General features: G+C 72.5%; 102 protein-coding genes and 2 riboswitches (2 of these 104 running past the window's edge). Of the genes, 68 read left to right on the forward strand and 34 right to left on the reverse strand.

Features of this window, described 5'->3' with window-relative positions:
• On the reverse strand, positions 1–1,442 hold the 5' portion of the coding sequence (locus IG94_RS0103435; protein ID WP_031030773.1) for a hypothetical protein. 115 nt of this gene lie to the left of the window's left edge; only the first 1,442 of its 1,557 coding nucleotides appear in the window; it begins with the start codon at positions 1,440–1,442; its stop codon lies off the left edge, out of view.
• Between the two features lie 179 nt (positions 1,443–1,621).
• Positions 1,622–1,831, reverse strand: a complete 210-nt coding sequence (locus tag IG94_RS0103440) for a hypothetical protein (RefSeq protein ID WP_031030775.1) — start codon at positions 1,829–1,831, stop codon at positions 1,622–1,624.
• A gap of 188 nt (positions 1,832–2,019) precedes the next feature.
• On the opposite strand from IG94_RS0103440, the gene IG94_RS0103445 reads away from it, so the two are divergent.
• Entirely contained in the window at positions 2,020–2,994 is a 975-nt protein-coding gene (locus IG94_RS0103445; RefSeq protein ID WP_031030778.1) for a carbohydrate kinase family protein, read from the forward strand.
• 16 nt (positions 2,995–3,010) lie between these two features.
• On the opposite strand, the gene IG94_RS0103450 is transcribed toward IG94_RS0103445, so the two are convergent.
• Positions 3,011–4,468: a cysteine desulfurase/sulfurtransferase TusA family protein gene (locus IG94_RS0103450; RefSeq protein WP_031030781.1), complete on the reverse strand. Its 1,458-nt coding sequence runs from the start codon at positions 4,466–4,468 to the stop codon at positions 3,011–3,013.
• Between the two features lie 300 nt (positions 4,469–4,768).
• Between IG94_RS0103450 and ctaC the strand changes: the two genes are divergently transcribed.
• From ctaC to IG94_RS0103470, 4 genes are all read left to right on the forward strand, one after another.
• Positions 4,769–5,761 carry an aa3-type cytochrome oxidase subunit II gene (ctaC, locus tag IG94_RS0103455; RefSeq protein ID WP_031030784.1) on the forward strand — a complete coding sequence of 331 codons (993 nt, stop codon included), beginning with the start codon at positions 4,769–4,771 and terminating at the stop codon, positions 5,759–5,761.
• Entirely contained in the window at positions 5,758–7,494 is a 1,737-nt protein-coding gene (gene ctaD / locus IG94_RS0103460; RefSeq protein WP_031030787.1) for an aa3-type cytochrome oxidase subunit I, read from the forward strand. Before ctaC ends, ctaD begins: the two co-directional genes overlap by 4 nt.
• The gene (locus IG94_RS0103465) at positions 7,491–7,889 is read left to right on the forward strand and encodes a cytochrome c oxidase subunit 4 (RefSeq protein ID WP_031030789.1); all 399 of its coding nucleotides are present in this window, start codon (positions 7,491–7,493) and stop codon (positions 7,887–7,889) included. Before ctaD ends, IG94_RS0103465 begins: the two co-directional genes overlap by 4 nt.
• A gap of 130 nt (positions 7,890–8,019) precedes the next feature.
• Positions 8,020–9,294: a L,D-transpeptidase gene (locus IG94_RS0103470; RefSeq protein WP_031030793.1), complete on the forward strand. Its 1,275-nt coding sequence runs from the start codon at positions 8,020–8,022 to the stop codon at positions 9,292–9,294.
• Between the two features lie 32 nt (positions 9,295–9,326).
• Here the strand turns inward: IG94_RS0103470 and IG94_RS0103475 are convergent, their stop codons facing one another.
• Positions 9,327–9,728 carry a response regulator gene (locus tag IG94_RS0103475; RefSeq protein ID WP_031030795.1) on the reverse strand — a complete coding sequence of 134 codons (402 nt, stop codon included), beginning with the start codon at positions 9,726–9,728 and terminating at the stop codon, positions 9,327–9,329.
• A gap of 213 nt (positions 9,729–9,941) precedes the next feature.
• On the opposite strand from IG94_RS0103475, the gene ctaE reads away from it, so the two are divergent.
• The 6 genes from ctaE (at position 9,942) to IG94_RS0103505 (ending at position 17,071) form a co-directional block, all read left to right on the forward strand.
• The gene (gene ctaE / locus IG94_RS0103480) at positions 9,942–10,562 is read left to right on the forward strand and encodes an aa3-type cytochrome oxidase subunit III (RefSeq protein ID WP_031030798.1); all 621 of its coding nucleotides are present in this window, start codon (positions 9,942–9,944) and stop codon (positions 10,560–10,562) included.
• Positions 10,563–10,627: 65 nt separating this feature from the next.
• The gene (qcrC, locus tag IG94_RS0103485; protein WP_031030801.1) at positions 10,628–11,437 is read left to right on the forward strand and encodes a cytochrome bc1 complex diheme cytochrome c subunit; all 810 of its coding nucleotides are present in this window, start codon (positions 10,628–10,630) and stop codon (positions 11,435–11,437) included.
• Positions 11,434–12,492 carry a cytochrome bc1 complex Rieske iron-sulfur subunit gene (gene qcrA, locus IG94_RS0103490; protein ID WP_031030804.1) on the forward strand — a complete coding sequence of 353 codons (1,059 nt, stop codon included), beginning with the start codon at positions 11,434–11,436 and terminating at the stop codon, positions 12,490–12,492. The genes qcrC and qcrA overlap by 4 nt, the downstream gene beginning before the upstream one ends.
• Positions 12,489–14,126 (forward strand): cytochrome bc1 complex cytochrome b subunit, encoded by a 1,638-nt coding sequence (qcrB, locus tag IG94_RS0103495; RefSeq protein WP_031030807.1) that lies wholly within the window; start codon positions 12,489–12,491, stop codon positions 14,124–14,126. The genes qcrA and qcrB overlap by 4 nt, the downstream gene beginning before the upstream one ends.
• 133 nt (positions 14,127–14,259) lie before the next feature.
• Complete coding sequence (gene trpD / locus IG94_RS0103500; RefSeq protein WP_031030809.1) at positions 14,260–15,324, forward strand: anthranilate phosphoribosyltransferase; 1,065 nt, start codon at positions 14,260–14,262, stop codon at positions 15,322–15,324.
• 91 nt (positions 15,325–15,415) lie between these two features.
• Positions 15,416–15,532: riboswitch (SAM riboswitch) on the forward strand.
• 147 nt (positions 15,533–15,679) lie between these two features.
• Positions 15,680–17,071: an aminotransferase class V-fold PLP-dependent enzyme gene (locus tag IG94_RS0103505; protein WP_031030812.1), complete on the forward strand. Its 1,392-nt coding sequence runs from the start codon at positions 15,680–15,682 to the stop codon at positions 17,069–17,071.
• Between the two features lie 162 nt (positions 17,072–17,233).
• Here the strand turns inward: IG94_RS0103505 and IG94_RS0103510 are convergent, their stop codons facing one another.
• Together IG94_RS0103510 and IG94_RS0103515 are read right to left on the reverse strand one after the other, a co-directional pair.
• The gene (locus tag IG94_RS0103510) at positions 17,234–17,515 is read right to left on the reverse strand and encodes an Lrp/AsnC family transcriptional regulator (protein ID WP_031030815.1); all 282 of its coding nucleotides are present in this window, start codon (positions 17,513–17,515) and stop codon (positions 17,234–17,236) included.
• Positions 17,512–18,282 (reverse strand): rhomboid family intramembrane serine protease, encoded by a 771-nt coding sequence (locus IG94_RS0103515; RefSeq protein WP_031030818.1) that lies wholly within the window; start codon positions 18,280–18,282, stop codon positions 17,512–17,514. The genes IG94_RS0103510 and IG94_RS0103515 overlap by 4 nt, the downstream gene beginning before the upstream one ends.
• Positions 18,283–18,439: 157 nt before the next feature.
• Here IG94_RS0103515 and IG94_RS0103520 point away from each other — a divergent pair, with 157 nt between their 5' ends.
• From IG94_RS0103520 to IG94_RS0103540, 5 genes are all read left to right on the forward strand, one after another.
• Positions 18,440–18,679, forward strand: a complete 240-nt coding sequence (locus tag IG94_RS0103520) for a hypothetical protein (RefSeq protein WP_031030820.1) — start codon at positions 18,440–18,442, stop codon at positions 18,677–18,679.
• Positions 18,680–18,741: 62 nt separating this feature from the next.
• On the forward strand, positions 18,742–20,085 hold the full coding sequence (locus IG94_RS0103525; RefSeq protein ID WP_031030822.1) for an NYN domain-containing protein: 1,344 nt from the start codon (positions 18,742–18,744) through the stop codon (positions 20,083–20,085).
• A gap of 241 nt (positions 20,086–20,326) precedes the next feature.
• Complete coding sequence (locus IG94_RS0103530) at positions 20,327–21,370, forward strand: C40 family peptidase (protein ID WP_031030823.1); 1,044 nt, start codon at positions 20,327–20,329, stop codon at positions 21,368–21,370.
• A gap of 287 nt (positions 21,371–21,657) precedes the next feature.
• On the forward strand, positions 21,658–22,674 hold the full coding sequence (locus tag IG94_RS0103535; protein WP_031030825.1) for a C40 family peptidase: 1,017 nt from the start codon (positions 21,658–21,660) through the stop codon (positions 22,672–22,674).
• 119 nt (positions 22,675–22,793) lie between these two features.
• Positions 22,794–23,987: a hypothetical protein gene (locus IG94_RS0103540; RefSeq protein ID WP_031030828.1), complete on the forward strand. Its 1,194-nt coding sequence runs from the start codon at positions 22,794–22,796 to the stop codon at positions 23,985–23,987.
• Here the strand turns inward: IG94_RS0103540 and IG94_RS43290 are convergent.
• Positions 23,944–25,377: a glycosyltransferase 87 family protein gene (locus tag IG94_RS43290; RefSeq protein WP_224326158.1), complete on the reverse strand. Its 1,434-nt coding sequence runs from the start codon at positions 25,375–25,377 to the stop codon at positions 23,944–23,946. The two genes, IG94_RS0103540 and IG94_RS43290, sit on opposite strands and share 44 nt — an antisense overlap.
• A 136-nt stretch (positions 25,378–25,513) precedes the next feature.
• On the opposite strand from IG94_RS43290, the gene IG94_RS0103550 reads away from it, so the two are divergent.
• On the forward strand, positions 25,514–26,656 hold the full coding sequence (locus IG94_RS0103550; RefSeq protein ID WP_031030834.1) for a glycosyltransferase family 4 protein: 1,143 nt from the start codon (positions 25,514–25,516) through the stop codon (positions 26,654–26,656).
• Positions 26,657–26,702: 46 nt separating this feature from the next.
• Here IG94_RS0103550 and IG94_RS0103555 read toward each other — a convergent pair whose 3' ends face one another.
• Positions 26,703–28,499, reverse strand: a complete 1,797-nt coding sequence (locus tag IG94_RS0103555) for an AMP-dependent synthetase/ligase (protein WP_031030836.1) — start codon at positions 28,497–28,499, stop codon at positions 26,703–26,705.
• A 374-nt stretch (positions 28,500–28,873) separates the two neighbouring features.
• Here IG94_RS0103555 and IG94_RS0103560 point away from each other — a divergent pair, with 374 nt between their 5' ends.
• The 6 genes from IG94_RS0103560 (at position 28,874) to IG94_RS0103585 (ending at position 34,164) form a co-directional block, all read left to right on the forward strand.
• Positions 28,874–29,629, forward strand: coding sequence for a metallophosphoesterase family protein (locus tag IG94_RS0103560; protein WP_031030839.1), 756 nt, complete (start codon positions 28,874–28,876; stop codon positions 29,627–29,629).
• Positions 29,630–29,739: 110 nt separating this feature from the next.
• The gene (locus tag IG94_RS0103565; RefSeq protein ID WP_031030840.1) at positions 29,740–30,174 is read left to right on the forward strand and encodes an SRPBCC family protein; all 435 of its coding nucleotides are present in this window, start codon (positions 29,740–29,742) and stop codon (positions 30,172–30,174) included.
• 267 nt (positions 30,175–30,441) lie between these two features.
• Entirely contained in the window at positions 30,442–31,638 is a 1,197-nt protein-coding gene (locus IG94_RS0103570; RefSeq protein WP_031030842.1) for an ArsA family ATPase, read from the forward strand.
• 57 nt (positions 31,639–31,695) lie between these two features.
• Positions 31,696–32,295, forward strand: a complete 600-nt coding sequence (locus IG94_RS0103575) for a DUF5304 domain-containing protein (protein ID WP_031030845.1) — start codon at positions 31,696–31,698, stop codon at positions 32,293–32,295.
• Positions 32,296–32,349: 54 nt separating this feature from the next.
• Positions 32,350–33,303 (forward strand): ROK family glucokinase, encoded by a 954-nt coding sequence (locus tag IG94_RS0103580; RefSeq protein ID WP_031030848.1) that lies wholly within the window; start codon positions 32,350–32,352, stop codon positions 33,301–33,303.
• Between the two features lie 96 nt (positions 33,304–33,399).
• The gene (locus IG94_RS0103585) at positions 33,400–34,164 is read left to right on the forward strand and encodes an endonuclease/exonuclease/phosphatase family protein (protein WP_031030851.1); all 765 of its coding nucleotides are present in this window, start codon (positions 33,400–33,402) and stop codon (positions 34,162–34,164) included.
• Positions 34,165–34,307: 143 nt separating this feature from the next.
• Here IG94_RS0103585 and IG94_RS0103590 read toward each other — a convergent pair whose 3' ends face one another.
• Together IG94_RS0103590 and IG94_RS0103595 are read right to left on the reverse strand one after the other, a co-directional pair.
• A complete protein-coding gene (locus IG94_RS0103590; RefSeq protein ID WP_031030853.1) occupies positions 34,308–34,994 on the reverse strand; it encodes a hypothetical protein in 687 nt (228 codons plus the stop codon).
• The gene (locus IG94_RS0103595) at positions 34,987–35,790 is read right to left on the reverse strand and encodes an alpha/beta hydrolase (RefSeq protein WP_031030856.1); all 804 of its coding nucleotides are present in this window, start codon (positions 35,788–35,790) and stop codon (positions 34,987–34,989) included. Before IG94_RS0103595 ends, IG94_RS0103590 begins: the two co-directional genes overlap by 8 nt.
• 151 nt (positions 35,791–35,941) lie before the next feature.
• On the opposite strand from IG94_RS0103595, the gene IG94_RS0103600 reads away from it, so the two are divergent.
• The 5 genes from IG94_RS0103600 (at position 35,942) to IG94_RS0103620 (ending at position 40,977) form a co-directional block, all read left to right on the forward strand.
• Positions 35,942–36,718: a lysophospholipid acyltransferase family protein gene (locus IG94_RS0103600; RefSeq protein WP_043482857.1), complete on the forward strand. Its 777-nt coding sequence runs from the start codon at positions 35,942–35,944 to the stop codon at positions 36,716–36,718.
• Between the two features lie 43 nt (positions 36,719–36,761).
• Positions 36,762–38,012 (forward strand): MacS family sensor histidine kinase, encoded by a 1,251-nt coding sequence (macS, locus tag IG94_RS0103605; RefSeq protein ID WP_031030863.1) that lies wholly within the window; start codon positions 36,762–36,764, stop codon positions 38,010–38,012.
• Between the two features lie 94 nt (positions 38,013–38,106).
• A complete protein-coding gene (locus IG94_RS0103610; protein ID WP_031030866.1) occupies positions 38,107–38,754 on the forward strand; it encodes a response regulator in 648 nt (215 codons plus the stop codon).
• Between the two features lie 51 nt (positions 38,755–38,805).
• The gene (locus IG94_RS0103615; RefSeq protein WP_031030869.1) at positions 38,806–39,834 is read left to right on the forward strand and encodes a 6-phosphofructokinase; all 1,029 of its coding nucleotides are present in this window, start codon (positions 38,806–38,808) and stop codon (positions 39,832–39,834) included.
• A gap of 147 nt (positions 39,835–39,981) precedes the next feature.
• A complete protein-coding gene (locus tag IG94_RS0103620) occupies positions 39,982–40,977 on the forward strand; it encodes a 2-hydroxyacid dehydrogenase (RefSeq protein WP_031030871.1) in 996 nt (331 codons plus the stop codon).
• Here the strand turns inward: IG94_RS0103620 and IG94_RS0103625 are convergent.
• Both IG94_RS0103625 and IG94_RS44295 read right to left on the reverse strand, forming a co-directional pair.
• Positions 40,929–42,869, reverse strand: coding sequence for an anthranilate synthase family protein (locus IG94_RS0103625; protein ID WP_224221978.1), 1,941 nt, complete (start codon positions 42,867–42,869; stop codon positions 40,929–40,931). The two genes, IG94_RS0103620 and IG94_RS0103625, sit on opposite strands and share 49 nt — an antisense overlap.
• Before the next feature lie 103 nt (positions 42,870–42,972).
• Entirely contained in the window at positions 42,973–43,179 is a 207-nt protein-coding gene (locus IG94_RS44295; RefSeq protein ID WP_107060411.1) for a trp operon leader peptide, read from the reverse strand.
• On the opposite strand from IG94_RS44295, the gene IG94_RS0103630 reads away from it, so the two are divergent.
• The gene (locus IG94_RS0103630; protein ID WP_031030874.1) at positions 43,134–44,489 is read left to right on the forward strand and encodes a class II 3-deoxy-7-phosphoheptulonate synthase; all 1,356 of its coding nucleotides are present in this window, start codon (positions 43,134–43,136) and stop codon (positions 44,487–44,489) included. The two genes, IG94_RS44295 and IG94_RS0103630, sit on opposite strands and share 46 nt — an antisense overlap.
• Positions 44,490–44,663: 174 nt before the next feature.
• Entirely contained in the window at positions 44,664–44,897 is a 234-nt protein-coding gene (locus IG94_RS0103635) for a (2Fe-2S)-binding protein (protein ID WP_031030876.1), read from the forward strand.
• Positions 44,898–44,925: 28 nt separating this feature from the next.
• Here the strand turns inward: IG94_RS0103635 and bfr are convergent, their stop codons facing one another.
• Positions 44,926–45,429 (reverse strand): bacterioferritin, encoded by a 504-nt coding sequence (gene bfr, locus IG94_RS0103640; protein ID WP_031030879.1) that lies wholly within the window; start codon positions 45,427–45,429, stop codon positions 44,926–44,928.
• 191 nt (positions 45,430–45,620) lie between these two features.
• Between bfr and IG94_RS0103645 the strand changes: the two genes are divergently transcribed.
• Complete coding sequence (locus IG94_RS0103645) at positions 45,621–46,268, forward strand: sulfite oxidase-like oxidoreductase (protein ID WP_031030882.1); 648 nt, start codon at positions 45,621–45,623, stop codon at positions 46,266–46,268.
• Between the two features lie 30 nt (positions 46,269–46,298).
• Here the strand turns inward: IG94_RS0103645 and IG94_RS0103650 are convergent, their stop codons facing one another.
• From IG94_RS0103650 to thiO, 5 genes are all read right to left on the reverse strand, one after another.
• Positions 46,299–47,162: a deoxyribonuclease IV gene (locus IG94_RS0103650; RefSeq protein WP_031030885.1), complete on the reverse strand. Its 864-nt coding sequence runs from the start codon at positions 47,160–47,162 to the stop codon at positions 46,299–46,301.
• Between the two features lie 159 nt (positions 47,163–47,321).
• A complete protein-coding gene (gene pknB, locus IG94_RS0103655) occupies positions 47,322–49,265 on the reverse strand; it encodes a Stk1 family PASTA domain-containing Ser/Thr kinase (RefSeq protein WP_031030886.1) in 1,944 nt (647 codons plus the stop codon).
• 263 nt (positions 49,266–49,528) lie between these two features.
• On the reverse strand, positions 49,529–50,323 hold the full coding sequence (locus IG94_RS0103660) for a thiazole synthase (protein WP_031030889.1): 795 nt from the start codon (positions 50,321–50,323) through the stop codon (positions 49,529–49,531).
• A gap of 3 nt (positions 50,324–50,326) precedes the next feature.
• Positions 50,327–50,527 carry a sulfur carrier protein ThiS gene (gene thiS / locus IG94_RS0103665; protein ID WP_031030892.1) on the reverse strand — a complete coding sequence of 67 codons (201 nt, stop codon included), beginning with the start codon at positions 50,525–50,527 and terminating at the stop codon, positions 50,327–50,329.
• Positions 50,524–51,828: a glycine oxidase ThiO gene (gene thiO, locus IG94_RS0103670; RefSeq protein WP_078892147.1), complete on the reverse strand. Its 1,305-nt coding sequence runs from the start codon at positions 51,826–51,828 to the stop codon at positions 50,524–50,526. Before thiO ends, thiS begins: the two co-directional genes overlap by 4 nt.
• Positions 51,826–51,937, reverse strand: a riboswitch (TPP riboswitch). Its footprint overlaps the gene before it by 3 nt.
• Before the next feature lie 216 nt (positions 51,938–52,153).
• Between thiO and IG94_RS0103675 the strand changes: the two genes are divergently transcribed.
• The 5 genes from IG94_RS0103675 (at position 52,154) to IG94_RS0103695 (ending at position 56,917) form a co-directional block, all read left to right on the forward strand.
• Positions 52,154–53,374 (forward strand): NAD(P)/FAD-dependent oxidoreductase, encoded by a 1,221-nt coding sequence (locus IG94_RS0103675; protein WP_043482891.1) that lies wholly within the window; start codon positions 52,154–52,156, stop codon positions 53,372–53,374.
• A gap of 111 nt (positions 53,375–53,485) precedes the next feature.
• Positions 53,486–53,851 carry an Rv2175c family DNA-binding protein gene (locus tag IG94_RS0103680; protein ID WP_031030902.1) on the forward strand — a complete coding sequence of 122 codons (366 nt, stop codon included), beginning with the start codon at positions 53,486–53,488 and terminating at the stop codon, positions 53,849–53,851.
• Positions 53,852–54,052: 201 nt separating this feature from the next.
• Complete coding sequence (gene thiE, locus IG94_RS0103685) at positions 54,053–54,736, forward strand: thiamine phosphate synthase (RefSeq protein ID WP_031030905.1); 684 nt, start codon at positions 54,053–54,055, stop codon at positions 54,734–54,736.
• Positions 54,737–54,920: 184 nt separating this feature from the next.
• Positions 54,921–55,844 carry a methylenetetrahydrofolate reductase [NAD(P)H] gene (gene metF / locus IG94_RS0103690; RefSeq protein WP_051159578.1) on the forward strand — a complete coding sequence of 308 codons (924 nt, stop codon included), beginning with the start codon at positions 54,921–54,923 and terminating at the stop codon, positions 55,842–55,844.
• A 56-nt stretch (positions 55,845–55,900) separates the two neighbouring features.
• The gene (locus IG94_RS0103695) at positions 55,901–56,917 is read left to right on the forward strand and encodes an SCO2102 family sporulation regulator (RefSeq protein WP_031030911.1); all 1,017 of its coding nucleotides are present in this window, start codon (positions 55,901–55,903) and stop codon (positions 56,915–56,917) included.
• A gap of 73 nt (positions 56,918–56,990) precedes the next feature.
• Here IG94_RS0103695 and IG94_RS0103700 read toward each other — a convergent pair whose 3' ends face one another.
• Both IG94_RS0103700 and IG94_RS0103705 read right to left on the reverse strand, forming a co-directional pair.
• A complete protein-coding gene (locus IG94_RS0103700; RefSeq protein WP_031030915.1) occupies positions 56,991–58,523 on the reverse strand; it encodes a phytoene desaturase family protein in 1,533 nt (510 codons plus the stop codon).
• Between the two features lie 487 nt (positions 58,524–59,010).
• The gene (locus IG94_RS0103705) at positions 59,011–59,640 is read right to left on the reverse strand and encodes a TetR/AcrR family transcriptional regulator (protein WP_031030918.1); all 630 of its coding nucleotides are present in this window, start codon (positions 59,638–59,640) and stop codon (positions 59,011–59,013) included.
• A 183-nt stretch (positions 59,641–59,823) separates the two neighbouring features.
• Here IG94_RS0103705 and IG94_RS0103710 point away from each other — a divergent pair, with 183 nt between their 5' ends.
• The 3 genes from IG94_RS0103710 to IG94_RS0103720 all read left to right on the forward strand — a co-directional run bounded on the left by IG94_RS0103710 (position 59,824) and on the right by IG94_RS0103720 (position 62,177).
• Positions 59,824–60,474 (forward strand): SAV_6107 family HEPN domain-containing protein, encoded by a 651-nt coding sequence (locus IG94_RS0103710; RefSeq protein WP_031030920.1) that lies wholly within the window; start codon positions 59,824–59,826, stop codon positions 60,472–60,474.
• 182 nt (positions 60,475–60,656) lie between these two features.
• Positions 60,657–61,523 (forward strand): methyltransferase, encoded by an 867-nt coding sequence (locus tag IG94_RS0103715; protein ID WP_031030923.1) that lies wholly within the window; start codon positions 60,657–60,659, stop codon positions 61,521–61,523.
• A 252-nt stretch (positions 61,524–61,775) separates the two neighbouring features.
• The gene (locus IG94_RS0103720; RefSeq protein WP_031030926.1) at positions 61,776–62,177 is read left to right on the forward strand and encodes a spore wall synthesis complex protein; all 402 of its coding nucleotides are present in this window, start codon (positions 61,776–61,778) and stop codon (positions 62,175–62,177) included.
• A 320-nt stretch (positions 62,178–62,497) separates the two neighbouring features.
• On the opposite strand, the gene IG94_RS0103725 is transcribed toward IG94_RS0103720, so the two are convergent.
• The 4 genes from IG94_RS0103725 to IG94_RS0103740 all read right to left on the reverse strand — a co-directional run bounded on the left by IG94_RS0103725 (position 62,498) and on the right by IG94_RS0103740 (position 68,431).
• A complete protein-coding gene (locus IG94_RS0103725; RefSeq protein ID WP_031030929.1) occupies positions 62,498–64,873 on the reverse strand; it encodes a transglutaminase TgpA family protein in 2,376 nt (791 codons plus the stop codon).
• A gap of 325 nt (positions 64,874–65,198) precedes the next feature.
• Positions 65,199–66,551 carry a DUF58 domain-containing protein gene (locus tag IG94_RS0103730; RefSeq protein WP_031030932.1) on the reverse strand — a complete coding sequence of 451 codons (1,353 nt, stop codon included), beginning with the start codon at positions 66,549–66,551 and terminating at the stop codon, positions 65,199–65,201.
• Positions 66,551–67,621: an AAA family ATPase gene (locus IG94_RS0103735; protein ID WP_043482894.1), complete on the reverse strand. Its 1,071-nt coding sequence runs from the start codon at positions 67,619–67,621 to the stop codon at positions 66,551–66,553. Before IG94_RS0103735 ends, IG94_RS0103730 begins: the two co-directional genes overlap by 1 nt.
• Positions 67,622–67,882: 261 nt before the next feature.
• Entirely contained in the window at positions 67,883–68,431 is a 549-nt protein-coding gene (locus tag IG94_RS0103740) for a beta-class carbonic anhydrase (protein ID WP_031030938.1), read from the reverse strand.
• A 427-nt stretch (positions 68,432–68,858) separates the two neighbouring features.
• Here IG94_RS0103740 and rsmH point away from each other — a divergent pair, with 427 nt between their 5' ends.
• The 16 genes from rsmH to divIVA all read left to right on the forward strand — a co-directional run bounded on the left by rsmH (position 68,859) and on the right by divIVA (position 86,998).
• Positions 68,859–69,815 (forward strand): 16S rRNA (cytosine(1402)-N(4))-methyltransferase RsmH, encoded by a 957-nt coding sequence (gene rsmH, locus IG94_RS0103745; protein ID WP_078892149.1) that lies wholly within the window; start codon positions 68,859–68,861, stop codon positions 69,813–69,815.
• A 57-nt stretch (positions 69,816–69,872) separates the two neighbouring features.
• Complete coding sequence (gene ftsL, locus IG94_RS0103750) at positions 69,873–70,445, forward strand: cell division protein FtsL (RefSeq protein ID WP_031030942.1); 573 nt, start codon at positions 69,873–69,875, stop codon at positions 70,443–70,445.
• Complete coding sequence (locus IG94_RS0103755) at positions 70,442–72,409, forward strand: peptidoglycan D,D-transpeptidase FtsI family protein (RefSeq protein ID WP_107060414.1); 1,968 nt, start codon at positions 70,442–70,444, stop codon at positions 72,407–72,409. The genes ftsL and IG94_RS0103755 overlap by 4 nt, the downstream gene beginning before the upstream one ends.
• Positions 72,410–72,669: 260 nt before the next feature.
• A complete protein-coding gene (locus tag IG94_RS0103760) occupies positions 72,670–74,187 on the forward strand; it encodes a UDP-N-acetylmuramoyl-L-alanyl-D-glutamate--2,6-diaminopimelate ligase (RefSeq protein ID WP_031030946.1) in 1,518 nt (505 codons plus the stop codon).
• Between the two features lie 82 nt (positions 74,188–74,269).
• Positions 74,270–75,700: a UDP-N-acetylmuramoyl-tripeptide--D-alanyl-D-alanine ligase gene (locus tag IG94_RS0103765; RefSeq protein ID WP_031030948.1), complete on the forward strand. Its 1,431-nt coding sequence runs from the start codon at positions 74,270–74,272 to the stop codon at positions 75,698–75,700.
• Entirely contained in the window at positions 75,700–76,797 is a 1,098-nt protein-coding gene (gene mraY / locus IG94_RS0103770; protein WP_031030951.1) for a phospho-N-acetylmuramoyl-pentapeptide-transferase, read from the forward strand. The genes IG94_RS0103765 and mraY overlap by 1 nt, the downstream gene beginning before the upstream one ends.
• Positions 76,798–76,805: 8 nt before the next feature.
• Positions 76,806–78,245, forward strand: coding sequence for a UDP-N-acetylmuramoyl-L-alanine--D-glutamate ligase (gene murD, locus IG94_RS0103775; protein WP_107060428.1), 1,440 nt, complete (start codon positions 76,806–76,808; stop codon positions 78,243–78,245).
• A 77-nt stretch (positions 78,246–78,322) separates the two neighbouring features.
• Entirely contained in the window at positions 78,323–79,693 is a 1,371-nt protein-coding gene (gene ftsW, locus IG94_RS0103780; RefSeq protein WP_031030955.1) for a putative lipid II flippase FtsW, read from the forward strand.
• Positions 79,694–79,699: 6 nt separating this feature from the next.
• Positions 79,700–80,794, forward strand: a complete 1,095-nt coding sequence (murG, locus tag IG94_RS0103785; protein WP_031030957.1) for an undecaprenyldiphospho-muramoylpentapeptide beta-N-acetylglucosaminyltransferase — start codon at positions 79,700–79,702, stop codon at positions 80,792–80,794.
• 25 nt (positions 80,795–80,819) lie between these two features.
• Positions 80,820–81,614, forward strand: coding sequence for a cell division protein FtsQ (gene ftsQ / locus IG94_RS0103790; protein WP_031030958.1), 795 nt, complete (start codon positions 80,820–80,822; stop codon positions 81,612–81,614).
• Between the two features lie 288 nt (positions 81,615–81,902).
• The gene (gene ftsZ / locus IG94_RS0103795) at positions 81,903–83,108 is read left to right on the forward strand and encodes a cell division protein FtsZ (RefSeq protein WP_031030961.1); all 1,206 of its coding nucleotides are present in this window, start codon (positions 81,903–81,905) and stop codon (positions 83,106–83,108) included.
• A complete protein-coding gene (pgeF, locus tag IG94_RS0103800) occupies positions 83,105–83,833 on the forward strand; it encodes a peptidoglycan editing factor PgeF (protein WP_031030963.1) in 729 nt (242 codons plus the stop codon). The genes ftsZ and pgeF overlap by 4 nt, the downstream gene beginning before the upstream one ends.
• Before the next feature lie 6 nt (positions 83,834–83,839).
• Positions 83,840–84,559 carry a YggS family pyridoxal phosphate-dependent enzyme gene (locus IG94_RS0103805; RefSeq protein WP_031030966.1) on the forward strand — a complete coding sequence of 240 codons (720 nt, stop codon included), beginning with the start codon at positions 83,840–83,842 and terminating at the stop codon, positions 84,557–84,559.
• A 129-nt stretch (positions 84,560–84,688) separates the two neighbouring features.
• Entirely contained in the window at positions 84,689–85,330 is a 642-nt protein-coding gene (locus IG94_RS0103810; protein ID WP_031030969.1) for a cell division protein SepF, read from the forward strand.
• A gap of 80 nt (positions 85,331–85,410) precedes the next feature.
• The gene (locus IG94_RS0103815) at positions 85,411–85,704 is read left to right on the forward strand and encodes a YggT family protein (protein ID WP_031030972.1); all 294 of its coding nucleotides are present in this window, start codon (positions 85,411–85,413) and stop codon (positions 85,702–85,704) included.
• 55 nt (positions 85,705–85,759) lie between these two features.
• Positions 85,760–86,998 (forward strand): apical growth/hyphal branching protein DivIVA, encoded by a 1,239-nt coding sequence (divIVA, locus tag IG94_RS0103820; protein ID WP_031030974.1) that lies wholly within the window; start codon positions 85,760–85,762, stop codon positions 86,996–86,998.
• A gap of 221 nt (positions 86,999–87,219) precedes the next feature.
• On the opposite strand, the gene ileS is transcribed toward divIVA, so the two are convergent.
• On the reverse strand, positions 87,220–90,366 hold the full coding sequence (ileS, locus tag IG94_RS0103825) for an isoleucine--tRNA ligase (RefSeq protein WP_031030976.1): 3,147 nt from the start codon (positions 90,364–90,366) through the stop codon (positions 87,220–87,222).
• A gap of 591 nt (positions 90,367–90,957) precedes the next feature.
• Between ileS and IG94_RS0103830 the strand changes: the two genes are divergently transcribed.
• From IG94_RS0103830 to IG94_RS0103850, 5 genes are all read left to right on the forward strand, one after another.
• Positions 90,958–91,704: a TraR/DksA family transcriptional regulator gene (locus IG94_RS0103830; protein ID WP_031030978.1), complete on the forward strand. Its 747-nt coding sequence runs from the start codon at positions 90,958–90,960 to the stop codon at positions 91,702–91,704.
• A gap of 90 nt (positions 91,705–91,794) precedes the next feature.
• Positions 91,795–92,388 carry a signal peptidase II gene (lspA, locus tag IG94_RS0103835; protein ID WP_031030980.1) on the forward strand — a complete coding sequence of 198 codons (594 nt, stop codon included), beginning with the start codon at positions 91,795–91,797 and terminating at the stop codon, positions 92,386–92,388.
• Positions 92,389–92,481: 93 nt separating this feature from the next.
• Complete coding sequence (locus IG94_RS0103840) at positions 92,482–93,426, forward strand: RluA family pseudouridine synthase (RefSeq protein WP_031030982.1); 945 nt, start codon at positions 92,482–92,484, stop codon at positions 93,424–93,426.
• Entirely contained in the window at positions 93,423–93,911 is a 489-nt protein-coding gene (locus IG94_RS0103845) for a GNAT family N-acetyltransferase (protein ID WP_031030985.1), read from the forward strand. Before IG94_RS0103840 ends, IG94_RS0103845 begins: the two co-directional genes overlap by 4 nt.
• A gap of 91 nt (positions 93,912–94,002) precedes the next feature.
• The gene (locus IG94_RS0103850; RefSeq protein WP_031030988.1) at positions 94,003–95,589 is read left to right on the forward strand and encodes a Na+/H+ antiporter; all 1,587 of its coding nucleotides are present in this window, start codon (positions 94,003–94,005) and stop codon (positions 95,587–95,589) included.
• Between the two features lie 28 nt (positions 95,590–95,617).
• On the opposite strand, the gene IG94_RS0103855 is transcribed toward IG94_RS0103850, so the two are convergent.
• Positions 95,618–96,742 carry a mechanosensitive ion channel family protein gene (locus IG94_RS0103855; protein WP_031030991.1) on the reverse strand — a complete coding sequence of 375 codons (1,125 nt, stop codon included), beginning with the start codon at positions 96,740–96,742 and terminating at the stop codon, positions 95,618–95,620.
• On the opposite strand from IG94_RS0103855, the gene IG94_RS0103860 reads away from it, so the two are divergent.
• The gene (locus tag IG94_RS0103860; RefSeq protein ID WP_326839509.1) at positions 96,741–97,442 is read left to right on the forward strand and encodes a dienelactone hydrolase family protein; all 702 of its coding nucleotides are present in this window, start codon (positions 96,741–96,743) and stop codon (positions 97,440–97,442) included. The genes IG94_RS0103855 and IG94_RS0103860 overlap by 2 nt on opposite strands.
• Before the next feature lie 104 nt (positions 97,443–97,546).
• Here IG94_RS0103860 and IG94_RS0103865 read toward each other — a convergent pair whose 3' ends face one another.
• The 3 genes from IG94_RS0103865 to IG94_RS0103875 all read right to left on the reverse strand — a co-directional run bounded on the left by IG94_RS0103865 (position 97,547) and on the right by IG94_RS0103875 (position 100,568).
• The gene (locus tag IG94_RS0103865) at positions 97,547–98,347 is read right to left on the reverse strand and encodes a DsbA family protein (protein WP_031030994.1); all 801 of its coding nucleotides are present in this window, start codon (positions 98,345–98,347) and stop codon (positions 97,547–97,549) included.
• An 86-nt stretch (positions 98,348–98,433) separates the two neighbouring features.
• Positions 98,434–99,144 carry a hypothetical protein gene (locus IG94_RS0103870; protein WP_031030997.1) on the reverse strand — a complete coding sequence of 237 codons (711 nt, stop codon included), beginning with the start codon at positions 99,142–99,144 and terminating at the stop codon, positions 98,434–98,436.
• A 77-nt stretch (positions 99,145–99,221) separates the two neighbouring features.
• Positions 99,222–100,568 (reverse strand): DUF2252 domain-containing protein, encoded by a 1,347-nt coding sequence (locus IG94_RS0103875; protein WP_031031000.1) that lies wholly within the window; start codon positions 100,566–100,568, stop codon positions 99,222–99,224.
• 212 nt (positions 100,569–100,780) lie between these two features.
• Here IG94_RS0103875 and dnaE point away from each other — a divergent pair, with 212 nt between their 5' ends.
• A complete protein-coding gene (dnaE, locus tag IG94_RS0103880) occupies positions 100,781–104,320 on the forward strand; it encodes a DNA polymerase III subunit alpha (RefSeq protein ID WP_031031003.1) in 3,540 nt (1,179 codons plus the stop codon).
• 133 nt (positions 104,321–104,453) lie between these two features.
• Here dnaE and IG94_RS41495 read toward each other — a convergent pair whose 3' ends face one another.
• Complete coding sequence (locus tag IG94_RS41495) at positions 104,454–104,621, reverse strand: hypothetical protein (protein ID WP_107060415.1); 168 nt, start codon at positions 104,619–104,621, stop codon at positions 104,454–104,456.
• Between the two features lie 237 nt (positions 104,622–104,858).
• Between IG94_RS41495 and IG94_RS0103890 the strand changes: the two genes are divergently transcribed.
• The 4 genes from IG94_RS0103890 to IG94_RS0103905 all read left to right on the forward strand — a co-directional run bounded on the left by IG94_RS0103890 (position 104,859) and on the right by IG94_RS0103905 (position 108,924).
• On the forward strand, positions 104,859–106,076 hold the full coding sequence (locus IG94_RS0103890; RefSeq protein WP_031031007.1) for an NYN domain-containing protein: 1,218 nt from the start codon (positions 104,859–104,861) through the stop codon (positions 106,074–106,076).
• 178 nt (positions 106,077–106,254) lie between these two features.
• Positions 106,255–107,229: an ABC transporter ATP-binding protein gene (locus tag IG94_RS0103895; RefSeq protein ID WP_031031009.1), complete on the forward strand. Its 975-nt coding sequence runs from the start codon at positions 106,255–106,257 to the stop codon at positions 107,227–107,229.
• Positions 107,230–107,372: 143 nt separating this feature from the next.
• Positions 107,373–108,188: an ABC transporter permease gene (locus IG94_RS0103900; protein ID WP_031031011.1), complete on the forward strand. Its 816-nt coding sequence runs from the start codon at positions 107,373–107,375 to the stop codon at positions 108,186–108,188.
• A gap of 34 nt (positions 108,189–108,222) precedes the next feature.
• Positions 108,223–108,924, forward strand: a complete 702-nt coding sequence (locus IG94_RS0103905; RefSeq protein ID WP_031031013.1) for a hypothetical protein — start codon at positions 108,223–108,225, stop codon at positions 108,922–108,924.
• A gap of 221 nt (positions 108,925–109,145) precedes the next feature.
• Here the strand turns inward: IG94_RS0103905 and ybaK are convergent, their stop codons facing one another.
• The 4 genes from ybaK to IG94_RS0103925 all read right to left on the reverse strand — a co-directional run bounded on the left by ybaK (position 109,146) and on the right by IG94_RS0103925 (position 113,266).
• Entirely contained in the window at positions 109,146–109,658 is a 513-nt protein-coding gene (gene ybaK, locus IG94_RS0103910) for a Cys-tRNA(Pro) deacylase (RefSeq protein ID WP_031031016.1), read from the reverse strand.
• 13 nt (positions 109,659–109,671) lie between these two features.
• A complete protein-coding gene (locus tag IG94_RS0103915) occupies positions 109,672–110,412 on the reverse strand; it encodes an LON peptidase substrate-binding domain-containing protein (RefSeq protein ID WP_031031019.1) in 741 nt (246 codons plus the stop codon).
• 11 nt (positions 110,413–110,423) lie between these two features.
• A complete protein-coding gene (locus IG94_RS0103920) occupies positions 110,424–111,431 on the reverse strand; it encodes a hypothetical protein (RefSeq protein ID WP_052410546.1) in 1,008 nt (335 codons plus the stop codon).
• Positions 111,432–111,688: 257 nt separating this feature from the next.
• Positions 111,689–113,266 (reverse strand): hypothetical protein, encoded by a 1,578-nt coding sequence (locus tag IG94_RS0103925; RefSeq protein ID WP_031031024.1) that lies wholly within the window; start codon positions 113,264–113,266, stop codon positions 111,689–111,691.
• A 199-nt stretch (positions 113,267–113,465) separates the two neighbouring features.
• On the opposite strand from IG94_RS0103925, the gene hisD reads away from it, so the two are divergent.
• Both hisD and IG94_RS0103935 read left to right on the forward strand, forming a co-directional pair.
• Positions 113,466–114,791, forward strand: coding sequence for a histidinol dehydrogenase (gene hisD / locus IG94_RS0103930; RefSeq protein WP_031031029.1), 1,326 nt, complete (start codon positions 113,466–113,468; stop codon positions 114,789–114,791).
• Positions 114,788–115,343: the 5' portion of a histidinol-phosphate transaminase gene (locus IG94_RS0103935; protein ID WP_031031031.1), read on the forward strand. 554 nt of this gene lie beyond the right edge of the window; 556 of the gene's 1,110 nt are visible here — the first part of the coding sequence; its start codon is at positions 114,788–114,790; its stop codon lies beyond the right edge, outside the window. Before hisD ends, IG94_RS0103935 begins: the two co-directional genes overlap by 4 nt.

Here is a 115,343-nt window from a genome sequence, read left to right on the forward strand (position 1 = left end):
CGCTCGTACTCCTTGGCGATCAGGATGCAGACCTTGTCCCGGTGCGGCGTCTCGGTCACCGTGACGGCCACCTCCCCGTCGCGCTCCTGCGCCTTCGCGTCGTAGTCGGCGCACACGCCGCCGGTGAAGTGCACGGTCAGCTCGCCGTCCCCGGCCGTGTAGCCGCTCACCTCCACGTTCCGGGGCTTCGACGGGTCCGAGGACGGTTCCCCGGAGGACGAGGAGGACGAGGAGGGCGTCGGGGCGGGTGAGGCGGGCGCCGCCGTCGTCAGGTACCGCGGCTCGACCGCCGGGTACGTGACCGTGACCGCGTCCCGCGCGCCCGGCATCCGCACCTCGAACAGCCACGACGGCACCAGCGTCTGCCGCCCCCGCACGGGGTGCGCGGCCAGTCCGAACACCGCGTCCTCGACCGTGGCGGCCTGCTTCCCGCCGCCGGACTTCCCCGGGCTCGCGGACTTCCCCGGGGCGCCGGCCGGCGGCGCGCACGGCAGGTCCGCGCCGTCGCCCTCCCGGTGCGGCACGGGACTCGCGCAGCCGCCGATGCCGGCGCCCGGGCCGCTGCCCGGCGAGTTCAGCAGCGCCAGCGTCTCCTTCGCGTCCAGGACCGGGTACGTGTCGCCCTTCACCGGCGCCTTGACCTGCCCGCTGCCGCCGACCACCTCGCCCTGGGCACTGACGACCACGCCCGTCGTCCAGCCGTACGTGGGCAGCCCGCCGACCTCCGGTTCCGCGTTCACCGCCCGCTTGGCGCCCATGACCTGGCTCGCGTCCAGCCTGGCGTCCTCCTGGCCCAGCGCCTCCAGCACCGGCGCCGCGGCCTGCCTGGCGGCCGCCTCGTCCACCGGACTGCCGTCCGCCGGCGGGGCCTTGCACTCGGCGCCCTTCTTGCAGTTGTCGGTGCCCGGCGTGTAGCGGTGGAAGGTCCAGGTGCCCGGCGCCTGCCGGTCCACCGTGAGCAGCGGTCCGGAACCGTCCTTGGCGTTGCCCGCCTTCCACGCGTCGCCCTGGACGCGGGGCGCGCTCCCGACGCCCAGCGCCTCGGCCAGCCGGGCCACCTCCGCCTCGGTGACGTCGCCCTTCGCCCGGTACACCGGCGCCGAGCCGGGGCCCTCGGGGAGCGAGCCGTCGGCCCGGTAGGTGACGCCGTACGGGTCGGGCTCGCCGGGCGCGATGCCGTTCGTGCCGCCCTCGGGAGACGTGCCGTGGTCGTCGAGGGGGAGCGGCGGGGGAGTGCCGTCGCCCGACGCGCCGGACGACGTACCGCCGTCCGCGCCGCCGGTGGCGGACGTGGCCAGATAGCCACCGCCGGCGCCCAGGAGCAGCACCGCGGCGGCGACCGACGCCACCGCGACCGCCGGGGGGCGCCGCCGCGCGGGACGCCCGGAGCCGGCCTCGTCGGCGGCGGTGGCGTCGTCGTTGTCGGGTCGCTCGGTGTTCACCGCATCGCTCCTTCGGCTGCCCTTCGGCTGTTGCTGGGGACAGCCATGGGACGCGGTGGACGCGCATCCGGTTCCCGGCGACGCGCACGCCGCCCGAAGCGACGGCGCACGCCACCCGAACGGCCCCGGAGCCGCCCGGGGCGCTCAGCCTCCGGGAGTGCTCAGGCGCCAGGGGTTGCTCAGCCGCCGTACTCCGGCATCGACTCCAGCAACCGGGCCGACGTCTGCGGCACCCGTACGCCGTGCGGGAGCGGGACGGGCACCGGCCGGGCGGAGACGTGCGCCGAAGCCGGCCAGCGCGGTGTCATCCGGGCGCAGTCCCCGCGCAGGGAGGCCAGATCGCCGTCCAGGTCGGCCGGGGCGGGGTCGGCGGTCCTCAGGTTCGTCATCACAGCACCGTAGGCACACCGGCCCCGCGAAGAAAGTCGTACTACCGGGTAGTTTCGCCCGCTTCTGAGGGGGACCAGGGCCTGGCCCGGTACCTGACCTGCGCCTGCTCGCCACCTGCTTCAGCCTGGCGTCCCCGCCGGGTAGCGTGAACCGTCAACCCGCCTCCCCTCAGGAGAGAGTCCACGTCGTGCGCATCGCAGTCACCGGCTCCATCGCCACCGACCACCTCATGACCTTCCCCGGCCGCTTCTCCGACCAGCTCGTTGCGGACCAGCTGCACACGGTCTCGCTCTCCTTCCTGGTCGACCAGCTCGACGTACGCCGGGGCGGCGTCGCCGCGAACATCGCCTTCGGCATGGGCCAGCTCGGCACCCGCCCGATCCTGGTCGGCGCGGCCGGCGCGGACTTCGACGAGTACCGGGCCTGGCTGGACCGGCACGGCGTCGACACCGGCTCGGTCCGCATCTCCGAGACCCTGCACACCGCCCGCTTCGTCTGCACCACCGACGCCGACCACAACCAGATCGGCTCCTTCTACACCGGCGCCATGAGCGAGGCCCGCCTCATCGAGCTGAAGACCGTCGCCGACCGCGTGGGCGGCCTCGACCTGGTCTCCATCGGCGCCGACGACCCGGAGGGGATGCTCCGGCACACCGAGGAGTGCCGTACGCGGTCCATCCCGTTCGCCGCCGACTTCTCGCAGCAGATCGCCCGGATGAACGGCGACGAGATCCGGATACTGCTGGACGGGGCGACCTACCTCTTCTCCAACGAGTACGAGAAGGGGCTCATCGAGACCAAGACCGGCTGGAGCGACGCCGAGATCCTCGGCCGCGTCGGCCACCGCGTCACCACCCTCGGCGCGCGGGGCGTGCGCATCGAGCGGACCGGCGAGGAGACCATTGAGGTCGGCGTCCCCGACGAGGAGCGCAAGGCCGACCCCACGGGCGTCGGCGACGCCTTCCGCGCGGGCTTCCTGTCGGGACTCGCCTGGGGCGTGCCGCTGGAGCGCGCGGCGCAGGTCGGCTGCATGCTCGCCACGCTGGTCATCGAGACCGTCGGCACCCAGGAGTACCAGCTGCGCCGGGGCCACTTCATGGAGCGCTTCACCAAGGCGTACGGCGACGAGGCCGCGGCCGAGGTCAAGACGCACCTGGGCTGAGCCCGGCCCCGGCGGCCTACCTGATCCGGCGGACCAGGTAGGCCGTCCCCGTCTCCGCCGGCTCCTCGCCCGCGTACTCCTGGCCGCGCATCTCGCACCACGCCGGGATGTCCAGGCGGGCCGCCTCGTCGTCGGCCAGGACGCGGACCGTGCCGCCGACGGGGACGTCGCCGATGACCTTGGCCAGTTCGATCACCGGGATCGGGCAGCGGCGGCCGATCGCGTCCACGACGAGACCGGCCCGCGCCTCCGGCGCCCTCTCCTCCGAGACCCCCTCTTCCCGGGGCCTCTCCTCCCGGGCCCCTTCTTCCCGGCCCCCCTCCTCCCGGCCGGGCCCTGTCCCCGTCGGCGCCCCCAGCCGCTCCCGCACCGCGGCCACCGTGCCCGGCAGCACCTCCAGGAACCGCTCCACGTCCTCGGCCGGGGTCCCCGGCGGCAGGGACACCCGGACGTTGCCCTCGCTCAGCACCCCCATCGCCTTCAGGACATGGCTCGGCGTCAGCGTGCTGCTCGTGCAGGACGACCCGGAGGAGACGGAGAAACCGGCACGGTCCAGCTCGTGCAGCAGAGTCTCCCCATCGACATAGAGACACGAGAAGGTGACGACCCCGGGCAGCCGGTGCTCCGGATCGCCCACCACCTCCGCGTCCGGCACCACAAGCGGCACCCGGGCCCGGATCCGCTCCGTCAGCTCCCGCAGCCGGCCCGCCTCCGCCGCCGCCTCGGCCCGCACCGCCCGCAGGGACGCCGCCGCGGCCACGACGGCCGGGAGGTTCTCGAACCCGGGCGCCCGTCCCGACTCCCGCTCGTCCCCGGGCCCTTGCGGCGCGAACCGGACCCCCTTGCGCACGACCAGCAGCCCCACCCCCGAGGGGCCGCCCCACTTGTGGGCGCTGCCCGCGAGCAGCGACCAGTCGCCCTCGACCGGCCCCCAGCCCAGCGACTGGGCCGCGTCGACCAGCAGCGGCACGCCCGCCGCCCGGCAGACCTCCGCCACCCGGGCCACCGGCTGCTCGGTGCCCACCTCGTGGTTGGCCGACTGCAGGCAGGCCAGCGCGGTGTCCTCGCCGAGGGCCGCCGCGTACGCCGCCGGATCCACCGCGCCCGCCCGGTCCACCGGGACGCGGGTGAGGCTCCCGCCGGCGGCCTCGTGCGCCTCGGCCGCGTGCAGTACGGAGGAGTGTTCGACCGCTGACACGATCAGGTGACCCCCGACGCGTCGCCGCCCGGCCAGCGCCCCCGCCATCCCCGCATGCACGGCCCGCGTGCCCGAAGGGGTGAACACCAACTCGTCCGGACGGCACCCCACGGCCTCGGCCGCGGCCTCCCGGGCGGCGTCGAGCAGCATCCGCGCCCGCCGCCCCTCCCGGTACAGCCGGGCCGGATCCGCCCACCCCTCGTCGAGCGAGGCCAACAGGGCCTGCCGGGCAACGGGATGAAGAGGAGCGGCGGAAGCGGCGTCGAAGTAGACCACGGGCCCACGCTATGACGTCCGGCAGGGAAACGTTCCGAAGGGGCGCGGGGAACGGCGCGACAAGCCGCAACGAACCGTCAGCCGCCAACGAAACCGCACCTCCCGGCCCGTGGGCGCCCCTGTCCCACCCCTTTCAGAGTGACCCCCGGCGCGTATGCCACCCTCCCCGCGACCCCCCGGAGGGCGTCGGCTAGGGTTTGGTCCGCATAAACATCAAACCCTGCCCGACGCAGGGCGGCGACCGACCAGCGAGAAGGCCGCAGCCGAACAGCGCGGGCGAGACTCTCGGGAAGGCGCTACGTGAGTCCCAACGGCTCCGACCTCCCCCACGCCGCGGGCGGCGCGGGCGGTACCCCCACGCCACGGCGCCCGATGCGGCGGAAGCTGCTGCAGGCACTGACCGCGGGCCTGGTCCTGGCGACCGCCACTGGTTGCACATACGAGGACTTCCCCCGCCTCGGCATGCCCACCCCGACCACGGAAGAGGCTCCCCGGATCCTCTCCCTGTGGCAGGGCTCCTGGGCCGCGGCGCTGGCCACCGGCGTGCTGGTGTGGGGTCTGATCCTGTGGAGTGTCTTCTTCCACCGGCGCAGCCGCACCAAGGTCGAGGTCCCTCCGCAGACCAGGTACAACCTGCCCATCGAGGCCCTGTACACCATGGTCCCGCTCGTCATCGTCTCGGTGCTGTTCTACTTCACCGCGCGTGACGAGTCCGAGATCATGAGCCTCAAGAAGGAGCCCGACGTCACGGTCAACGTGGTCGGCTTCCAGTGGAGCTGGTGCTTCAACTACGTCGAGGACGTGCCCGGTTCCTCCGGTGACGCCAAGACCTCCAAGGAACTGTCCAACATCCCGGACCGGTTCACCAAGGACTTCCCGGCGAACGCCGGCGGTACCTACGACTGCGGTACCCCCGGCACGGAGAACCCGCAGACCGGCAACCCCGGCCCGACCCTCTGGCTCCCCAAGGGCAAGACGGTCCGCTTCGTCCTGACCTCGCGCGACGTCATCCACTCCTTCTGGGTGGTGCCGTTCCTCATGAAGCAGGACGTCATCCCGGGCCACACCAACGCCTTCGAGGTGACCCCCAACAAGGAGGGCACCTTCCTCGGCAAGTGCGCCGAGCTGTGCGGCGTGGACCACTCCCGGATGCTGTTCAACGTGAAGGTCGTCTCCCCGGAGCGCTACGAGCAGCACCTCCAGGACCTCGTGAAGAAGGGGCAGACCGGTTACGTTCCCGCAGGCATCGCGCAGACGAGCCACGAGAAGAACCGGGAGACGAACAACCTGTGAGCATCCTCAACGAACCCCAGGGTGCCTCGGCAGCGGAGGACTCGTACGAGAACGAGCTGCCGGTACGGCGCAAGAAGCCCGGCAGTGTGGTGATCTCGTGGCTGACGACCACGGACCACAAGACGATCGGCACGCTGTATCTGGTGACGTCGTTCGCGTTCTTCGTGATCGGCGGCGTGATGGCGCTGCTCATGCGCGCCGAGCTGGCCCGGCCGGGTCTGCAGATCATGTCGAACGAGCAGTTCAACCAGGCGTTCACGATGCACGGCACGATCATGCTGCTGATGTTCGCGACGCCGCTGTTCTCCGGCTTCGCGAACTGGATCATGCCGCTGCAGATCGGCGCGCCCGACGTGGCGTTCCCGCGGCTGAACATGTTCGCCTACTGGCTGTACCTGTTCGGCTCGACGATCGCGGTGGGCGGGTTCCTGACCCCGCAGGGCGCGGCCGACTTCGGCTGGTTCGCCTACTCGCCGCTGTCCGACGCGGTGCACTCGCCGGGCATCGGCGGTGACCTGTGGATCATGGGTCTGGCCTTCTCCGGCTTCGGCACCATCCTCGGCTCGGTCAACTTCATCACCACGATCATCTGCATGCGCGCGCCGGGCATGACCATGTTCCGCATGCCGATCTTCACGTGGAACGTGCTGCTGACCGGTGTGCTGGTCCTGCTGGCCTTCCCGGTGCTGGCCGCGGCCCTGTTCGCTCTGGAGGCGGACCGGAAGTTCGGTGCCCACATCTTCGACTCGGCCAACGGCGGGGCGTTGTTGTGGCAGCACCTGTTCTGGTTCTTCGGGCATCCAGAGGTGTACATCATCGCGCTGCCGTTCTTCGGCATCGTCTCCGAGATCATCCCGGTCTTCTCCCGCAAGCCGATCTTCGGTTACATGGGTCTGATCGCGGCGACGATCGCGATCGCGGGTCTGTCGGTGACGGTGTGGGCGCACCACATGTACGTCACGGGCGGCGTGCTGTTGCCGTTCTTCTCGTTCATGACCTTCCTGATCGCGGTCCCGACCGGTGTGAAGTTCTTCAACTGGATCGGCACCATGTGGAAGGGATCACTCAGCTTCGAGACACCGATGCTGTGGTCCACCGGCTTCCTGATCACCTTCCTCTTCGGTGGTCTGACCGGTGTCATCCTGGCCTCGCCGCCGCTGGACTTCCACGTCTCGGACTCGTACTTCGTGGTGGCGCACTTCCACTACGTGGTCTTCGGCACCGTGGTGTTCGCGATGTTCGCCGGCTTCCACTTCTGGTGGCCGAAGTTCACCGGCAAGCTGCTTGACGAGCGGCTGGGCAAGATCACCTTCTGGACGCTGTTCGTCGGCTTCCACGGCACGTTCCTGGTCCAGCACTGGCTGGGCGCCGAGGGCATGCCGCGCCGGTACGCCGACTACCTGGCGGCCGACGGCTTCACCGCCCTGAACACGATCTCGACGATCAGCTCGTTCCTGCTCGGCATGTCGATGCTGCCGTTCTTCTACAACGTCTGGAAGACGGCCAAGTACGGCAAGCCGGTCGAGGTCGACGACCCGTGGGGCTACGGCCGTTCGCTGGAGTGGGCGACCTCCTGCCCGCCGCCGCGGCACAACTTCCTCACGCTGCCGCGCATCCGCAGTGAATCCCCGGCCTTCGACCTGCACCACCCCGAGATCTCCGCGATGGACCAGCTGGAGAACGTCGGCCACGGTGAGAAGGCCCTCGCCGGCGGCAAGGAGGCCGGGAAGTGAAGATCCAGGGCAAGCTCTTCATCTGGTTGAGCGTCTTCATCCTGGCCGTCGCGATCGTCTACGGCTACTGGTCCAAGGAGCCGGCCGGCACCACGGCGCTCTTCCTGGCCTTCGGCCTGGCCATCATGATCGGCTTCTACCTGGCCTTCACGGCCGCGCGGGTGGACGCCGGGGCCCAGGACAACAAGGAGGCGGACGTCGCGGACGACGCCGGCGAGGTCGGGTTCTTCAGCCCGCACAGCTGGCAGCCGCTGGCGCTCGGCTTCGGCGGCGCGCTCGCCTTCCTGGGCATCGCGGTCGGCTGGTGGCTCATGTACTTCTCGGCACCGATCCTCCTGATCGGCCTGTTCGGCTGGGTCTTCGAGTACTACCGCGGTGAGAACCGCACCCAGTAGCACGCGCCGTACGCCAAGGGGCCCGGACACTCCGTCAGGAGCGTCCGGGCCCCTTCGTCTGCCGTACGCCCTCTCACTCGTCCGGGTTACCCACCGTGCCGTCATGGACGCGGCTCCCTAGCGTGAGGTCATGAGCGACACGGTTCACTTCCAGGCGCGGGGGCGTACGGTCGTCGGCTGCACCCTGCTGGTGATGGCCCTCGGCGCGGGCGTCACCGCCTGCAGCGGCGACAACGACCCGCTGTCCGCCACGCCCTACGACGCGGCCGGCCAGATCTCCTTCAACGGCCCGGGAGACGCCGGGAAGAAGGCCGACCCGGACAAACCCCTGGAGGTGGTCGCCGAGGGCGCCGACGGGCGCATCACGGACGTCACAGCCATGGACGCGAACGGCCGCTACGTCGCCGGCGAGCTGTCCGCCGACGGCACCCGCTGGCACAGCACCTCGCCCCTGGCCGCCGACGCCGGCTACACGGTGCGGGTCAGCACCGAGGACGGCGACGGGGCGCCCGGCCGCAAGGTGCTCACCTTCGACACGGGCAGGCCCAGCGCCAAGAAGACGCTGGACGTCGCCTTCGGGCCCAAGGCGGGTGCGTACGGCGTCGGACAGCCCATCACCGCGGAACTGAGCCAGCCGGTCCGGGACGCGGCCCAGCGGGCCATAGTGGAGCGCGCCCTGAAGGTCGAGTCCACGCCCGCGGTGGAGGGCGCCTGGCACTGGGTGGACGACAAGAAGCTCCACTACCGCCCCAAGGAGTACTGGCCCGCCCACACCACCGTCCAGGTCCGCAGCAACCTCGAAGGCATCAAGGTCGGCGACCGGATGTGGGGCGGCAAGGCCAAGCCCTTGAAGATCACGACCGACGACCGTGTCGTGGCCGTCACCGACGCCGCCGCACACACGCTCACGGTGTACCAGGACGGCGAGGAGATCAGGCAGATCCCGGTCACCACCGGCAAGCCCGGCTTCGAGACCCGGGACGGCGTCAAGGTCGTCCTCGGCAAGGAATCCTTCGTACGCATGCGCAGCACCACCGTCGGCATCGCCGAGGGCTCCTCGGAGTCCTACGACCTGCCCGTCCACTGGGCCACCCGGGTGACCTGGAGCGGCGAGTACGTGCACGCCGCCCCCTGGTCCGTCGGCTCCCAGGGCGTCGCCAACGTCAGCCACGGCTGCGTCGGCATGAGCACCTCCAACGCGGAGTGGTTCTTCAACGCCGTCCAGGAGGGCGACCTCGTCGAGGTCGTCAACTCCGGCGGCGACACCATGGAGCCCTTCGGCAACGGCTTCGGCGACTGGAACCTGGACTGGGCCAAATGGCGCACGGGCAGCGCCCTGACGAACGGCTCGGGCGCTGCCACCGGCGACCAGAACGCGGCCCGCCTGCGCCCGACGGTCGTGTGAGGCACCGGAGGGCGCGGGGCCGTACCGGACCCTCAGGCGCTCTGCAACCTCCGCTGCCGCAGCAACCCGGCGAGCGCGTTCGCGAACTCCACCGGCTCCACCGGCAGCGTCACCGCCGCCTCCGCCCGGCTCCAGGTCGCCAGCCACGCGTCCTGCGGACGTGCGATGAGCAGCAGTACCGGCGGGCACCGGAAGACCTCGTCCTTGATCTGGCGGCACATGCCCATGCCCCCCATGGGCACGGCCTCGCCGTCCAGCACACAGGCGTCGATGCCGCCCTTGTCCAGCTCCTTGAGCACGGCGGCCGGGGTGGCGCACTCCACGAACTCGACCACGGGCACGTCCGGAGCCGGCCTGCGGCCGGTCGCGAGCCGCACCTGTTCGCGGGTGTTGGAGTCGTCGCTGTAGACCAGCACCGTGACGGTCGCCTGCATGCTTCCTCCGATACGCGGTGAAGATACGCGGTGAAGACCGGGATGAAGACTGTCCAGCCCGTTGGGCCGGATGCTACTCCCTCGTCCCCCTGGTCAACACCGGTCGGGACGCTGCTTCGACGGGCCGTTCGATGGGCCATACGGGCAGTACAGACAGGGGGAACACTCCGAACGGCACCCCCCGGGGTGAGGGCGGGATAAGCGACCGACATAATGTCGGTCGTGGCGACAGCAACGACAGTAGAAACCGGGCACGCGCACCCGTCGGTCAACCGGCCGAACCTCACCAGCGTCGGAACCATCATCTGGTTGAGTTCCGAGCTGATGTTCTTCGCGGCCCTCTTCGCGATGTACTTCACCCTGCGATCGGTGACCGGCCCGGACTTCTGGTCCGAGAAGGCCGAAGCGCTGAACATCCCGTTCTCCGCGACGAACACCACGATCCTGGTGCTCTCCTCCCTCACCTGCCAGCTCGGCGTGTTCGCGGCCGAGCGCGGTGACGTGAAGAAGCTCCGGATGTGGTTCATCGTCACCTTCGTGATGGGTGCGATCTTCATCGGCGGTCAGGTCTTCGAGTACACCGAGCTGGTCAAGCACGAGGGCATCTCGCTCTCGTCCGACGCGTACGGCTCGGCGTTCTACCTGACCACCGGCTTCCACGGACTGCATGTGACGGGCGGACTGATCGCCTTCCTCTTCGTCCTGGGCCGCACCTACGCGGCCCGGAGGTTCACTCACGAGCAGGCGACCGCCGCCATCGTCGTGTCCTACTACTGGCACTTCGTCGATGTCGTCTGGATCGGCCTGTTCGCCACGATCTACCTGATCAAGTAGTCGCGGAACGCACCCGCGCAATACCAGAAGCATCGACGCAGAAGATCCTGACACCGGGGTAATCCGTGAAAAAGCTCTCCGCACGACGACGCCATCCGCTGGCGGCGCTCGTCGTCCTACTCCTCGCGCTGGCATGCACAGGGGGGCTGTACGCCGCGTTCGCACCCGCGGGCAAGGCGCAGGCCGATGAAACCGCCCAGTCCCTCGCCATCGACGAGGGCAAGAAGCTCTACGCCGTCGGCTGTGCCAGTTGCCACGGCACCGGAGGTCAGGGCACCAGCGACGGTCCGAGCCTGGTCGGCGTGGGCGCCGCGGCCGTCGACTTCCAGGTGGGCACCGGCCGCATGCCGGCCCAGCAGCCCGGCGCGCAGGTCCCGAAGAAGAAGGTCATCTACTCCCAGGCGGAGATCGACCAGCTCGCGTCCTACATCGCCTCGCTGGGCGCCGGCCCGTCCGTCCCCTCGGAGGAGAAGTACGGCCCGGAGGGCGCGGACATCGCCAAGGGCGGTGAGCTCTTCCGTACCAACTGCGCGCAGTGCCACAACTTCACCGGCAAGGGCGGCGCCCTGACGCACGGCAAGTACGCGCCGACCCTTGAGGACGTCGACCCCAAGCACATCTACGAGGCCATGCAGACCGGCCCGCAGAACATGCCCTCCTTCCCCGACACCACGCTGTCGGAGCAGAACAAGAAGGACATCATCGCCTACCTGGACGCGGTCAACGGCGACGAGACCGTGGACCCGGGCGGTCTCTCGCTCGGCGGCCTCGGGCCGGTCAGCGAAGGCCTGTTCGGCTGGATCTTCGGTCTCGGTGCCTGCATCGCCGTCGCCGTATGGGTCGCCGCTCGGACCGCAAAGGCCAAGAAGTCATGAGTAGCCAAGACATTCCAGAAGAGAACCTGCCCGCTGAGCAGGACGCCCCGCACGGCGCGGTGAAGGTCGCGGACGAGGAGAACCCGTTCGCCGATCCCGGTCTGCCGCCCCACGAGCACCGGATCCAGGACATCGACGAGCAGGCCGCCAAGCGGTCCGAGCGCGCGGTCGCCCTGCTGTTCACGGTGTCGATGCTGGCCACCATCGGCTTCATCGCCTCGTTCGTCGCGATCCCGCACGACAAGTCGATCTTCATCTGGCCGCTCGGTCACATCAACGCGATGAACTTCGCGCTGGGTCTGACCCTGGGCGTGGCGCTGTTCACCATCGGCGCGGGCGCCGTCCACTGGGCGCGCACCCTGATGTCCGACGAGGAGGTCGCCGACGAGCGCCACGCGATCGAGGCCGACACCGAGACCCGTGCGAAGGTCCACGCGGACTTCAAGCAGGGCGCCAAGGAGTCGGTGATCGGCCGGCGCAAGCTGATCCGCAACACGATGCTGGGCGCCCTCACGCTGGTGCCGCTCTCCGGCGTCGTCCTGCTGCGCGATCTCGGCCCGCTGCCCGGGACCAAGCTCCGCCACACGCTGTGGTCCAAGGGCAAGCTGCTCGTCAACATGAACACGAACGAGCCCATGCGTCCGTCGGACATCGGGGTCGGTTCCCTCACCTTCGCCAAGCCCGAGGGCCTGGAGGAGCACGACCACGACTTCCAGAACGAGATCGCCAAGGCGGCCCTGATGATCATCCGGCTGGAGCCGGACTCGATCAAGGACAAGCGCGAGCTCGAGTGGTCGCACGAGGGCATCGTGGCGTACTCGAAGATCTGCACCCACGTCGGTTGCCCGATCTCCCTGTACGAGCAGCAGACGCATCACGCGCTCTGCCCCTGCCACCAGTCCACCTTCGACCTTGCCGACGGCGCCCGGGTCATCTTCGGTCCCGCCGGTCACCCGCTGCCGCAGCTGCGCATCGGTGTGAACGACGAGGGCTATCTCGAGGCGCTCAGCGACTTCGAGGAGCCCGTCGGTCCTGCATTCTGGGAGCGCGGATGAGTACTGCAGCCAACGACGCACCCCGCTCGCGCGGGAAGGCACCGGCCGGCGAACGCGTCGCCGACTGGGCCGACGGCCGGCTGGGGATCTACTCCCTGGCCAAGGCCAACATGCGCAAGATCTTCCCCGACCACTGGTCGTTCATGCTGGGTGAGATCTGCCTGTACAGCTTCATCATCATCATCCTCACGGGTGTGTACCTGACGCTGTTCTTCCACCCGTCGATGAACGAGGTCACGTACCACGGCTCGTACGTCCCCATGCAGGGACAGCTGATGAGTGAGGCGTACAAGTCGACGCTCGACATCAGCTTCGACGTGCGCGGCGGTCTGCTGATCCGGCAGATCCACCACTGGGCGGCGATCATCTTCCTCGCCGGCATGTTCGTGCACATGATGCGCGTCTTCTTCACCGGCGCGTTCCGCAAGCCGCGTGAGATCAACTGGCTGTTCGGCTTCCTGCTGTTCGTCCTCGGCATGTTCACCGGCTTCACCGGTTACTCGCTCCCGGACGACCTGCTCTCCGGCACCGGTGTCCGCTTCACCCAGGGCGCGATCCTGTCCATGCCGGTCGTCGGCACGTACATCTCGATGTTCCTGTTCGGCGGGGAGTTCCCCGGGACCGACTTCGTCGCCCGGTTCTACTCGATCCACATCCTGCTGCTGCCGGGCATCATGCTCGGGCTCGTGGTCGGCCACCTGATCCTGGTCTTCTACCACAAGCACACGCAGTTCGCGGGCCCCGGCAAGACCAACAAGAACGTCGTCGGCATGCCGCTGCTGCCGGTGTACATGGCGAAGGCGGGCGGCTTCTTCTTCCTGGTCTTCGGCGTCATCGCGGCGGTCGCCGGCCTCGTGTCGGTGAACCCGATCTGGGCCATCGGCCCCTACCGTCCGGACCAGGTGTCGACCGGCGCCCAGCCGGACTGGTACATGGGCTTCGCCGAGGGGCTGGTCCGCGCGATGCCGGGCTGGGAGATCAACGCCTGGGGCCACACACTGGTCCTGGGTGTGTTCATCCCACTGGTGATCTTCGGTATCTTCCTCGCGCTCATCGCCCTCTATCCGTTCATCGAGTCGTGGGTGACCGGCGACAAACGCGAGCACCACATCCTGGACCGGCCGCGCAACGCGCCGACCCGTACGGCCTTCGGCGTCGCGTGGGTCACCGCGTACATGGTCATGCTGATCGGCGGTGGCAACGACATCGTCGCCACGCACTTCCACCTCTCGATCAACGCGGTCACCTGGTTCGTGCGGATCGGGTTCTTCGCGGGACCGGTCATCGCGTTCATCGTCACCAAGCGGATCTGCCTCGGCCTCCAGCGCCGGGACAAGGAGAAGGTGCTGCACGGCCGGGAGTCGGGCATCATCAAGCGCCTGCCGCACGGTGAGTTCATCGAGGTCCACGAGCCGCTCAGCCAGGAGCAGCTGCACACGCTCACGGCCCACGAGCAGTACAAGCCGGCCGAGATCGGCCCGACGGTCGACGAGAACGGCGTCGAGCGCAAGGCGAAGGGCACCGACAAGCTCCGCGCCAAGCTCAGCGAGGCGTACTACGGCGAGGAGTCGCAGATTCCGAAGCCGACCGTCGAGGAGTACAAGGAGATCACGAGCGGCCACGGCCACCACTGACCCTCCAGCGTCGCCACACCACGGTCGAAGGGCCCCGTCCGGTTCGCGGACGGGGCCCTTCGCCGCGCCCCGGGCTGGATAGGGTGGAGGTGCACCGTCCTTTCCCACGACCCACACGACGCAGGAGCGGCTGATGAGCGCTGTGACCCCCGCCGGCGGCGACACCGCGGCGGGCCGCTCCTGGCCCGCCCTGCTGAACGGGCTGCTGGACGGCCGAGACCTCTCCGCCGACGACACCGCCTGGGCGCTGGACGTGATCATGCGCGGCGAGGCGACCGACGCGCAGATCGCCGGGTTCGCGGTGGCCCTGAGGTCCAAGGGCGAGACCGTCGAGGAGATCTCCGGCCTCGTCCGCACGATGTACGACCACGCCAAGGTGATAGAGGTGCCGGGGGAGACCGTCGACATCGTCGGCACCGGCGGCGACGGCGCCAAGACGGTCAACATCTCCACCATGTCGGCGATCGTCGTGGCCGGCACCGGAGCCAAGGTCGTCAAGCACGGCAGCCGCGCCGCCTCCTCCGCTTCCGGGGCCTCCGACGTCCTGGCGAAGCTCGGGGTCAATCTGGAGCTGACGCCGAAGCGGGTGACGGAGGTCGCCGAGGAGGCCGGCATCACCTTCTGCTTCGCGGTGAAGTTCCACCCGGCGCTGCGGCACGTGGCGGCGGCCCGCGGACAGCTCGGCATCCGCACGGTGTTCAACTTCCTGGGCCCGCTGACCAACCCCGCCCGGGTCCGGGCGCAGGCGATCGGGGTAGCCGATGCCCGGATGGCGCCGATCATCGCCGGCGTCTTCGCCGAGCGCGGCCACTCGTCCCTGGTCTTCCGCGGCGACGACGGCCTCGACGAGCTGACCACGACGTCCACCTCCCGCGTCTGGATCGTGCGGGACGGACGGGTCACCGAGGAGGCCTTCGACCCCCGGGACGTCGGCATCGAACCGGTACCGGTCGAGGCGCTGCGCGGCGCCGACGCCTCCTACAACGCCGACGTCGCCCGCCGTCTGCTGGCCGGCGAGACGGGCCCGGTGCGGGACGCGGTGCTGCTGAACTCGGCGGCGGCCCTGGTGGCCCTGGAGCCGGGCGAGGGAGCCCTGGCCGAGCGGCTGCGGGCCGGCATGGACCGGGCCGCCCGGGCGATCGATTCGGGCGCCGCCAAGCGCGCCCTTGACCGCTGGGTGGCCGCCAGCAACGCCTGAGCGGTGCGTGGCGCCCGGGGTGTGTGATGTGCGTCCCGCGATCCGGACACGGGTTGCGGGACGCCGATCACGTCCCATAGGTTTTCCGACAGGTCATGAGTGACAGTCATGAGGCCCCGGCCGACTGTCCGGCAACCCTCCGTCCGTGGCGGGGTGCCCCGGGTGAAGACCAGGCCGTGGACAGCAGGGTTCACGGCAAGCGCGGACCCCTCGCGGAACCAGGGGTCCTGGGTCGTCCGAGGGAGTCTTCCGTGAACCAGCGAATGCGATAGGGCCGCAGAGCCCCGCCTCCGCACACACCCTTTCTTCTTTTCACAGTGCGCCGCGCCGCGCTGGTTCCTCACGGGAGTCCGCCATGTCCGTACCCACGCCTGCCGCCTGTGTCGCCGCCCCGCTGCCCGTCCTCGGCCGGGACGTCACCGTTCCCCTCGTGACCGGCGGGGAGGTCACCTACGCCGCGCTCGACTACGCCGCCAGCGCGCCCGCGCTCCAGCGGGTCTGGGACGACGTGGCCGCCTACGCCCCGTACTACGGCAGCGTGCACCGCGGGGCCGGGTACCTGTCGCAGCTGTCGACCGACCTGTTCGAGAACGCCCGCACGACCGTCGCCGGCTTCCTCGGCTGCCGGGACGACGACCAGGTGGTCTTCACCCGGTCCACCACCGACTCCCTCAACCTGCTGGCCGGCGCGCTGCCCGCCGGCTGCCGGGTCTTCGTCTTCGAGACCGAGCACCACGCCTCGCTGCTGCCCTGGCGCGACGCGGACGTGACCTTCCTCGACGCCCCCCGCACCCCGGCCGACGCCGTCGGGACACTGGAGCGCGCCCTCGCCGCCCGCGCGCCGCACGGCCCCGCCCTGGTCTGTGTCACCGGTGCCTCCAACGTCACCGGCGAGCTGTGGCCGGTGCGTGAACTGGCCGCCGCCGCACACGCACACGGCGCCCGGATCGTGCTGGACGCCGCCCAGCTCGCCCCGCACCACCCGCTCTCGGTGACCGACCTGGACGTCGACTGGGTCGCCTTCTCCGGACACAAGCTGTACGCGCCCTTCGGCTCCGGCGTGCTCGCCGGACGTGCCGACTGGCTGCGCGAGGCCGAGCCGTACCTCGCCGGCGGCGGCGCCAGCCGCAGCGTCACCCGGCGCGCCGACGGCGGCGTGGACGTCCGGTGGCACGACGGCGCCGCCCGGCACGAGGCCGGGTCGCCCAACGTCATCGGCGCCTATGCCGTCGCCGCCGCCTGCAAGGCGCTCACCGAGGCCGGCTTCGACACGCTGGTCGCCCGCGAGCAGCACCTGATCCGCACGGTGCGCGAGGGACTCGCCGACGTGCCCGAGGTGCGCGTCCTGTCCCTCTTCGGCGACGACGCGCCCCGCGTCGGGGTGCTCTCCTTCGTCGTCGACGGCTGGAACAGCTCCCACTTCGCCGCCGCCCTCTCCGCCGAGTACGGCATCGGCGTGCGCGACGGCCTCTTCTGCGCCCACCCGCTGCTGCGCACCCTGCTCGGCAGCGACCCGCAGACGCAGGGCGAGTGCGGTGCGCCGGAGGCGGCGCCGGGGGAGAAGTCCCTCAACGCCGTCCGCGTGAGCTTCGGCGCGGGCACGCCGGACGAGCACGTCGAGCGGTTCGTGGGCGCGGTCAGGGAGCTGGTGAGGGAGGGCGCCCGCTGGAACTACCGGACCGAGGACGGGCGCTGCGTGCCCGACACGGCGTCCGCGTCCGTGTCGGCGTCCGGCACCGCGGCCTGAGCCGCCGACGCCCGCGCCGCAGGCGCCCGAGCCGTCCCGGTCGCCGCGCCCGGCGGCCGGGAGCCCAGCAGGACCATCCGCGGGGCCGTCGGTCACCGGCGGCCGCGTCACCACCTGGTCGCCGGGCGCCGGTTCGGGCTTCGTCCGCGCCGGCGCACGGGCTCAGTTGTCGAGCCCGATGGCGAACGCCTCCTCCAGGTCGTGCTGGGAGTAGGTGCGGAACGCCACGTGGGTGTCCGTGCCCTCCACCCCCGGGATCTTGCTGATCCGGCCGGGAATGACCTCGGCCAGGTCCTCGTGCCGGGTCACCCGCACCATCGCGATCAGGTCGTAGGTGCCGGTGACGGAGAAGACCTCGCTGACGTTCTCCAGCGCGGCGATCTGCTCCGCGATCTCGGGGATCCGGTCCACGCTGGTCTTGATGAGGACGATCGCGCTGATCACGGCTGGTTCTCTCCCTCGGGTGCCGCCACTGGAACGCTCTCAACTCTAGTCGTACGCCCGAACCGCACCCAGGCGAAGACGAAGCCCAGGCCGAAGCCCACCAGATGCGCGAGGTAGGCCACGCCCGGCCCGTCGCCGGCCCGGCCCGCGGCCATCCACTGCAGGGCCGCCCAGAAGGGCAGCACGAGCCACGCCGGGAAGCGCAGCGGCAGGAAGAAGAGGAAGGGCAGCAGACTGGTGACGCGCGCGTGCGGGAAGAGGAAGAGGAACGCGCCCAGGACCGCGGAGATCGCCCCCGAGGCGCCGACCAGGGACTCCTGCGAGTGGGCGTTGGCACCCGCGTAGCCGACCAGCGCCAGGTAGCCGCAGCCCAGGTAGAAGAGGGCGAACTGGAGCCGGCCCATCCGTTCCTCGGTCATCGCGCCGAAGACGTACAGGAAGAGCATGTTGCCCAGCAGGTGCACCCAGCTGCCGTGGACGAACAGCGCCGTGGCCGGGGTGAGGGCGGACCCGGGGGAATCCTCGAACAGTTCTGCGGGGATCACGCCCCAGCGGTGGAAGTGGGCGCGCTGCGCGGCGAGCAGCTCCTCCCCGGTGCCGTACGCCGGATTGAGCCCGGCCGCCGGGCTGATCAGGAACAACAGACAGCAGAGCGTGATCAGCGTGTACGTCACCGGCGCCGCCGGGCCGCGCGGGGCGCGGGGTCCGGCGGACCTCCGGAGCGTTCCGAGCCTGCCGCGTGCCGCCGTGCTCCAGTTGTGGATCATGAGTACAAAGCATGACGCAACGGGCGCTCATGCCCATAGTGCCCCGCCGCCGTGGACACGCGGGCGTCGGGTACCCGCCAGGCCGTAGGGTTACGAGCCACACGCACCGGGGGCGGCCCGGCGCGGCACCGACACCGGAAGAGAGCGAACAGCCACGATGACGGTTCCCCTGCCGACCGACACGACGCGGTGGCGCTGCACCCTCTGCGGCAACCTCACCCGCTTCGACGTGACCCGGGCCTCGAAGGTCGTCGAGTACGTGCACCTCGATCTGGCCGGCGAGCCCAAGGTCGAGGAGCGCGAGGTGCTCAGTGAGACCATCGAGTCGGTGCGGTGCCGCTGGTGCAACGCCGTGGACCAGGTGGAACTCGTGGACAGGCCGGGTGCCGCCTCCTGAGCGGAGCGGCCCCGCACCAGGCGTTCCCGGCCCGGGAACGCCGCTAGACATTGGGGTGACGGATGGTGGAGACACAGGGCGGGGAGCCGGGCGACGGCGCCGCTGAGGTGCTCGACCGCCCGCTGCCCGACGGCGTGCGCCGCAGGGTCGTGCAGATCGTGTCCGACGGCTTCGGCTCGCTCACGCTCGGCGAGCTGCCCGCGCAGCTGCGGCAGTACGCCAGATTCACTCCGAGCCGTCGGGTCAAGTTCGCCGGCAACGCCATGGCCGCGGCCGTGGAGACCGACCCGCTCTTCCGCGGGCGCATCGGCGACAAGCTCCGCGACGCCCAGCCGGAGCTGGCCGGCGCCCTGGACGCCGGCTCCCCGCCGCCCGCCGCCGACCCGCTCGACGTGGCCGCCGCGGCCTACGTGCTGCGTCCGCACGGCTGGGTGAAGCTCGTCACCGCCGCCGGCGAGGAGGCGCAGCGCGCGGACGCCGAGCGCGCCGACGACGAGAGCCGCGCGGAGCTGGAGCGGCTGCACGAGGAGCTGGCGCGGGCCCGCGAGCACACCAGAGCCGAGACCGAGCGGCTGCGCACCGAACTGGACGCCGCCAGGCGGGAGACCGAGGCGCTGCACCGCAAGCTGCGCTCGGCGCTCAGCGACGTCAAGCGCGGCGAGGCGGCGCTGCGCAAGGTCCAGGCCGAGATGGACACCGTCCGCGCCGAGGGGCAGACCCAGGTGTCCGCCGCCGAGAGCGAGACCCGGCGGCTCAAGGCCCGGCTCGGCGAGGCGGAGGCGGCCCTGGAGGCCACCCGCAAGGCCGCCCGCGAGGGGCGCAGCGTCGAGGACATGCGCGTACGGCTGCTCCTGGACACCCTCCTCGACGCCACCCAGGGACTGCGCCGGGAACTGGCGCTGCCCCCGGTGTCCGCGCGGCCCGCCGAGACCGTGGACGCGGTCGAGCCCGGCCGGATGACGCCGAAGGACATCGCCAACCGCGCCCTGTCCGAGCACGACCCGGCCGTCCTGGACCAGTTGCTCGCGCTGCCCCAGGCCCACCTGGTCGTCGACGGCTACAACGTCACCAAGACCGGCTATCCGCAGATGCCGCTGGAGAAGCAGCGGCTGCGGCTGCTCGGCCAGCTCTCCCAGCTCGCCGCACAGACCGGCGCCGAGACCACCTGCGTCTTCGACGGCGCCGAACTGGCGGCGCCCGTACTGCTCGCGCCGCCGCGCGGCGTGCGGGTGCTGTTCTCCAAGCCCGGGGTGACCGCCGACGAGCTGATCCGCCAGCTGGTGCGGGCCGAACCGCCGGGCCGTCCGGTCATCGTCGTCTCCACCGACCGCGAGGTGGCCGACGGCGTGGCGCGCGCGGGCGCACGCCCGGTGGCGTCGGTGGTGCTCCTGAAGCGCGTCTCCTAGCCGCTGTCCCGCTACTCACCACATCCGCACCAACCGCAACGTAGGCACCCTATGCCGGAATTGACGGATCCATCACGCAACGTAGCGTCAGGTGAGCGTCACTGCAGGTGAGTTGTGGTAAAGAACGCACTGTGCAACGCGGTTTTTTCCGTGGAGGGTTTGAACTGATCACGACCGGGTCACTACTGTCACCCTTCGAACCCGCGAGCGGGTGATCCCTCTCAAGAAGGAGCTCGTCTCCGTGGCGTCCCACCGTCGTCCCAAGCAGCCGAGCCGCACGCGCGTGACCGTGCTCACCACCGCTGCCGCCGCCGCAGTCGCTCTCAGCTCCCAGGCCGCCAACGCCGCCCCGAGCGAGAAGCCCAGCAAGGACGAGGTCAAGGCCAAGGTCGACAAGCTCTACGAGGAGGCCGAGCAGGCCACCGAGAAGTACAACGGCGCCAAGGAGAAGCAGGAGAAGCTCCAGAAGGAGGTCTCCACGATCCAGGACAACGTCGCCCGCGGCCAGGAGGACCTCAACGCGCTGCGCGACGGCCTCGGTTCGATGGCCAGCGCCCAGTACCGCTCCGGCGGCATCGACCCCTCCCTCCAGCTCTTCCTCTCCGCCGACCCGGACGACTACCTGGACAAGGCCTCCACCCTCGACCAGTTGAGCGGTCAGCAGGTCGAGGCCCTGAAGAAGATCCAGGAGAAGCAGCGCGAACTCTCCCAGCAGCGCTCCGAGGCGTCCGAGAAGCTCAAGGACCTCTCCGCCACCCGCACCGAACTGGGCAACAAGAAGAAGCAGGTCCAGGGCAAGCTCTCCGAGGCGCAGAAGCTGCTCAACACGCTCACCGCACAGGAGCGGGCGGCCCTGAAGAAGGAAGAAACGCAGCGCGCCACCCGCGCCGGCGAGCGCGCGGGGCTCGGCGGCTCCGGCACGCCCGCCTCCGGCCGCGCCGCCGCCGCCTTCGCCGCCGCCCAGAGCAAGATCGGCACGCCGTACGTCTACGGTGCCACGGGTCCGTCCTCGTTCGACTGCTCGGGCCTGACCTCGTGGGCGTACGCCCAGGCCGGCGTCGGCATCCCGCGCACCTCCGAGGCCCAGACCGGCGCGGGCACCCGCATCTCGTCGATGGGCGACCTCCAGGTCGGCGACCTCGTCTTCTTCTTCAACGACCTGCACCACGTCGGCCTCTACGCGGGCAACGGCCAGGTCCTGCACGCGCCGCGCACCGGCACGGTCGTGCGCTACGAGTCGATGAGCACCATCGGCGGCCCGTTCATGTTCGGCGTCCGGGTCTGACGTCCGGCGTACGGCTCTGACGTCCGGAGTGCGGGTCTGACGCAAGGCGTACGGCTCTGACCCGGGGCCCCGCGCCCCGCGCACGCCCGCTCATCGGAAGTCGCCCTTCCGTACCGCCCGTTCGGGCGAATCGCGCCGTCGTCTTCTGACCCCCCGCCCCGCCCGTGACCTGCGTCGGCGGCGGGACGCCGGGTTGCGCGCGGCGGCGAAGGTCGTTGGCCGGTGCCCCGCAGCGGGTTACTGTCTGCCGCGTTTCCCGTCCGCCAGCGGAAGGAGTGCGGCTTCCCGTGGGGTCCCATCGCCGCCTAGCACCGTCCGGGTTCGACCGCGGCTCCACCGCCGCCGTCGGCCTGCTCTCCGTCGCCGCCGCAGTCCTGGGCGCCGTACCGGCCACCGCCGCCCCGCACGAGGACCGGCGGGCGGAGGTGGACCGCCTCTACACCGAGGCGGAGCGGGCGACCGAGGCCTACAACAAGGCCGACGCGCGCACCGACGCGCTGCGCAAGGAGGTCGGCGCCGCGCAGGACTCCATCGCCCGGCAGCAGCAGCGCGTCAACACCATGCGGGACGCGCTCGGTTCGCTGGCCGGCGCCCAGTACCGCTCCGGCGGCATCGACCCGGCGCTGGCCCTGCTGCTCTCCGCGGACCCGGACGACTACCTCGACCGCGCCTCGGTGCTCGACCGCGTCACCACCCGGCAGGCGGGGGAGTTGAGGGAGCTCCAGCAGGCCGTGCGCGACCTCTCCCAGGACCGCGCCGAGGCCGCCCGCAAGCTCGCCGAGCTGGAGAAGGGCCGCAAGGCCGTCGCCGCCCACAAGAAGACCGTGGAGGGCAAGCTCGCCAAGGCCCGCAAGCTGCTCGACGCCCTGCCGGACGAGGACCGCGCCGACCGCGCCCGCGCCTCCCGCTCCGGCCGCGCGGACCTGACCGCCCTCACCGGCGCCGGCGCCCCCGCCTCCGGCCGTGCCGCGGCCGCCCTCGCCGCCGCCCGCTCGGCCCTCGGCAAGCCGTACATCTGGGGCGCCAACGGCCCCTCCGGCTTCGACTGCTCGGGCCTGACCCAGTGGTCGTACGCCCAGGCCGGGGTCGGCCTGCCGCGCACCTCGCAGGCGCAGTCCGGCACCGGACGGCGGGTGTCCCTGGCCGAGGCGCGCCCCGGCGACCTCGTGGCCTACCGGGACGACGCCAGCCACATCGGCATGTACGCCGGGAACGGCCAGGTCATCCACGCACCGCGCCCCGGCGCACCGGTGCGCTACGACCCGGTCGGCATGATGCCGATCTCCTCGATCAACCGGGTCTGACCGGGGCGGGGGAGACGGACGCCAGTGGGCTCGTGACGGCGCATTCCGCGCCGGTCCGGGCCCCGCGCCCGTACGCCGCCCCCTGACCCTCGCGGCCCCGCGCCCGTACGATCGGGAAGGTGGCCGGTCGAAGGCGGGTGTCGGGTTCCTCGGTGGTGGCGCTGTGCCTGCTGCTCGTCGCGCTGGTGGCCTGCGGCGGCCGGCCCGGCGCCGACCCGGTCCGCGCCGACGTGCAGCGGCTGCTCGACCGGCGTGCCGCGGCCGTCCTCGCCCACGACGCCGCCGCCTACGCGCGCACCGGCACCGGGACCGGCTTCGGCAACCTGAGCGCGATACCGGTGGCCGACTGGTCCTACCGGGTGAGCGAGGTGGACCGCGCCGGCGACTCCGCCACCGCCGAGGTCGAGCTGCGGTACCGCGTCGAGGGCTACGACCGGGGCGCCGTCGCCACCGCGCGCACGCTGCGGCTCAGCCGGGACGGCACCGGCGGACAGTGGTCCGTCGACTCCGAGCGGCCCGCCGAGAAGTCCGGCCAGCAGCCCTGGGACCAGGGCGCCGTCGAGGTGGTGCGGGGGGCGCGCAGCCTGGTGCTCGGCGTCGGCCAGTCCACCGCCGCCCTGCGCGGCTACGCCGGTCTCGCCGACCGGGCGGTGCCCGCGGTCTCCGACGCCTGGGACGGCGCCTGGGCCCGCCGGGTCGTCGTGGTCGTCCCGCGGTCCGTCGAGGGCATGGCCGGACTGCTCGGCTCGCCCGCCTCCTCCTACCGGGGCATCGCCGCCGTCACCACCGGGGAGACCGGCGGTAGGGAGCACGCCCCGGCGGACCGGGTCATCGTCAACCCGGACGCCTACGGGCTCCTCGGCGACCTCGGCAAGCAGGTCGTGCTCACCCACGAGACCACCCACGTCGCCACCCGAGCCGACACCACCTCCGCCACCCCGCTGTGGCTCTCCGAGGGCTACGCCGACTGGGTCGGCTACCGCGACACCGCACGCGGCCCGGCCCAGTCCGCACCTGAGCTGACCCGGGCGGTCCTGGACGGCGGCGTCCCCGGCCGGCTGCCGACGGACGACGACTTCGGCTTCACCGCCGACGCCGACGAGCTGGCCCGGGCCTACGAGAGCGGCTGGCTGGCCTGCCGCATGATCGCCGCCCAGTGGGGCGAGGACCGGCTGAACGCCTTCTACCGCGCCGTGGGCGCCCACGACGAGCGGGCGGGAGCGGTCGAGGAGGCGATGGACGAGGTGCTGGGGACGACGCCGGAGGAGTTCACCCGGCAGTGGCAGGACTATCTGCGGACGGAGCTCGGCTGATCCCCGGCCCGGACGCCCCGGGCCGGCCACCGGCGGACCCGCGTCGCACCGTGTCGCGCCACAGGGCACGGGCACCGACGAGAGCGGCGGCCACCAGCAGGCTGTTGCGCACGGCCAGGAGCGCGATCCCGAGGGGCGTGCTCGCCACGACGTCGGCGAACAGGAACGGGAACTCCAGCACCGTCACCAGGCTCGCCGCCAGCACCAGGGCCACCGGGACCCGCATCCGGCTCGCCCGGAAGCACCGGCAGACGGCCGCCAGGCCCACCAGCCACACCAGGTACTGCGGGCTGATCACCCGGCTCGTGACCGTGAACAGCAGTACCGCCACGAAGGCCGCGTCCGCCGCCGTGTGCGCCGCGAACCGGGAGCGCGACGACGGCGAGCGCGATGACCGCGAACCCGGCGGCCGCGACTCCGGCGGGCGCGACTCCGACGATTCCGGCGGCTGCGGCTGCGGCTGCGGCTGCGGCTGCGACGGCTGCGACGGCTGGGGCTGCGGCTCCGGTGACCGCGACCTCGGCGACCGGGGCCCCGGTGACCGCGCGGCCCTCACCCGCCAGAGCAGCAGCCAGCCGAACGCCGCCGCGCTCAGCCCCATCGAGACGGTGCTCACCGTGTCCACGTGCGGGCCCAGGAACTCCATCGACCCGTAGTTCAGCAGCACCCCGCCCTCCCAGCCGAAGTGCCGGGCCACATGGAAGACCAGCGCCCCCAGCGACTCCACCTCCACGCCGCGCTCGCGCTGGAACGTCAGGAACGCGAACGCCCCCGGCATCGTCACGGCGAACAGTCCGGCCAGCCCAGCCCCGCCCACCGCGGCGGCCACCCACGGCCGCCGCCCGCCCATCCCGACCAGCACCAGCGCCGGCCAGACCTTCAGCAGCGCCCCGACCGCCGCCAGCGCCCCCGCCACCCGCGGATGCCGGCCCGCGGCGAGCAGTGCGGCCACCGCCACGGCCGTGACCATCAGGTCGTAGCGGGCGTACACCGTCGGCCCGAGCAGCGGCACGCCCACCACCCACACCCACGCCCCGCGCGGCGAGCGCCCGGACCCGCGGCCCGCGCGCCACAGCAGGGCCAGGACGGCCGCGTCCACGGCACAGACCAGGACGAAGAAGGCCGTCGCGTACGCCAGGAAGGGCAGCAGCGCGGGGGAGAGGATCGCGAAGGCCGCGGCCGGCGGGTACTGCCAGGTGACGTCGTCGGACGGAAACGCTCCGGTGCGCAGGACCTCGTACCAGTCCCGGTAGATCACGGACACGTCGCTCGTGACGTCCGGACCGGGGAAGACCAGCACCTTCAGTACGAAGAGCAACAGCAGCAGCCGCGTGGCACCCCAGACCGCCACGAGCCACACCGGCGACCGCCCAGCGCTCCTCGCCACCACGCGTACTCCCGCCCGTGCGCCCGTCTTCCCGTCCGTCCGCCTGCCGTGCGGCCATGATGACCCGGACACCTGTGCGCGTGCCACAGGAAGCGGCCGGGCCCCGCCGGCGTGCGGGCGGTTCGGTAGGGTCGGCGGCGTGCGCAAGACCTTGATCGTGACGAACGACTTCCCGCCCAGGCCGGGCGGCATCCAGGCCTTCCTGCACAACATGGCGCTGCGCCTGGACCCCGAGCGGCTCGTCGTCTACGCCTCCACCTGGAAGCGGAGCCGTGAGGGCGTCGAGGCCACCGCCGCCTTCGACGCCGAGCAGCCCTTCACCGTCGTACGGGACCGTACGACGATGCTGCTCCCTACCCCGGGCGCGACCCGGCGGGCGGTCGGGCTGCTGCGCGAGCACGGCTGCACGTCGGTGTGGTTCGGCGCCGCGGCGCCCCTCGGCCTGATGGCCCCGGCGCTGCGCAAGGCGGGCGCCGAGCGGCTCGTCGCCACCACCCACGGCCACGAGGCGGGCTGGGCCCAGCTGCCCGCGGCCCGGCGACTCCTGCGCCGGATCGGGGAGTCGACGGACACGATCACCTACCTCGGCGAGTACACGCGCTCCCGCATCGCGGGCGCCCTCACGCCCGAGGCCGTCGCCCGGATGGTCCAACTGCCGCCCGGAGTCGACGAGAAGACCTTCCACCCGGGCAGCGGCGGCGACGAGGTACGCGCCCGCCTCGGACTCACCGAACGCCCCGTCGTCGTCTGCGTCTCCCGCCTGGTCCCGCGCAAGGGCCAGGACACCCTGATCAGGGCGATGCCCCGCATCCTCGCCGCCGAACCGGACGCCGTCCTGCTGATCGTCGGCGGCGGCCCCTACGAGAAGGACCTGCGCCGCCTCGCCCACGACACCGGCGTCGCCGCCTCCGTCCACTTCACCGGCGCCGTCCCCTGGCCCGAACTGCCCGCGCACTTCGGCGCCGGCGACGTCTTCGCCATGCCCTGCCGCACCCGCCGGGGCGGCCTCGACGTGGAGGGCCTGGGCATCGTCTACCTGGAGGCCTCGGCGACCGGCCTCCCCGTCGTCGCCGGCGACTCGGGCGGCGCCCCGGACGCGGTACTCGACGGCGAGACGGGCTGGGTGGTCCGGGGCGAGGACCCGGACGAGACCGCCGACCGCGTCACCACCCTCCTCGCCGACCCGGAACTGCGCCGCAGGATGGGCGAACGGGGCCGGTCGTGGGTCGAGGAGAAGTGGCGCTGGGACCTGCTGGCGGAGCAGCTGAAGACGCTGCTGTGACGCGGTCGCCCTCGCGGCACCGCACCCGGCACCCCGTAAGGCGCCCCTACTTGGCGTAGATCGCCTCGATCTCGTCCGCGTAGTCCTTCGCCACCACGTTCCGCTTCAGCTTCAGCGAAGGCGTCAGGTACCCCGACTCCTCGGTGAACTGCGACCCCAGCACCCGGAACTTCCGCACGGACTCCGCCTTCGACACCGCCGCGTTCCCGTCGTCGATCGCGCCCTGGACCGCCGCGAGCAGATCCGGGTCCTCCCGCAGCGCCGCCGCCGTCGAGCCCGCCGGCTTCCCGTGCTCCGCGCACCACCGGTCGAGGAACTCCTCGTCCAGGGTGACCAGCGCGCCCACGAAGGGCCGGCCGTCGCCGACCACCATGCACTCCGCGACCAGCGCGTGCGCGCGGATGCGGTCCTCTATGACGGCCGGGGCGACGTTCTTGCCGCCCGCGGTGACGATGATCTCCTTCTTGCGGCCGGTGATCCGCAGGTAGCCGTCCTCGTCCAGGGTGCCGATGTCCCCGGTGTGGAACCAGCCGTCGGCCAGCGCCTCGGCGGTCGCGCCCGGGTTGTTCCAGTACTCCTTGAACAGGTGCTCGCCGTGCAGCAGCACCTCCCCGTCGTCCGCGATGCGCACCACGGAGCCGGGCAGCGGCTGGCCGACCGTGCCGATCTTCTGCCGGTCCCAGGGGTTGAAGGCGGTGGCCGCGCAGGACTCGGTCAGGCCGTAGCCCTCCAGGACCGTGAAGCCGATGCCGCGGAAGAAGTGGCCGAGGCGCTCGCCGAGCGGGGCGCCGCCCGAGATGGCGTACTCGCCGCGCCCGCCGAGGACCGTGCGGAGCTTGCCGTAGACGAGCTTGTCGAAGACCCTGTGCTTGATCCTCAGCCCGACGGACGGGCCGGTCGGGGTGTCCAGGGCCTTGCTGTACGCGATCGCGGTGTCGGCGGCCCGGTCGAAGATCTTGCCCTTGCCGTCCGCCTGCGCCTTGGCGCGCGCCGAGTTGTAGACCTTCTCGAAGACCCGCGGCACGCCGAGGATCAGCGTGGGACGGAAGGCGGCCAGCTCGTCGGTGAGGTTCTTGATGTCGGGGACGTTGCCCAGCTTGATCGGCGCGATCATCGGCGCGACCTGGACGAGGCGTCCGAAGACGTGGGCGAGCGGCAGGAAGAGGAGGACCGAGCACTCACCGGTGCGGAAGAGCGGACGCAGCCGCTCGACGACGTTGCCGCACTCGGCGAAGAAGCTGCGGTGGGTGAGGACGCAGCCCTTGGGACGGCCGGTGGTGCCGGAGGTGTAGACGATGGTCGCGGGGTCGTCGGCCTTCGCGATCGAACCGCGCTCCTCGACGGCCCGGTCGGTGACGTCCTGGCCCAGGCGCCCCAGCTCCTCCACCGCTCCGGCGTCGATCTGCCAGACGTTCTTGAGGGCGGGCAGCCGCTCGCGCACCGACTCGACGGCGGCGGCGTGTTCGGCCGACTCCACGACGAGCGCGGTGGCGCCCGAGTCGCCGAGGATCCACTGCACCTGCTCCGGCGAGCTGGTCTCGTACACCGGCACGGTGATCGCGCCCGCGCTCCAGATCGCGAAGTCAAGCAGCGTCCACTCGTAGCGGGTACGGGACATCAGGCCGACCCGGTCGCCCGGCTGGACACCGGAGGCGATCAGGCCCCTGGCGGCGGAGTGGACCTCGGTGAGGAAGGTGCGCGCGGTCACGTCCTGCCAGGCGCCTCCCACCTTGCGGGCGATGACGGCGACGTCGGGATGCTGCGCGGCGTTTCTGCGGACGATGTCGGTCAGGTTCCCGTCCGCGGGGACCTCGTACAAGGCCGGAAGGCTGAACTCGCGCAAGACTGCTGCTCCTCATAAGGCGCCGGCGCCACGACACTGTGTGATGCGACGGTGCGGTCCAAGGCTCGGGCAAGGTGCTCCGGAGACCTCATGCCGATCACCTGCTGAACCACACGGCGATTCACATGTCGGCATCCTGAGCACGACTGGACTGCCCGGACGTTACCCGTCGGTATGCCCTCTCCGACAGGGGTCCCCGCGAGATGTTCGCCGCGTCACACGGATGGGGTTTCCTGGGCGCACAGTAGTCGACGAGTCAACCGACCAGCCAGTAACCGCAGGTCCGACCGCCACTGTTCACAACAGGCGCGCGCTGCTTACGCTTGATCGTCATGGCACCCACACCCGCCCGTAACACGAGCACGCGCGTCCATGTGGTCAGCGACGTGCACGGCAACGCCCGCGACCTGGCCAGGGCCGGGGAGGGCGCCGATGCCCTGGTCTGTCTCGGGGACCTGATCCTCTTCCTCGACTACGCCGACCACTCGCGCGGCATCTTCCCCGACCTGTTCGGCGTCGAGAACGCCGACCGGCTGGTCGAGCTGCGCACCGCCCGCCGCTTCGACGAGGCACGGGAGCTGGGGTCGCGGCTGTGGTCCGGCGTCGACGGCGACAAGGCGCAGCTGATCGAGGGGGCGGTGCGCAGGCAGTACGCCGAACTGTTCGCCGCCTTCCCCACCCCCACGTACGCGACCTACGGCAATGTCGACATGCCGCCCCTGTGGCCGGAGTACGCGGGCCCCGGCACGACCGTGCTCGACGGCGAGCGGGTGGAGATCGGCGGCCGGGTCTTCGGCTTCGTCGGCGGCGGCCTGCGGACACCGATGCGCACGCCGTACGAGATCGGCGACGAGGAGTACGCCGCGAAGATCGAGGCCATTGGCGAGGTGGACGTGCTGTGCACGCACATCCCGCCGCAGGTGCCGGAGCTGGTCTACGACACGGTGGCACGGCGCTTCGAGCGGGGCAGCAGGGCGCTCCTCGACGCGATCCGGCGCACCCGGCCCCGGTACGCGCTGTTCGGGCACGTGCACCAGCCGCTGGCCCGGCGGATGCGGGTCGGCGCGACCGAGTGCGTGAACGTGGGCCACTTCGCCTCGACCGGCCGGCCGTGGGTCATGGAGTGGTGACCGCGCGGGGCCGGGCCCGCCCCGGCAGGCGGTGACGTTCGCGGTGCCCGTGCGCGGTAGCCTTCACGCGGCACACCAAGTACCGGCCCGCATCCGGAGGAGCCACGGCGATGGCGGAACACACCAGCTCGAGCATCACGATCGACGCGGCCCCGGCCGACGTGATGGAGGTGATCGCCGACTTCGCCCGCTACCCGGACTGGACCGGTGAGGTGAAGGAGGCCCAGGTCCTGGCCTCCGACGCGCAGGGCCGCGCCGAGCAGGTCCGGCTCGTCATGGACGCCGGGGCGATCAAGGACGACCAGACGCTGGCCTACACCTGGACCGGCGAGCACGAGGTGTCCTGGACGCTGGTGAAGTCCCAGATGCTGCGCTCCCTCGACGGCTCCTACCTGCTGCGCGCCGAGGGCAAGGGAACCGAGGTCACCTACCGCCTGACGGTCGACGTCAAGATCCCCATGCTCGGCATGATCAAGCGCAAGGCGGAGAAGGTCATCACCGACCGCGCCCTGGCCGGCCTGAAGAAGCGAGTGGAAACCAAGTAGCCCCCTGGCTACGGGCCGTGCGCGCCGCGCCGCGCGCCGCTGCGGGCAGTCGTGCCGCTGGGGCGGCACGGGTGGGCGCAGCGGCACCCCGCGAGCGCCGGGCCGCGCGACCCACCCCCGGCCCGCACCCACGCCGGACCACCGCGCGGCCGAGCCCGCACGACCCACCCCCGGCCCGCCCTCATACGCAGGGCACCCGTCAGCCCCGGGCCACCGCCCCCGCCGCACGCGCCGGGCGCCGCCCAGCCCCAGGTACCGTTCACCCCCATGCGCACCCTCCTGCTCACGGGCCCCGGCGGCACCGGCCGTACCACCCTCGCCGCCGCCACCGCGCTCGCCGCAGCCCGCCAGGGCACCCGCACCCTGCTCCTCGGCACCGACCGCGACGACACCCTCGGCGCCGCTCTGGGCATGCGCACCGGCCCGGCCCCCGCCCTCGTCGAGCCCCGCCTCACCGTCTGGCGGCCCGACCCCGCCCAGGGCTTCCGCGACGGCCTCGCCGCCCTCCAGGACCGCGCCGCCTCCGCCCTCGACCTCCTCGGCGCCGCCCGCCTCGACCCCGAGGAGCTCACCCCGCTGCCGGGTGCCGACGACCTCGCCCTCCTGCGCGCCCTGCGCGAGGCCGCCCTCGCCGAGGCGCACGACCTCCTCGTCGTCGATCTCCCGGCCGCGCCGCGCGCCCTGGCCCTGCTCGCCGCGCCCGAGGAACTGCGCCGCTGCCTGCGCCGCCTGCTCCCGCCCGAACGGCAGGCGGCCCGCGCCCTGCGCCCCGTCCTCGGCCGGCTCGCGGGCGTCCCCCTGCCCACCGGCGCGCTGTACGAGACGGCCGCCCGCTGGGAGCTGGAACTCGCCGCCACCGAGGCCGTGCTCGCCGACCGGAACACCGTCGTACGGCTGGTCGCCGAGCCCGGCCCGGCCGGCGCCGACGCCGTCAGGACCGCCGCCCTCGGCCTCGCCCTGCGCGGCCTGCGCACCGACCTGCTGGTGGCCAACCGCGTCCTGCCCGAGGACGTACCGGCGGACAGCTGGCTCGGCGGGCCGCTGGCCCAGCAGCGCAAGACGCTGGCGGAGTGGCAGGGCACGTACGACGTCCGCACCGTCCCCCACCTCGGCCGCGACCCGCGCGGCACCGACGACCTCGCCGCGCTCGGAGCGCCGGGAGCAGCACCGGGAGCAGTGCCGGGAGCCGACGCGCACGCCGCCCCCGTCGAGTGGACCGTCACCGACCGGCTGGCCGAGGACGGCGTACTGGTCTGGAGCATCCCGCTGCCCGGCGCCGTCCGCGAGGAACTCGACCTGGTGCGCCGCGGTGACGAACTGGCCGTCGCCGCCGGCCCGTTCCGCCGGACCGTCCCGCTGCCCTCCGCGCTGCGCCGCTGCACCGTCGACGGGGCCGCGCTGCGCGGGGACACGCTCACCGTCCGGTTCACGCCGGACCCGGGGCTGTGGCCGCGCGGACGCTGAACCGAGCGCGGCCGTTCGGGTAACGTCGTAAGGACGAACCGTAGTCAGGAGTCCGTCATGAGCGAAGAGCTCCCTCCGTCCGAGGCCCCCCGCCCCGACGCGGCCGGCGGCGCGGACGGTGTCGGTGCGACGCGAGCGGCCGACGCGACCCGGGCGGCCGACGAGACGCGAGCCGCCGACGAGACGCGAGCCGCCGACGCCGACGCCTGGGCCACGGCGTGCGCCGAGGACCTGGAGGCGGAGAAGGCCCGCCGCCGGGCCGAGTACGGACCGCCGCCCGGCTCGGCCGCCGAGGAGCTGCGCCGGCTCGTCGACACCGTCGCCGACAAGCTGTCCGGCCTCCAGTCCCCGCTGCTCGGCCAGGTCGCCGGACCGGCCGCCCAGCAGGTGGTCCGGCAGGTCGTCCAGCAGGCGAAGGCGGCGGTCGAACCGGTCATCGAGCGCAACCCCGACGTCTTCGACCACCTCGCGGCCGCCGGCGGCGAACTCCTGGCCGCCTACCGCTCCGCCGTCCAGAACCAGGAACGCCGCTGGACCACCGGGGACACCGCGGCGAAGGACTCGCGCGACCCCCGCGACCAGGAAGAACGCGGCGACGACGGCCGCGACGAGGGCGACGGGGGCACCGGCCCGGGACAGCGCATCGACCTGGACTGAGCCCCGCCTCGGGTACGGTTGCCCTCAGCGGGGCTCGACCGAACTGAGGGATTCATGGGACTCACCATCGGCGTCGACATCGGCGGCACGAAGATCGCGGCCGGCGTGGTCGACGAGGAAGGCAACATCCTCTCGACCCACAAGGTGCCGACCCCCACCACACCCGAGGCCATCGTGGACGCCATCGCCTCCGCGGTGGAGGGCGCGCGGGTGGGGCACGAGATCGTCGCAGTGGGCATCGGCGCCGCCGGATACGTCAACCGCCAGCGCTCCACGGTCTACTTCGCGCCCAACATCGACTGGCGCCAGGAGCCGCTCAAGGAGAAGGTCGAGGCCCGCGTCGGGCTCCCGGTCGTCGTGGAGAACGACGCGAACGCCGCGGCCTGGGGCGAGTACCGGTTCGGCGGCGGCAAGGGACACCGCAACGTCATCTGCATCACGCTCGGCACCGGCCTCGGCGGCGGCATCATCATCGGCAACAAGCTGCGCCGCGGCCACTTCGGCGTGGCCGCCGAGTTCGGCCACATCCGGATGGTGCCGGACGGCCTGCTGTGCGGCTGCGGCTCGCAGGGCTGCTGGGAGCAGTACGCGTCGGGGCGGGCACTGGTGAGGTACGCCAAGCAGCGCGCCAACGCCACCCCCGAGCGTGCCGAGGTGCTGCTCGCGCTCGGCGACGGCACCCCCGAGGGCATCGAGGGCAAGCACATCTCCGTGGCCGCCCGCCAGGGCTGCCCGGTCGCCGTCGACTCCTACCGGGAGCTGGCCCGCTGGGCCGGTGCCGGACTCGCCGACCTGGCCTCGCTGTTCGACCCGTCCGCCTTCATCGTCGGCGGCGGCCTCTCCGACGAGGGCGACCTGGTCCTCGACCCGATCCGCAAGTCGTACAAGCGGTGGCTGGTCGGCGGCAACTGGCGTCCGGTCGCCGACGTGATCGCCGCCCAGCTCGGCAACAAGGCGGGTCTGGTGGGCGCTGCCGACCTGGCCCGGGAGCCCGACCCGATCATGTAGCGGCCGCTGCCGCGAGGCGCCGCGAAGCCCCTCCGTACGACCGAGCCCGTCGAGCCCCCGCCCGGGGACGGCGGGCCTCGTCGTATCTTGATCGCCATGGCAACGTCCTCCCTCTCTCCCCTCCCCAACTCCCGCACCGAACCCGACGGTTCCGCCGTCGTCCGGGTCCTGAGCTACAACGTCCGCTCCATGCGCGACGACACCGACGCCCTCGCCCGGATCGTCACCGCCTGCGCCCCCGACCTCGTCCTGCTCCAGGAGGCCCCCCGCCTCTTCCGCTGGCGCAAGAAGATCACCCGGCTCGCCGCCGCGTCCGGCCTGGTCCTCCTCTCCGGCGGCGGCACCGCCGCGGGCCCCGCGCTGCTGTGCTCCCTGCGGGCCACCGTGGAGCGCACCGAGGACGTGCTGCTCCCGCTCACCCCCGGCCGGCACCGCCGGGGCCTCGCCGCCGCCGTGGTCCGGATCGGCGGGGCCCGGCTCGGCGTCCTCAGCACCCACCTGTCGCTGAGCGCGGACGAGCGCCACGAGCAGGCCGGACTGCTTCTCGACCACCTGGCCGCCCTGGGCGTGACGCACGCCGTGGCGGGCGGCGACCTGAACGAGCCCCCCGGCGGCCGCACCTTCCGGCGGCTCGGCGAGGGACTGCGGGACTGCTGGACCGCCGCGCCCTGGGGCGGCGAGTACACCTTCCCGGCCACCGCTCCGGACCGCCGCATCGACGCGGTGTTCGTCACCGAGGACGTCGAGGTACTGGGCTGCGGGGTGCCCTCGGGGCTGCCGGGCGTGGCCGAGGACGACCTGAGGGCGGCCACGGACCACCTCCCGGTCCTGACCGCCCTCCGCGTACCCGCGACCACCTGATCCGGCCCGGCCGGACGTGCCTCCGGCCGGACGTGCCCCCCCCCGGCCGGTCGCGCTGCCCGGCGCTGAACGGCGCCACCGGTCGCGCAGCCCGGCGCCGACCGGCACCGCGTGGCCTCGCCGGGCCCCGTCCGGCCGGACCGCTAGACCACCGCGCCGCGCCCCGGATCGTCGTCGTCCTCGTCGCCCGTCCGCATCCGCACGACCAGGGTGGCGAAGCCGCCGAGGAAGCCGCCGATGCTCAGGGTCGCCAGCCACCACGTCATGTCCCAGCCCAGCACCACCGCCAGCAGGAGCAGCACGGGACCGCCGAGCACGCCCAGCCAGGCGAACCTCGAGGTGGTGTCGCCCTCGGGCAGCGGCGGCGGCTCGGGCGGCACGAAGTGGCCCTCGTCGTCCGCGTCGAAGTCGTCGTCGGACGGTTCGGCCGGGGTGTGGTCACGGGGGCCGACACCCGGAGCGAACGCGACGGAGCCACCCAGCGGCCGGGCCGGGACCGACCGGTCCGCCCCGGGCTTCTCGTCGTCCTCGTCGTCCGTGCCGTCCGTCCCAGTCGTTCCGGTCGTCCCGGTTGTCGAGGCCGTGCCGTTCATGTCGTTCGTCTCGGGTTCCAGCAGCGCCAGGTCCTCGATCGACTTGAACGGCTTCGCGCCGGGCGGGTCCGGGGGCTCCTCCCCGTACCCGGCGACGATGGCCGCCCAGGCGGCCTCCTCGTCCACGGGCGTGCCCCCGTCCTCGGGCCCGCGGTCCGCCGCGCGCTCCCGGCCGCCCTCGCCGTGCTCCCGCTCCCGCTCCTCGCGGTCCTCGCGGTCGGAGTCGTGCTCAGCCACCTGCGGCCGTCCCTTCCTTGCCGAGACCGGACTCCGGCTCCTCGACGGAACCGGGCGCGAGCCGGCCGATGAACGCGATGCTCTCCGCGAAGATCCGGTCCGCATCGTGGTCCAACGTCGCCACGTGGTAGCTCTGTTCCAGCAGGATCTCCGTCACGTCCGTCGACGACACCCGGCCGAGGATCCGCGCCGAGTCGGCCGGCGGCACCACATGGTCCTGCGGACTGCGCAGCAACAGCAGCGGCTGGGTGACCTGGGGCAGATCGCCGTCGGCGAGACGGAAGAAGGCACGCAGCGAGTGCGCCGAGTGCAGCGGCACCCTGTCGTACCCCAGCTCCGAGCCGAGGGGCTTGGCGATGTCGCTGGCGATGCCCTTCGTCGCCGGCACCAGGTGGCGCAGGACCGGAAGGGCGTGCTGGGCGACGCCGTGCATCCGGTTCGCCGGGTTGACGACCACGACGCCCGTCACGGCGTCCCCGTGCTTGGCGGCGAGCCGCAGCGCCAGTGTGCCGCCCATGGACAGACCGGCCACGAAGACCCGCGTGCAGCGCTCGCGCAGGGCGCGCAGCTCGCGGTCCACCTCCGCGTACCAGTCCTGCCAGCCGGTGACCTGCAGGTCCTGCCAGCGCGTGCCGTGCCCGGGCAGCAGCGGCAGCGCGACGCTCAGGCCGTGTGCGGCGAGATACCGGGCCCAGGGCCGCAGGGACTGCGGGGAACCGGTGAAACCGTGGCAGAGGAGGACGCCGACCTCCCCGCCCTCGTGGCGGAACGGCTCGGCTCCGGGCAGGACCGGCACGTCTCGGTCTCCTGTCGTCAGAGGGGACTCGCGGGTCTTTCACCGTACGCGACCGCACTGACACCGACCAGGGCCGTCGGAGCCATTGACCCTTGGCCGGGTTAAGGTCTGAGCCTCGGACACGGGAGGCACTCGGTTGTTGTACGGCGCGATGAAGGTCACCGTCGGGGGGTCGCTGAAGCTGGCCTTCCGACCCTGGGTGGAAGGCCTGGAGCACATTCCGGCGGACGGTCCCGCCATTCTGGCGAGCAACCACCTGTCGTTCTCCGACTCGTTCTTCCTCCCGGCCGTGCTCGACCGGAAGGTGACCTTCATCGCCAAGGCCGAGTACTTCAACACACCGGGGGTCAAGGGCAGGCTGACCGCGGCCTTCTTCAAGGGGGTCGGTCAGCTCCCGGTGGACCGCTCCGGCGCACGCGGGGCGGGGGAGGCCGCCATCAAGAGCGGCATAGAGGTCCTGGAGCGCGGCGAACTGTTCGGCATCTATCCCGAGGGCACGCGCTCCCCGGACGGCCGCCTCTACCGGGGCAAGCCCGGCGGCCTCGCGCGCGTGGCGCTCGCCACCGGCGCGCCCGTCCTCCCGGTCGCCATGATCGACACCGAGAAGATCCAGCCGCCCGGCCAGGTGATGCCGAAGCTGATGCGGCCCGGCATCCGTATCGGCAAGCCCCTGGACTTCGCCCGCTACCAGGGCATGGAGCACGACCGGTTCGTGCTCCGCGCGGTGACCGACGAGGTCATGTACGAGATCATGAAGCTCTCCGGCCAGGAGTACGTCGACGTGTACGCGACCGCCATGAAGCGGCAGCTCGCGGAGGCGGCGAAGGCCGAGAAGGCCGAAAAGGACGCGGCGAAGGAAGCAGCCAAGGAAGCGGCGAAGGAAGCGGACCGGGCGGCCAAGGACGCGGAGAGCCGGACCGGGGGCTAGCCCGCCGTCCGGACCACCACCGGCGCCCGGGGAGAGGGGGGACATGGCCAGGCGCGAGAGAGTCATGAGGATGTCGGTCGAGCAGCCGCTGTGGCGGGCGCTCGCCGGCTACCGCGTGCTCACCATGCTGTACGCGATCGGCTTCTTCGCCACGGCGTACTCCGGCTTCGAGCGCCCCTGGCTGGCCGTCGCCTACTACGCCGTCCTCTCCGTCTGGACGCTGGCCACCCTCCCCAAGGTCGCGAACGCCGCGAGCTGCACCAAGCGCTTCCTCGCCGCCGACCTCACCATCGCGCTGGCCGGCGTGCTGCTCACGCCCTTCGCCGACGCCCACGACCGCGTCATGGACGGCGGCCCGACCCTGCCGTCGATATGGACCGCCGGTTCCGTGCTGGCCTTCGCCATCAAGGGCGGCTGGCGCTGGGCTGCCGCCGCCTCCACCCTCGTCGCCGTCGCCAACCTGGTCGAACGCGGCACCCCGGCCCGCGACACCGTCCACAACGTCGTCCTCGTCTGGGTCGCCTCCATCGCCATCGGCTACGTCGTCGAGGTCGCCCGCGCCTCCGAGCGCACCCTCGCCCGGGCCCTGGAGATCGAGGCGGCCACCAGGGAACGCGAGCGGCTCGCCCGGGACATCCACGACAGCGTCCTCCAGGTGCTGGCGATGGTGCAGCGCCGTGGCGCCGTCATCGGCGGCGAGGCGGCCGAGCTGGGCCGGCTCGCCGGCGAGCAGGAGGTGGCGCTGCGCACCCTGGTCTCCGGCGGCCTGGTGCCCGTGTCCCGGGTGTCGGAGGACACCGCCGAGGGCGCCGTCGTCCGCGCGGTGGACGAACCGGAGGGACCGGAGGGCGAGTTCGCGGACGGTCCCGTCGACCTGCGCGCGCTGCTCGCCCCGTACGCGGGCTCCCTGGTGAATCTCGCGGAGCCGGGTGCCCCGGTCGAACTGGACCCGGCCTCCGCGCGGGAACTGGCGGCCGCCGTGGGAGCGGCCCTCGACAACGTCCGACGGCACGTCGGTGAGCGGGCGCGCGCCTGGATCCTGGTCGAGGACGAGCCCGGCGAGGTGATCGTCACCGTCCGGGACGAGGGCCCCGGCATCCCGGAGGGGCGGCTCGCCGAGGCCGAGGGCGAGGGGCGGCTCGGCGTGGCCCTGTCGATCCGGGGCCGGCTGCGCGACCTCGGCGGCACGGCCGAACTGATCTCGGTGCCCGGGCAGGGCACGGAGGTCGAACTGAGGGCACCGAAGGAAACCGGCGGCGTCGCCGCCCGGGGGAAGGCAGCGGACCATGGATGAACCACGGGCCCCGGGACGACACCCGGAGGGGCAGAATCCGAAGGAGCAGGACCCGGCGCGACAGAACGCGGAACGACGGGACCCGATCAGGGTCATGGTCGTGGACGACCACCCGATGTGGCGCGACGCGGTCGCCCGGGATCTGGCCGAGTCCGGCTTCGACGTCGTCGCCACCGCGGGCGACGGCGACCAGGCCGTGCGCCGTGCCCGCGCCGTCACGCCGGACGTCCTCGTCCTCGACCTCAACCTCCCCGGCAAACCCGGCGTCCAGGTCTGCAAGGAGGTCGTCGGCGCCGATCCGAAGCTGCGGGTGCTGGTGCTGTCGGCCAGCGGGGAGCACGCCGACGTCCTGGAGGCGGTGAAGTCCGGCGCGACCGGCTACCTGCTGAAGTCGGCGTCCACCGAGGAGTTGCGGGACGCGGTCCGCCGCACGGCCGTCGGCGACCCGGTCTTCACGCCGGGGCTCGCGGGTCTGGTCCTCGGCGAGTACCGCCGCCTCGCCTCCGAACCCGCCCCCGCCGCGGGCGGCGACGAACCCGGGGCGCCCCGGCTCACCGACCGGGAGACCGAGGTGCTCCGCCTGGTCGCCAAGGGCCTCAGCTACAAGCAGATCGCCGAGCGCCTGGTCATCTCCCACCGCACCGTGCAGAACCACGTCCAGAACACCCTGGGCAAGCTCCAGCTGCACAACCGGGTGGAACTGGTGCGGTACGCCATCGAAAGAGGTCTGGACGACGCCTGACCCGCGCGGGACAGTGGCCCCAACCAGCCACTGTGACAAAGGGGTTGTGCCATGAAGGTCGGAGTACTGACCGGAGGCGGTGACTGCCCCGGGCTCAACGCCGTCATCCGGGCCGCCGTCCGCAAGGGTGTACAGGAGTACGGCTACGACTTCACCGGCTTCCGGGACGGCTGGCGAGGCCCCCTGGAGGGCGACACCGTCCCGCTCGACATCCCGGCCGTCCGCGGCATCCTGCCCCGCGGCGGCACCGTTCTCGGCTCCTCGCGCACCAATCCGCTCCAGCAGGAGGGCGGCATACGGCGCATCAAGGACAACCTCGCGGAGCTGGGCGTCGAGGCGCTCATCACCATCGGCGGCGAGGACACCCTCGGCGTCGCCGCCTGCCTCGCGCAGGAGTACGGCGTGCCCTGCGTCGGTGTCCCCAAGACCATCGACAACGACCTGTCCGCCACCGACTACACCTTCGGCTTCGACACCGCCGTCGGCATCGCCACCGAGGCCATCGACCGGCTGCACACCACCGCCGAGTCCCACATGCGCGTCCTGGTCGTCGAGGTCATGGGCCGGCACGCCGGCTGGATAGCCCTGCACTCGGGCCTGGCCGGCGGCGCCAACGCCATCCTCATCCCCGAGCAGCCCTTCGACGTCGAGCAGGTGTGCGGCTGGGTGACCTCCCGGTTCCGGGCGTCGTACGCCCCGATCGTGGTCGTCGCCGAGGGGGCGGTACCGCACGACGGCGACATGGTGCTCAAGGACGAGTCGCTGGACTCCTACGGGCATGTCCGGCTGTCCGGGGTCGGCGAGTGGCTGGCCAAGCAGATCGAGAAGCGCACCGGCAAGGAGGCCCGCACCACCGTTCTCGGCCACGTCCAGCGCGGCGGCACGCCGAGCGCCTTCGACCGCTGGCTCGCCACCCGTTTCGGGCTGCACGCCATCGACTGCGTGCGCGACGGGGACTTCGGCAAGATGGTCGCCCTGCGCGGCACGGACATCGTCCGCGTCCCGATCGCCGACGCCACCGCCCGCCTCAAGACGGTCGACCCCGCGCTGTACGACGAGGTCGGCGTCTTCTTCGGCTGACCCGCGACGGCTGACCCGCGACCGGCGGGCCGGCGACGGCTGACCGGCGACGGGCCCGCGACGCGGCGGTGCCGACCGGCGCCGGTGGACCGGGGACCGTATATTCGGCCCGGAGCCCACCGAGACGGAACGGCACCGGGAGCGGTCATGGAGATCCTGGCCTTCGGCGTCCAGGCCGACGAGCAGCCCCTGATCGAGCAGGCCTTCCACGGCCGCGAGGAGATCCGCTGCGTCGACGTCTTCCTCAACGAGGACACCGCCCCGATCGCGGCCGGCCACGAGATCGTCTCCACCTCCGTCAACGCCGACCTCGGCGCCGACGTCCTGGAGATCCTCGCGGCCGGCGGCACCCGGATGGTCGCCCAGCGCTCCACCGGCTTCAACAACATCGACCTCGCGACGGCCGAGCGGCTCGGCATGACCGTCGCCCGGGTGTCGTACTACTCGCCGTACTCGGTCGCCGAGTTCGCCTGGGCCCTTGCCATGGCGGTCAACCGCCGGATCGTGCGCGCCGCCAACCGCACCCGGGACTTCGACTTCCGCCTCCAGGGGCTGATGGGCCGCGACCTGCACGGCCGCACCGCCGGTGTTCTCGGCACCGGCAAGATCGGTGAGGCCTTCGCCCGGATCGCCCACGGCTTCGGCATGCGCCTGCTCGGCTGGGACGTCGCCGAGAACCCGGCCTGCGCCGAACTAGGCATGCGCTACGTGCCCAAGGACGAACTGCTCGCCCAGTCCGACCTGATCACCCTGCACGTCCCGCTGATGGCCGAGACCCGGCACCTGATCGACGCGCCCGCCCTGAAGGCGATGCGGGACGACGCCATCCTGGTCAACTCCAGCCGCGGCGGCCTGATCGACACCGTCGCGCTCGTCGGCGAACTCCGCGCGGGCCGCTTCGCGGGCGTCGGCCTGGACGTGTACGAGGCGGAGGCGGGCCTGTTCTTCCTCGACAAGTCCCTCGAACCCGTCGAGGACGACACCCTGGCCCGCCTGGTCACCTTCCCGAACGTCCTGGTCACCTCGCACCAGGCGTACTACACCCGGGACGCCGTCGGCCAGATCGTCGACGCGACGGCGCGCAACGTCCTGGACTACCGCGAGGGCCGCCGCTCGGAGAACGTCCTGGTGCCGCGCGGCTGACCGGCCAGCTCACGCACGATCGCGGCGCCGTTCAGCGTCAGCACCGACTCCGGGTGGAACTGCACGCCCGCGAAGCCGTCGCCGCGCAGCGCGTGCACCTCGCCGCCCGCCGCGCGGCTCACCTCCACACCGTGCGCGGCCAGTTCGGCGGCCGCCTCGTCGTCGCACCGCGCGGTGAAGCTGTTGTAGAAACCGACCGTCTCGCGCCGCCCGAACAGCTCGATCTCCGTCTGCGCCCCCTGGTACGGCACCTCCCTGCGGACGAGGTCGAGCCCCAGCTCCGCCGCGATCAGCTCGTGCCCGAGGCAGACCCCGAGGACACCGTGCCGGTGCTCCCGGAGCACGTCGGCCGTCAGACGGCGCAGGAAGCGCATCCGGGGGTCGGCCGTGTCGCAGGGATCGCCGGGACCGGGCCCCAGCACCACCGGGCCCTCGTGCCCGAGCACCGCCGCGCGCAGCCCCGGCTCGTCGTGGCGCCGTACGTCCACCGCGAGTCCCGAGGAGCGCAGCACGTGCGCGAGCATCGCCGTGAAGGTGTCCTCCGCGTCGACCACCAGGGCCCGCCCCGCGAGCGCGTCCGACGGCTCCCGCATCCGCAGCCAGAACGGAGCCAGCGAGGCACGGCGCCCGTCCAGCGCCGCCCGCACCCGGGGGTCGTCGGCCAGTCCCGGCCGCCCGCCCTCCGCACGCGGCCGGGACGGGCGTACGCCGAGCGCCGCCAGCACCCCGGCCGCCTTCGCATGGGTCTCCGCGACCTCGCCCGCCGGGTCGGAGCCGCGCACCAGGGTCGCCCCGACCGGCACCCGCAGCCGCCCGCCCGCGTCGATGTCGGCGGTGCGGATCAGGATGGGGGAGTCCAGGGTCTGGGCGCCGCCGGAGTCCCGGCCGAGCAGCGCCAGCGCGCCCGCGTAGTAGCCGCGCCCGCCAGCCTCGTGCCGCTCGATCACCCGGCAGGCGTTCTGCACCGGCGACCCGGTCACCGTCGCCGCGAACATGGTCTCCCTCAGCACCTCCCGCACGTCCAGCGAGGAACGGCCGCGCAGCTCGTACTCGGTGTGCGCGAGGTGCGCCATCTCCTTCAGCCGCGGCCCGACGACCACCCCGCCCCTGTCGCCGACGGTGCACATCATCTTGAGCTCCTCGTCGACCACCATCGACAGCTCCTCGATCTCCTTGCCGTCGGCGAGGAAGTCCAGCAGGTCCTCGGGAGTCGGCCCCTCGGCGGGATAGCGGTACGTGCCGCTGATCGGGTTCATGACGACCGTGCCGCCGGACATGCGGACGTGCACCTCGGGACTGGCGCCCACCAGCGTCCGGTCCCCGGTGTGCACGACGAAGGTCCAGTACGCGCCCCGCTCGCCCACCAGCAGCCGCCGGAACAGGGCCAGCGCGTCGGCGCGGCCGAAGCCGTCGATCCGGCCCCCGTAGGTCCGCCGGATCACGAAGTTGGCGCCCTCACCGGCCCCGATCTCCTCGTCCAGCACCCGCCCCACGATCCGCGCGTACTCCTCGTCGCCCACGTCGAAGCCGCCGCCCTCGACCCGGACCTCGTGCGCGGGGAGCCGGGCCAGCGCCTCGGCGAGCGGAATCTCGTGGCGCTCCTCGGGGACCAGCGCCAGCAGCGGGGTGCCGTCGTCGCGGACGTCGAAGCCGCGCTCGCGGATCTGCCGGAAGGGGACGAGCGCCAGCCCGTCGTCGGGCAGGTCGGCGAGCGAGCCGTACTCCGCCACCGGGCCGAGCAGCAGCTCCACGGTGTCGTGGTCGCGCCCCGGGGTACGGCGGCGGAGCAGAGCGAAGGGGCGGGGTTCGGCCAGGAGGCCGGCCAGGGGGCCGGTCAGCGGTGGCAGCGACGGCAGTGGTGGCAGTGATGGCAGTGATGACAGTGATGTCATTGGTCCGTGTCCTTCTCTGTTCGTCGGAGAGGGAACGGACCCGGTCGCACACACCGAAGGCCGCCCCTCGGGCGGCCTTCGCGAAGTCTCTGCGTACGCGCAGTCAGTGGGCCGCCGGGTGAGCGGTCCACCACCAGTTCTGGATCGGGTGCGCGAACATGGCAGGCAGCGTACCCCACCCCGGCCGGGCCCCGGAGTGAGCGGCTCGTCTCATTCTCTGGGCGCGGCCATGGGCCCCTGTTCCGACCCCGTAGTCTTGAGCAGGTGACCGTGAACGCTGATTCTCAAAGCGTCGCCGCTCAGGCGACATGGCGAAACCTGCCCGCGGCGCAGCAGCCCGAGTACCCGGATGCCGAGGCTCTGCGCGACGTGATCGCCGAGCTCGAAACGTATCCCCCGCTGGTGTTCGCCGGCGAGTGCGACCAGCTGCGCGCCCGGCTGGCGGCCGTCGCCAAGGGAGAGGCGTTCCTGCTCCAGGGCGGTGACTGCGCCGAGTCGTTCGACGGGGTGTCGGCCGAGCACATCAGGGCGAAGCTGAAGACGCTGCTGCAGATGGGCGCCGTCCTCACCTACGCCGCGTCCGTGCCCGTGGTGAAGGTCGGCCGGATCGCCGGCCAGTACTCCAAGCCGCGCTCCAAGCCGACCGAGACCCGCGACGGCGTGACCCTGCCGACCTACCGCGGCGACTCGGTCAACGGCTTCGACTTCACCGAGACGGCCCGCGTTCCCGACCCCGACCGGCTCAAGCGGATGTACCACGCCTCCGCGTCCACGCTGAACCTGGTGCGCGCCTTCACCACCGGTGGTTACGCCGACCTGCGCCAGGTGCACGCCTGGAACCAGGACTTCGTCAAGTCCTCCCCGTCCGGCCAGCGTTACGAGCAGCTGGCCCGGGAGATCGACAACGCGCTGAACTTCATGCGGGCCTGCGGCACCGACCCGGAGGAGTTCAAGACCGTCGAGTTCTTCTCCTCGCACGAGGCGCTGCTGATGGACTACGAGTCGGCGCTCACCCGCGTCGACTCCCGCACCGGGCAGCTGTACGACGTCTCCGGGCACATGGTCTGGATCGGCGAGCGCACCCGGCAGCTGGACCACGCGCACATCGAGTTCGCGTCGAAGATCCGCAACCCGGTCGGCGTCAAGCTCGGCCCGAACACCACGGCCGAGGAGGCGCTGCAGTACATCGAGCGCCTGGACCCCGAGCGCGAGCCCGGCCGGCTGACCTTCATCGTCCGCATGGGCGCGGACAAGATCCGCGACAAGCTGCCCGAGCTGGTGGAGAAGGTCACCGCGTCCGGCGCGACGGTCGCCTGGATCACCGATCCGATGCACGGCAACACCTACGAGGCGGCCTCCGGCCACAAGACCCGTCGCTTCGACGACGTGCTCGACGAGGTCAAGGGCTTCTTCGAGGTGCACAAGTCGCTCGGAACCCACCCGGGCGGCATCCACGTGGAGCTGACCGGCGACGACGTCACCGAGTGCGTGGGCGGCGGCGACGAGATCTTCGTCGACGACCTGCACCAGCGCTACGAGACGGCCTGCGACCCGCGGCTCAACCGCAGCCAGTCGCTCGACCTGGCGTTCCTGGTGGCGGAGATGTACCGGGACCAGTGACGCACGCCCCCGCGGGCACGACGGCGGGGCGGTGAAATGGGGCGCGGGTCACACAGGATCCGCGCCCCCTCCACTTTTGCCTGCCTTGCGCCATGGGTAAGGTTAGGTTTGCCTCACCGATCAGTCGGGCCCTCCGGTCGTCGGTACGGCACGACCTTGTACCCCGCCCGGGAGGTGAACCGCGTGTTCGTCTGCAGCTGCTTCGGTGTCACCGAGGAACAGGTGAAGAGCCACGCGGACGCCGGTGCGTGCACGCCCCGGCAGATCGCCTCCGCCTGCAAGGCCGGCACCGACTGCGGCGGCTGCGTACGCCGCATCCAGGCGCTGCTCGGGCGCGGCGCGTGCCCCCGACGGCAGCTGGCCGACCAGGGCGCGCCGGTCCTCGCGGAGCTTCCCGAGGCGGCCTGAGGGCCGCGTACTCGCTTCTGGAGCGAGTCTAGAGCGAGCCCGGTCCGGAGGGGTCCGGCTGGACCTGCTCGATGACCGTCGACAGGTACAGCGACTCGCCGAGCTTCTCGATCAGGTCGAGCTGCGTCTCCAGGTAGTCGATGTGGTGCTCCTCGTCGGCGAGGATCGCCTCGAAGACGTTGGCCGACGTGATGTCGTGCTTGGCCCGCATCACCTCGATGCCCCGGCGCAGCCGGTCGATGGCCTCGACCTCGATCTCCCGGTCGGCCCGGAACATCTCCGTCACGCTCTGGCCGACCCGCACGTGGAAGAGCCGCTGGTAGTTCGGCAGGCCGTCCAGCAGCAGGATGCGGTCGGTGAGCACTTCCGCGTGGCGCATCTCGTCGAAGGACTCCGCGCGCGTGTACTTCGCGAGCTTGGTCCAGCCCTTGTGGTCCTGCAGCTTCGCGTGCAGGAAGTACTGGTTGATCGCCGTCAGCTCGGCGGTCAGCTGCTCATTCAGGAACTCGATGACCTCGGGGTCGCCCTGCATCGCTTGAGGCTCCTTCGAACGGGAACAGGCGTGTTGCGCGGCATGATTGCACCGGCGCCGAAGATCGTCCAGTAAGTGTTGACTTAGTAAGTAAGTACTGGCTTAGCCGATATCATGGGCATTCGTCCCGTTTGCTCGAATGTAAGCAGGGTCGGTGAGGGGCATCGGTCCGGGTCTGTCAGGATGGAGACATGGGTCAGCCGGCGGGAAGCGAATCGGGGGAAGACGGTCCGGAAGGAGCGTCCGGATTCGAGCTCCCACCGGGACAGCGGCTCCAGCGCGGCTGGCCCGTCACCCACTACGGACCGGTCCCCAAGTTCCGTCCCGAGCGCTGGGAGTTCCGGGTCTTCGGGTCCACCACCGACGGTGAGAAGCACGGCTGGACCCACGGCGAGTTCACCGCCCTGCCCTACACCACCGTCGTCGCCGACCTGCACTGCGTCACGAAGTTCAGCATGCCCGGCGCCGAGTGGGGCGGCGTGCCGGCCGCCACGATCCTCGGGCTGGCCCCGCCCGCGCCCGACGTGACCCACGTGATGGTCTGGGCCGAGTACGGCTTCAGCTCCAACCTGCGGCTGTCCGACTTCACCGCCGCGCGCACCCTGTTCGCCACCCACAAGGACGGGGAGCTGCTCACCGCCGAGCACGGCTTCCCGCTGCGGCTGGTCGTCCCGCACCTGTACGCCTGGAAGGGGCCGAAGTGGGTGCGCGGCATCGAGTACATGACGGCCGACCGGCGCGGCTTCTGGGAGGAGCGCGGCTACCACAACATCGGTGACCCGTGGCGGGAGCAGCGCTACTCCTACCAGGAGGAGCCCGGGGACGGCCCCGAGCTGTGATCCGCCCCGGCCGCCCCCGCCTCCCCGGGGTCAGCCGTCGCGCAGCTTCTTCAGCCGCTCCACGTCCGCCGCGTGTCCCGCTTTGCCGCCGGGCGTCTCGATGACCAGCGGCACACCGTCGGTTGCCGGGTGCCTCATCAGCGCCCGGAACGGGTCCTCGCCGATGTGACCGGCGCCGATGTTCTCGTGCCGGTCCTTGTGCGCGCCGGCCACGTCCTTGGAGTCGTTGGCGTGGATCAGCTTCAGCCGGCCCTCGCCGACGGTGTCCACCAGCAGATCGAGGGTCTGGTGCATGCCCGAGGGGCCGGTCAGGTCGTGGCCGGCCGCGAAGATGTGGCAGGTGTCCAGGCACACGCCCAGCTTCGGATGGGCGTCCAGCGCCTCGAAGTACGGGCCGAAGTCCCACGTCCGCGAGCACAGCGAGGCGCCCTGTCCGGCGGTCGACTCCAGCAGCAGGTACGGGTCGTCGTCGTGGGTCAGCTCGTCGAGCAGCGGCAGCATGTGCTCCCGCACCTGCCGCAGCGCCACCGAGCGCTCCCGTCCGCCGGTCGCGCTGCCGGTGTGCACCACCACACCGAGCGCCCCGATGTCCCGGGCCCGGCGCAGCGAGTGGCGCAGCGACTCGACCGACCGCTCCACCGTCGCCGGGGTGTGCGAACCGAAGTTGATCAGGTACGGCGCGTGCACGTACGCCGGGACGGACTCGGCCGCGCAGGCCTCCCGGAACGCCTCGTCCTGCTTCGGGTTGCCGGCCGGCGTGGCCCAGCCGCGCGGGTTGGCGACGAAGACCTGCACGGCCTCCGCGGCCAGCTCACGGGCGTAGGACAGTCCCACGGAGTGCAGGCCGCCGGCCACGGGGACATGACCGCCGACGGGATTGCGGGGGAGCGGGATCGGGGCAGCGGCCTGTTCACTCTTCACCCGTTCAGGGTGTCATGGCGGACGGCCGCGCCCGGCGCCGCGTCCGGTCGCCTGATAGCGAGCCGGTTGTCCGGTGGTGAGCCGGTCACCTGATGGTGAGCCGGTCGTCCGGTGCGTCTGGTGGTGAGCCGGTCATCTGATGGTGATCTTGATGGACGACCCCTTGGGAGCGGTGTCCCCGCCCTCCACGGACTGCTCCTTCACGGTGTCGCCGAACAGCCCGAGCAGACCCCGGTCCTCCTTCACCCCGAATCCGGCGTCCTCGAGCTTCTGCTTCGCGTCGTCCACGCTGTCGCCGACCACGTCCGGGACCTCGACCATCTGGGGGCCCTTGGAGACCGTCAGCGTCACCGTGTCGCCCTCGGCGGCCTCGCTGCCCGGCTCGGGTGTCTGCCGGGCGACCTGTCCGCTGTCGTGCTCGGAGTTCACCCGCTTCTCGGCGACCTTCACCTTCAGACCGGCCTCCGACAGCTCGGTCCTCGCCTCGTCCAGGTCGTCGCCGGTGACGTCCGGGACGTCCACCGGGCGGCCCTTGCTGACGACCAGGGCGACCGCCGAGCCGCCGCGCACGGTGGTGCCCGCCGCGGGCTTGGTGGAGACCACGAAACCGGTGGGGACCTCCTCGCTGAAGGCCTTCGTCACCATGCCCGGCTCAAGACCCTCGTCCTTCAGCAGGGTGCGGGCCCGGTCCAGCCGGTAGCCCTCCAGGTCCGGCAGCTTCACCCGGTCGGGTCCGTCGGACACCGTGAACGACACCGAGTCGTTCTTGCGGATGCGGTCGCCCACTCCGGGCTCGGTACTGATGATCTGGCCGCGGTCCACGGTGTCGCTGTGCGCGTGACTCACCTTGCCGACGTCCAGACCGGCCTCGTCCAGCCGGTCCCTGGCCTGCGCCTCGGTCTTGGAGAGCAGCGCGGGGACCTTGGTGAACTGACCGGAGTTGATGTACCAGATGCCCGTGCCGAGGCCCAGGACCAGCAGGACGGCCACGACGGCCGCCAGCGGGCCGCGCCGCATCCGCGGCCCGCGGCGCCGGGGCGGGTCGGGCGGGGGAGAGGCGAGCCGGCTGGTGTGCTGGACGCCGTCGGAGGGACCGCCCGCGCCGTCCTCGTCCTCGTTGACCGGCAAGGGGCGGGGTATCGTCAGCGCGCGCGGGATCACACTCGTGCGGTCCTCGGCGTTGTCGTGGTCCGCGGCGAGGGCCTGCGGCGGCACCGCGTCCAGCTGCTCCACGCTCAGCTTCCCGCGGCTCTCCCGGATCCGGGCGAGCAGGGCCACGGCGTCGTGCGGCCGGACCTCGGGGTTGCGGGCGGTGGCCGCGGCGACCAGCTCGTCCAGCTCGTACGCCAGCTCCGGCACGGCGGCCGACGGCGGCGGCACGTCGTCGTGCAGGTGCTTGTAGAGCACCGCCGCGGGCGAGTCGCCCTCGTGCGGCTTGGCGCCGGTCAGCATCTCGTACAGGACGACACCGCAGGCGTAGACGTCGACCCTGGGGTCCGCGGTGCCCGTTTCGATCTGCTCGGGCGCCAGGTACGAGACGGTGCCCAGGACCGCCCCGGTGGTGCTGGTGACCGTGTCGACGGCCCGCACCAGCCCGAAGTCGGCGACCTTGACCCGGCCGTCGTCCCCTATCAGGACGTTCTCCGGCTTCATGTCGCGGTGCACGAAACCGGCCCGGTGGGCGGCGCCGAGCGCGGCGAGGACCGGCTCCAGGATGTCCAGCGCGGCCCGCGGCTGCAGCGCCCCGCGCTCGCGCAGCACGTCGCGCAGGGTGCAGCCGGCGATGTACTCCATGGCCAGATAGACGTACGCCCCCTGGGCGCCCTGGTCGAAGACCTGGACGACATTGGGGTGGTCGAGCCGGGCCACCGACTTGGCCTCGCGGATGAACCGGTCGACGAAGGTGGCGTCGGTCGCGAGCGCAGGGTGCATCACCTTCAGCGCGAGCACGCGGTCCAGGCGGGTGTCCACGGCCCGGTAGACCGTGGCCATCCCGCCGACCGCGATCCGCGCCTCTACGCGGTACCGGCCGTCGAGCACCTGCCCGACCAGAGGGTCCTGAAGGGTCGTGTCCACGCAGGCGAGTCTACGAGCCCCCACCGACACCCCGTGCCGCCGAACAGCATCGGACCAGTACTGCATCCCATCTGTGACGTACCTGGCACCCCCCCGGCCGCTGCGGGCAGTCGTGCCGCTGGGGCGGCACGGGTGGGCGCAGCGGCACCCGGCAGCGCCGGGCCGTGCACCCGCCCCCGGCCCGCACTCACGGGCACCCCGTCCACGCCGGGCCCCGCGAGTCACCCCCGGCCGATACCCACGCCGGGCACCTCACCCGCGACTCAGAACGCCGGCCGCTCCGGATCCAGCGCGGCGACCCCCTCAACCGGCGAGGACGCCACCGCCATGTGCCGCCGAGGCATCCGCCCCGCCCGCCGGGCCAACCGCCCCGCCTCCACCGCGCACCGCATCCCCTCCGCCATGAGCACCGGCTCCTGGGCCCGCGTCACCGCCGAGGCCAGCATCACTCCCGCGCACCCCAGCTCCATCGCCAGCGCCACGTCCGACGCCGTACCGGCCCCCGCGTCCAGAATCACCGGCACGCGCGCGTGCTCCACGATCAGCTGGAAGTTGTGCGGGTTGCGGATGCCGAGCCCCGACCCGATCGGCGAGCCCAGCGGCATGATCGCCGCGCACCCGACGTCCTCCAGCTTCCGCGCCAGCACCGGGTCGTCGTTCGTGTACGGCAGCACCGTGAACCCGTCGTCGACCAGCGTCTCCGCCGCGTCCAGCAGTTCGATCGGGTCGGGCAGCAGGGTGCGCTCGTCGGCGATGACCTCCAGCTTGACCAGGTCCGTGCCGAGCGCCTCGCGCGCCAGCCGCGCGGTGAGCACGGCCTCCCCGGCGGTGAAGCAGCCGGCGGTGTTCGGCAGCACCCGGATGCCGAGCCGGTCCAGTACGGACAGCACCGACCCGTGCACCGACGCGTTCACGCGCCGCATCGCGACGGTCGTCAGCTCGGTCCCGGACGCCACCAGCGCGCGCTCCAGCACGTCCAGGCTGGGCGCTCCGCCCGTACCCATGATCAGGCGGGACGTGTACGACGTACCGCCGAGGACGAAGGGATCGTCGGCCATCGGTCAGCCTCCTTGCACAGCGGTGAGGACCTCGACGCGGTCGCCGTCGGCCAGGGCGGTGTCGGACCACCGCGCGCGCGGGACGACGGTTTCGTTCAGGGCGGCGGCCACTCCGGACGGTGCCGCGGTGAGCGTGCCCACCAGGGAGTCCAGGGCGGTGCCGGGAGCCACCTCGCGCGGCTCGCCGTTGACGGAGATGTTCATGCGGGCTGCTCCGAGTGTGCCGGGCGTGCGGGGGCGGCGCCGAAGCGCCGGGGGGTGAAGGGCAGGGCCTCGTCCGGGAGTTCCCCGGTGGTCAGGGCGTGCGCCAGGACGTCGCCGGTGACGGGGGTGAGCAGGATGCCGTTGCGGTGGTGCCCGGTGGCCAGCAGCAGCCCCTCCAGCTCGGTCGGACCGAGCAGCGGCGCGTTGTCCGGGGAGCCGGGACGCAGCCCCGCGCGGGTCTCCGTGAGCGGCAGCTCGGTGATGCCGGGGACCAGTTCGTGCGCGTCGCGCAGCAGCTCGTAGACGCCGCCCGCGGTGACCGTCGTGTCCCAGCCCAGCTCCTCGCTGGTGGCGCCGACGACCAGCTCGCCGTTCTCCCGGGGCACCAGGTAGACGTGGTTGCCGCGCACCACGGCGCGCACCGTCCGGTTGAGCAGCGGCCCGTGCGCCGACGGCATCGTCAGCCGCAGCACCTGGCCCTTCACGGGCCGCACGGGCGGCAGTACGGCGTCCGGCACGCCCGCGAGCCGTCCGCTCAGGCTGCCCCCGGCCAGCACCACCCGTCCCGCCTCCAGCGCGGTGCCGTCGGCGGTGACGATCCCGGTGGCCCGCTCGCCGCGCCCGACGGTGAGCCGCTCGGCCCACACCCGGTGGAAGACCACACCCGCCCGTTCGCAGGCGGCGACGAGCGCGCGGGCGAGGCGGCGCGGGTCGACCTGATGGTCGCCGTCCACCCGCAGTCCCCCGCGCACGCCCGGCGCGAGCATCGGTTCCAGACGCCGGCACTCGCGCCCCGACAGCCACTCCGACTCCAGGCCGGAGCGTTGCTGGAGCGCGTGCAGTTCGCGCAGGCCTGCGCGGTCGTCGGCGTCCAGCGCGACGGCGAGGGTGCCGCAGCGGCGGTACCCGAGGTCCTGACCGGTGAGGTCGGTCAGCTCGGCCGCGAAGTCGGGGTAGCGGCGGGCCGAGGCGAGGTTCAGCGCGAGCAGCGTCTGCTCGCCGTGGTGCAGCTCGGTGACGGCCGCCAGCATCCCGGCCGCGACCCGGGCCGCCCCGCCGCCCGGCTCGGGGTCGACGAGAGCCGTGGCGAGCCCGCGCTGCGCGGACCGCCAGGCGGTGACCAGCCCGATGACACCGCCGCCGACGACGAGGACGTCGGGCGTGCCGGACGCGGCCGGTGCGGACGACTCGGTGACCCCGGACGACGCCGCGGGTGCCGGCGACTCGGTGACCCCGGACGACGCTGTGCGCGCCGATGGTTCCGTGCGGGTTGATGACGCGGTGTGTGCTGGGGACGACATGGGCGTCCAGCCCCTCCCTTCGCCGGCATGACCCGGATCAGGTTCGTACGGTCGGAGGCCGCCAGCCTCCCTCTCAGCCCGGTGCGTCCGGGCTCCCGCGAGTGCTCTACGCCGTCCACCCTAGCCCGCGGGGCGCCGAACCCGTAAGGGAGCTGCCCGGCGGCGGGCGGCCGGCCGGGCAGTGCCGTGCGCCGCTGTGCTGTGCTGTGGAGCAGCTCACCGTGCACGGACACTGACCGGCGACGCGGCAGGTCGTTAAGGTGATCAGGTGAGCGAGCAGACACGGGAACGGGGCCGGGAACCCGCGGCGGAAACCGGGCGGCGCGTGGTCGTCGTGGGCGCCGGCATGGCGGGTGTGCAGACCGCCGTCGCCCTGCGGGAGCGGGGCTTCACCGGCACCGTGACCCTGATCGGCGCCGAGCCGCACCAGCCGTACGACCGCCCGCCGCTCTCCAAGGCCGTCCTGCTCGGCACGGCCGAGGGCTCCGCCTTCGACGTCGACTTCGACGCGCTCGGCATCACCCTCCGACTGGGCGTCGAGGCCCTCGGCGTCCGCCCCGGCGCGCACGTCCTGGACACCTCCGAGGGGCCCGTGCCGTACGACGTCCTCGTGCTGGCGACCGGTGCCGAACCCGTCCGTCTCCCCGGCGCCGACGGTGTGCCCGGCGTGCACCTGCTGCGCACCCTGGACGACGCCGAACGGCTGCGCCCCGTGCTGGCCCGGCAGCACGACGTCGTGGTCGTCGGCGCGGGCTGGATCGGCGCAGAGTTCGCCACCGCCGCGCGCGAGGCGGGCTGCGCGGTCACGGTGGTGGAGGCCGCCGACCGGCCCCTGGCCGACGCGCTGCCCGCCGGTGTGGCCGCGCCCATGGCCGCCTGGTACGCCGACGCGGGCGCCGAACTGCGCACCCACGCGCGCGTGGAGCGCGTCGAGCCCGGCGGCCCCGGAGCGTCCGGCCGGGTCGTCCTCGACGACGGCACCCGGCTGCCCGCCGACGCGGTCGTCGTCGGCATCGGGGCCCGCCCGGCCACCGCCTGGCTCGCCGGCTCGGGGATCGAGCTGGGCGCGCACGGCGAGGTCCTGGCCGACGCCCACCTGCGCACCTCCGCCTCCGACGTCCACGCGGTCGGCGACTGCGCCTCCTTCCCCTCCGCCCGCTACGGCGAGCGGCTGCTGGTCCACCACTGGGACAACGCCCTCCAGGGCCCGCGCACGGTCGCCGCCGACATCGTCGGCTCACCCGGCGGCGAGGACCCGGCGCCCTACGACCCGGTGCCGTACTTCTGGTCCGAGCAGTTCGGCCGCTTCGTCCAGTACGCCGGTCACCACACGGCGGCCGACACCACCCTGTGGCGGGGTGAACCCTCGGGGCCGGCGTGGACGGTCTGCTGGCTGCGCGAGGGCCGCCTCGTCGCCCTGCTGGCGGTGGGCCGCCCCCGGGACCTGGCGCAGGGCAGGCGCCTGATCCAGGCGGGCACCGCGATGGACCCGGAGCTGCTGGCCGACCCGGCCAGACCACTGAAGGCGGCGACGGCGGTGGCCTAGACCCCGTCGTACCCCCCGGCTGCTGCTCCTTGGCTGCTGCGGACGACGGCAACCCGACGACCGGGCCCGGTCCGGCTTCCGACTGTCAGCGGCAGATGGCAGGCTTGATACGTGACCGAGATTGACGCAAAGACCGATGCTCTCGTGCCTGCCTGGCTGACCGTTCCCGACATCGCCGAGATGCTCGGTGTCGAGGTGACCCGGGTACGCCAGCTGATCAAGGAAGGCCAGCTCATCGCCGTCCGCCGCGGTGAGAACCGCGCACTGCACATCCCCGCGGCCTTCATCGACGAGGACCGGGTCGTCAAGGGCCTGGTCGGAACCCTCACCCTGCTGCGGGACGACGGGTTCACGGCCGAGGAGATGCTGGAGTGGCTCTTCACTCCCGACCCGTCCCTGCCGGGCACCCCCGCGCAGGCACTGAGTGAGAACCGCGGTACGGAGGTGAAGCGCCGCGCCCAGGCGCTCGCCGTCTGACCTGCCACGTCGTCCGACCTGCCACGTCGCCCGGCGGGCGCACCGCGGTCCACGGCCCCGGCGGCCGTGACCGCCCGCGGCGCACCCGCGGCGGCGGCGGTCCGCCGCCGCCCCGGAAGCGGGACATCCCGGTGCGAGCCGGGCCGCTCCGCCACGCGCGACGCCCGCACGTTCAAGCCACCGACCCGGGGGGACACCCGCATGCCCGACACCGCTTCGACCACCGCCCGGGCCAAGCTCGCCGACGCCCGGCTCTACCTGTGCACGGACGCCCGCCGGAGCCAGGGCGACCTGCCCGAGTTCCTGGACGCCGTACTGGCGGGCGGCGTCGACATCGTGCAGCTGCGCGACAAGGGCATGGAGGCCGCGGAGGAGCTGGAGCACCTGAAGGTGTTCGCCGACGCCTGCGCCCGCCACGGCAGGCTCCTCGCCGTCAACGACCGCGCGGACGTCGCGCACGCCGCCCGCGCCGACGTGCTCCACCTCGGCCAGGGCGACCTCCCGGTCCCCGCCGCCCGCGCGATCCTCGGCGACGACGTCCTCATAGGGCGCTCCACGCACGCCGGCTCCGAGGCCGACGCCGCCGCCGCGCAGGACGGCGTGGACTACTTCTGCACCGGCCCGTGCTGGCCCACCCCCACCAAGCCCGGCCGTCACGCGCCCGGCCTCGGCCTGGTCCGCCACACCGCGGCACAGCACCCCGAGCGCCCCTGGTTCGCCATCGGCGGCATCGACCTCGGCAACCTCGACGAGGTGCTGGAGGCGGGCGCCAGGCGCGTCGTGGTCGTCCGGGCCATCACCGCCGCGGACGACCCGGGCGCGGCGGCGGCGGAGTTCGCGAAGCGGCTGCGGGAGGCGCAGGGTCCGTCCCCGTCCCGGCCGTAGAGCCCGTCGCCCCCCGTCTCCGGGGCGGCGGGGACCCCGGCGCGGGAGCGGGCCGGGGCTCGGGTCGGGATCCGGGTGGCGATGCCCGGGGCATGTGTCCAAAGGATGGACAACAAATCGACAATGCGGACAAATATCCCGCATCCGGTTGGGGGAGCGCCCGCCACCTGGCTAACCTGCCCGTATGGCCCTCGGAACCGCAAGCACGAGGACTGACCGCGCCCGCACGGTGCGTGACATCCTCGCCACCGGCAAGACGACGTACTCGTTCGAGTTCTCTGCGCCGAAGACGCCCAAGGGCGAGAGGAACCTGTGGAGTGCGCTCCGCCGGGTGGAGGCCGTGGCCCCGGACTTCGTCTCCGTCACCTACGGCGCGGGCGGCTCCACGCGGGCGGGCACGGTCCGCGAGACGCAGCAGATCGTCGCCGACACCACGCTGACCCCGGTGGCCCACCTCACCGCCGTCGACCACTCCGTCGCCGAGCTGCGCAACATCATCGGCCAGTACGCGGACGCCGGGATCAGGAACATGCTGGCCGTGCGCGGCGACCCGCCCGGCGACCCGGGCGCCGACTGGATCGCGCACCCCGAGGGCCTCACCTACGCCGCCGAACTGGTCCGGCTCATCAAGGAGTCGGGGGACTTCTGCGTCGGCGTCGCGGCCTTCCCCGAGATGCACCCGCGCTCCGCCGACTGGGACGCGGACGTCACGCACTTCGTCGACAAGTGCCGGGCCGGCGCCGACTACGCGATCACGCAGATGTTCTTCCAGCCCGAGTCCTACCTGAGGCTGCGCGACCGGGTCGCCGCGGCCGGCTGCGAGACGCCGGTCATTCCCGAGGTCATGCCGGTGACGAGTGTGAAGATGCTGGAAAGGTTGCCGCAGCTCAGCAATGCCGCGTTCCCGGCCGAGCTGAAAGAGCGGATCCTCACAGCCAAGGACGATCCGGCGGCTGTACGCTCGATCGGAATCGAGTTCGCCACTGAGTTCTGCGCGGCGCTGCTGGCTGAGGGCGTGCCCGGGCTGCACTTCATCACGCTCAACAACTCCACGGCGACGCTGGAAATCTACGAGAACCTGGGCCTGCACCACCCACCGCGGGCCTAGACCGGCCGCACATATTTACGACACACTGCGTAGCGGCCACTGGGAGAGGGGCGTACATGGGCTGGACGGTCCTCTACATCGCGTTCGGCGTGGTCGCGTTGTGGTTGCTCGGCGAGGTGCTGCTGCAGTACAAGGCGCGGCTGCGCTGGCGGCTGCTCGCCTTCGGCGGCTTCGTCGGCGTCGTCGCCGGTGTGCTGCTCTCCAACGTGCTCGTCATCGGAGTGGGCGCCGCCGCCTTCGCGGTCGGCCAGACCTACGTCACGCTGTCCTTCCGCCGCGGTTTCGAGGCCGGCTGGGCGGTCAACGCCCCGGCGGGACTCAAGCGCGGCCGGGGCGAACGGAAGCGCCGGGAACCGACGTTGGAGGTCTCCGGCCTGGAGGCTGCCGAGGGCGGCCAGGACCACCGCGACGGCTACGGCTACGACGACGCCGCGCAGGGTTACGGCACCCCCGCGCACGGCACCCCGGGCCTCGGTGGCCCGGCCTACGGCCAGGACGACCCCGACCGCGACGACGTCTTCACCCCGGCCCGCACCGCCGATCCCTCGGCCGCGGAGACCACCGCCGTCTACGAGCCGCAGCCCATGCCCGACGACACCGGCTCGTACGGCGTCTACGCCGACTCGGGCTACGCCCAGGCCCCGCAGGAGCAGCCGGCCGCCGCGCCGGGCGCCGACCAGGCCTACGCCTACGACTACTCGGGCTACGGGCAGCAGGGGTACGGCTACGACACCGGCACCCAGCAGCAGTACGCCGCCTACTCCGACCCGTACATCGGCACCCACACCTACGGCGGCGGGGCGTACGACACCGGGGGCTACGACACGACCGGCGGGCAGGGCTACGGTCAACAGGCCTACGGCCAGGACCAGTACGCCCCCGGCGCGCAGGGCGGCTACGGCGGCGAGACCCCGGCCGGCGGCGTATGGGTGCCGCAGCAGCGCAGCACCGACGACCCCTACGGCGGCGAACTCCCGCCGGAGCAGCAGCCCTACCCCTACCAGGGCAACGGCCAGGCACAGGGGCAGGGTCAGGGTCAGAACCAGGGGTACGACGAGCAGTACCGCTTCTGACGGCTCCTCGGGTGACCGATCGTCACCGTCCCCGGCGTCCCCGGCGTCCCCGGAGCCCGGCCGGCCCGGCCGGTCACTGGGAACCGCGGAACTCCGGGCCCTCGACCACGAGTCCGGCCACCAGCGCGCCCGACATGCCGGCGTGCGGCAGCCCGCCTCCCGGGTGGGACCAGCCGCCGACCGTGAACAGGCCGTCCGTGCCCGTGCTGTTGGCCGCGTGCAGCAGCCGCCCTCCGGCACCTGCCAGCGCCGGGGCCGGAATCGCACCGTCCGCCGCGCCGGTGGCAGCCGCGACGTCGGCCGGGCCGCGCACCTCGTGCCACAGGAGCCGGTCGCGCAGACCGGGCACCGCCCGTCCGGCGACGTCGATCAGCCGCTCGGCCTGCTGCCGGGCCGGCACCCCGGCCGCGGCCCGCCCGGTGCCGGCCGGCGGGGCGGGCACCGGCGCGGAGAGCGTGACCGCCTCGTGGTCCGCGTCCGGGACCAGCGCCGGGTCGTCCGGCCGCAGGACGGTGACGGTCGGCTGCGCGGCCATGCCGGGACCGGCGCCGAACAGGCCGTCCAACTCGGCCTCGCGGTCCCGCGCGTGCACCACCGTCCGGTGCGCCGTGCCCTCCGGGCGGCCGCCCCGCAGCGCCAGCAGCACCGTCAGCCGGCTCGCCCCGCCCCGCTGCGGGGGCACCCCGCCGCCGGGCCGCACCGGCGCTCCACCCGCTCCACCGCGGAGGCGGTCCAGTACGTCCGGCGGCACACCGGCGACCACGAACTCCGCCGCCTCCACGACCCCTTCGGCCGGTTCCACCCCCCTCACCCGGCCGTCCTTCTCGACGACCGCGGTGACCTCGGTGCCGAAACGGAACTCGACCCGGCGGGCCAGGCATCGCTCGTACACCGCCCGCGCCAGCTCCCGCAGGCCGCCGCCGCGCACGTACCACATCCCGAAGGCGTACTCCATGTACGGGAGCACGGCGGCGTTCGCCGGGGCGGTGCGGGGGTCCAGGCCGTGCGCGAGCGCGTGGCCGTCCAGGAGGGCGGCCAGCCGAGGGTCGCGCAGCTCCAGGGCGCCGACCTCGGCGAGGGTGCCGGCCCGGCGGGTGCGCAGCAGCCGCCGGTGCGGGACCGACGGGTAGGGCTCGCGCTCGGCCAGCACCTCCCAGTTCGGCCAGAGCGGCTCCTCCAGGAGGGGACGGCGGGTGCGGTCCCAGGTCTCCCGGGCCCGCACCAGGAAGTCGCCCCAGCGTGCGGAGGCCGCCGCGCCCAGCGCCGCGTCCAGGGCGGCGACGACACCGGCGCGGGAGGCGTTCGGCAGCGCGACCTCGGTGCCGTCCGCGAAGACGTGCCGTGACGAGGGGTCGACCTGGACCAGGTCGACGCGGGACTCCAGCGGCTCCTTCCCGGTCTTCACGAACAGATCGCGCCAGACCGCGGGCAGCGGAAGCAGACCGGGGCCGGTGTCGAAGGAGAACCCGTTCCGCTCGAAGCGGCCCAGGGCGCCGCCGTACGTCCCCGTCCGCTCGTACACCACCACCCGGTGGCCCGCGACGGCCAGCCGGGCGGCCGCCGCCATCGCGCCCATCCCGGCGCCGATCACCGCAATCCGTGCCATGCCAGGGACCTTATCCGCCCCCACCGACAGCCCCGTGCCGAGTACCGCAACGGGTGCGCAGGTGAGCGGCCGGCCGCGCGCCGCCGTGGGCCGGGGTGCGCAGGCCTGAGTACGGGTACCTAGGGCGAGAGTTGAGTACGGGCACGGATGGGCCCCGACCTGCGAGAACGAGAGAGTGGAGGCACGGAGAGGGGCACGGCTCCGGCACCGGCGGCACGGGGCGCCGGAACGGAGCCGGGCCCGCGATCCGCTCCTTCCGCCGACCGCGGTCGGCGGAAGCGAGGCACGGGGGGACCCGGGGGAACGACCGGTAACGGGGGTTCGACGGGGGAACACACGGGGGAGCAGGAGAAGGCGCCGGTCCGACGGCGGCCCGCGGGGGACGCGGCCACCACGGACCGGCGTTCTTCGTGCGCGGTGCCGTGCGGTGCGGTGCGCTGTGGTGCTGCCGTGCGGGTGCCGATGCGCCGTGCCCCGCCGCCCCGGGTCAGACCCGGCCGCTCACCCGCCCCTGGAGCAGTCGCGACAGCGCGGCGTGCACGTCGTCGAGGGAGCGCTCCGGCTGGAACGACTGCCAGTCCAGCGCCGCCACCAGGACCATGCCGACCAGCGCCGCCGCGGTCAGCGGCACGTCGATCTCCTCGCTGAACTCGCCGCTCGCCATCCCCTCGCGCAGCACCTCCTCCACCACGGCCACGGCCTCCTGCCGGACCACGAGCAGCGTGGACTGCCAAGCCCGGTTGGTGCGCCACAGCTCGGCCACGTACAGCTGGGTGAAGGCCGGATAGCGGTCGATGAAGACGAGCCCCGCGCGGATCATCGCGTCCAGGGCGTCGACCCGGCCGCGGCCCTCCCCGGCCGCCTGCTGGGCCGCCTGCCGCAGCGAGGCGGTGAGGAGCCCGACGCCGTGCCGCAGCAGCTCCTCGAAGAGCACGGACTTGCTGGCGAAGTTGTAGTAGACCGTGCCCTTCGCGACACCGGCCCGCTCGGCGATCTCGTCCACCGTGGTGGCGGAGAAGCCCTGCTCGGCGATGAGGGTGACGGCCGCTTCGTAGAGCTTCTGCCGGGTGGCCTCGCGCCGGCTGCCGCCCTGCCGGGCGGTGCTGCTGCTTTCCATGGCCCCGATTCTCACAGCACTGTCCGGGGTGCTCCCACCGCAGGGCCCGCACCCCCTCGAACCGAACGGCTGATCGAAGGGAAAGTGCAGGTCAGAACGGATTGTCAGTGCCATACCTCACGATGGGCACATACGGCACCTCCCGCCGGGGGGTGCCGTCACGGAGACGACAGGAGGATCGTCATGGCCCACTCGTCCGCAGCCGCCGCCCGGCGGCGCCGCGCAGCCGGCCCTGCACCCTCACTGACCGGCCCGGCGAGCGACGTGCACCCCGTGCTCCGCCGGGCGACCGCCCCGCCCGCCGCCCTCGACCTGCTCGCCCAGGCCCGGTCCGGACTCGAAGAGGCCACCGTCCTCGAAGCGCCGAACGAGCGCTACGCCACGGCCCACCTGGCCGCCCTGCGCACCGCCGCCGCGGTGCTCGCCGCCCGGGGCCGCCCGGAGACCACACCGCGGGCCCGGGCCCGCATCCGCAGCGCCTGGGAGGTGCTGCCCGAGATCGCACCCGAGCTGTCCGACTGGAGCGCGCTGTTCGCCTCCGGCGCCCGCCGCAGGGCGCGTGCCGAGGCGGGTATCCAGGGCGCCGCCGGGCGCCGGGACGCCGACGACCTGATACGCGACGTGGCGATGTTCCTGCGCCTGGTGGAGCGGATGCTGGTCCTCCAGCCGGTCCTGCCCCAGCCGCGCCCCGACTCCGACGGCCCGGGCGCGGCCGGCCCCGACCGCCCCGACGGCCCCGGTCCCGCCGCCGACGCCCGCCCCGGAAGCGCCCGCACGGGCCCCGGCACGGACTCGGGGGCGGACCCGGACCAGGAGCTGCCGGACGCGGGCTGAGGACGCCGTTCCACCGGTCACGGACGGGCTCCGGCGCCGGTGGACGGGGTGACCGGCCCACGCGGCGCAGGCAATAGGGTGGGAGGCGCCTGAAGCCTCCCCCTTTCCCGCACCGGGCGGGGGCGGCAGCCCGTTCGCTCCGCCCGTGTCCGAGGCGGTGCCGCGCCGAGGAGTCAACTGCCGTGTCGGACCCGATGCGCCCACCCGTCTCCCACTCCCGTCCGCAGCCGGAGTCCCCGCGGTCGGAGTCCCCGCGCTCCGAGCCCGCGCGCTCCAGGGCCGCCCTGCGCACCGCCGTGGTCTGGGACGTGCTCCAGGACGCCCTAGACCGCCGGGTCAAGGCCACCGGACGCCAGGCCCTGGACGTCCTCGACACCGGAGGCGGCAGCGGCAACTTCGCGGTGCCGGTGGCCGGCCTCGGTCACCGCGTCACCGTCGTCGACCCGAGCCCCAACGCCCTGTTCGCCCTGGAGCGCCGCGCCGCCGAGGCCGGGGTCGCCGACCGCGTGCGGGGCGTCCAGGGGGACGCCGGCGGCCTCTTCGACGTGGTCGAGCGCGGAGGGTACGACGCGGTGCTGTGCCACGGCGTCCTGGAGTACGTGGACGACCCCGCGGAAGGCGTGCGCAACGTGGTCGCCGCCCTGCGCGCCGAGGGCGTCCTCAGCCTGCTCGCCGCGGGCCTGGGCGGGGCGGTACTCGCCCGCGCCCTCGCCGGGCACTTCACGGAGGCCCGGCAGGCGCTGGCCGACCCGGACGGCCGCTGGGGCACGGGCGACCCCGTGCCGCGCCGGTTCACCGCCGAACAGCTCACCGGCCTGGTCGAGGCCGCCGGGCTCCGTGTCGGTGCCGTGCACGGCGTACGGGTCTTCGCCGATCTCGTCCCCGGCGGCCTCGTGGACACCGAGCCGGGTGCCGTGGACGCCCTGCTGAGGCTGGAGGCCGCGGCCGCCGAACTCGCCCCCTTCCACTCCGTGGCCACCCAGCTTCATGTGCTCGGTGAGACGCAGGGGAACGAAGGGGCTCGGCCGCCCGGTGGGGTACGGCGCTGATCAGGGACGCGACTGCAGATGGAGTACGCCACAGGCCCCCCGAACGGGGGCCAGTCGCCGTATGATCGAGGGAGACCGCCCGGCATGACGGGTCGGCCGCTGGGGAATGGGAACTTCAGCGAGCCGGCACGGCCATGACGGAGTCCGGTTGGTCAATTGGCGTAGAGGGGCGGGTTTCACGGGGGCGATTCCCTGCCTATCCTTAAGGGACCCCCCGGGTCGCCCCGGCGACTGCACGATGAGGAGGACTCCGTGCCGCTCTCGGAGCACGAGCAGCGCATGCTCGAGCAGATGGAGCGAGCGCTGTACGCCGAAGATCCCAAGTTCGCGACAGCGCTCGAGGGAAGCGGGCTGCGTACGTACACCCGGCGACGGGTCTACCAGGCGGTCGCGGGCTTCCTCGTAGGTATTGCGCTCCTCATGGCCGGTATGGTCGCGCAGCAGGTGTGGCTCAGTGTGGTGGGCTTCCTCGTCATGCTGGGCTGTGCGGTTCTCGCCGTGACCGGCTGGCGCAAGGCCCCCAAGCCGGGCGAGCAGCAGGCTGCCGGTGCCGGTCCGCAGGCGCGCCGTCAGCAACGGCAGAAACGCTCCATGATGGATCGCATCGACGAGCGCTGGCAGCGTCGCAGGGACGAACAGCAGGGCGGCCAGTAACGCGCCCCGACCAGCCGCTCACCAGAACGTTCGCGTGAGGGGGTGACCGCCGTCCGGGTGGTCACCCCCTCACACGCACGTGTGGCCGCCCGGTCCGCCCTGCCTGCATGCCGTGACCGGTGGCGGAAGCCGACATGTGCCTTCGCCGGGGCGGGCGACCTCTCGTGGGCGCTGCGTCGGTCGTCACCTGTGTGGCCGTGTGGGCGGGGAACAAACCTCGGGGCAGGCGCTGCCCGCCGCATGCTGCCCGCCGTACGGGCGGCGGCCGGGAGGCGCGGTCGCCGCGCTCCTGCGCGCGAGGATCGCCTCCCGGCCCCCGTTCAGCCCTGCTGGCCCGTCGGCCGGGCCGCCCTCGCCCGCCGCCGCAGGGCGGTCCACCGGTCCGACGCCGCCCAGGCCACCCGTACGGCCGAGCGCGGTGCGAACCGTGCGCGCAGCCGCGTGCCCCGGCCGACGGGTGCCCGCAGGCCGGCGACCGCCAGGCGGGCATCCTCCGCGAGCCCGGCCGTCAGCCGCGGGCGGGGGGCGTAGAGGACCTGTTCCACGGCGTCCGCCATCCGGTGCACCGCCGCCGCGGCCGCCGGATCGAGCTGCCCGAGCCGGACGATCCGGGCCGCCGCTCTGCGCGGGGTCTGCGACTGCTCAGGCGGGACGCCGTAGTCCCACGCCGTGTCGGTCAGCTCCTGCCAGACCGCCAAGGTGTGCGGGCCGGCGTCCGCCTCGCCGCGGCCGTGCGCCCCCAGCCGCCGAGCCCGGACACGCAACCGCCACAGCATCGGTGCGAGCAGGATCAGCAGGACCGCCGTCCCGGCCAGCGACCAGGCCAGCGCCGCGTGCCACGTCGGCCCGTCGTCGTCCGCGACGGGCAGGGCCGCCGCCGTCTCGGAGTCGCAGGCGTCCAGCTTCTTGTCCTGCGGCGAGCAGCTCTCGCTCGTCGAAGGCGCCGCCGACGGCTCGCTCTCCGTGTCCTCGGACGGCAGAGCCGGATCCGGTACCGAACTGCCCGGCGTGTCCGTGATGGTGTACGACGGGGTCGAGCCGCGCGTCGGCGTCGGCTCGAAGCGGGTCCAGCCCACGCCCTCGAAGTACACCTCGGGCCAGGCGTGCGCGTCCCGCAGCCCCACCGCCACCGAGCCGTCCGCCTGCGGGGAGCCTGGCGCGAAGCCCACCGCCACCCGGGCCGGAAGGTCCAGGGAGCGGGCCATCGCCGCCATGGCGAAGGAGAAGTGGACGCAGAAGCCCTCCTTGTCCTTCAGGAACCGGGCTATCGCCTCCGAGCCGCTGCCGACCTTCACCTGGGTGTCGTACTCGAAACCGCCATTGACCGCGAAGTACTCCTGGAGCCTGACCGCCTGCTCGTAGGGGTTCGTCGCGCCCTCGGTGACCTTGCGGGCGGTCTGGAAGACCACCTCGGGCAACGAGTCCGGCAGTTTCGTGTACTCGCGCTCCAGCGCCGACGGGGGCGGCGGTGCCGCGGCGAGCTGGTCCGCCGTCGGCTGCACGTTCAGGCTCCGCACCTCGTACTTCAGGCCGCGGGTGTTCTGGCCGTGGTCGCCGACCAGCGTCATGCCAACCGGTTCGTAGCGCCAGTTGCCCGCGACGCGCACGTCGCTCGGCGGGTACGGCATCGGCAGCCAGTCCTGGGCGTACCAGTCGGCGGCCGAGACGAAGGTGCGGGTCTGTGTGCGGGCGACCTCCGGACCGAGACCGGCCGGCGTGGGGAAGGTGCCCTCCGGTACGGCCGTGATGTGCCGCTTGGACGGCTTCCAGGTGGTGCCGTCGAAGTCGTCCAGGGAGACGATGCGCAGGTACAGGCTCGACAGGTCCTCCGAGTCGGTCTGGAGGGAGAGGACCTGCTTGTTCTCGTCGACGTTGAGACTGTCGCGCAGGGAGACCAGGGGGTTCACCGCGGAGATCGTGCCGCCGCCGCCCGTGCCGGAGCCGACGCCGTTCCCGGCGCTGTCCAGCAGCCCGCCGTCCATCGCGGGCAGGGCGAGCGGCACCACCAGGGCGATGCCCAGCGCGAAGGCCCCGATACGCCGGCCGGTGCGGACGGGCGCGACCGCGCCGGTCTGCTCCCCGCCCGGCGCGCGGGGCGCGCCGCTGAAGACCCGGCCCCACTGCGAGAGCCGGTCCCGTCCCTCGGCCAGCAGCAGCATCAGATAGCCGACCGCCGCGACCAGGAACCAGAGCCAGTCGGTGCCGCCCTCGGACAGCCCCGCGGCCACCGAGTACAGCGCGAGCAGCGGCAGACCGGCCGGCGCGGCGCTGCGGAAGGTCACCGCGAGGGTGTCGACCAGCAGTCCGATCACCAGGACACCGCCGACCAGCATCAGCCGGATGCCGTCGGACTCCAGCGGTGCCGGGATCGCGTACCGGGCGATGTCGTCGCCGCCCTGCTGGAGCAGGTCGGCGAAGCGCTGAAAGGCCTGCGGGCCCGGCACCAGCCAGGCGAAGGCCTGCTCCCGGGCGAAGGCCAGTGTCAGGAGCAGCAGCGCGGCCAGCGCCTGCGCGCCGGCGACCAGTGGCCGGGACAGCTGCACCCGGCGGGCCACCGCACCCACACCGGACTGCACCGCCAGCAGGAACGCCGCCTGGAGGATCCACGTCGCCGGGTCGACCAGCGGCAGCAGCGCACACGCCGCCATCAGGGTGGCGGCCCACGCGCACAGCGCCAGCCGCGCCCGCCCGCTCATCGTGCCCCTCCCCGGCCGCCGGACACCGCGCCACCGGCGAGGTCACCCGCGCCCCCGCACCGAACGACCCGCCTCCGCCGGCTCTCCGCGGCGCCTGCCACGGAGGCCACCGTTCGCGCGGGCCCGCGGCCCGGAGCACCGCCCGGCGCACGCAGCGCACACCGCGTACACCGACCGGGCCGCCGTTCCCGCCCGGCCGTTCCGGTTCCGGCCACCGGGCGAGCCCGGGGCCCGGCCGGGAGAACGCCCCCCGCTCGCGGTGCCCCGCCGCCCCGCGGCCCCGCGGGCGCCGTCTCCGCGTGGAGCGCGGGCCGTGTCCGTGCCGTCATCGGGTTCCCTCCCCGCCGGTCGCCGCGAGGGCGGTGCGCTCGCGGTCCGCCAGGCGCCACACCTCCTCCGGCGTCGCGCCGCGCGGCACGAGCACCGCGGTCCAGCCCGCCTCGCGCAGCATCCGCAGCCGTTCCTCGCTCCTGTCCAACGGACCGGCCACGTCCGCCGGTTCCCGCATCCAGGCCGCGCTGTCGAGGACGAAGGCGACGGCGCCGCCGCTGCGCTGCCGCATCCTGGCGGCCACCGCGGCCTGCTCCTCGTCCAGGTCCCCGAAGAAGGCCACCAGCAGCCCGTCGGTCCCGCCGCGCAGCACGTCGTACGCCGGGGACAGGCCCGTGTCGTCGGACTGGTCGACGACCGCGAGGAAGTCCAGCATCAGCCCGGCCGCGTCCGCCGTGCCCTGGCTCGTGCCCGCGAAGCCGTCGGCATCCTCGCCCGGCACCGAGTCGCCGGTGCCCGTGAGCAGCCGGACCGAGAAGCCCCGCTCCAGCATGTGCACCAGTACGGACGCCGCGCCCGACACCGCCCACTCGAAGGCCGAGTCGGGACCGGCACCCTCGTAGGCCACGACCCGGGTGTCGAGCAGCACCGTGCAGCGGGCCCGCTGCGGCTGCTCCTCGCGGCGCACCATCAGCTCGCCGTAGCGCGCGGTGGAGCGCCAGTGCACGCGGCGCAGGTCGTCGCCGTAGCGGTACCCGCGCGGGATCACGTCGTCGTCGCCCGCCAGCGCGAGCGACCGCTGCCGCCCCTCGCCGTACCCCTTCGCCTCGCCGCTCAGCCGCACCGGGGGCAGCGGCTCCACGCGCGGGATCACGGTCAGGGTGTCGTGCGCCGAGAAGGAACGGGTCAGCTCGCACAGCCCGAACGGGTCGGTCAGCCGCATCTGGAGCGGGCCCAGCGGATAGCGGCCGCGCAGGTCGGAGCGGACCCGGTAGGACACCTCGCGGCGGCCGCCCGGCTCCACCCGGTCGAGAACGAACCGGGGGCGCGGCCCCAGTACGTAGGGGACCCGGTCCTGGAGCATCAGCAGCCCCGTGGGCAGCCGCGAGACGTTGTCGACGCGCAGGTGGACCCGGGCCTCGCTGCCGGCGGGCACGCGCCCGGGGGAGAGGCGGCGGCTGCCCGCCACCCGGTAGCGCGTGCGGTACAGGACGGCCGCGCAGACCAGGGGCAGTACCCCGAGGAGCAGCCCGACCCGCAGCAGGTCGCTCTGCCCGAGGACGTAGGCGCAGACCGCGGCGGCGACACCGGCGGCCAGGAAGGAGCGCCCGCGCGTGGTCAGACCGGCCAGGGCGGTGCGGATGCCGCCGCCCTCGCCCTCGCCCGGCGGCGTCCCCCCGGCGTCCATCAGAGCCTCCGCGGCGTCTGCCGGCCGTACTCCGGCGTGCCGCGGCCCGCGCCGAGGCCCGCCTGCTGAGATGCCGCGGGCACCGGGACGCGCTGCAGGATCTCCTGGACCACCTGCTCGGCGGTGCGGCGGCCCAGCTGGGCCTGGGCGGTGGGCAGCAGGCGGTGGGCCAGGACGGCGACCGCGAGGGCCTGCACGTCGTCCGGCAGGGCGTACTCCCGGCCGCCCAGGGCGGCGGACGCCTTCGCGGCGCGCAGCAGGTGCAGCGTGGCGCGCGGCGAGGCACCGAGTCTGAGGTCGGGGTGGGTGCGGGTGGCCGCGACCAGGTCCACCGCGTACCGCCGGACCGGGTCCGCGACGTGGACGCCGCGCACGGCCTCGACGAGCTTGAGGATCTCGTCCGCGTGCGCCACCGGCTGGAGGTCGTCCAGCGGGTTCACCCCGCCGTGCACGTCCAGCATCTGCAGCTCGGCCTCCGGGCTCGGGTACCCGATCGAGACCCTGGCCATGAAGCGGTCGCGCTGGGCCTCCGGCAGCGGGTAGGTGCCCTCCATCTCGACCGGGTTCTGCGTCGCCACCACCATGAACGGGCTGGGCAGCTCGTAGGTCTGGCCGTCGATGGTGACCTGACGCTCCTCCATCGACTCGAGGAGCGCGGACTGCGTCTTCGGCGAGGCCCGGTTGATCTCGTCGCCGATGACCACCTGCGCGAAGATCGCGCCGGGCTTGAACTCGAAGTCGCGGCGCTGCTGGTCCCAGATGGACACGCCGGTGATGTCCGAGGGCAGCAGGTCCGGCGTGAACTGGATCCGGCGCACGGAACAGTCGATGGACCGCGCCAGCGCCTTGGCCAGCATGGTCTTGCCGACTCCCGGGACGTCCTCGATCAGCAGGTGTCCCTCGGCGAGCAGCACGGTCAGCGAGAGCCGCACGACCTCGGGCTTGCCCTCGATCACGTCCTCCACCGAACCGCGTACCCGCTCGATCACCGCGGTCAGTTCGTCCCCCGCGCCCGCATACGCTCGCGAGGGGGCACCCCCATGGCTCGCCCGATCGTCATAGGTCGTCACCCGGCCCTCCTCGGCCTTTCCCCGCACTTCCTGGGAAGCGGGAGTACCCCAACTTGCCGGGCCGGTCCCGCGTCGTCGCGGACCGGCCCACCCCGATTCACGGACACCGTGCGGAAAAAGTTCCGCACGGCACCACTTCCCGTATTCTCGCTGCCGTTACCGATTCGTGTCACTCGCCTGTGGACAACTGTCCGCGATATGTCAGCTCTTACGACCTTTGCGGCGCTTGCCCGGCGGAAATCGTCGCGACCGGCGGGCGGATCAGGCGGGGTCGACCTCGCGCAGCAGGCCCGTCCGCACGTCGAAGACGAAACCGCGCACGTCCTCGGTGTGCAGCAGGAACGGCGAGGTGCGCACACGCTCGATCGACTGCCGTACGTCCTGGTCGGCGTCCCGGAAGGACTCCACCGCCCACGCGGGACGCTGGCCGACCTCCAGCTCCAGGTCGTGCCGGAACTCCTCGGTGATCGTCTCCATGCCGCAGCCCGTGTGGTGGATGAGGGCCACGCTGCGGGTGCCGAGCGCCCGCTGGCTGATGGTCAGTGAACGGATCACGTCGTCGGTGACGACTCCGCCCGCGTTGCGGATGGTGTGACAGTCGCCCAGATTCAGGCCGAGCGCGGCGTGCAGGTCGAGACGGGCGTCCATGCAGGCCACGACCGCGACGCGCTGGACGGGCCGGGCGTCCATGCCGGGGTCGGTGAACGCGGCGGCGTACCGCCCGTTCGCCGCGACGAGCCGGTCGGTGACCGTGTGGTCGCCTGCCGCGGCGGATTCGGAGCCGGCGGGAACCGATGCAGAAGTCGTCATAGTCATGACGTTACTGGCCGCCTGTGTTCCGGGCCCGCTGTGAAGTCGGACAAAGAACATCAACAAGGTGTGTTGTGAGCCGATCCACAGGAGTGCGCGAACGCGCCCATACGGGTGAAAAGCCCTGCCGAACCGGTTTGCGGACGGCGGCGCCGCGACGCGCAGGCCGGTTGATTGACCGGGCGACAGGGTGGACTAAAGTGACGCGAAGCGGGAGGCGAGGCTCTCCCTGCTGGACTGACATCCCCGGAGACCTGGGCGACGCCCCGCCAGTTCTCCCCGCGTGCGCGACGCGTACGTACGGCTCGGCCTCCTCCCGCTCCCGGCCGGCCGACGCTTCCGGCGCCGGCCGGCCCTCCCCTTCACGAGCGAGCGGGAGGGGACCCGGCGGTGCGGACGCCGCGCAGGACCTGAGAGGCCGCCCCACTTGAGCCAGAGTCGACACGTCCCGGTGATGCTCCAGCGCTGCCTGGACCTGCTGGCGCCCGCCCTCGCCGAGCCGGGGGCCGTGGTCGTCGACTGCACGCTGGGACTCGGCGGACACAGCGAGGCGCTCCTCGAACGGTTCCCCGCGGCCCGGCTCGTGGCGCTCGACCGGGACAAGGAGGCCCTGCGCCTGTCCAGCGAGCGCCTCGCCCCCTACGGCGAGCGGGCCACCCTCGTACACGCCGTCTACGACGAGCTGCCCGACGTACTCGACCGACTGGGCACCCCCCGCGTCCAGGGCGTGCTGTTCGACCTCGGCGTCTCCTCCATGCAGCTCGACGAGGCCGACCGCGGCTTCGCCTACGCCCAGGACGCCCCGCTCGACATGCGGATGGACCAGACGTCCGGCATGAGCGCCGCCGAGGTCCTCAACACCTACCCGCCCGGCGAACTCGTCCGCATTCTGCGGGCGTACGGCGAGGAGAAGCAGGCCAAGCGCATCGTGTCCGCCGTCGTGCGCGAGCGCGAGAAGGAGCCGTTCAGCAACAGCGCCCGGCTCGTGGAGCTGATCCGCGCGGCGCTCCCGCAGGCCGCCAAGCGCACCGGCGGCAACCCGGCCAAGCGCACCTTCCAGGCCCTGCGCATCGAGGTCAACGGCGAGCTGTCCGTGCTGGAGCGGGCGGTCCCGGCCGCCGTCGAGGCACTCGCGGTCGGCGGGCGGATCGCCGTGCTGTCCTACCAGTCGCTGGAGGACCGGCTGGTCAAGCAGGTGCTCGCGGCCGGCGCCGCCAACACCGCACCACCCGGTCTGCCGGTCGTCCCCGAACGCTACGCACCCCGGCTCAAGCTGCTCACGCGCGGTGCCGAACTTCCCTCCGAGGAGGAGATCGCCGAGAACCGGCGAGCGGCACCGGCGCGGCTGCGCGGCGCCGAGCGCATCAGGGAGTCCGTCGGGTGAAGCGAGCGAGGCAGGCCGGCGGGTGCGGACGGCCCACCCGGGCCGAGGGGAGGGCGAGTGGGTAGGAAACCCGAGCTGAAGGGCAGGGCGGCGCGGCTCGCCCGGCTGCTGCCGACGGGCACCGCCCGCGGCCAGGCGGCCCGGGCGCCCTTCGTCCTGCTGGTCGTCGTCCTGCTCGGCGGCGGTCTCATCGGGCTCCTCGTGCTGAACTCCGCCCTGAGCGAGGGCTCCTTCCAGCTGGACGACCTGAAGGAAGAGACCAAGAGCCTCACCGACGAGGAGCAGGCGCTCCAGCGGGACATCGACGCGTACTCCGCGCCCCAGGCCCTGCAGCGCCGCGCCCGCGAGCTGGGCATGGTGCCGGGCGGCGACCCCGCCTTCCTGGACCCCGACGGCACCGTCAAGGGCTCGCCCAGCCCCGCGCCCGCCGCGGCCACCCCGCTGGTCCTCGCGCCCGAGGCGCTGACCTCGACCTCCGGCGGCGCGCCCGCGGTCACGCCGTCCACCGGCACCGAACCGCCCGCGTCCGGCGCCGCGAGCCCCGCGCCGGCCGGCCCCACGCAGGGTCCGACCGCGCCGGGCCCGACCACGCAAGGCCCCAGCCCGACGACCCCGACTCCCGGCAGGTGACGGAAGTGTCCGACAGGGAACCGCCGCGCCGCCGTGTGCCCGGACCCGCGCGGCCCGCCCGCCCCGGCGGACGCCGGCCGCCCGGCCCCGGCGCGCGGCCCGCCCGCCGCCCCGGCCCGCCCAGGCCGGGCACACCCCGCACCATCAGGCTGGGCAGCCCCCGGCCGCGCCTGCGCATGATCGGCCTCGCGCTGACCCTGGTGCTGGCCGCCTTCGTCGTACGGCTGCTCCAGGTGCAGGCCGTCGACGCCGGCACCTACTCCGCGAAGGCCGAGCAGAACCGCTACGTCGTCCACACCCTGCCCGCCGAACGCGGCGGCATCAGCGACCGCAACGGCGTGGCCCTCGCGACCACGGTGGACTCCTACGACATCACCGCCGACCCCACGATGTTCACCCGCGAGCAGCTCAAGGTCGGCGACGGTCCCGAGCAGGCGGCGGCGCTCCTCGCGCCCATCCTCGGACTGGACCAGGAGGACCTGGTCGACACGCTCCGCCCCAAGAACGAGAAGCTGCGCTACGTCCGCCTCGCGCGCCGCCAGACCCCGCAGGTCTGGAACCAGATCAAGGACCTGAAGACCGCGCTCACCACCAAGGCGGAGACGGACAAGACGGTGGTCAACGCCCTCGCGGGCGTCTTCGCCGACCCCAGCAGCAAGCGGGTCTACCCGGGCGGCGACCTCGCCGCGGGCATCCTCGGCTGGGTCGGCGCCGACGGCAAGGGCGGCGGCGGTCTGGAGCGGCAGCTGGACAAGACGCTGGCCGGCGAGGACGGCAAGATCCGCTACGCCCAGGCCGGCGGCCGCCAGGTGCCCACGGCGGGCTCCACCGAGACGCCCGCCGTGCCCGGCAGCAACGTGGAGCTGACCATCGACCGCGACATCCAGTGGGCCGCGCAGAACGCCATCAGCGACCAGGTGGAGAAGTCCAAGGCGGACGGCGGCTACGTCATCGTCCAGGACACCGCCACCGGCGAGGTCCTCGCCATGGCCAACTCGCCCGGCTTCGACCCGGGCGATCTCTCCCACGCCGACCCCGACGCGCTGGGCAACGCGGCCCTCCAGGACGCCTTCGAGCCCGGCTCCACCGCCAAGGTGATGTCGATGGCGGCCGTGCTGGAGGAGAACGCCGCCACCCCGGGCACCCACATCACCGTCCCCAACCGGCTCAAGCGCGGCGACCGGCTCTTCAAGGACGACATCGACCACCCGACCTGGTACCTCACGCTCAACGGCGTGCTCGCCAAGTCCAGCAACATCGGCACCATCATGGCCACCGGGGAACTGGGCAAGACCCAGGCGGAGGCCAACAAGGTGCTCTACTCCTACCTGCGCAAGTTCGGCCTCGGCGGCTACAGCGGCCTCGGCTTCCCCGGCGAGACCAAGGGCATCCTCGCGCAGCCCGGCGAGTGGTCGACCTCGCAGCAGTACACGATTCCTTTCGGACAGGGCGTCTCCGTGAACGCGCTCCAGGCGGCCTCCGTGTACTCGACCATCGCCAACGGCGGCGTGCGGGTCGAGCCCACGCTCGTGCGCGGCACCAAGGACGACGACGGTGGCTTCACACCGGCGCCGGAAGCCGAGAAGACGCGCGTGGTCAGTGAGAAGACGGCGAAGACCCTCTCCCGGATGCTGGAGTCCGTCGTCGACGACGAGGAGGGCACCGGCACCAAGGCGCGCATTCCGGGCTACCGGGTGGCGGGCAAGACGGGCACGGCCAACCGGGTGGATCCGGCCACCGGCAAGTACCACGGCTACACCTCGTCGTTCGCCGGGTTCGCCCCCGCCGACAAGCCCCGCGTCACCGTCTACTGCGCCATCCAGAACGCCACCGAGGGCAGCTACTTCGGCGGCCAGATCTGCGGCCCCATCTACAAGCAGGTCATGGAGTTCGCCCTGAAGACCCTCCAGGTCCCCCCGACCGGAGCCGACCCGGCCAGGCTGCCGGTCACCTTCAGACCCTGACCCGCACCGAGCAGCCCGCCCGCACCGAGCAGCCCCCGCACCGAGCAGCCCCCGCCGAGCACCCAGCCCGGACCCGGCCCCACCGGGCCAGCCCCGATCCAGTACCGAGCCACCAGGAACCACCCGTGACAACGATCACCCCCGACCCCGGGAACCAGAACGGCCCCCGGGCCTCACTTCGCCCGGAGGCCGGTACTGCCGGTACGCTCACCGCCGTGCCACACCCTGATCAGTCCCAAACCACCCAGAAGGGCCACCCCGTGACCTACCCGGGACCGCCCCGGCCGGTGCGGATCTCCGCCACACCCCTCGCGGAACTCGCCGATCAGCTGGGTGTCACCGCGCCGGACAGCTCCGCCGGGGTCACGGGCATCACCCATGACTCGCGCGCCGTCCGCCCCGGTGACCTGTACGCCGCCCTCCCCGGAGCCCGCGTCCACGGCGCCGACTTCGCCACCCAGGCCGCGGGCCTCGGTGCCGCCGCCGTGCTGACCGACCCGGCCGGCGCGGAGCGCGTCGCCGCCGGGCTGCCGGCGCTCGTGGTCGACGACCCGCGCGCGCGGATGGGCGAGCTGGCGGCCACGATCTACGGCCACCCCGGCCGCGACCTGCTCCAGATCGGCATCACCGGCACCTCGGGCAAGACCACCACCGCCTACCTCGTCGAGGGCGGTCTGCGTACGGAGAAGTCCACCGGCCTGATCGGCACGGTCGAGATGCGCATCGGCGACGAGCGCATCAAGTCCGAGCGGACCACGCCCGAGGCCACCGACCTCCAGGCCCTGTTCTCGGTGATGCGCGAACGCGGCACCGAGGCGGTCGCCATGGAGGTCTCCAGCCACGCCCTGGTGCTGGGCCGGGTCGACGCCTGCGTCTTCGACGTCGCGGTCTTCACCAACCTCAGCCCGGAGCACATGGAGTTCCACTCCGGCATGGAGGACTACTTCCAGGCCAAGGCGCAGCTCTTCACGCCCGCACGCAGCAGGCTCGGCGTGGTCAACGTCGACGACGAGTACGGGCGGCGCCTCGCCAAGGAGGCCACCGTCCCGGTCGTCACCTACTCCGCCGAGGGCCACCCGGACGCCGACTGGCGCGCCGACGAGGTCGAGGTCGGCCCGCTGGACTCGACGTTCACCGTGCTCGGGCCGAAGGGCGAGCGGATCGCCGCCAAGTCGCCGCTGGCCGGGCCGTTCAACGTGGCGAACACCCTCGCCGCGATCGTCTCCCTGGCCGCCGCCGGGCTCGACCCGCAGACCGCCGCCGACGGCGTCGCCGCCGTCCCCGGTGTGCCGGGCCGCCTGGAGCGCGTGGACGAGGGCCAGCCCTTCTTCGCGGTGGTCGACTACGCCCACAAGACCGACGCCGTCGAGTCGGTGCTGCGGGCCCTGCGCAAGGTGACCGAGGGCAAGCTGCACGCCGTGCTCGGCTGCGGCGGCGACCGCGACACCACCAAGCGCGAGCCGATGGGCGCCGCCGTCGCCCGGTTCGCCGACACCGCCGTACTGACCTCCGACAACCCCCGCTCCGAGGACCCGCTCGCGATCCTCGCCGTGATGCTGCAGGGCGCGGCCTCCGTGCCCGCGCACGAGCGCGGGGAGGTGCAGGTCTTCGAGGACCGGGCCGCCGCGATCGCCGCCGCCGTCGCCCGGGCCGAGCCCGGCGACACCGTGGTGGTGGCGGGCAAGGGCCACGAACAGGGCCAGGACATCGCCGGGGTGGTGCGCCCCTTCGACGACCGCGAGGTGCTGCGCGAAGCCATCCAGAGGTCCAAGGCCTGACCCACCGCACCACCCGGACGTTCCAGAAGATCCAGAAGATCCAGATGGCTCAGACAACCCAGATGATCCAGGGGACGAACTTGTGATCACCCTCTCTCTCGCCGAGATCGCAGATGTCGTCGGCGGGCGGATGCACGACATACCGGACGCGTCCGCGCAGGTCACCGGGCCCGTCGTCCGGGACTCGCGGGAAGCGGGGCCGGGCAGCCTCTTCGTCGCCTTCGTCGGCGAGCGGGTGGACGGCCACGACTTCGCACCGGCGGTCGTCGGGGCGGGCGCGGTCGCCGTGCTCGGCTCCCGCCCCGTCGGCGTGCCCGCGATCGTCGTGGACGACGTCCAGGCGGCCCTCGGTGCCCTCGCCCGGCACGTCGTACGGCGCCTGGGCACCACCCTCGTGGCCCTCACCGGGTCGGCCGGCAAGACCAGCACCAAGGACCTGATCGCCCAGGTGCTGCGCCGCAAGGCGCCCACGGTGTTCACGCCGGGCTCCCTCAACAACGAGATCGGGCTGCCGCTCACCGCGCTCACCGCCACCGGGGAGACGCGGTTCCTCGTACTGGAGATGGGCGCCCGCGGCATCGGCCACATCCGCTACCTCTGCGAGCTGACCCCGCCGAGGATCGGCCTCGTCCTCAACGTCGGCTCCGCGCACATCGGCGAGTTCGGCGGCCGGGAGCAGATCGCGCAGGCCAAGGGCGAACTCGTCGAGGCGCTGCCGCCGGCCGGGGAGGGGGGTACCGCCGTCCTCAACGCGGACGACCCCCTCGTACGGGCCATGGCCTCCCGAACGACGGCGAAGGTGCTCCTTTTCGGAGAGTCCGGCGAAGCGGACGTTCGGGCCGAGAACGTGCGACTCACGGACAGCGGACAGCCTTCCTTCAGCCTTCACACACCCTCCGGTGCAAGCGACGTGACCATGCGCCTGTACGGTGAGCACCACGTGTCGAACGCGCTCGCCGCGGCCGCCGTCGCCCACGAGTTGGGCATGTCCGCAGACGAGATCGCCACCGCGCTCTCCGAGGCGGACTCCCTCTCCCGGTGGCGCATGGAGGTCACTGAGCGCCCGGACGGCGTGACGGTCGTCAACGACGCCTACAACGCGAACCCCGAGTCCATGAAGGCCGCGCTGCGTGCGCTCGTCGCCATCGGCGGAGCCTCACGGGCACGGGGGGGCCGTACGTGGGCGGTGCTCGGCGAGATGGCCGAGCTCGGGGACGAGGCGCTCGCCGAGCACGACGCGGTCGGGCGGCTCGCCGTCCGGCTCAACGTCAGCAAGCTCGTCGCGGTCGGGGGCAGGGAAGCCCAATGGCTGCAACTGGGCGCATATAACGAGGGTTCGTGGGGTGAGGAGTCGGTGCACGTGTCCGACGCACAGGCGGCGGTCGACCTGTTGCGCAGCGAGTTGCGCCCGGGGGACGTCGTGCTCGTGAAGGCGTCCCGGTCGGTGGGTCTGGAGAGTGTCGCGACGGCGCTGCTCGAGACCGGCACCGAGGGTGAGGTTGCCGCCCGATGATGAAGCAGATCCTGTTCGCAGGAGTCATTGGTCTCTTCCTCACGCTGGTCGGCACCCCGCTGCTGATCAAGCTCCTCGCCCGCAAGGGCTACGGTCAGTACATCCGCGACGACGGCCCGCGCGAGCACGCCAGCAAGCGCGGTACGCCGACCATGGGCGGCATCGCCTTCATCTTCGCGACGGTCGCCGCGTACTTCCTCGCCAAGGTCATCACCAGCTACCTGGAACCCGATCCGAACGTCGACGCGGGGCCGACCTTCTCGGGTCTGCTGGTGCTCGGCCTGATGGTCGGCATGGGCCTGGTCGGCTTCCTGGACGACTACATCAAGATCGTCAAACGGCGTTCGCTCGGCCTGCGGGCCAAGGCGAAGATGGCCGGCCAGCTCATCGTCGGCATCGCCTTCGCCGTCCTCGCGCTGCAGTTCGCGGACAACCGCGGCAACACCCCGGCCTCCACCAAGCTGTCGTTCATCACCGACTTCGGCTGGACCATCGGCCCGGTGCTGTTCGTCATCTGGGCGCTGTTCATGATCCTCGCCATGTCCAACGGCGTGAACCTGACCGACGGCCTGGACGGCCTCGCCACCGGCGCCTCCGTCCTGGTCTTCGGCGCCTACACCTTCATCGGCGTCTGGCAGTTCCAGGAGTCCTGCGCCAACGCGCAGACCCTCACCAACCCCGGCGCCTGCTACGAGGTGCGAGACCCCCTGGACCTCGCCGTCGTGGCGTCGGCCCTGATGGGCGCGTGCCTCGGCTTCCTGTGGTGGAACACCTCGCCGGCCAAGATCTTCATGGGCGACACCGGTTCGCTCGCGCTCGGCGGTGTGCTCGCGGGTCTGGCGATCTGCTCGCGCACCGAACTGCTGATGGCCATCCTCGGCGGCCTGTTCGTCCTGATCACCATGTCGGTGGTCATCCAGGTCGGCTCCTTCCGCCTCACCGGCAAGCGGGTCTTCCGCATGGCGCCACTCCAGCACCACTTCGAACTCAAAGGCTGGTCCGAGGTCCTTGTCGTGGTCCGCTTCTGGATCATCCAGGGCATCTGTGTGATCGTCGGACTCGGCCTCTTCTACGCGGGATGGGCAGCGGACAAGTGACCTCCTCGGTGCCTTCGGAATTCAGCGGCAAGCACGTCACCGTCGCCGGGCTCGGCGTCTCCGGCGTCCCGGCGGCCAAGGTGCTGCACGGGCTCGGCGCGCACGTCACCGTCGTCAACGACGGCGCCGACGAGCGCGCACGCACGCAGGCCGCGGAGCTGGAGGCGCTCGGCGTCACCGTCCGCCTGGGCGACGGCACAGCATCCGACAGCGGCTCCGCCGCGGGGTTGCCCGAAGGCACCGAACTGATCGTCACCGCACCCGGCTGGAAGCCCACCAAGCCCCTGTTCACGGCGGCCGAGCAGGCCGGTGTGCCCGTCTGGGGCGACGTCGAACTCGCCTGGCGCCTGCGCGGACACGGCGGCAGGAAGGCCGCGCCGTGGCTGGCGGTCACCGGCACCAACGGCAAGACCACCACCGTCCAGATGCTCGCCTCGATCCTGGCGGCGGCCGGTCTGCGCACCGCCGCCGTCGGCAACATCGGCGTCTCCCTCCTCGACGCGGTCACCGGCGACACCGAGTACGACGTGCTCGCCGTGGAGCTGTCCAGCTACCAGCTCCACTGGGCGCCCTCCCTGCGCGCCCACTCGGCCGTCGTACTCAACCTCGCCGCGGACCACCTCGACTGGCACGGCTCCATGGAGGCCTACGCCGCCGACAAGGGCCGCGTCTACGAGGGCAACCAGGTCGCCTGCGTCTACAACGCCGCCGACCGGGCGACCGAGGACCTGGTCCGCGCCGCCGACGTCGAGGAGGGCTGCCGGGCGGTCGGCTTCACGCTGGGCACGCCGGGCCCCTCCCAACTCGGCGTCGTGGAGGGCCTCCTGGTCGACCGGGCCTTCGTCGAGGACCGCCACAAGAACGCCCAGGAACTCGCCGAGGTCTCGGACGTCAATCCGCCGGCCCCGCACAACATCGCCAACGCCCTTGCCGCCGCCGCCCTCGCCCGCGCCTACGGCGTCCCCGCCGCCGCCGTACGGGACGGGCTGCGGGCCTTCACGCCCGACGCCCACCGCATCGCGCACGTCGCCGACGTCGACGGGGTCGCGTACGTGGACGACTCCAAGGCCACCAACACGCACGCCGCCGAGGCCTCCTTGGCGGCGTACGAGCCGATCGTCTGGATCGCCGGCGGGCTCGCCAAGGGGGCGACCTTCGACGAACTGGTCGCGGGCGCCGCGAAGCGGCTGCGCGGCGCCGTGCTCATCGGCGCCGACCGCGCCCTGATCCGCGAAGCCCTGGCGCGACACGCCCCGGAAGTACCCGTGGTCGACCTCGACCGGACCGACACTGGTGCGATGCCCCAGGCCGTCCGGGAGGCCCGGCGGCTCGCCGAGCCCGGTGACACGGTCCTGCTGGCCCCGGCCTGTGCCTCGATGGACATGTTCACCAACTACAACAAGCGCGGCGACGCGTTCGCGGAGGCCGTTCGCGAACTCGGCGCCTGACCCGGCAGCCTCCTGCGCCGGGCGACTTCGGGGAGGACGCGTGGGACGGTCCGTGCCGACGTGCATCGGGGGCAGCGATGCCCGGTAGTCCGCAGAGCCGCACCCGACGTCCGCCCGTACAGCGGGCCGCCGGGCGCCCCGCCGCACCCGGGCCGCGGCACGAGAGCCCGCTGCTCCGCCTGTACCTGCGCCTGCGCCGCGCCTGGGACCGCCCGCTGACCGCGTACTACCTGATCTGCGGCGGCAGCGCGCTGATCACCGTGCTCGGCCTGGTTATGGTCTACTCGGCCTCCCAGATCACCGCCCTCCAGCTGTCGCTGTCCGGCTCCTACTTCTTCCGCAAGCAGGCCCTGGCCGCGCTGATCGGCGCCGGACTCCTCGTCGCCGCCATGAAGATGCCGGTCAAGCTGCACCGGGCGCTGGCCTATCCGATCCTCGCCGGGGCCGTCTTCCTGATGATCCTGGTCCAGGTACCGGGGATAGGAGTCGCGGTCAACGGCAACCAGAACTGGATCGCGCTCGGCGGCTCGTTCCAGATCCAGCCCAGCGAGTTCGGCAAGCTGGCCCTGGTGCTGTGGGGCGCGGACCTGCTGGCCCGCAAGCAGGACAAGAAGCTCCTCGCGCAGTGGAAGCACATGCTGGTCCCGCTGGTGCCCGCCGCCTTCATGCTGCTCGGTCTGATCATGATCGGCGGCGACATGGGGACGGCGATCATCCTGACGGCGATCCTGTTCGGGATGCTGTGGCTGGCCGGCGCGCCCACCCGGATGTTCGCGGGCGTGCTGTCGATCGCCCTGCTGCTCGGCTTCATCCTCATCAAGACCAGCTCCAACCGCATGGCGCGGCTCAACTGCCTCGGCGCCACCGACCCCGGCCCCGGCGACTCCTGCTGGCAGGCCGTGCACGGCATCTACGCCCTCGCCTCGGGCGGGCTGTTCGGGTCCGGACTCGGTGCGAGTGTGGAGAAATGGGGCCAACTCCCCGAAGCGCACACCGACTTCATCTTCGCCGTCACCGGTGAGGAACTGGGCCTGGCGGGCACACTGTCGGTACTCGCCCTCTTCGCGGCTCTAGGCTATGCGGGTATCCGCGTGGCCGGACGCACGGAGGACCCGTTCGTGAGGTATGCCGCGGGAGGCGTGACCACCTGGATCACGGCCCAGGCCGTGATCAACATCGGTGCGGTCCTCGGGCTGCTGCCGATCGCCGGTGTGCCGCTCCCGCTGTTCTCCTACGGCGGTTCCGCCCTGTTGCCGACCATGTTCGCCATCGGTCTGCTGATCGCCTTCGCGCGAGACGAACCCGGTGCGCGGGCGGCGCTTGCGTTGCGGCAACCTCGCTTTGGTAGAAAGCGGGGGGCCAGGGGTCCCGCGGGCAAGCGGAATCCCCGGAGTTGGAACACGATGCGACGGCGTGCCTCGGCGGCGCGCTCGTCCGGAGAGCGGTGAATTTCGGTGCATGTCGTACTCGCCGGCGGAGGAACCGCGGGCCACATCGAGCCCGCGCTCGCCCTCGCGGACGCCCTGCGCAGGCAGGATCCCACCGTGGGGATCACGGCCCTGGGCACGGAACGCGGCCTGGAGACCCGCCTGGTGCCCGAGCGCGGCTACGAGCTGGCGCTGATCCCGGCCGTTCCGCTGCCGCGCAAGCCCACCCCTGAGCTGATCACCGTGCCGGGCCGGCTGCGCGGCACGATCAAGGCGACCGAGCAGGTCCTGGAGCGCACCAAGGCGGACGCCGTGGTCGGCTTCGGCGGCTACGTGGCGCTGCCCGGCTACCTCGCGGCCAAGCGGCTCGGCGTGCCGATCGTCGTCCACGAGGCCAACGCCCGCCCCGGCCTGGCCAACAAGATCGGCTCGCGCTACGCCGCACGTGTCGCCGTCTCCACCCCGGACAGCAAGCTGCGCGACTCCCGCTACATCGGCATCCCGCTGCGCCGCGCCGTCGCCACCCTGGACCGCGCCGCCGCGCGCCCCGAGGCCCGCGCGATGTTCGGGCTCGACCCCAACCTGCCGACGCTGCTGGTCTCCGGTGGCTCGCAGGGCGCCCGCCGCCTCAACGAGGTGGTGCAGCAGGTCGCGCCCTGGCTCCAGCAGGCCGGCATCCAGATCCTGCACGCGGTCGGCCCCAAGAACGAACTGCCGCAGGTCCACCAGATGCCGGGGATGCCCCCGTACATCCCGGTAAGTTATGTGGACCGGATGGACCTCGCGTACGCCGCCGCCGACATGATGCTCTGCCGCGCGGGCGCGATGACCGTCGCCGAACTCTCCGCCGTCGGGCTCCCGGCCGCCTACGTCCCGCTGCCCATCGGCAACGGGGAACAGCGGCTCAACGCCCAGCCGGTGGTCAAGGCCGGCGGCGGGCTGCTGGTCGACGACGCGGAACTCACGCCCGAGTGGCTGCAGCAGAACGTCCTGCCCGTGCTCGCCGACCCGCACCGGCTGTACGAGATGTCCCGCGCCGCCGCCGAGTTCGGCCGCCGGGACGCCGACGACCTCCTCGTCGGCATGGTGTACGAGGCGATCGCCGCCCGTGCGCATCGTTAGTCACGGATGACGGAAGGCAGGGAGCGTGGCCGGACCGACCACCGCCGAGCGCGGTGCACGCCAGCAGGAGTCGTCCGGCCCGCCCCGCGCGCGCCGGTTCGGCCCGCCTCGTCTTCGTACGATCATCATCATTGCCGTTGCCCTCGTGCTCCTCGCCGGCGGCTCCGTCTGGCTGCTCTACGGGTCCAACTGGACGCGCGTGGAGGACGTGTCGGTGACCGGAACCGACGTCCTGACGCCCGCGCAGGTGCGCGAGGCCGCCGACGTGCCCGTCGGGGACCCGCTGGTCTCCGTCGACACCGGTGCCGTGGAGGAGCGGCTGCGCCGGAAGCTGCCCCGCATCGACGAGGTCGCCGTGGAGCGTTCCTGGCCGCACGGAATCGGCCTGAAGGTGACGGAACGCACTCCGGTGCTGCTTGTCCGAAAGGGCGGAAAGTACGTGGAGGTGGACGACGAAGGCGTCCGGTTCGCCACGGTCTCCAAGGCCCCGAAAGGCGTTCCCGCCCTGGAACTTGACCCCGCCCGCTCCGGCTCCGCCGCGGCGAGTCTGCGCCGCTTCGACGAGGACCGCCTGGTGCGGGAGGCGGTGCGGGTGGCCGGCCGGCTCCCGGCCGCGGTCGCCCGGGACACCCGGCTCGTCAAGGTCCGTTCCTACGACGACATCTCCCTGGAGTTGAGCGGCGACCGGACCGTCGCGTGGGGGAGTGGTGAACAGGGTGTGCACAAGGCGCGCGCGCTCACCGCGCTGATGAAAGCGACTCCGAAGGCCGCGCACTTCGACGTGAGTGTTCCCACCGCCCCCGCCTCGTCGGCGAGTTGACGGGCATATGTGCAGGCCAGCACCCTGGCTGGGCAGCGCTACGGCTGATCACATAGGGTGAAAAGAAAAACGGGAGGTTCGGCGTGTTCGTTGAACGTGCGCCACTTGTCGACTTAGTGTCCTGTTCGGAAGAGTCCAAGGAACAGACACACTGGTAACCCTAAACTTCAGCGTTAGGGTTCGGGTCGGCGCTACGGACCGTCCCAATCGGCATCAGTCGTCGGGTCGCGGGGGCATCAGTGCTTCGGCGGTCGGGCGACACGTAACTCGAGGCGAGAGGCCTTCGACGTGGCAGCACCGCAGAACTACCTCGCAGTCATCAAAGTCATCGGTGTCGGCGGCGGTGGTGTCAATGCCATCAACCGGATGATCGAGGTCGGTCTCAAGGGCGTCGAGTTCATCGCCATCAACACCGACGCGCAGGCGCTGTTGATGAGCGACGCCGACGTCAAGCTCGACGTCGGCCGCGAACTCACCCGCGGACTCGGCGCCGGAGCCAACCCGGCCGTCGGCCGCAAGGCCGCCGAGGACCACCGCGAGGAGATCGAGGAGGTCCTCAAGGGGGCCGACATGGTCTTCGTGACCGCCGGTGAAGGCGGCGGCACCGGCACCGGCGGCGCGCCCGTCGTGGCCAACATCGCCCGTTCGCTGGGCGCCCTCACCATCGGCGTGGTCACCCGCCCGTTCACCTTCGAGGGGCGGCGCCGGGCCAACCAGGCCGAGGACGGCATCGCGGAACTCCGCGAAGAGGTCGACACCCTCATCGTCATCCCCAACGACCGGCTCCTGTCCATCTCGGACCGCCAGGTCAGCGTGCTCGACGCGTTCAAGTCCGCCGACCAGGTACTGCTCTCCGGTGTGCAGGGCATCACCGACCTGATCACCACGCCCGGCCTGATCAACCTGGACTTCGCCGACGTCAAGTCGGTCATGTCCGAGGCCGGTTCGGCCCTCATGGGCATCGGCTCGGCCCGCGGCGACGACCGCGCGGTGGCCGCGGCCGAGATGGCGATCTCCTCACCGCTGCTCGAGGCGTCCATCGACGGCGCCCGCGGCGTCCTGCTCTCCATCTCCGGCGGCAGCGACCTCGGCCTGTTCGAGATCAACGAGGCCGCCCAGCTGGTCAGCGAGGCCGCCCATCCCGAGGCCAACATCATCTTCGGCGCGGTCATCGACGACGCCCTCGGCGACGAGGTGCGGGTCACCGTGATCGCGGCCGGCTTCGACGGGGGCCAGCCGCCGTCCAAGCGGGACAACGTCCTCGGGTCCTCCTCGGCCAAGCGCGAGGAGCCCACCCCGGCCCGGCCCGCGTCCGAGAGCCGGCCGTCCTTCGGCTCGCTCGGCAGCGTCAAGCCGAAGGAGGAGCCGGAGCAGGCGCCCGCGCCCGAGCCGGTCGCCGACCTGCCGCCGGTCTCCCCGCCGCCGGTCCCGCCGTCGCGGACCTACTCGGACAGCGCGGCCGAGGAACTGGACGTGCCGGACTTCCTGAAGTGATAGGACAGCGCGACACCGTGAACGGCGCGCACTTCGGCTTCACCGACCGGTGGGGCGGAGTGAGCGCCGTTCCGTACGAGGAGCTCAATCTCGGCGGCGCGGTCGGTGACGACCCCGGCGCCGTCACGGCCAACCGGGAGCTGGCGGCCAAGTCGCTGGGCGTCGACCCGGCCCGGGTGGTCTGGATGAACCAGGTGCACGGGGCCGACGTCGCCGTGGCGGACGCGCCCTGGGGCGACCGCCCGGTCCCGCGGGCCGACGCCGTCGTCACCGCCGAACGCGGTCTCCCCCTCGCCGTCCTCACCGCGGACTGCGTGCCCGTCCTGCTCGCCGACCCCGTCGCCGGCGTCGTCGCCGCGGCCCACGCGGGCCGGCCCGGGCTGGTCGCCGGGGTCGTCCCCGCCGCCGTACGGGCCATGACCGGACTCGGCGCGGACCCCGCCCGGATCGTCGCCCGCACGGGACCCGCCGTCTGCGGCCGGTGCTACGAGGTGCCCGAGGAGATGCGAGCGGATGTCTCCGCGGTGGTACCGGCGGCGTACGCCGAGACGAGTTGGGGCACTCCGGCACTCGATGTGAGCGCCGGCGTGCACGCTCAGCTCGAGCGCCTCGGCGTGCGCGAGCGCACGCAGTCGCCGGTGTGCACCCGGGAGTCGACGGACCACTTCTCGTACCGGCGCGACCGCACCACCGGGCGGCTCGCCGGCTATGTCTGGCTGGACTGATGGGGCATGACGGACCGTAAGCACGAACTCGCCGTGAATCTGGCGAAAGTCGAAGAGCGCATCACCGCCGCCTGCGCGGCGGCGGGCCGTCCGCGCGAGGACGTGACGCTCATCGTGGTCACCAAGACCTACCCCGCGGACGACGTGCGCATTCTCTCCGGACTCGGAGTGCGCCACGTCGCCGAGAACCGCGACCAGGACGCCGCTCCGAAGGCCGCCGCGTGCGCGGATCTGTCGCTTTCGTGGCACTTCGTCGGTCAGTTGCAGACCAACAAGGTGCGTTCCGTGGTCGGTTACGCGGACGTCGTGCAGTCCGTGGACCGGGCCAGGCTCGTCACGGCGCTGTCGAGGGAAGCGGTTCGGGCCGGGCGCGAGGTGGGATGCCTCGTCCAGGTCGCGCTCGACGCGGCAGAGGGCGCACGCGGGGAGCGCGGCGGCGTCTCGCCCGCGGGAATCGAAGAGTTGGCCGAACTCGTCGCCGGATCGGACGGGCTGCGCCTGGACGGACTGATGACCGTCGCCCCGCTCACCGGTGAGTACGCGGGGCGCCCGCAGGCGGCGTTCGAGCGCCTCGCGGATGTGGCGACGCGCGTGCGCCGAACCCATCCGGCTGCCACCATGGTCTCCGCAGGCATGAGTGCGGACCTCGAGCAGGCCGTGGCTGCCGGAGCGACACATGTACGCGTCGGCACTGCGGTACTCGGAGTCCGACCCAGGCTCGGGTAACGTCGCCAAGAAGTCGGACCACAGCAGAAAATATGGTCATTGCCGCTGAACAGCGGACACAACGACCTCGTGGATCGCAGCCATTTGGCAGTCGTCAGCCGATCCACCACAGAGCGGAGGACTCAGAGCATGGCCGGCGCGATGCGCAAGATGGCGGTCTACCTCGGCCTCGTGGAGGACGATGGGTACGACGGCCGGGGCTTCGACCCCGACGACGACTTCGAACCCGAACTGGACCCGGAGCCCGAGCGGGACCACCGGCGCCATGAACCGGTACACCAGTCACACGGTTCACATCAGCCCCAAAGGGACGAAGAGGTACGAGTCGTGCAGCCGCCCGCACAGCGCGAGCCGGTCTCTCGTTCCGCTTCGCTGGGGGCGGAATCGGGTCGCCCGGCGCGCATCGCGCCCGTGGCGTCCATCACACAAGAACGCGCGAGCCTGGAAAAGAGCGCACCGGTCATCATGCCCAAGGTCGTGTCCGAACGAGAGCCCTACCGGATCACCACACTTCACCCCCGGACCTACAACGAGGCCCGTACCATCGGGGAACACTTCCGTGAGGGCACGCCGGTGATCATGAATCTCACTGAGATGGATGACACAGATGCCAAGCGACTTGTCGACTTTGCGGCCGGTTTGGTGTTTGGTCTTCACGGCAGTATCGAGCGGGTGACGCAGAAGGTGTTCCTGCTGTCTCCTGCTAACGTCGATGTCACGGCGGAGGACAAGGCCCGTATCGCAGAGGGCGGGTTCTTCAACCAGAGCTGAGACGCACAACCGGTACAGAGCAAGAACCCGGGCCCGAGGGAGGGTCTGAGAGATGGTTCAGGGGAGAGGGAAGCACAGGCATGAGCGTGGTCCTGGATGTCGTCTACATCGCGCTGATGTGCTTTCTCATCGTGCTCATCTTCCGGTTGGTCATGGACTACGTGTTCCAGTTCGCCCGCTCGTGGCAACCCGGCAAGGCGATGGTGGTCGTTCTGGAGGCCACCTACACTGTCACCGATCCACCGTTGAAGCTTCTGCGGCGGTTCATCCCGCCGCTGCGTCTCGGGGGCGTGGCGCTCGACCTGTCCTTCTTCGTACTGATGATCATCGTCTACATCCTGATCTGGATCGTGAACAACGTGAGCCAGCTGTGAGCGATGACAGAGATACGGGCTTGCCGAATGCCGACGACAACGTTGAGGTGAAGAGATGCCGTTGACCCCCGAGGACGTGCGGAACAAGCAGTTCACGACCGTCCGCCTCCGAGAAGGCTATGACGAGGACGAGGTCGATGCCTTCCTCGACGAGGTCGAAGCCGAACTGACCCGCCTGCTCCGCGAGAACGAGGACCTGCGGGCCAAGCTGGCCGCGGCGACCCGTGCGGCCGCGCAGAACCAGCAGAACATGCGCAAGCCTCCGGAACCCCCGCAGGATCAGCAGCAGCCACCCCACCAGCAGGGCCAGCCGCCGCACCAGCAGGGGCAGCCTCCGCACCAGCAGGGACACCCGCCCCAGCAGGGCGGCATGCCTCAGCAGGGCATGCGAGGTCCCGGCGCTCCGGTGCCCGCCGGCATATCGGGCCCGCCGCAGCAGCAGATGGGTGGCCCCATGGGTGGGCCGCCCCAGCTGCCGAGCGGTGCCCCGCAGCTGCCCGCCGGCCCCGGCGGACAGGGCGGCCCGCAGGGTCCCGGCCCGATGGGTCAGGGTCCGGGGCCGATGGGCCAGGGCCCGGGTCCGATGCAGGGTCAGATGGGTCCCGGCCCGATGGGCGGCCCCATGGGCGGCCCGCAGGGTCCCGGCGGCCCCGGTGGTCCTGGCGGTCCCGGTATGCCCGGCCAGGGCGGCCCCGGCGGCGACAGCGCCGCCCGCGTCCTCTCGCTGGCCCAGCAGACCGCCGACCAGGCGATCGCCGAGGCCCGTTCCGAGGCCAACAAGATCGTCGGCGAGGCACGTTCGCGTGCCGAGGGCCTGGAGCGGGACGCCCGCGCCAAGGCGGACGCCCTGGAGCGGGACGCGCAGGAGAAGCACCGCGTCGCGATGGGCTCCCTGGAGTCCGCTCGCGCCACGCTGGAGCGCAAGGTCGAGGACCTGCGCGGCTTCGAGCGCGAGTACCGCACGCGGCTGAAGTCCTACCTGGAGTCGCAGCTGCGCCAGCTGGAGACCCAGGCGGACGACTCGCTCGCCCCGCCGCGCACGCCCGCCACGGCCTCCCTGCCGCCGTCCCCGGCGCCCTCGATGGCACCGGCCGGCGCCAGTGCCCCGTCCTACGGCGGCAACCAGTCGATGGGCGGCGGTCCGGGCCAGTCCGGTCCGTCCTACGGCGGGCAGCAGCAGATGCAGCCCGCGATGACCCAGCCGATGGCGCCGGTGCGGCCGCAGGGGCCGTCGCCGATGGGGCAGGCACCTTCGCCGATGCGAGGGTTCCTGATCGACGAGGACGACAACTGATCTGTAGTACGGCGTAGCCTCCGGCAACGTTCAGGGCGGGCCCCGGGTTTCTGACCCGGGGCCCGCCCTTTGGTTGTGCCGGGCGCTGGTGCCGAGGCCGACCGCGGGCGCCTCCCGGGCCGTTCAGGCGCTGGTTCAGGCACTTGGGGGAGGCTCGACCGTCCGTGGCTACGGCAGAGGGCCCGCATCTCCCGGATGCGGGCCCTCGTTGCTTGCCTCGGCTACTGCTTGCGCAGGCGGAAGGCCAGGGACAGCCCCTCGTCCGTGAACGGGGCGCCGTACGTGTCGTCCGCCTCCCCCTGGGCGAAGTCCGTCGCCAGGACCTCGTCGGCGATCAGGCCGGCGTGGCCGGTCAGGGCCGCGATCGTCGCCGGGTCCGTGGCCGTCCAGCGCAGGGCGATCCGGTCGGCGACGTCGAGGCCGCTGTTCTTGCGGGCCTCCTGGATCAGGCGGATCGCGTCCCGGGCGAGGCCCGCGCGGCGCAGCTCCTCCGTGAGCTCCAGGTCCAGCGCCACCGTCGCGCCCGAGTCGGAGGCGACCGACCAGCCCTCGCGCGGCGTCTCCGTGATGATCACCTCGTCGGGGGCGAGGGCGACGGTCTCGCCGTCGACCTCCACCGAGGCCGTGCCCTCGCGCAGGGCGAGGGACAGCGCGGCGGCGTCCGCGGCCGCGACGGCCTTCGCCACGTCCTGCACGCGCTTGCCGAACCGCTTGCCCAGCGCCCGGAAGTTGGCCTTCGCGGTCGTGTCGACCAGGCTGCCGCCGACCTCGCTCAGCGAGGCGAGGGACTCGACGTTCAGCTCCTCCGTGATCTGCGTGTGCAGCTCGGGGGAGAGCGTGCCGAAGCCCGCCACCGCGATCAGCGCGCGGCTGAGCGGCTGCCGGGTCTTGACGCCGGACTCCGCGCGGGTGGCACGGCCCAGCTCGACCAGGCGGCGGACCAGGACCATCTGCTGCGACAGCTCCGGGTCGATCGCCGTGAGGTCGGCCTGTGGCCACGAGGACAGGTGGACCGACTCGGGCGCGCCCGGGGCGACCGGTACGACCAGGTCCTGCCAGACCCGCTCGGTGATGAACGGGGTCAGCGGCGCCATCAGCTTGGTGACCGTCTCGACGACCTCGTGCAGCGTGCGCAGCGCGGCCTTGTCGCCCTGCCAGAAGCGGCGGCGCGAGCGGCGCACGTACCAGTTGGAGAGGTCGTCGACGAACGCGGACAGCAGCTTGCCGGCCCGCTGGGTGTCGTAGGCGTCCAGTGCCCGCGTGACCTGGTCGGTCAGCGCGTGCAGCTCGGAGAGCAGCCAGCGGTCCAGGACCGGGCGGTCGGCCGGTGCCGGGTCGGCCTCGCTCGGGGCCCAGCCCGTGGTGCGGGCGTACAGGGCCTGGAAGGCGACCGTGTTCCAGTAGGTGAGGAGCGTCTTGCGGACGACCTCCTGGATGGTGCCGTGGCCCACCCGGCGGGCCGCCCACGGGGAGCCGCCGGCCGCCATGAACCAGCGGACCGCGTCGGCGCCGTGCTGGTCCATCAGCGGGATCGGCTGCAGGATGTTGCCCAGGTGCTTGGACATCTTGCGGCCGTCCTCGGCGAGGATGTGGCCGAGGCAGACCACGTTCTCGTAGGACGACTCGTCGAAGACCAGGGTGCCGATCGCCATCAGCGTGTAGAACCAGCCGCGGGTCTGGTCGATGGCCTCGGAGATGAACTGCGCCGGGTAGCGGCTCTCGAACAGCTCCTTGTTCTTGTACGGGTAGCCCCACTGCGCGAACGGCATCGAACCCGAGTCGTACCAGGCGTCGATCACCTCCGGTACGCGCACCGCTTCGAGGGAGCAGCCCTCGTGGGAGCAGGTGAAGGTCACGTCGTCGATGAACGGCCGGTGCGGGTCCAGGGCCGACTGGTCGGTGCCGGACAGCTCGGTCAGCTCCGCGCGGGAGCCGACGACCGTGAGGTGGTCGTCCTCGCAGCGCCAGATCGGCAGCGGCGTGCCCCAGTAGCGGTTGCGGGAGAGCGCCCAGTCGATGTTGTTGTTCAGCCAGTCGCCGTACCGGCCGTGCTTGACCGCCTCCGGGTACCAGTTGGTCTTCTCGTTCTCCGCCAGGAGGCGGTCCTTGATCGCCGTGGTGCGGATGTACCAGGACGGCTGCGCGTAGTAGAGCAGCGCGGTGTGGCAGCGCCAGCAGTGCGGGTAGCTGTGCTCGTAGGGGATGTGCTTGAAGAGCAGGCCGCGCGCGTCCAGGTCCTCCGTCAGCTTCTCGTCGGCCTTCTTGAAGAAGACGCCGCCGACGAGCGGGACGTCCTCCTCGAAGGTGCCGTCGGGGCGGACCGGGTTGACCACGGGCAGGCCGTAGGCGCGGCAGACCCTGAGGTCGTCCTCGCCGAAGGCGGGGGACTGGTGGACGAGGCCGGTGCCGTCCTCGGTGGTGACGTAGTCGGCGTTGACGACATAGTGCGCGGGCTCGGGGAACTCGACCAGGTCGAAGGGCCGCCGGTACGTCCAGCGCTCCATCTCGGCGCCCGTGAAGGACTGGCCGGTGGTCTCCCAGCCCTCCCCGAGGGCCTTGGCGACCAGGGGCTCGGCGACGACGAGCTTCTCGTTGCCGTCGGTCGCGACGACGTAGGTGACGTCGGGGTGCGCGGCGACGGCGGTGTTGGAGACCAGGGTCCACGGGGTCGTCGTCCAGACGACCAGCGCGGCCTCGCCGGCCAGCGGTCCCGAGGTCAGGGGGAAGCGGACGTAGACGGACGGGTCGACGACCGTCTCGTAGCCCTGGGCCAGCTCGTGGTCGGACAGTCCGGTGCCGCAGCGGGGGCACCAGGGGGCGACCCGGTGGTCCTGGACCAGCAGGCCCTTGTTGAAGATCTCCTTCAGCGACCACCAGACGGACTCGATGTACTCGGGGTCCATCGTGCGGTACGGGTCCTGGAGGTCGGCCCAGTAGCCCATACGGGTCGTGAGCTCTTCGAAGGCGTCCGTGTGGCGGGTCACCGACTCGCGGCACTTCGCGTTGAACTCCGCGATGCCGTACGCCTCGATGTCCTGCTTGCCGGAGAAGCCCAGCTCCTTCTCGACCGCCAGCTCGACCGGCAGGCCGTGGCAGTCCCAGCCCGCCTTGCGGCCCACGTGGTAGCCGCGCATCGTGCGGAAGCGGGGGAAGACGTCCTTGAAGACGCGCGCCTCGATGTGGTGGGCGCCGGGCATGCCGTTGGCGGTGGGCGGGCCCTCGTAGAAGACCCACTCGGGGCGGCCCTCGGACTGCTCCAGGGTCTTGGCGAAGATCTTCTGCTCACGCCAGAAGTCGAGCACCGCGTGTTCGAGCGCGGGCAGGTCGACCTGGGCGGGTACCTGGCGGTACTGCGGCTGCGTATTCAACGAGCTTCCTCCGGCGGATGTGCTGCCTTCCGTCGGAGGGACGAGAGCCGTGCTCCCGCGGTACCACCCTCCTTGGCCCCCGGCGCGTCGTGTGCTCCGGTGAGCCCCCTCATTGGGGTCGCGAGCCGGTTCTACTCGCCCCCACGGCTTGCGGGGCTTTCTTCCGGCGGCTCCGGGGTGATCTTCACGTCGCGCTCGCCCCCGGGCTCACACCGTCCCCGGGTCGCTCTGGGCTGCTGACGCCGCTACTCGTCCCCATCCACGCTTCTCGCTCCGCCCAGTGTACGGCGCCGCACGGACGGCGGCCGACCGGTTTTGCCACCGGGCGGGGTGCGGGCGCCGTACCGCCCGGGCGTGCCCGGACGTGACCCGAATGCCGACGTCCGGTTTCTGCTTCCGGGCGGTCCGCCCCGGGGGCCGCCCCGGCGGATTACCCGGCGGGGAGCTGGGCACAACGCATGCATGCTCACCGCGTGGCGCACGGTGGGCGCGCGAAAGCGGCGGCGTGCCCCGTTGCCGCGAGGCCCGAGTCGATTTATCGTCCCAGCACGATTCGCGCGCAAGATCACAATATGTGAAGGGGCCGCGGCCATGGTGGCGAAGAAGAAGACGACGGCCGCGAAACGGGGCGCCGCCGAGGAGAGCACCACGGAGCAGGACCCGGCACGGAAGACCTCGGCGAAGAAGACGACGGCGAGCACGACGACGAAGAAGACGGCGGCCGGGAAGACCGCGGCGAAGAAGAGCCCGGCGGGCAGGGAAGCCGCGAAGAAGACCGCGGCGATGAAGAGCACGGCAGGCAAGAGCACGGCCAAGAAGGCGGGCGCGGCCGAGGCCGCGGAGCAGACGGGAGCCACGACGGTGGTTGCGAAGAAGACTCCTGGCACGGCCACGGCGGCCAAGACCGCCGTTCCCAAGGCCCGCGGTGCGGCCGCGGTCCCCGGCGACCTCGCGGTGCGCCCCGGCGAGGAACCCTGGACCCCGCAGGAGGTCGAGGAGGCGCGCGGCGAGCTGCAGTCCGAGGCCGACCGGCTGCGCAGCGAGATCGACTCCTCCGAGCGGTCGCTGCAGGGCATGATGCGGGACTCCGGCGACGGCGCGGGCGACGACGAGGCGGACACCGGCAGCAAGAACATCACGCGCGAGCACGAACTGGCGCTGGCCGCCACCGCGCGCGAGGTGCTGACCCAGACCGAGCGCGCCCTGGAACGCCTGGACGCGGGCACCTACGGCCTGTGCGAGAACTGCGGCAAGCCGATCGGCAAGGCGCGGATGCAGGCCTTCCCGCGGGCCACCCTGTGCGTCGAGTGCAAGCAGAAGCAGGAGCGCCGGTACTGAGCCGGTACTGAGCAGGTACGCGGCAGCGGCCGGGACGCGGGGCGTGCCGTACCCTCGTGCTCAGTCAAGGACCTAGGCTGAGGGACTCACGTGGCAGAGGCGGAGCGCATCATCGGTACTCCGGACACCCCGGACGCGGCGGGGGACGGGCAGGAGCTGCCCGACGCGGAGCAGGAGCAGGCTCCGGAGCGCCCCCGGGGCAGGCGCCGGATCGCCGTGCTGTTCGCGGTCGCCGTGTTCGCGTACCTTCTCGACCTGGTCAGCAAGATGATCGTGGTCGCCAAGCTGGAGCACCACGAGCCGATCGAGATCATCGGCGACTGGCTGAGGTTCGCCGCGATCCGCAACGCCGGCGCGGCCTTCGGCTTCGGCGAGGCCTTCACGATCATCTTCACGGTGATCGCGGCAGCCGTGATCGTCGTGATCGCCCGCCTCGCGCGCAAGCTCTACAGCGTGCCGTGGGCGATCGCGCTCGGCCTGCTGCTCGGCGGTGCGCTCGGCAACCTCACCGACCGGATCTTCCGCGCGCCCGGCGTCTTCGAGGGGGCGGTCGTGGACTTCATCGCGCCCAAGCACTTCGCCGTCTTCAACCTCGCCGACTCGGCGATCGTCTGCGGCGGCATCCTGATCGTGCTCCTCTCCTTCCGCGGCCTGGACCCGGACGGGACCGTCCACAAGGACTGACCGTCCACAGGCACCGACCTCCGCCCGAGCCGGTTGTCCACAGGGACCGGGCGCGCGTTCGGGAGTGTCCCGGCCGTCCGGCATACTCGACGGGTGAGCACGATTCCCGAGATCCGTACCCTGCCCGTGCCCGACGGCCTGGAGGGCGAGCGCGTCGACGCCGCCATCTCCCGCATGTTCGGCTTCTCCCGCACCAAGGCCGCCGAGCTGGCGGCGGCGGGAAAGGTGCAGGTCGACGGATCGGTGGTCGGCAAGTCCGAGCGGGTGCACGGCGGCGCCTGGCTCGAGGTCGAGATGCCCGAGGCGCCCGCGCCCGTGCAGGTGGTCGCCGAGCCCGTCGAGGGCATGGAGATCGTGCACGACGACGAGGACGTGGTCGTCGTCGTCAAGCCGGTCGGCGTCGCCGCCCACCCGTCCCCGGGCTGGAGCGGGCCGACCGTCATCGGCGGCCTGGCCGCCGCCGGGTACCGCGTCTCCACCTCCGGCGCCGCCGAGCGCCAGGGCATCGTGCACCGCCTCGACGTCGGCACCTCGGGACTGATGGCGGTCGCCAAGTCGGAGCGGGCGTACACCTCGCTCAAGCGCCAGTTCAAGGAGCGCACGGTCGACAAGCGCTACCACACGCTCGTACAGGGCCACCCCGACCCGACCAGCGGCACCATCGACGCCCCCATCGGCCGCCACCCGCAGCACGACTACAAGTGGGCCGTCACCGCCGAGGGCAAGCCCTCCGTCACGCACTACGACCTCATCGAGGCGTTCCGCGCCGCCTCCCTGCTCGACGTGAAGCTGGAGACAGGCCGCACCCACCAGATCCGCGTCCACATGGCCGCCCACCGCCACCCCTGCGTCGGCGACCTGACCTACGGAGCGGACCCCACCCTCGCCAAGCGGCTGCGCCTGACCCGCCAGTGGCTGCACGCCGTGCGGCTCGGCTTCGAGCACCCCGGCGACGGCCAGTGGGTCGAGTACGCCAGCGACTACCCCGAGGACCTCCGGCGCGCCCTCGACCTGGTCCGCGAGGAGACCTACGGATGAGCGCCCCGCACTCCGCCGCCCCCGCCTACGAGGTGCGCGTCGCCGAGGACCCGGCGGACCGGGAGGCCTGCTTCGCGGTGCGCAAGGACGTCTTCGTCGCCGAGCAACAGGTCCCCGAGGACATCGAGTACGACGCCCACGACGCCGGCGCCGTGCACGTCCTCGCGGTCCGGGAGGACGGGGTGCCGCTCGGCACCGGCCGGCTGCTGCACGGCGCGTCCGCCGCCGCGAAGAACGGCGACGGAGACCCGGCCGTCGGCTCCCTGGGCCGGCTCGCGGTGACCGCGGCGGCCCGCGGCCTGGGCGTCGGGGCCGCGCTGGTGCGGGCGGTGGAGGACGCCGCACGCGCGCGCGGGCTCACCGCGGTGGATCTGCACGCGCAGACCCACGCCCTGGGTTTTTACCAGCGTTTGGGGTACGAGGCATACGGCCCCGAGTTCCCCGACGCCGGGATTCCGCACCGCGCGATGCGGCGAGCCCTGTAGCCGGGGCGCCGAACGCGCTGGTGAGGCCGGTGGCGTGGCAGGCTTGAGGTCCGCCCTGCAGTAACGCCGAGAGCCCACCGGAGCGGTGACCGTGGATCAGCTGGCCCTGTTGTTCATCCTGTTGCTCGGGGCCCTGCTGAGCGTTCCGATCGGTGCGCGGCTCGGGCTGCCGGCGCCGGTGCTGATGACGCTCCTCGGGATCGTCCTGGCCCTGCTCGACTTCGTGCCCAACGTCGACATCCCGCCCGAACTGATCCTGCCCGGCCTGTTGCCGCCGCTGCTGTACGCGGCCGTGCGGCGCACGTCCTGGCGGCAGTTCGCGGCCAACAAGCGCCCGATCTTCCTGCTGGCGGTCGCGCTGGTCTTCGTCACCATGACCTGCGTCGCCACCGTCGCCCACGCCGTCGTCCCCGGACTGCCCATCGCCGCGGCCTTCGCGCTCGGCGCGCTGGTGGCGCCGCCCGACCCGGTCGCCGCGACCGCCGTCGCCGGGCAGTTGGGACTCCCGCGCCGGCTGGTGTCCATCCTGGAGGGCGAGGGACTGTTCAACGACGTGACGGCCATCGTCCTGTACCACGTGGCCATCGCCGCGGCGGTCAGCGGGGCCTTCTCGCCCTGGGACGCCGGGTTCGACCTGGTGCTCTCCGCCGTCGTCGCCGTCGCGGTCGGGCTCGTCCTCGGCTGGGGCTCCAACAAGCTGATGAGCGTCCTCGGCGACCCGACGCTGCAGATCGGCCTGACCCTGCTGGTGCCCTTCGTCAGCTACGTCGCCGCCGACGAACTGCACGGCTCGGGCGTGCTCGCCGTCCTCACCACCGCGATGTTCCTCGCCGAGTACGCCTCCGACGCCGACGACGTGATGACCCGGCTCGGCGGGCACACCGTGTGGGACGTGGTGGACACCCTGGTCACCGGCGTGGCCTTCGGCCTGATCGGGCTGGAACTGCACAACGCGGTCCGCACGGCCTCCGGCCGCTGGCCGGAACTGCTGGGCTGGGCCGCGGCCGTCACCGCCGTGGTCATCCTGGTGCGGCTGCTGTGGCTGCTGCCGGCCACCTGGCTGACCCGGCGGCTGCACTCCCGGCGCGACCAGGACGAGGACATCCCGACGACCTGGCGGGAGACCGTGGTCATGTGGTGGGCCGGCATGCGGGGCGTGGCCTCGGTCGCGCTGGCCCTGGCGATCCCCCTGGAGACGGAGGACGGGTCGGCCTTCCCGCACCGGGAGGAGATCGTCTTCATCGCGTTCGGCGTGATCATGGTCACGCTGCTCCTCCAGGGCCTGACGCTGCCCTGGCTGGTGGGCCGGCTCGGTGTGCGGGCGGACACCGAGCGGGAGCAGGAGTACGAGCGGGACCTGGCCGTACGGGCGGCCGGGGCGGCGAAGCGGCGCCTGAAGGAGATCGAGGACGTCGAGGAACTGCCGGAGGAGCTGTCCGAGCAGATGCTGCGGCGCGCCTACGACATCGGCGTGCGCATCAGCCCCGACCTCGGGGACGAGGAGCGCAAGGAGGCGCTGGAACAGCGGGCCCGGCGCATCAAGCGTGTCCGGCGCATCCAGGGCGAGATGCTGAGCGCCGCCCGCCACGAGATCCTGGCCGCCCGCAGCGAGGCCGGGGCCGACCCGGAGATCGTGGACCGGGTCCTGCGCCACCTGGACGTCCGCAGCCTGCGCTGAACCGCCCCCGACGCCCCGCCCCGCCCGCTCACAGGCTCTTCGTCGGGCGGCCCGGGAAGCGGCGGGGCTCGGCGTCGGGGGAGCGGCGGGCGTGGGGGAGGCCGTCGCGACGGGGACGCGGGGCCGCGTCCGCGGTGTTGACCCGCGGCAGCGCGTACGGGTGCTGGTCGGAGAGGAAGCGGATCATCCCCTCGCGGACCGTGACCCGCACCGTCCAGATGTCGTCCGCGTCCTTCGCCGTCACCAGCGCCCGCACCTCCATGGTGTTCGGGGTGGTGTCCGTGACGGTCAGGTTGCAGGCCCGCCCGTCCCAGGCCGGGCACTCGCGCAGCAGGTCGCGCAGCCGCTCCCGCATCGCCTCCAGCGGCGCCGAGTGGTCCAGGTGCCAGAAGACGGTCCCGGTCATCTGCGGGGTGCCGCGCGACCAGTTCTCGAAGGGCTTGGAGGTGAAGTACGAGACCGGCATCGTGATCCGGCGCTCGTCCCAGGTGCGGACCGTCAGATAGGTCAGCGTGATCTCCTCGACGGTGCCCCACTCCCCGTCGACCACGACGGTGTCGCCCATCCGCACCATGTCGCCGAAGGCGATCTGGAACCCGGCGAACAGGTTGCCCAGCGTGGACTGGGCGGCCACACCGGCGACGATGCCGATGATGCCGGCCGAGGCCAGCAGCGAGGCGCCCGCGGCACGCATCGCCGGGAACGTCAGCAGCATCGACGAGACCGCGACCACGCCGACCACCGCCGAGACCACCCGCATGATCAGCGACACCTGGGTCCGCACGCGCCGCACCCGGGCCGGATCGCGCTCCGCGTGGGCGTGCGCGTACCGGGAGTACGACGTCTCGACGACCGCCGCGGCGATCCGGATCACCAGCCAGGCCGCCGAGCCGATCAGCACCAGCGTCAGGGTCCGGCCGACCCCCGTCCGATGATCCGGGAACACCTCGGCCTCGACGTAGGACCCTCTCAGCAGCGCCGTGCACAGCACGATCTGGTACGGCACGCGGGCCCGCCGCAGCAGCCCCCACAGCGGTGTCTCGGGGTGGCGTCCGTCGGCCTTGCGCAGCAACAGGTCGGTGGCCCAGCCGATGACGACGGTCAGCAGTACTGAGCCGCCGACCACGATCAGCGGGCGGAGTATCGTCTCCATGCCCTCGAACGTAACCGGACGGACGGCACGGCGAACCTGTGACTTCCGTCCCGCCCGGGGCATCGCCGCCCGCCGCGTTGTCACACCCGGCTGGCACGATGGCCCCATGAACATCGTGCTCTTTCACTCGACCCTCGGCCCGAGGCCCGCGGTGCGGCAGGCCGCCGACCGGCTGCGCGGCGCCGGACACCAGGTGTGGACGCCGGACCTCTTCGAGGGGCGGACCTTCGACACCGTCGAGGAGGGCATGGAGTACCAGGAGGGGATCGGCCGGGAGGAGCTGCTGAAGCGGGCCGTGCTGGCCGCCGCGCCCTACTCGGAGCGGGGCCTGGTGTACGCCGGGTTCTCGCTGGGCGCCTCCGTGGCGCAGACCCTCGCCCTCGGCGACCACCGGGCGCGCGGGCTGCTGCTCCTGCACGGCACCTCGGACATCGCGCCCAACGCCTCGGTGGACGGACTGCCGGTCCAGCTGCACGTGGCCGAGCCGGACCGCTTCGAGACGGACGACTGGCTGAGCGCCTGGTACCTCCAGATGGGCCGCGTCGGCGCCGACGTCGAGGTGCACCGGTACGCGGGGGCCGGCCACCTCTACACCGACCCCGGGCTGCCCGACGACTACGACGAAGAGGCGGCCGAGGCCACCTGGCGGGTGGCGCTCGGCTTCCTCGACTCGCTCCAGGAGGCGCAGACCTCCCGGTAGGCCTTTCGGACCGGCGGGCGGGCGCGCTCCCTCACCGATCGGTACGCGCGCGGGTGGGCGAACCCGGAAGAGGTTCGCCCACCCGTCGGCCGGAGGTCACCGGGTCACTTGGTGACGCCCGCGTCCTTGAGCGCCGTCTGCCACTGGTCGACCGAGCTGGGGTTCTCGATCACCTTTTCGTTGATCTTGATGGTCGGGGTCGACTGGACGCCCTCGGCGCTGTCGAAGGACTTGCTCATCCGCATCGCCCAGGCGTCGTAGGTGCCCTTCTCCACGGCGTCCTGGAACTTCTTGTTGTTCTTCAGGGCGTCCACCGTGTTCGCCACCTTGATCAGGTAGTCGTCCTTGGCGAACTCGTCGGTCGACTCCTCGGGGTGGTACTCGGCGGAGAACAGCGCCGTCTTGTAGTCGAGGAACGCCTCGGAGCCGACGTTCAGCGCGGCGCCCAGCGCGCTGAGCGCGTTCTTCGAGCCCTCGCCGCTCAGGTTGCCGTCCAGGAACGTGCCGATGGTGAAGGAGAGCTTGTAGTCGCCGTCCTCCATGCCCTTGTGGACGGTCTCGCCGATGTTCTGCTCGAAGGAGGCGCAGGCCGGGCACCGCGGGTCCTCGTACAGGTGAACGGTGTTGTCGGTCTTGGACTCGCCGACGACGACCGTGGTGCCGTCCTTGCCGGAGGTGTTGGCCGGGGCCACCACCTTGGCGTCGGCGGCCTTCTCCCACTTCGAGGGCTGGTTGCCCTGCACGACGGCGTAGCTGATGCCGCCGGCTATCGCCAGTACGCCGACGATGGAGACGGCCACTACGGCCTGCCGCTTGACCTTGTCGCGCTTGGCCTGGCGCTCGCGCTCCTGGCGCAGGCGCTCACGGGCCGCCGTCTTCGCTGCCTGGGTGTTCCGCTTGCTCATGATGGTGATCTCTCCGGGGACGCGCACACGGGGGTGTGCGGGACACGTATGGGGGCTGCTGTGCTCGGTGGCGCTCGTGCGACGGGTCACACGGGCGCGGCCACCGGGCACGGCGGTCCGCGCCGTCCCAGGGAGTGCGTGAGGATGCGCTCGCGGGCGCCGGCGGTGCGGCGGGCCGCGGGTGCCGTGTGGCGGACCGCCGGAGCCGGGGACACGCCCACGGCGGCGACGGCCAGCAGCAGCGGCCGGAAGGTGGTCGCGGCCACCGCGCCGAGCAGCTGGGCCAGCGCCCGCTCCCCGCGCCGCAGCCAGGCCGCCGCGAGCAGTCCGACCCCGACGTGCGCGCCGAGCAGCAGCCAGGCGGTGCCGGGTGCGGCCTCGGCCAGCACGGACGCCACCCGGTCGGTCTCGGCCCCGGTCACGCGGGTCAGCGGCGCGGTCACCCCGGCGTGGACACCGGTTCCGTCGCCGCACAGCACGTCGAAGCCGACGGAGCGCAGCGGGCCCGCGACCGGGCCGCCCGCCCGGCCGTAGCAGACGTGCTGACCGGTGGTGAAGACCGTGTCGGCGGCCAGCTCCAGCGGGATCAGCAGGGCGGCGATCCGCCGGAAGCCGCGCTCGCGCCGCCCGGCCAGGGCGTACGCGAGCAGGAACACGGCGGCGGCGACGGCGGCCACCGTGGGCAGCGGCAGCGGAACCCCGGACAGCAGCACGTGCGACGCGGTGCTGAGCGTCACGACGAGTGCCGTGAACAGCGCCGCGCGTACGGCTCTGAGCGGGGTTCCGGATATGTCCATAGCAGTAGGAGAGTGTGTCACGGGGTCCGGTAAGAGACCCCTAAAGGGTTGCTGTGAGAATGCCGACCGGCGGGTTCCTACCGCTCGAGGCCGGGGATCCGGCCGTTGCGGAACAGGTCGACGAAGGTCTGGTGATCGGCGCGGGCGCGGGCGCCGTACCGGTGCGCGAAGTCGACCAGGAGCGGCGCGAAGCCCTCCTCGTCGGCCGCGATGGCCGCGTCGATGGCCCGCTCGGTGGAGAACGGCACCAGGGACTCCCCGGACTGGTCGTCGGCCGCGCCGTGCATCGTGGCGGTGGCCCGGCCCAGGTCGGCGACGACCTCGGCGATCTCCTCCGGGTCGTCGAGGTCGCTCCAGTCCAGGTCGACGGCGTACGGCGAGACCTCGGCGACCAGCTGTCCCGCACCGTCCAGCTCGGTCCAGCCCAGCCACGGGTCGGCGTGCGCCTGCAGGGCGCGCTGGGAGATCACCGTGCGGTGGCCCTCGTGCTGGAAGTACTCCCGGACCGCCGGGTCGGTGAGGTACTGGGAGACGGCAGGGGTCTGGGCCTGCTTGATGTAGATCACGACGTCGTTCTCCAGGGCGTCGCTGTTGCCTTCGAGCAGGATGTTGTACGAGGGCAGTCCGGCCGACCCGATGCCGATGCCGCGGCGGCCGACGACGTCCTTCACGCGGTAGGAGTCCGGGCGTGTCAGGGAGGACTCGGGGAGCGTCTCCAGGTAGCCGTCGAAGGCCGCGAGGACCTTGTAGCGGGTGGCCGCGTCCAACTCGACCGAGCCGCCGCCGGGGGCGAAGCGGCGCTCGAAGTCGCGGATCTCGGTCATCGAGTCCAGCAGCCCGAAGCGGGTCAGCGAGCGGGCGACGCGCAGCGCCCCGAGCAGCGGCCCCTCCGCGGTGTCCAGCGTGAAGGGCGGCACCTCGTCGCTCTTGGCGCCGGTGGCCAGGGCGTGGATCCGCTCGCGGTAGGCGCCCGCGTACACCCGCACCAGCTCGGTGATCTGCTCGTCGCTGAGCGCCTTCGCGTACCCGATCAGCGCGACGGAGGCGGCGAAGCGCTTGAGGTCCCAGGTGAAGGGGCCGACGTAGGCCTCGTCGAAGTCGTTGACGTTGAAGATCAGCCGGCCGGTGGAGTCCATGTACGTGCCGAAGTTCTCCGCGTGGAGGTCGCCGTGGATCCACACCCGGGAGGTCCGCTCGTCCAGGTAGGCCCCGCCGGCGCGGTCGCCGAACTCCGGGTCCTCGGTCAGGTCGCGGTAGAAGAGACCGGCGGTGCCGCGGTAGAACGCGAAGGCCGAGGCGGCCATCTTCCGGAACTTCACACGGAACGCCGCGGGGTCCGCGGCCAGCAGCCTGCCGAAGGCGGTGTCGAAGACGGCGAGGATCTCCTCGCCGCGGTGCTCCTCGTTGAGCTGCGGGACCGACATGCCTGGTGCCTCCTGGTGCGGGGTGGTGCCTGGGGAATGGAGCGGATCTCCACTCGGGCCAACGTTCGAACGGGTACGGGAGTGCCCGCCCCAGAAGGTACGCGTGGTGGCCTCCGGAGTGTCAGTGCCGAGGCATAGACTTCGACGCCGACCCCCCGGACCGACCGCAGCCCGTCGCCCGTCCGTCACGTACTTCCCTGAGGAGGCCGAACGTGTCCAAGCCGCCGTTCACGCACCTGCACGTCCACACCCAGTACTCCATGCTGGACGGCGCCGCGCGGCTCAAGGACATGTTCAACGCCTGCAATGAAATGGGCATGTCGCACATCGCCATGTCCGACCACGGCAACCTGCACGGGGCGTACGACTTCTTCCACTCCGCGACCAAGGCCGGGGTCACCCCGATCATCGGGATCGAGGCGTACGTCGCCCCCGAGTCGCGGCGCAACAAGCGCAAGATCCGATGGGGCCAGCCGCACCAGAAGCGGGACGACGTCTCCGGTTCCGGCGGTTACACCCACAAGACGATGTGGGCGACGAACAGCAAGGGCCTGCACAACCTCTTCCGCCTCTCCTCGGACGCCTACGCCGAGGGCTGGCTGCAGAAGTGGCCGCGGATGGACAAGGAGACCATCTCCCAGTGGTCCGAGGGCATCGTCGCCTCCACCGGCTGCCCCTCGGGCGAGGTCCAGACCCGGCTGCGCCTCGGCCACTTCGACGAGGCGGTGAAGGCGGCCGCCGACTACCAGGACATCTTCGGCAAGGACCGGTACTTCCTGGAGCTGATGGACCACGGCATCGACATCGAGCACCGGGTGCGCGAGGACCTGCTGCGGATCGGCAAGAAGCTCGGCATCCCGCCGCTGGTCACCAACGACTCGCACTACACGTACGCGCACGAGGCGACCGCCCACGACGCGCTGCTGTGCATCCAGACCGGCAAGAACCTCTCCGACCCGGACCGCTTCCGCTTCGACGGCACCGGTTACTACCTGAAGTCGACGGACGAGATGTACGCGGTCGACTCCTCCGACGCCTGGCAGGAGGGCTGCGCCAACACGCGCCTGATCGCCGAGATGGTCGACACCACCGGCATGTTCGAGAAGCGCGACCTCATGCCGAAGTTCGACATCCCCGACGGCTTCACCGAGGTCACCTGGTTCCAGGAGGAGGTCCGCCGCGGCATGGAGCGCCGCTTCGCGGGCCAGGTGCCCGAGGACCGCCAGAAGCAGGCCGAGTACGAGATGGACGTCATCATCCAGATGGGGTTCCCGGGCTACTTCCTCGTGGTGGCCGACTTCATCATGTGGGCCAAGAACCAGGGCATCGCGGTCGGCCCCGGCCGAGGCTCCGCGGCCGGTTCGATCGTGGCGTACGCGATGGGCATCACCGACCTCGACCCCATCCCGCACGGCCTGATCTTCGAGCGGTTCCTCAACCCCGAGCGCCTCTCCATGCCCGACGTCGACATCGACTTCGACGAGCGCAGGCGCGTCGAGGTGATCAGGTACGTGACGGAGAAGTACGGCGCCGACAAGGTCGCCATGATCGGCACGTACGGCAAGATCAAGGCGAAGAACGCCATCAAGGACTCCGCGCGCGTCCTCGGCTACCCGTACGCGATGGGCGACCGCCTCACCAAGGCGATGCCCGCCGACGTCCTCGGCAAGGGCATCGACCTCAACGGCATCACCGACCCCACGCACCCGCGCTACAGCGAGGCCGGCGAGATCCGCGGGATGTACGAGGCGGAGCCGGACGTCAAGAAGGTCATCGACACCGCCAAGGGCGTCGAGGGCCTGGTGAGGCAGATGGGCGTGCACGCCGCCGGCGTCATCATGTCCAGCGAGCCCATCGTCGACCACGCCCCGCTCTGGGTGCGCCACACGGACGGCGTGACCATCACCCAGTGGGACTACCCGCAGTGCGAGTCGCTCGGCCTGCTGAAGATGGACTTCCTGGGCCTGCGCAACCTGACGATCATGGACGACGCCGTCAAGATGGTGAAGTCCAACAAGGGCATCGACCTCGACCTGCTCTCCCTGCCGCTGGACGACCCCACGACCTTCGAACTCCTCCAGCGCGGCGACACGCTCGGCGTCTTCCAGTTCGACGGCGGACCGATGCGGTCCCTGCTGCGGCTGATGAAGCCCGACAACTTCGAGGACATCTCCGCCGTCTCCGCCCTCTACCGTCCCGGCCCCATGGGCATGGACTCGCACACCAACTACGCGCTGCGCAAGAACGGCCTCCAGGAGATCACGCCGATCCACAAGGACCTGGCGGAGCCCCTGGAGGAGGTCCTGTCCGTCACCTACGGCCTGATCGTCTACCAGGAGCAGGTGCAGAAGGCCGCCCAGATCATCGCCGGCTACTCGCTCGGCGAGGCCGACATCCTGCGCCGCGTGATGGGCAAGAAGAAGCCCGACGAACTGGCGAAGAACTTCGTCCTCTTCCAGGCGGGCGCCCGGAAGAACGGCTACAGCGACGAGGCCATCCAGGCCCTGTGGGACGTGCTGGTCCCCTTCGCCGGCTACGCCTTCAACAAGGCGCACTCCGCCGCGTACGGGCTGGTCTCGTACTGGACCGGCTACCTGAAGGCGAACTACCCGGCCGAGTACATGGCCGCCCTGCTGACCTCGGTCAAGGACGACAAGGACAAGTCGGCCGTCTACCTCAACGAGTGCCGGCGCATGGGCATCAAGGTGCTGCCGCCCAACGTCAACGAGTCCATGTCGAACTTCGCCGCGCAGGGCGACGACGTGATCCTCTTCGGCCTCTCCGCCGTGCGCAACGTCGGCACCAACGTGGTCGAGTCGATCATCAGGTGCCGCAAGGCCAAGGGGAAGTACGGATCGTTCCCGGACTACCTGGACAAGGTGGAGGCGGTCGTCTGCAACAAGCGGACGACGGAGTCGCTGATCAAGGCCGGCGCCTTCGACGAGATGGGCCACACCCGCAAGGGCCTCACCGCGCAGTACGAACCGATGATCGACAACGTGGTCGCGGTCAAGCGCAAGGAGGCCGAGGGGCAGTTCGACCTCTTCGGCGGCATGGGCGACGAGCAGAACGACGAGCCGGGCTTCGGCCTGGACGTCGTCTTCGGCGAGGACGAGTGGGAGAAGACCTACCTGCTCGCCCAGGAGCGAGAGATGCTCGGTCTCTACGTCTCCGACCACCCGCTCTTCGGCCTGGAGCACGTGCTGTCCGACAAGGCCGACGCGGGCATCTCCCAGCTCACCGGCGGTGACTTCGGCGACGGCGCGGTCGTCACCATCGGCGGCATCATCTCGGGCCTGCAGCGCAAGATGACCAAGCAGGGCAACGCCTGGGCCATCGCCACCGTCGAGGACCTGGCCGGTTCCCTGGAGTGCATGTTCTTCCCGGCTACCTACCAGCTGGTCTCCACCCAACTGGTCGAGGACGCCGTGGTGTTCGTCAAGGGGCGGCTGGACAAGCGCGAGGACGTCCCCCGGCTGGTCGCGATGGAGCTGATGATCCCCGACCTGTCCAACGCGGGCGCCAACGCCCCCGTCGTCCTCACCATCCCGGCCACCCGCGTCACCCCGCCGATGGTCAGCCGCCTCGGCGAGATCCTCACCCACCACCGGGGCGACAGCGAGGTGCGGATCAAGCTCCAGGGGCCGACGAAGACCACGGTGCTGCGCCTGGACCGGCACCGGGTGAAGCCGGACCCCGCCCTGTTCGGCGACCTCAAGGTGCTGCTCGGAGCGTCCTGCCTGGCGGGCTGAGCGGGGCGACAGACCCTAGGAGAGGCGAAGAACGGGCGAGGAGAGGCTGAGGAAGCGAGCGAGGGGCGCACCCGGTCCGCCGGGTGCGCCCCTCGGCGCGGTGCGGTGGCCGCAACGGCCCCTGCCGCGGATGTCAGTTGTGGCCGAAGCGCTTCTGCCGCTTGCGGGAGGCCGGGTCGCCGGGCGTCGTCAGCTGCGGGGAGTGCTGCTCCTCGCGGGTCGGCACGGACGACTCGGCGGCCTGTGCGGCGCGCTCGGACTGGGGCTGCTTACGATCACGGTTGCTCTTGTTCTTGGCCATGGTGATCTACCTCCTGAGGGGGATCTAGGGGCCAGGGCCGGTTTCAGATTCACACAGCCCAACAAAGAACGCATATCGGGCAATTACCGTGTGTGACGCGGGATGCCGGGGTACCGGGCAGGAAGACGCACTGCGGAAACGCCACGCCGAAGATCGAGTTCGGGCCGTTAACCTCCGCGTGGTCGGGCAGACTCGAAGGAAGCCCGAAGCAAACCTCCCGGAAAGAGGGTGGACCGCGTGGACCGCTGCATCGTCCTGGTGGACGCCGGGTATCTGCTGGGTGCCGCCGCGAGCCTCCTGGCCGGAGAGCCCTCGCGCTCACGCATCACCGTCGACCACGCCGCCCTGATCCAGGGCCTGCGCGACCGCGCCGAGTCGGACACGCGGCAGCCCCTGCTGCGCATCTACTGGTTCGACGGCGCCCCCGACCGCGTCCCGCAGCCCGAACACCGCCGCCTGCGCGTGATGCCCCGGGTCACCGTCCGGCTCGGCGCCCTCACCCGCAGCGACGGCCGCTGGGCGCAGAAGGGCGTCGACGCGGCGATGCACGCCGAGCTGACCGAGCTGGCCCGCAACCGCGCCTGCTCCGACGTCGTCCTGGTGACCGGCGACGGCGACCTGCTGCCGGGCATGATGGCCGCCAAGGAGCACGGCGTCGCCGTCCATCTATGGGCCGTCCAGGCCGCCGACGGCGACTACAACCAGTCCGAGGACCTGGTCGCCGAGGCCGACGAGCGGCGCGTCCTGGACCGGGTGTGGATCACCAAGGCCGTACGCGCCAAGGAGATCGGCGGCATCTGCGCGCCGCCGCCCGTGCCCCGCCCCGAGATCGCCGCGATCCTCTCCGCGCCGCTGCCCGAGTCCGCCCTGTCCACCGCGCCCCCGGAGCGGCCCGCCGAGGAACCGGAACACCCGACCACGGCCCCCGCCGCGCGCAACGGCGCCGGGGAGCGCGTACCGCCCGCCAAGGGCGTTCCCACCCCCAAGGACCTCGCCGCCCTGCGCGCCCCCGGCGCCCACCCGGCCCCGCCGCCGGCCAGCGCCACCCTGCGCTGGTCCTCCGACAAGGGCTGGGTCGACCGGCCCGCCGCCGAGCCGGCCGAGGCCGCGTCGCTGCCGACCCTGGCCCAGCTCACCACGGCCGAGCAGCGCTGGGCCGACCGCGAGGAGGACATCACCACGGTCGGCGGCGACCCGTACGAGGTCGGGCAGGTCTTCGCCCGCCGCTGGCTCGAACGCCTGGGCGACCACGGCCACCTGCAGAAACTCTCCGGGATGTACCCGCGCATCCCGCACCGCGTCGACGGGGAGCTGCTGCGCTACGCGGCCCGCTTCGGGCTGCTGGCCCACAAGGACGACCAGATCGACGAGCACGACCGGTACGCGATCCGGGCCGGTTTCTGGCGGGAGATCGACGTGCGGACGGCCACCGAACGCACTCCCGGGCCCGAGTGAGCCCCGCCCGGCCCGGCCCACCGGCGGCCCGCCGGCCGTCTGCCGCCCGCTCCCGGCGCCGCCCGGCTGAATCGACACTTATGGGCGGACCCGGGAGCGGGCGCAGGGGACCGACCCCGTAGTCTCGTCCCTTGTGAGTACGCGTGCGGCACAGGCATCTCGACCCGGTGGCGGTGCCGTGTGCGCGGTGCGCGGACTGACCAAGACCTATCCGGCGGTACGCGGCAGACGCGGCGTTCCCGCCACCCCCGAGGTGCGGGCCACCGACGACGTCACCCTGGACATCCGGCGCGGTGAGATCTTCGGGCTGCTCGGCCCCAACGGTGCCGGCAAGTCCACCCTCGTGCGCCAGCTCACCGGCCTGATGCGGCCCGACCACGGCAGCGTGGAGATCCTCGGCCACGACATCGTGCGCCACCCCGAGCGGGCCGCGCGGATCCTCGCCTACCTCGGGCAGGATTCCAGCGCCCTCGACGAGCTGACCGTCTCGCTCGCCGCCGAGACCACCGGGCGGCTGCGCGGTCTGGAGGTGCGCCGGGCCCGCGCCGAGCGCGACGCCGTCCTCGACGAACTCGGGCTCGCCGCGCTCGCCGGCCGCCCGCTCAGGAAGCTCTCCGGCGGCCAGCGCCGACTCGCCTGCTTCGCCGCCGCGCTCGTGGGGGAGCGCCCGCTGCTGGTCCTGGACGAGCCGACCACCGGCATGGACCCGGTGGCCCGGCGCGCGGTCTGGGCGGCCGTGGACCGGCGGCGCGCGGAGTACGGCACCACCGTGCTGCTCGTCACCCACAACGTCATCGAGGCCGAGACCGTCCTCGACCGGGTCGCCGTCCTCGACCGGGGACGCGTGATCGCCTGCGACACGCCCTCCGGCCTCAAGGAGCGGGTCGCGGGCGAGGTCCGCGTCGACCTGGTCTGGCGCGAGAGCGCCCCGCTGCACGTCCCGGAGGTCGCCGCCCTGCGCGACCGCGCCGTGGAGTCGGGACGCCGCTGGACGCTGCGGCTCGCCCCCGAGGAGGCCCGCACGGTCGTCGCCACCGTCACCGGCGGCGCCGCCTTCGCCGCCCTCGACGACTTCACCCTGGCCACGCCCAGCCTGGAGGACGTCTACCTGGCGCTGGGCGGCGCCGCGCGGCAGGGGCTGGTGAGGGCTTGAGCACGCCAGCGGTGAGAACACCGGCCGCCGCATCCGTACCCGAGAGGGCGAGCGCACCCGGCCGGGCGAACGACCCCGCGAGGTCGGGCGAACCCGGCAGGGCGACCGCTTCGATGGACCCTAACGAAGGGGAGCTGCGCGACGTGAGTGTCGTATCCGCCGATGTCCTGCCGGGCGGCGCCCTGGCCGTCGAGGAGCAGGGTGCGGCCGAGCTGTCGCCCCGGGCACGGCTGTGGCCTTCCCTGGTGGCCGTGTACCGGGCTCAGCTGTCCCGGGCGCGGGTCGCGCGCATCCCGCTGCTGTTCGTCGCCACCTTCCAGTCGATCGGCATCATGATCCTGATGCGCGGCGTCGTGGACGGCGGCGGCGAGGCGCGGGCGGTGGTCGCCGGTTCGGCGGTACTCGTCGTCGCCTTCGTGGCGCTGAACCTCCTGGCCCAGTACTTCGGCCAGCTGCGCGCCAACGGCGGCCTCGACCACTACGCCACGCTGCCCGTGCCGCCGGCCGCGGTGGTGCTGGGCGCGGCGGGCGCGTACGCGTCGTTCACCGTGCCCGGGACCGTGGTGACGGCGGTCTTCGGCTGCCTGCTGTTCGGGCTGCCGATGACCCATCTGTGGGTGCTGGTGGCCGTCATCCCGCTGGCCGGCGCCGCGCTCGCCGGACTGGGCGCCGCCCTCGGCCTGCTCGCGCCCCGGCCCGAGTTCGCCACGCTGCTGGGCCAGCTCGGCATGTCGGCGGCGCTGCTGCTCGGCGTGCTGCCGGCCGAGCGGCTGCCGGAGGTCGTCCGGCTGGCCCGGGACCTGCTGCCCTCCACATACGGCGTCGAGGCCTTCGCCCGTACGTTCGGCGGCGATCCGGACTGGGCCCTCGTCCTCGGCGACCTGGCGGTGTGCGCCGTCGTCGGTGTGATCTCGCTGGCCGTCGCGACCTGGGCGTACCGCAGAGCGGCCGTCCGGTGACGCGCGGCACAGGCACGTTTGGCACGATGGCGGGGTGACCGCACCTCTGACTCCGCCACCACCACCGAACGAAGGCCCGCCGTACCGGGGCGGGCCGGTGCCGCCGCCCGCCGGTGCGCACGCCTCGGGGGCCGCGGCCGGTTCCCCGTACGAATCTCACGGCGAACAGGACGGCCCCGGGATGTTGACCGAAGTGCGGCAGGCCGTCGTGACCGCACTGGCGGTCACGCTCTCGGGCGCGCTCCTCGGCGTGCTGTGGTGGAAGCTGGCCCCGAGCGTGCCGCTGGTCGGCACGGTGGTCGACGGCCGCTGGTTCGTCTACCTCAAGGACTCCGAGGGCGAGCAGGCGATCGCGGTCGACGGAACGTTCACGCTGCTCGCGCTGGCGTTCGGAGCGCTCAGCGCGGTGGTGCTCTTCCTGCTGCGCCGGCGCGGGGGAGTGCCGCTGGTGGCGGCCCTCGGCGTCGGTGGGCTGCTCGGGTCGCTGCTGGCGTGGCGGCTCGGGGTGTGGCTCGGGCCGACCGAGGACGTGATCGCCCACGCGCAGGACGTCGGCGAAGGGGTGACGTTCACGGCGCCGCTGAGGCTGGGCGCGAAGGGGGCGCTGCTGGCGTGGTCGCTGGCGGGGCTGGTGGTGCATCTGGGGCTGACGGGGTTGTTCGGGCCGCGGGATCCGGAGCCGGATCCCTGGCCGGCGCCGGCCCCTCCGGGGGGTGCGGGGGGTATGGGGGGCTGACGTTTCTCGGTGCCCGGGGTGGGTGCGGGGTGCCCCGGCGGGGCGGCGTTGCCTTGGCGCCCTGGGTGGGTGCGGGGCGGGGGTGGGGTGCGCGGCCCGGCGCTTGCGGGGCGCCGCTGCGCCCACCCGTGCCGCCCCAGCGGCACGACTGCCCGCAGCGGCGCGGCACGACTGCCCGCAGCTCGGGCGGCACTGCTGCCCGTGGCAGTGCGGTCTCTGAATCAGGGCGTGCGGGCGATCGGGGACAGGGTCGCCGATGTCAGGGTGGTGAGGTCGGTGGGGGAGAGCTCGACCTCCAGGCCCCGGCGGCCCGCCGAGACGCAGATCGTGGCGTGCGACGCCGCCGACGCGTCCAGGACCGTCGGCAGCCGCTTGCGCTGGCCCAGCGGAGAGATCCCGCCGCGCACGTAGCCCGTGGTCCGCTCGGCCAGCGCCGGGTCCGCCATCGCCGCGCGCTTGCCGCCCAGCGCGGCCGCCAGCGCCTTGAGGTCCAGCTGGCCCGCCACGGGTACCACCGCGACCGTGAGAGCACCGTCGACGTCCGCCACCAGCGTCTTGAACACCCGGTCGGGGGACACTCCCATCGCCTCGGCCGCCTCCTCGCCGTAGGACGGATGGGCCGGATCGTGCTCGTAGGAGTGGACCGTGTACGCCACTGCGGCCGCCGTCAGCGCCACCGTCGCGGGCGTGCCGCCGGACTGCTGCTTCTTCGCCTTGCCGGGCTTCTTCGCCATGCGGGCCGGTACCTCAGTTGAGACTCGTCGGGCCGCGCGTCAGTTCCTGTGCGGGCAGGGACGGCAGCGTACGGATGATGGACGTCTCGGAGCGGAGGAGTCTCAGCTCGTCCCGCAGGCGCGAGGCCGTGTCGGGGGCCTGGAGCAGACGCTGCTTCGTCGGCGTGTCCAGCATCATCGCGGCGGCGACCAGGTAGGAGACCACGCCCGGTTCGTCGGGCAGGTCGGCGCCGGTCGCCAGCGACCGCTCACGGGCCCCGGCCAGCCGCTTCTGGTACTGGCGGAAGGACCGCAGTACGCCCTCGGCCAGCGCGCCCGCCTCGTCGCCGGGATCCTCGGGCAGCGGCTCCAGTTCGGCCGTCAGGAAGGGGCCCGAGGCGTCGACGGAGGTCAGGCGCACCCGGCTGGTGCCGGTCGCCAGCACCTCGAACGTGCCGTCGGCCCGTTCGCGGATCGTCGCCGCGTCCGCGATGCAGCCCACCTTGTGGAACGCCTTGAGCGGGTCCTTGCCGAAGCCCGCCGCGGCCCCGCGCTCCGGGGCGGCCGTCGGGTCGGGCAGGCCGGGTGCGCTCTGCGCCACCTCGTGGCCGTCACGGATCGTCACGACGGCGAACCGGCGCGGTTCGTCCTCGGGGGTCTTCAGCAACTCGCGCATCATGGCGCGATAGCGCTCCTCGAAGATGTTGAGCGGAAGCACCAGCCCCGGGAACAGAACGGAGTTCAGGGGGAAGAGGGGGAGCCGGACGGTGGTCACGACGCAGAAGCCTAATGGTCGCCGGGGGCGGAGCGTTCGGCGCGCCCGCGTGATGGATGTCCCGGAGCCCGCGCACGGGCCTCCGCGCGGACGTCCGCCCGCGCCTGGAGGAAGTGCCCGAGAGGGTCGTCCGTGTCCCGTTCCCACGGGAAGGAGGTGACATACGGGCCGGTCAGACGCAGTTGCTCCGCCGCGTCCTGCCGCCGTCCCAGCCGCAGGAGGACGTACGCCAGCAGGTTCCGCAGCTCCGCCGTCCACGGGTCGGCCGCCGGGTGCGCCGCCGACAGGGCGATCGCGCGGTCGGCGGCGGCGTCCAGCCGGCGGCGGTGCGTGCGTACGGCGGCGGTGGAGGTCAGGCAGGTGAAGGCGGCGCGCAGCGGCAGGGCCCGCACGAGCGCGTCCTCGGGGGCGTCCTGGGCGGCCGTCTCCGCGAAGTCCAGGCACTCGCCGTGGGCGCCGGGCGAGGAGGCGGCCAGGTACTGCAGGGCGGCGACATGGCAGCCGTAGTGGTGCGCGGAGCGGCGGACGGCCTGCGCCCACAGCCGCTCGAACTCGGCGTGCCCGGCGCGCGCGCCCCGCGCGGCGTCCAGGGCGGTCCGCCACGGTACGGGGTCGGGGCCCGAGGTCTCGGCGGCGCCGACGACCGCGGGGACCAGCTGGCGCAGGAGTTCGGCGCGGGCCGGCGAGTCCCAGCGGCGGTGGACCGCGAGCCGGGCGGCGATCAGCAGGGCGTCGGGGTCGTCCGGGACGGTGGCGCGCCAGGTGTCGAGCCACTCGGCGCGGGAGCGGGCGAAGGCGGCGAGCCGGGTCGCGTAGCGGTCGCGGTGCTCCCACTCGGCGCGCTCGCGGGTGGTGGACAGGAGGCCGGCCGCGGGGGCGTAGTCGCCGCGCGCCGCCGCGACGAGGGTTGGGGCGAGGCGGTCGTCGGGGGCGTCGAGGAGCACGTCGTCGTCTGGTAGCGACCGTGGCGTCCGGGAGCGGGCCCGGGCGGCCGTGGTCCGGAGGAACGCGCGCAGCATGGCCAGTACGACGGCTGAGGGTTGGGGATGGTTGTGCGGGTTCGCTCCGCTGGTTCGGAGGGGTTGTGCGGGGTCGGCGCCGGACGTCTTCGGGTGCCGTCGGTCGGTGGAGGGTGCCGGACGTCTGTGCGGGGCGGGGGTGGGGTGCGCGGCCCGGCGTTTGCGGGGTGCCGCTGCGCCCACCCGTGCCGCCCCAGCGGCACGACTGCCCGCAGCGGCGCGGCACGACTGACCGCAGCCGGTGCGGGGGTGGGGGGTCAGGTTCGGCGGAGGAGGCGGGTGGCGCCTGCTGCGACCGTGGTCGCCAGGATCCAGCCGAGGAGGATCAGGGCCGTGGCCAGCCACTGCCAGGCGTCGTGCAGGTGCCACGAGCCCGCCTGGCCCAGGTCGATGACCGGGAGGAGCAGGTCGAGGGCGAAGAGGGCCGGGTTCCAGTCCGGGTGTTCGCCGCTCTTCAGCGGGGGTGGCTCGGCACGGGCGAAGGCGAGGGAGCCCGCCGCCCAGAGGACCGCCATCCACACCGCGGCGCGGCCCGGCCGGTACCCGTAGGCGACCGTCCAGTCCTGCGCGTACCCCACCAGCTTCGCGGCGATGGGCAGGCTCTCGCGGCGCCGCCGGTGCTTGGCGAGGAGCACCTCGCGGGCGTCCTCGTCCTCACCGCCGGCCCGCAGCACCGCGGCGAGGCGCTCGTACGGCTCCGGGTGGTACTCGGCGGTCGCGGCGCCCACCCACCGCAGCCGCTTGGTCAGCGGGAACGGGCCGCGCGGCACCAGGTTCTCGTAGGCGAAGCCGCCCATGTGCAGCCTGCCCGGGCCCGGCCAGCTGTCCGCCCGGTCCATCAGGTTGACCACCCGCGCCCCCGACAGCACCACCCGCCCCCGCGCCGGCCGCTCGCCCAGGAACCGCAACTCCGGCGTCTGGACCCGCCGCAGGGACAGCTCCTGCTCGTCGGTGAAGGTGAACCGGGCGTGCTCCAGGTCGAGGGCGTCGCCGAACCGTCCGTCGTCCAGGCGCACCCCGCCCTCGCACTCGAAGCGCTGGATGCGGGTGCCCCGCGCCGGGGTGGTGCCGCGCAGGAGCGGGCTGCCCAGGCCCGCCGGAGTCAGGTACAGCGTGCGCTCCACGGTCAGCTGCGGGGCGTTCAGCGCGTGGCGCGTGTACGGGTTGAGCAGCCGGGCGCCGCGCAGGCTCAGCGAGACGCCGACCTGGGCGCTGCGCAGACTGACCTCGCCGTGCGACTCCAGCATCTCGGCCTGGAGGTCCTGCCCGACCGTCATGCCGTCCGCCGCTATGGAGCGTCCGCCGCGGTCCCGGTGCACGACCGCCTGGTTGAGCAGCAGGTCGGTGCCTATCCGCGCGTCCGTGAGCCGGATGCCGCCCGGGAAGCGGGAGCGCGGCAGGTGCAGGTCGCCCTCGGTGTGCAGCCGGGCCGCCTCCAGGCGCGGCACGGCGCAGTCCACCAGCCGCACGGTCGTGAAGCGGGCCTCCGGCAGCAGCACCTCCCGCTCGAAGCGACAGCGCCGCAGCTCCACGTACGGCTCGACCGTGCCGCCCGCGAGGTCCATCGTGTCGCTGATCCGCACGCCCACGAGCTGCAGCGACGACACCCGGCCCGCGAGCGCCGGCGGACCGTCGAGAAGCAGCCAGCAGACGATGCGGGCCCGCACCGTCCGCTCCGGCCCCCACGGGTGCCCGCCGTGCGGGTCGTCCTCGAGCGCGTCCCCGCTGCTCAGGTCGTACACACTGCCGTTGCGGAAGGCCTGCCACATGCCGGCCTCGGCGGCGGTCAGGTCGTCCGGCAACTCTCCGTCACGGTGGCCGGCCCCCTCGGTCACAATGCTTCACTCCCTCCTCAACTACTCGGTGGTCGCTCACCCTTCGTACAACCGTTCATGCCCACTGAGTGACGTTCCGAACACTCAAAGTGAGCGTGAATCGCACGAGTTCACCGTGGGCGGGCCGGCCCGTCGCGTTCTGTATCAGCCATTGATACGCGCGGACCGCGCCCGACGCGGGTCTGAGAGAATTGGTTCCGTGATCTCCCGAATCGATCTGCGCGGCGACGCCCTCCCCGAGGGTTCCGCCCTGCGCGACCTGCTGCCCCGAGCCGACTTCGACGTCGCGGCCGCCCTGGAGAAGGTGCGTCCGATCTGCGAGGCCGTGCATCATCGTGGCGACGCGGCGCTGATCGACTTCGCCGAGCAGTTCGACGGCGTCAGGCTGGAGCAGGTGCGCGTCCCGGCCGCCGCGCTCACGCGCGCGCTGGAGGAGCTGGACCCGGCCGTCCGCGCGGCCCTGGAGGAATCCATCCGCCGCGCCCGCCTCGTCCACCGCGAGCAGCGCCGCTCCACGCACACCACGCAGGTCGTGCCCGGCGGCTCGGTCACCGAGAAGTGGGTGCCGGTCGAGCGGGTCGGGCTCTACGCGCCCGGCGGGCGTTCGGTCTACCCGTCGTCCGTGATCATGAACGTGGTCCCCGCGCAGGAGGCCGGCGTCGAGTCCGTCGCGCTGGCCTCGCCCGCCCAGGCCGAGTTCGACGGCCTCCCGCACCCGACGATCCTCGCCGCCTGCGCCCTGCTGGGCGTCGACGAGGTGTACGCGGCGGGCGGCGCCACCGCCGTCGCCATGTTCGCGTACGGCACGGAGTCCTGCCCGCCCGCCAACATGGTCACCGGCCCCGGCAACATCTGGGTCGCCGCCGCCAAGCGCTTCTTCACCGGGAAGATCGGCATCGACGCCGAGGCGGGACCGACCGAGATCGCCGTCCTCGCGGACTCGACGGCCGACCCGGTGCACGTCGCCTCCGACCTGATCAGCCAGGCCGAGCACGACCCGCTGGCCGCCGCCGTCCTGGTCACCGACTCCGCCGAACTCGCGGACGCGGTCGAGAAGGAGCTGCAGCCGCAGGTCGAGGCCACCAAGCACGTCGAGGACCGGATCCGCCCGGCGCTCGCCGGCCGCCAGTCCGCGATCGTCCTCGTCGACGGCCTGGACGACGGACTGCGGGTGGTCGACGCCTACGGCGCGGAGCACCTGGAGATCCAGACCGCCGACGCCGCCGCCGTCGCCGACCGGGTCAGGAACGCCGGCGCGATCTTCGTCGGCCCCTGGGCACCCGTCTCCCTCGGCGACTACGCGGCCGGGTCCAACCACGTCCTGCCCACCGGCGGCTGCGCCTGCCACTCCTCGGGACTGTCCGTGCAGTCCTTCCTGCGCGGCATCCACATCGTCGACTACACGCGCGACGCCCTCGCCGAGGTCGCGCACCACGTGGTGACGCTGGCGGAGGCGGAGGACCTGCCCGCGCACGGCGCGGCGGTCAAGGCGAGGTTCGAGTGGAAGGTCCCCCAGAGCAAGTGACGTTCGGAATCGACGACCTCCCCGTACGGGACGAGCTGCGCGGCAAGTCCCCCTACGGCGCGCCCCAGCTGGACGTGCCGGTACGGCTGAACACCAACGAGAACCCCTACCCGCTCCCCGAGGCGCTCGTCGAGCGGATCACCGAGCGGGTCCGCGAGGCCGCCCGCGACCTCAACCGCTACCCGGACCGGGACGCGGTCGAACTGCGCACCGGGCTCGCCGAGTACCTGACGAAGACCACCGGGCACCCCCTGGACGTGAGCAACGTCTGGGCGGCCAACGGCTCCAACGAGGTCATCCAGCAGCTGCTGCAGACCTTCGGCGGCCCCGGCCGCACCGCGATCGGCTTCGAGCCGTCGTACTCGATGCACGGCCTCATCGCGCGCGGCACCGGCACCGGCTGGATCTCCGGGCCGCGCCACGACGACTTCACCATCGGCGTGCCCGCCGCCGAGCGGGCGATCGCCGAGCACCGCCCGGACGTCGTCTTCGTCACCACCCCCAACAACCCCACCGGCAACGCGGTCCCCGCCGAGACGGTCCTCGCCCTCC

Origin of the sequence: Streptomyces olivaceus (genome assembly GCF_000721235.1) — a bacterium.
Lineage (GTDB): Bacteria > Actinomycetota > Actinomycetes > Streptomycetales > Streptomycetaceae > Streptomyces > Streptomyces olivaceus.

Bases quoted from the DNA above. Each gene is read 5' to 3' on its own strand.
- IG94_RS0103525 (WP_031030822.1), top strand. From the start codon at position 18,742: ATGGTGGAGACACAGGGCGGGGAGCCGGGCGACGGCGCCGCTGAGGTG.
- IG94_RS0103805 (WP_031030966.1), top strand. From the start codon at position 83,840: ATGACGGACCGTAAGCACGAACTCGCCGTGAATCTGGCGAAAGTCGAA.
- macS (WP_031030863.1), top strand. From the start codon at position 36,762: ATGGCCAGGCGCGAGAGAGTCATGAGGATGTCGGTCGAGCAGCCGCTG.
- trpD (WP_031030809.1), top strand. From the start codon at position 14,260: ATGAGCGCTGTGACCCCCGCCGGCGGCGACACCGCGGCGGGCCGCTCC.
- qcrB (WP_031030807.1), top strand. From the start codon at position 12,489: ATGAGTACTGCAGCCAACGACGCACCCCGCTCGCGCGGGAAGGCACCG.
- IG94_RS0103580 (WP_031030848.1), top strand. From the start codon at position 32,350: ATGGGACTCACCATCGGCGTCGACATCGGCGGCACGAAGATCGCGGCC.
- IG94_RS0103615 (WP_031030869.1), top strand. From the start codon at position 38,806: ATGAAGGTCGGAGTACTGACCGGAGGCGGTGACTGCCCCGGGCTCAAC.
- IG94_RS0103660 (WP_031030889.1), bottom strand. From the start codon at position 50,323: ATGGCCGACGATCCCTTCGTCCTCGGCGGTACGTCGTACACGTCCCGC.
- mraY (WP_031030951.1), top strand. From the start codon at position 75,700: ATGAAGCAGATCCTGTTCGCAGGAGTCATTGGTCTCTTCCTCACGCTG.
- IG94_RS44295 (WP_107060411.1), bottom strand. From the start codon at position 43,179: ATGTCGCCTGAGCGGCGACGCTTTGAGAATCAGCGTTCACGGTCACCT.
- IG94_RS0103520 (WP_031030820.1), top strand. From the start codon at position 18,440: ATGACGGTTCCCCTGCCGACCGACACGACGCGGTGGCGCTGCACCCTC.
- IG94_RS0103695 (WP_031030911.1), top strand. From the start codon at position 55,901: ATGGGCTGGACGGTCCTCTACATCGCGTTCGGCGTGGTCGCGTTGTGG.
- IG94_RS0103470 (WP_031030793.1), top strand. From the start codon at position 8,020: ATGAGCGACACGGTTCACTTCCAGGCGCGGGGGCGTACGGTCGTCGGC.
- IG94_RS0103575 (WP_031030845.1), top strand. From the start codon at position 31,696: ATGAGCGAAGAGCTCCCTCCGTCCGAGGCCCCCCGCCCCGACGCGGCC.
- bfr (WP_031030879.1), bottom strand. From the start codon at position 45,429: ATGCAGGGCGACCCCGAGGTCATCGAGTTCCTGAATGAGCAGCTGACC.
- IG94_RS0103710 (WP_031030920.1), top strand. From the start codon at position 59,824: ATGGCCCACTCGTCCGCAGCCGCCGCCCGGCGGCGCCGCGCAGCCGGC.
- IG94_RS0103810 (WP_031030969.1), top strand. From the start codon at position 84,689: ATGGCCGGCGCGATGCGCAAGATGGCGGTCTACCTCGGCCTCGTGGAG.
- IG94_RS0103865 (WP_031030994.1), bottom strand. From the start codon at position 98,347: ATGAGCAAGCGGAACACCCAGGCAGCGAAGACGGCGGCCCGTGAGCGC.
- IG94_RS0103625 (WP_224221978.1), bottom strand. From the start codon at position 42,869: ATGACATCACTGTCATCACTGCCATCACTGCCACCACTGCCGTCGCTG.
- qcrA (WP_031030804.1), top strand. From the start codon at position 11,434: ATGAGTAGCCAAGACATTCCAGAAGAGAACCTGCCCGCTGAGCAGGAC.
- IG94_RS0103505 (WP_031030812.1), top strand. From the start codon at position 15,680: ATGTCCGTACCCACGCCTGCCGCCTGTGTCGCCGCCCCGCTGCCCGTC.
- IG94_RS0103515 (WP_031030818.1), bottom strand. From the start codon at position 18,282: ATGATCCACAACTGGAGCACGGCGGCACGCGGCAGGCTCGGAACGCTC.
- IG94_RS0103585 (WP_031030851.1), top strand. From the start codon at position 33,400: ATGGCAACGTCCTCCCTCTCTCCCCTCCCCAACTCCCGCACCGAACCC.
- IG94_RS0103855 (WP_031030991.1), bottom strand. From the start codon at position 96,742: ATGGAGACGATACTCCGCCCGCTGATCGTGGTCGGCGGCTCAGTACTG.
- IG94_RS0103565 (WP_031030840.1), top strand. From the start codon at position 29,740: ATGGCGGAACACACCAGCTCGAGCATCACGATCGACGCGGCCCCGGCC.
- IG94_RS0103600 (WP_043482857.1), top strand. From the start codon at position 35,942: ATGAAGGTCACCGTCGGGGGGTCGCTGAAGCTGGCCTTCCGACCCTGG.
- IG94_RS0103440 (WP_031030775.1), bottom strand. From the start codon at position 1,831: ATGACGAACCTGAGGACCGCCGACCCCGCCCCGGCCGACCTGGACGGC.
- divIVA (WP_031030974.1), top strand. From the start codon at position 85,760: ATGCCGTTGACCCCCGAGGACGTGCGGAACAAGCAGTTCACGACCGTC.
- IG94_RS0103610 (WP_031030866.1), top strand. From the start codon at position 38,107: ATGGTCGTGGACGACCACCCGATGTGGCGCGACGCGGTCGCCCGGGAT.
- IG94_RS0103645 (WP_031030882.1), top strand. From the start codon at position 45,621: ATGGGTCAGCCGGCGGGAAGCGAATCGGGGGAAGACGGTCCGGAAGGA.
- ybaK (WP_031031016.1), bottom strand. From the start codon at position 109,658: ATGGCGAAGAAGCCCGGCAAGGCGAAGAAGCAGCAGTCCGGCGGCACG.
- IG94_RS0103700 (WP_031030915.1), bottom strand. From the start codon at position 58,523: ATGGCACGGATTGCGGTGATCGGCGCCGGGATGGGCGCGATGGCGGCG.
- IG94_RS0103705 (WP_031030918.1), bottom strand. From the start codon at position 59,640: ATGGAAAGCAGCAGCACCGCCCGGCAGGGCGGCAGCCGGCGCGAGGCC.
- ctaE (WP_031030798.1), top strand. From the start codon at position 9,942: ATGTCGGTCGTGGCGACAGCAACGACAGTAGAAACCGGGCACGCGCAC.
- IG94_RS0103740 (WP_031030938.1), bottom strand. From the start codon at position 68,431: ATGACGACTTCTGCATCGGTTCCCGCCGGCTCCGAATCCGCCGCGGCA.
- IG94_RS0103725 (WP_031030929.1), bottom strand. From the start codon at position 64,873: ATGAGCGGGCGGGCGCGGCTGGCGCTGTGCGCGTGGGCCGCCACCCTG.
- IG94_RS0103620 (WP_031030871.1), top strand. From the start codon at position 39,982: ATGGAGATCCTGGCCTTCGGCGTCCAGGCCGACGAGCAGCCCCTGATC.
- IG94_RS0103815 (WP_031030972.1), top strand. From the start codon at position 85,411: ATGAGCGTGGTCCTGGATGTCGTCTACATCGCGCTGATGTGCTTTCTC.
- IG94_RS41495 (WP_107060415.1), bottom strand. From the start codon at position 104,621: ATGGCCAAGAACAAGAGCAACCGTGATCGTAAGCAGCCCCAGTCCGAG.
- IG94_RS0103875 (WP_031031000.1), bottom strand. From the start codon at position 100,568: ATGTCGGTCCCGCAGCTCAACGAGGAGCACCGCGGCGAGGAGATCCTC.
- IG94_RS0103570 (WP_031030842.1), top strand. From the start codon at position 30,442: ATGCGCACCCTCCTGCTCACGGGCCCCGGCGGCACCGGCCGTACCACC.
- IG94_RS0103920 (WP_052410546.1), bottom strand. From the start codon at position 111,431: ATGCTGCGCGCGTTCCTCCGGACCACGGCCGCCCGGGCCCGCTCCCGG.
- thiS (WP_031030892.1), bottom strand. From the start codon at position 50,527: ATGAACATCTCCGTCAACGGCGAGCCGCGCGAGGTGGCTCCCGGCACC.
- IG94_RS0103830 (WP_031030978.1), top strand. From the start codon at position 90,958: ATGGTGGCGAAGAAGAAGACGACGGCCGCGAAACGGGGCGCCGCCGAG.
- IG94_RS0103860 (WP_326839509.1), top strand. From the start codon at position 96,741: ATGCCCTCGAACGTAACCGGACGGACGGCACGGCGAACCTGTGACTTC.
- IG94_RS0103845 (WP_031030985.1), top strand. From the start codon at position 93,423: ATGAGCGCCCCGCACTCCGCCGCCCCCGCCTACGAGGTGCGCGTCGCC.
- thiO (WP_078892147.1), bottom strand. From the start codon at position 51,828: ATGTCGTCCCCAGCACACACCGCGTCATCAACCCGCACGGAACCATCG.
- thiE (WP_031030905.1), top strand. From the start codon at position 54,053: ATGCCCGACACCGCTTCGACCACCGCCCGGGCCAAGCTCGCCGACGCC.
- ftsW (WP_031030955.1), top strand. From the start codon at position 78,323: ATGCCCGGTAGTCCGCAGAGCCGCACCCGACGTCCGCCCGTACAGCGG.
- IG94_RS0103475 (WP_031030795.1), bottom strand. From the start codon at position 9,728: ATGCAGGCGACCGTCACGGTGCTGGTCTACAGCGACGACTCCAACACC.
- metF (WP_051159578.1), top strand. From the start codon at position 54,921: ATGGCCCTCGGAACCGCAAGCACGAGGACTGACCGCGCCCGCACGGTG.
- IG94_RS0103730 (WP_031030932.1), bottom strand. From the start codon at position 66,551: ATGGACGCCGGGGGGACGCCGCCGGGCGAGGGCGAGGGCGGCGGCATC.
- IG94_RS0103870 (WP_031030997.1), bottom strand. From the start codon at position 99,144: ATGGACATATCCGGAACCCCGCTCAGAGCCGTACGCGCGGCGCTGTTC.